The sequence below is a fragment of the Sporosarcina sp. E16_3 genome (genome assembly GCF_017347125.1).
In the GTDB taxonomy this organism is placed as follows: domain Bacteria; phylum Bacillota; class Bacilli; order Bacillales_A; family Planococcaceae; genus Sporosarcina.
On the sequence record NZ_JADPRX010000003.1, the window covers coordinates 57,672 to 173,014 of the forward strand.

At 42.8% G+C, this 115,343-nt stretch carries 125 protein-coding genes, 5 tRNA genes, 1 riboswitch and 3 other annotated features (2 of these 134 cut by a window edge); of the genes, 24 read left to right on the plus strand and 106 right to left on the minus strand.

Features of this window, described 5'->3' with window-relative positions; all coding sequences use genetic code 11:
* Positions 1-54, minus strand: the 5' portion of a protein-coding gene (locus tag I2483_RS03925; RefSeq protein WP_207174042.1) for a class I SAM-dependent methyltransferase. It extends 552 nt beyond the left edge of the window; only the first 54 of its 606 coding nucleotides appear in the window; the start codon lies at positions 52-54; its stop codon lies beyond the left edge, outside the window.
* 156 nt (positions 55-210) lie between these two features.
* Entirely contained in the window at positions 211-1,779 is a 1,569-nt protein-coding gene (locus tag I2483_RS03930; RefSeq protein ID WP_207174043.1) for an amidohydrolase, read from the minus strand.
* 107 nt (positions 1,780-1,886) lie between these two features.
* On the opposite strand from I2483_RS03930, the gene I2483_RS03935 reads away from it, so the two are divergent.
* The 5 genes from I2483_RS03935 (at position 1,887) to pstB (ending at position 6,225) form a co-directional block, all read left to right on the plus strand.
* The gene (locus I2483_RS03935) at positions 1,887-2,327 is read left to right on the plus strand and encodes a YtoQ family protein (protein WP_207174044.1); all 441 of its coding nucleotides are present in this window, start codon (positions 1,887-1,889) and stop codon (positions 2,325-2,327) included.
* A gap of 197 nt (positions 2,328-2,524) precedes the next feature.
* Positions 2,525-3,457: a PstS family phosphate ABC transporter substrate-binding protein gene (locus I2483_RS03940; RefSeq protein ID WP_207174045.1), complete on the plus strand. Its 933-nt coding sequence runs from the start codon at positions 2,525-2,527 to the stop codon at positions 3,455-3,457.
* Between the two features lie 120 nt (positions 3,458-3,577).
* A complete protein-coding gene (gene pstC / locus I2483_RS03945) occupies positions 3,578-4,516 on the plus strand; it encodes a phosphate ABC transporter permease subunit PstC (RefSeq protein WP_207174046.1) in 939 nt (312 codons plus the stop codon).
* Position 4,517: 1 nt separating this feature from the next.
* Positions 4,518-5,390: a phosphate ABC transporter permease PstA gene (gene pstA / locus I2483_RS03950; protein WP_207174047.1), complete on the plus strand. Its 873-nt coding sequence runs from the start codon at positions 4,518-4,520 to the stop codon at positions 5,388-5,390.
* A gap of 13 nt (positions 5,391-5,403) precedes the next feature.
* A complete protein-coding gene (gene pstB, locus I2483_RS03955) occupies positions 5,404-6,225 on the plus strand; it encodes a phosphate ABC transporter ATP-binding protein PstB (RefSeq protein ID WP_207174048.1) in 822 nt (273 codons plus the stop codon).
* Between the two features lie 137 nt (positions 6,226-6,362).
* On the opposite strand, the gene glmM is transcribed toward pstB, so the two are convergent.
* The 12 genes from glmM to I2483_RS04015 all read right to left on the minus strand — a co-directional run bounded on the left by glmM (position 6,363) and on the right by I2483_RS04015 (position 15,662).
* Positions 6,363-7,712, minus strand: a complete 1,350-nt coding sequence (gene glmM / locus I2483_RS03960) for a phosphoglucosamine mutase (protein WP_207174049.1) — start codon at positions 7,710-7,712, stop codon at positions 6,363-6,365.
* Positions 7,713-7,751: 39 nt separating this feature from the next.
* Entirely contained in the window at positions 7,752-9,023 is a 1,272-nt protein-coding gene (locus tag I2483_RS03965) for a CdaR family protein (RefSeq protein ID WP_207174050.1), read from the minus strand.
* Positions 9,016-9,852 (minus strand): diadenylate cyclase CdaA, encoded by an 837-nt coding sequence (gene cdaA / locus I2483_RS03970; protein WP_207174051.1) that lies wholly within the window; start codon positions 9,850-9,852, stop codon positions 9,016-9,018. Before cdaA ends, I2483_RS03965 begins: the two co-directional genes overlap by 8 nt.
* A 132-nt stretch (positions 9,853-9,984) precedes the next feature.
* Complete coding sequence (locus I2483_RS03975; protein WP_207174052.1) at positions 9,985-10,620, minus strand: anti-sigma factor family protein; 636 nt, start codon at positions 10,618-10,620, stop codon at positions 9,985-9,987.
* A 12-nt stretch (positions 10,621-10,632) separates the two neighbouring features.
* Positions 10,633-11,196, minus strand: coding sequence for an RNA polymerase sigma factor SigW (gene sigW, locus I2483_RS03980; protein ID WP_207174053.1), 564 nt, complete (start codon positions 11,194-11,196; stop codon positions 10,633-10,635).
* A 969-nt stretch (positions 11,197-12,165) separates the two neighbouring features.
* A complete protein-coding gene (gene rocF / locus I2483_RS03985; RefSeq protein WP_186671465.1) occupies positions 12,166-13,071 on the minus strand; it encodes an arginase in 906 nt (301 codons plus the stop codon).
* Positions 13,072-13,158: 87 nt separating this feature from the next.
* Positions 13,159-14,883, minus strand: a complete 1,725-nt coding sequence (locus tag I2483_RS03990) for a putative bifunctional diguanylate cyclase/phosphodiesterase (protein WP_207174054.1) — start codon at positions 14,881-14,883, stop codon at positions 13,159-13,161.
* 207 nt (positions 14,884-15,090) lie between these two features.
* Positions 15,091-15,165: transfer RNA gene (locus I2483_RS03995), tRNA-Gln, on the minus strand.
* A gap of 88 nt (positions 15,166-15,253) precedes the next feature.
* A tRNA-Tyr gene (locus I2483_RS04000) sits at positions 15,254-15,337 on the minus strand.
* Between the two features lie 81 nt (positions 15,338-15,418).
* Positions 15,419-15,490: transfer RNA gene (locus I2483_RS04005), tRNA-Glu, on the minus strand.
* A gap of 18 nt (positions 15,491-15,508) precedes the next feature.
* A tRNA-Thr gene (locus I2483_RS04010) sits at positions 15,509-15,584 on the minus strand.
* A gap of 3 nt (positions 15,585-15,587) precedes the next feature.
* Positions 15,588-15,662 (minus strand) — tRNA-Asn (locus tag I2483_RS04015).
* Between the two features lie 197 nt (positions 15,663-15,859).
* Here I2483_RS04015 and I2483_RS04020 point away from each other — a divergent pair.
* Entirely contained in the window at positions 15,860-16,522 is a 663-nt protein-coding gene (locus I2483_RS04020) for a polysaccharide deacetylase family protein (protein WP_207174055.1), read from the plus strand.
* A gap of 228 nt (positions 16,523-16,750) precedes the next feature.
* Here the strand turns inward: I2483_RS04020 and I2483_RS04025 are convergent, their stop codons facing one another.
* The gene (locus tag I2483_RS04025; protein ID WP_207174056.1) at positions 16,751-17,431 is read right to left on the minus strand and encodes a KinB-signaling pathway activation protein; all 681 of its coding nucleotides are present in this window, start codon (positions 17,429-17,431) and stop codon (positions 16,751-16,753) included.
* 144 nt (positions 17,432-17,575) lie between these two features.
* On the opposite strand from I2483_RS04025, the gene gerD reads away from it, so the two are divergent.
* Positions 17,576-18,169, plus strand: coding sequence for a spore germination lipoprotein GerD (gene gerD, locus I2483_RS04030; RefSeq protein WP_207174057.1), 594 nt, complete (start codon positions 17,576-17,578; stop codon positions 18,167-18,169).
* A gap of 25 nt (positions 18,170-18,194) precedes the next feature.
* Here the strand turns inward: gerD and I2483_RS04035 are convergent, their stop codons facing one another.
* The 70 genes from I2483_RS04035 to I2483_RS04380 all read right to left on the minus strand — a co-directional run bounded on the left by I2483_RS04035 (position 18,195) and on the right by I2483_RS04380 (position 75,996).
* The gene (locus tag I2483_RS04035; RefSeq protein WP_481886314.1) at positions 18,195-19,250 is read right to left on the minus strand and encodes an Mrp/NBP35 family ATP-binding protein; all 1,056 of its coding nucleotides are present in this window, start codon (positions 19,248-19,250) and stop codon (positions 18,195-18,197) included.
* A gap of 81 nt (positions 19,251-19,331) precedes the next feature.
* Entirely contained in the window at positions 19,332-20,048 is a 717-nt protein-coding gene (locus I2483_RS04040; RefSeq protein ID WP_207174059.1) for an N-acetylmuramoyl-L-alanine amidase, read from the minus strand.
* 325 nt (positions 20,049-20,373) lie between these two features.
* Complete coding sequence (locus I2483_RS04045; RefSeq protein ID WP_207174060.1) at positions 20,374-20,670, minus strand: rhodanese-like domain-containing protein; 297 nt, start codon at positions 20,668-20,670, stop codon at positions 20,374-20,376.
* Positions 20,671-20,762: 92 nt separating this feature from the next.
* Positions 20,763-21,155, minus strand: a complete 393-nt coding sequence (gene rpsI / locus I2483_RS04050; RefSeq protein WP_186671457.1) for a 30S ribosomal protein S9 — start codon at positions 21,153-21,155, stop codon at positions 20,763-20,765.
* A gap of 19 nt (positions 21,156-21,174) precedes the next feature.
* The gene (gene rplM / locus I2483_RS04055) at positions 21,175-21,612 is read right to left on the minus strand and encodes a 50S ribosomal protein L13 (RefSeq protein ID WP_067204834.1); all 438 of its coding nucleotides are present in this window, start codon (positions 21,610-21,612) and stop codon (positions 21,175-21,177) included.
* Between the two features lie 169 nt (positions 21,613-21,781).
* On the minus strand, positions 21,782-22,528 hold the full coding sequence (truA, locus tag I2483_RS04060) for a tRNA pseudouridine(38-40) synthase TruA (RefSeq protein ID WP_207174061.1): 747 nt from the start codon (positions 22,526-22,528) through the stop codon (positions 21,782-21,784).
* 13 nt (positions 22,529-22,541) lie between these two features.
* Positions 22,542-23,339, minus strand: coding sequence for an energy-coupling factor transporter transmembrane component T family protein (locus I2483_RS04065; RefSeq protein WP_186671455.1), 798 nt, complete (start codon positions 23,337-23,339; stop codon positions 22,542-22,544).
* On the minus strand, positions 23,339-24,208 hold the full coding sequence (locus I2483_RS04070; protein ID WP_186671454.1) for an energy-coupling factor ABC transporter ATP-binding protein: 870 nt from the start codon (positions 24,206-24,208) through the stop codon (positions 23,339-23,341). The genes I2483_RS04065 and I2483_RS04070 overlap by 1 nt, the downstream gene beginning before the upstream one ends.
* On the minus strand, positions 24,184-25,029 hold the full coding sequence (locus I2483_RS04075) for an energy-coupling factor ABC transporter ATP-binding protein (protein ID WP_186671453.1): 846 nt from the start codon (positions 25,027-25,029) through the stop codon (positions 24,184-24,186). Before I2483_RS04075 ends, I2483_RS04070 begins: the two co-directional genes overlap by 25 nt.
* A 557-nt stretch (positions 25,030-25,586) precedes the next feature.
* Positions 25,587-25,967 (minus strand): 50S ribosomal protein L17, encoded by a 381-nt coding sequence (gene rplQ, locus I2483_RS04080; RefSeq protein ID WP_186671452.1) that lies wholly within the window; start codon positions 25,965-25,967, stop codon positions 25,587-25,589.
* A gap of 32 nt (positions 25,968-25,999) precedes the next feature.
* Complete coding sequence (locus I2483_RS04085; protein WP_186671451.1) at positions 26,000-26,944, minus strand: DNA-directed RNA polymerase subunit alpha; 945 nt, start codon at positions 26,942-26,944, stop codon at positions 26,000-26,002.
* Positions 26,945-27,077: 133 nt separating this feature from the next.
* Positions 27,078-27,467 (minus strand): 30S ribosomal protein S11, encoded by a 390-nt coding sequence (gene rpsK, locus I2483_RS04090; RefSeq protein WP_186671450.1) that lies wholly within the window; start codon positions 27,465-27,467, stop codon positions 27,078-27,080.
* Positions 27,468-27,492: 25 nt separating this feature from the next.
* Positions 27,493-27,858 (minus strand): 30S ribosomal protein S13, encoded by a 366-nt coding sequence (gene rpsM / locus I2483_RS04095; protein WP_186671449.1) that lies wholly within the window; start codon positions 27,856-27,858, stop codon positions 27,493-27,495.
* Positions 27,859-27,882: 24 nt separating this feature from the next.
* The gene (gene rpmJ, locus I2483_RS04100; protein ID WP_067204807.1) at positions 27,883-27,996 is read right to left on the minus strand and encodes a 50S ribosomal protein L36; all 114 of its coding nucleotides are present in this window, start codon (positions 27,994-27,996) and stop codon (positions 27,883-27,885) included.
* Between the two features lie 39 nt (positions 27,997-28,035).
* Positions 28,036-28,254 (minus strand): translation initiation factor IF-1, encoded by a 219-nt coding sequence (infA, locus tag I2483_RS04105; protein WP_067204804.1) that lies wholly within the window; start codon positions 28,252-28,254, stop codon positions 28,036-28,038.
* Between the two features lie 422 nt (positions 28,255-28,676).
* Complete coding sequence (locus I2483_RS04110; RefSeq protein ID WP_186671448.1) at positions 28,677-29,330, minus strand: adenylate kinase; 654 nt, start codon at positions 29,328-29,330, stop codon at positions 28,677-28,679.
* 55 nt (positions 29,331-29,385) lie between these two features.
* Positions 29,386-30,678, minus strand: a complete 1,293-nt coding sequence (gene secY, locus I2483_RS04115; protein WP_207174062.1) for a preprotein translocase subunit SecY — start codon at positions 30,676-30,678, stop codon at positions 29,386-29,388.
* Positions 30,678-31,118, minus strand: coding sequence for a 50S ribosomal protein L15 (gene rplO, locus I2483_RS04120; RefSeq protein WP_179392975.1), 441 nt, complete (start codon positions 31,116-31,118; stop codon positions 30,678-30,680). Before rplO ends, secY begins: the two co-directional genes overlap by 1 nt.
* Before the next feature lie 33 nt (positions 31,119-31,151).
* Positions 31,152-31,334, minus strand: a complete 183-nt coding sequence (gene rpmD, locus I2483_RS04125; RefSeq protein ID WP_186671446.1) for a 50S ribosomal protein L30 — start codon at positions 31,332-31,334, stop codon at positions 31,152-31,154.
* Between the two features lie 14 nt (positions 31,335-31,348).
* On the minus strand, positions 31,349-31,849 hold the full coding sequence (rpsE, locus tag I2483_RS04130) for a 30S ribosomal protein S5 (protein ID WP_186671445.1): 501 nt from the start codon (positions 31,847-31,849) through the stop codon (positions 31,349-31,351).
* Between the two features lie 22 nt (positions 31,850-31,871).
* Entirely contained in the window at positions 31,872-32,234 is a 363-nt protein-coding gene (rplR, locus tag I2483_RS04135; RefSeq protein ID WP_186671444.1) for a 50S ribosomal protein L18, read from the minus strand.
* Positions 32,235-32,267: 33 nt separating this feature from the next.
* Complete coding sequence (gene rplF / locus I2483_RS04140; protein WP_186671443.1) at positions 32,268-32,807, minus strand: 50S ribosomal protein L6; 540 nt, start codon at positions 32,805-32,807, stop codon at positions 32,268-32,270.
* Between the two features lie 30 nt (positions 32,808-32,837).
* Positions 32,838-33,236, minus strand: a complete 399-nt coding sequence (gene rpsH, locus I2483_RS04145; RefSeq protein WP_186671442.1) for a 30S ribosomal protein S8 — start codon at positions 33,234-33,236, stop codon at positions 32,838-32,840.
* Between the two features lie 30 nt (positions 33,237-33,266).
* Positions 33,267-33,452, minus strand: coding sequence for a type Z 30S ribosomal protein S14 (locus I2483_RS04150; RefSeq protein ID WP_067204781.1), 186 nt, complete (start codon positions 33,450-33,452; stop codon positions 33,267-33,269).
* Positions 33,453-33,471: 19 nt separating this feature from the next.
* Complete coding sequence (gene rplE, locus I2483_RS04155; protein WP_186671441.1) at positions 33,472-34,011, minus strand: 50S ribosomal protein L5; 540 nt, start codon at positions 34,009-34,011, stop codon at positions 33,472-33,474.
* Positions 34,012-34,037: 26 nt separating this feature from the next.
* Positions 34,038-34,349: a 50S ribosomal protein L24 gene (rplX, locus tag I2483_RS04160; RefSeq protein ID WP_186671440.1), complete on the minus strand. Its 312-nt coding sequence runs from the start codon at positions 34,347-34,349 to the stop codon at positions 34,038-34,040.
* Positions 34,350-34,385: 36 nt separating this feature from the next.
* The gene (gene rplN / locus I2483_RS04165; protein WP_186671439.1) at positions 34,386-34,754 is read right to left on the minus strand and encodes a 50S ribosomal protein L14; all 369 of its coding nucleotides are present in this window, start codon (positions 34,752-34,754) and stop codon (positions 34,386-34,388) included.
* Between the two features lie 39 nt (positions 34,755-34,793).
* Positions 34,794-35,060 (minus strand): 30S ribosomal protein S17, encoded by a 267-nt coding sequence (gene rpsQ, locus I2483_RS04170; protein WP_186671438.1) that lies wholly within the window; start codon positions 35,058-35,060, stop codon positions 34,794-34,796.
* 17 nt (positions 35,061-35,077) lie between these two features.
* The gene (rpmC, locus tag I2483_RS04175; RefSeq protein WP_025783856.1) at positions 35,078-35,278 is read right to left on the minus strand and encodes a 50S ribosomal protein L29; all 201 of its coding nucleotides are present in this window, start codon (positions 35,276-35,278) and stop codon (positions 35,078-35,080) included.
* Complete coding sequence (gene rplP / locus I2483_RS04180; protein WP_186671437.1) at positions 35,268-35,702, minus strand: 50S ribosomal protein L16; 435 nt, start codon at positions 35,700-35,702, stop codon at positions 35,268-35,270. Before rplP ends, rpmC begins: the two co-directional genes overlap by 11 nt.
* A 2-nt stretch (positions 35,703-35,704) precedes the next feature.
* Complete coding sequence (rpsC, locus tag I2483_RS04185; RefSeq protein ID WP_186671436.1) at positions 35,705-36,367, minus strand: 30S ribosomal protein S3; 663 nt, start codon at positions 36,365-36,367, stop codon at positions 35,705-35,707.
* A gap of 3 nt (positions 36,368-36,370) precedes the next feature.
* Positions 36,371-36,715 (minus strand): 50S ribosomal protein L22, encoded by a 345-nt coding sequence (rplV, locus tag I2483_RS04190; protein WP_186671435.1) that lies wholly within the window; start codon positions 36,713-36,715, stop codon positions 36,371-36,373.
* 21 nt (positions 36,716-36,736) lie between these two features.
* Positions 36,737-37,015, minus strand: a complete 279-nt coding sequence (gene rpsS / locus I2483_RS04195; RefSeq protein WP_186671434.1) for a 30S ribosomal protein S19 — start codon at positions 37,013-37,015, stop codon at positions 36,737-36,739.
* A gap of 60 nt (positions 37,016-37,075) precedes the next feature.
* Positions 37,076-37,906, minus strand: coding sequence for a 50S ribosomal protein L2 (rplB, locus tag I2483_RS04200; protein ID WP_207174063.1), 831 nt, complete (start codon positions 37,904-37,906; stop codon positions 37,076-37,078).
* A gap of 46 nt (positions 37,907-37,952) precedes the next feature.
* Entirely contained in the window at positions 37,953-38,237 is a 285-nt protein-coding gene (gene rplW / locus I2483_RS04205; RefSeq protein WP_186671432.1) for a 50S ribosomal protein L23, read from the minus strand.
* On the minus strand, positions 38,237-38,860 hold the full coding sequence (gene rplD / locus I2483_RS04210) for a 50S ribosomal protein L4 (protein ID WP_186671431.1): 624 nt from the start codon (positions 38,858-38,860) through the stop codon (positions 38,237-38,239). Before rplD ends, rplW begins: the two co-directional genes overlap by 1 nt.
* 25 nt (positions 38,861-38,885) lie before the next feature.
* Positions 38,886-39,515: a 50S ribosomal protein L3 gene (gene rplC / locus I2483_RS04215; protein WP_186671430.1), complete on the minus strand. Its 630-nt coding sequence runs from the start codon at positions 39,513-39,515 to the stop codon at positions 38,886-38,888.
* Between the two features lie 43 nt (positions 39,516-39,558).
* On the minus strand, positions 39,559-39,867 hold the full coding sequence (gene rpsJ / locus I2483_RS04220; protein ID WP_067204744.1) for a 30S ribosomal protein S10: 309 nt from the start codon (positions 39,865-39,867) through the stop codon (positions 39,559-39,561).
* Between the two features lie 249 nt (positions 39,868-40,116).
* The gene (locus tag I2483_RS04225; RefSeq protein ID WP_207174064.1) at positions 40,117-41,439 is read right to left on the minus strand and encodes a Na+/H+ antiporter family protein; all 1,323 of its coding nucleotides are present in this window, start codon (positions 41,437-41,439) and stop codon (positions 40,117-40,119) included.
* Positions 41,440-41,664: 225 nt separating this feature from the next.
* Complete coding sequence (tuf, locus tag I2483_RS04230) at positions 41,665-42,852, minus strand: elongation factor Tu (RefSeq protein ID WP_207174065.1); 1,188 nt, start codon at positions 42,850-42,852, stop codon at positions 41,665-41,667.
* Between the two features lie 129 nt (positions 42,853-42,981).
* Complete coding sequence (gene fusA, locus I2483_RS04235) at positions 42,982-45,060, minus strand: elongation factor G (RefSeq protein WP_186671427.1); 2,079 nt, start codon at positions 45,058-45,060, stop codon at positions 42,982-42,984.
* Between the two features lie 50 nt (positions 45,061-45,110).
* Positions 45,111-45,581, minus strand: a complete 471-nt coding sequence (rpsG, locus tag I2483_RS04240) for a 30S ribosomal protein S7 (protein WP_186671426.1) — start codon at positions 45,579-45,581, stop codon at positions 45,111-45,113.
* Between the two features lie 69 nt (positions 45,582-45,650).
* A complete protein-coding gene (gene rpsL, locus I2483_RS04245; RefSeq protein ID WP_186671425.1) occupies positions 45,651-46,073 on the minus strand; it encodes a 30S ribosomal protein S12 in 423 nt (140 codons plus the stop codon).
* Between the two features lie 101 nt (positions 46,074-46,174).
* The gene (locus I2483_RS04250) at positions 46,175-46,423 is read right to left on the minus strand and encodes a ribosomal L7Ae/L30e/S12e/Gadd45 family protein (protein ID WP_186671424.1); all 249 of its coding nucleotides are present in this window, start codon (positions 46,421-46,423) and stop codon (positions 46,175-46,177) included.
* A gap of 145 nt (positions 46,424-46,568) precedes the next feature.
* On the minus strand, positions 46,569-50,156 hold the full coding sequence (gene rpoC / locus I2483_RS04255) for a DNA-directed RNA polymerase subunit beta' (RefSeq protein WP_207174066.1): 3,588 nt from the start codon (positions 50,154-50,156) through the stop codon (positions 46,569-46,571).
* 129 nt (positions 50,157-50,285) lie between these two features.
* Entirely contained in the window at positions 50,286-53,819 is a 3,534-nt protein-coding gene (gene rpoB, locus I2483_RS04260; RefSeq protein ID WP_186671422.1) for a DNA-directed RNA polymerase subunit beta, read from the minus strand.
* A gap of 230 nt (positions 53,820-54,049) precedes the next feature.
* The gene (locus tag I2483_RS04265; RefSeq protein ID WP_207174067.1) at positions 54,050-54,652 is read right to left on the minus strand and encodes a class I SAM-dependent methyltransferase; all 603 of its coding nucleotides are present in this window, start codon (positions 54,650-54,652) and stop codon (positions 54,050-54,052) included.
* A 151-nt stretch (positions 54,653-54,803) separates the two neighbouring features.
* A complete protein-coding gene (gene rplL / locus I2483_RS04270) occupies positions 54,804-55,163 on the minus strand; it encodes a 50S ribosomal protein L7/L12 (protein ID WP_207174068.1) in 360 nt (119 codons plus the stop codon).
* A gap of 66 nt (positions 55,164-55,229) precedes the next feature.
* Positions 55,230-55,730: a 50S ribosomal protein L10 gene (rplJ, locus tag I2483_RS04275; RefSeq protein ID WP_186671419.1), complete on the minus strand. Its 501-nt coding sequence runs from the start codon at positions 55,728-55,730 to the stop codon at positions 55,230-55,232.
* A 31-nt stretch (positions 55,731-55,761) separates the two neighbouring features.
* Positions 55,762-55,909: a sequence feature (ribosomal protein L10 leader region), on the minus strand.
* Between the two features lie 42 nt (positions 55,910-55,951).
* Positions 55,952-56,653 (minus strand): 50S ribosomal protein L1, encoded by a 702-nt coding sequence (rplA, locus tag I2483_RS04280; protein WP_186671418.1) that lies wholly within the window; start codon positions 56,651-56,653, stop codon positions 55,952-55,954.
* 120 nt (positions 56,654-56,773) lie between these two features.
* Positions 56,774-57,199 carry a 50S ribosomal protein L11 gene (gene rplK / locus I2483_RS04285; protein WP_067204710.1) on the minus strand — a complete coding sequence of 142 codons (426 nt, stop codon included), beginning with the start codon at positions 57,197-57,199 and terminating at the stop codon, positions 56,774-56,776.
* Positions 57,200-57,367: 168 nt separating this feature from the next.
* Entirely contained in the window at positions 57,368-57,901 is a 534-nt protein-coding gene (gene nusG, locus I2483_RS04290; protein ID WP_186671417.1) for a transcription termination/antitermination protein NusG, read from the minus strand.
* A gap of 161 nt (positions 57,902-58,062) precedes the next feature.
* The gene (secE, locus tag I2483_RS04295) at positions 58,063-58,248 is read right to left on the minus strand and encodes a preprotein translocase subunit SecE (RefSeq protein WP_186671416.1); all 186 of its coding nucleotides are present in this window, start codon (positions 58,246-58,248) and stop codon (positions 58,063-58,065) included.
* Between the two features lie 52 nt (positions 58,249-58,300).
* The gene (gene rpmG / locus I2483_RS04300; RefSeq protein ID WP_082786457.1) at positions 58,301-58,450 is read right to left on the minus strand and encodes a 50S ribosomal protein L33; all 150 of its coding nucleotides are present in this window, start codon (positions 58,448-58,450) and stop codon (positions 58,301-58,303) included.
* Positions 58,451-58,648: 198 nt separating this feature from the next.
* Positions 58,649-59,296, minus strand: a complete 648-nt coding sequence (sigH, locus tag I2483_RS04305) for an RNA polymerase sporulation sigma factor SigH (protein WP_186671415.1) — start codon at positions 59,294-59,296, stop codon at positions 58,649-58,651.
* A 74-nt stretch (positions 59,297-59,370) separates the two neighbouring features.
* Positions 59,371-59,886 carry an NYN domain-containing protein gene (locus I2483_RS04310; RefSeq protein ID WP_186671414.1) on the minus strand — a complete coding sequence of 172 codons (516 nt, stop codon included), beginning with the start codon at positions 59,884-59,886 and terminating at the stop codon, positions 59,371-59,373.
* Entirely contained in the window at positions 59,883-60,665 is a 783-nt protein-coding gene (gene rlmB / locus I2483_RS04315) for a 23S rRNA (guanosine(2251)-2'-O)-methyltransferase RlmB (protein ID WP_186671413.1), read from the minus strand. Before rlmB ends, I2483_RS04310 begins: the two co-directional genes overlap by 4 nt.
* Positions 60,662-61,093 carry a Mini-ribonuclease 3 gene (locus I2483_RS04320; RefSeq protein WP_207174069.1) on the minus strand — a complete coding sequence of 144 codons (432 nt, stop codon included), beginning with the start codon at positions 61,091-61,093 and terminating at the stop codon, positions 60,662-60,664. Before I2483_RS04320 ends, rlmB begins: the two co-directional genes overlap by 4 nt.
* The gene (cysS, locus tag I2483_RS04325; RefSeq protein ID WP_207174070.1) at positions 61,090-62,490 is read right to left on the minus strand and encodes a cysteine--tRNA ligase; all 1,401 of its coding nucleotides are present in this window, start codon (positions 62,488-62,490) and stop codon (positions 61,090-61,092) included. Before cysS ends, I2483_RS04320 begins: the two co-directional genes overlap by 4 nt.
* Positions 62,487-63,149 (minus strand): serine O-acetyltransferase, encoded by a 663-nt coding sequence (gene cysE, locus I2483_RS04330; RefSeq protein WP_207174071.1) that lies wholly within the window; start codon positions 63,147-63,149, stop codon positions 62,487-62,489. The genes cysS and cysE overlap by 4 nt, the downstream gene beginning before the upstream one ends.
* Before the next feature lie 216 nt (positions 63,150-63,365).
* Positions 63,366-63,583: a binding site (T-box leader), on the minus strand.
* Positions 63,584-63,705: 122 nt separating this feature from the next.
* Positions 63,706-65,169 carry a glutamate--tRNA ligase gene (gltX, locus tag I2483_RS04335; protein ID WP_207174072.1) on the minus strand — a complete coding sequence of 488 codons (1,464 nt, stop codon included), beginning with the start codon at positions 65,167-65,169 and terminating at the stop codon, positions 63,706-63,708.
* A 70-nt stretch (positions 65,170-65,239) separates the two neighbouring features.
* Entirely contained in the window at positions 65,240-65,716 is a 477-nt protein-coding gene (gene ispF / locus I2483_RS04340; RefSeq protein ID WP_207174073.1) for a 2-C-methyl-D-erythritol 2,4-cyclodiphosphate synthase, read from the minus strand.
* Positions 65,717-65,802: 86 nt separating this feature from the next.
* Positions 65,803-66,510, minus strand: a complete 708-nt coding sequence (gene ispD, locus I2483_RS04345) for a 2-C-methyl-D-erythritol 4-phosphate cytidylyltransferase (protein ID WP_481886313.1) — start codon at positions 66,508-66,510, stop codon at positions 65,803-65,805.
* A 13-nt stretch (positions 66,511-66,523) separates the two neighbouring features.
* On the minus strand, positions 66,524-67,627 hold the full coding sequence (locus I2483_RS04350) for a PIN/TRAM domain-containing protein (protein ID WP_207174074.1): 1,104 nt from the start codon (positions 67,625-67,627) through the stop codon (positions 66,524-66,526).
* 187 nt (positions 67,628-67,814) lie between these two features.
* The gene (gene radA, locus I2483_RS04355) at positions 67,815-69,191 is read right to left on the minus strand and encodes a DNA repair protein RadA (protein ID WP_207174075.1); all 1,377 of its coding nucleotides are present in this window, start codon (positions 69,189-69,191) and stop codon (positions 67,815-67,817) included.
* Positions 69,192-69,270: 79 nt separating this feature from the next.
* Positions 69,271-71,745: an ATP-dependent Clp protease ATP-binding subunit gene (locus tag I2483_RS04360; RefSeq protein ID WP_207174076.1), complete on the minus strand. Its 2,475-nt coding sequence runs from the start codon at positions 71,743-71,745 to the stop codon at positions 69,271-69,273.
* A 217-nt stretch (positions 71,746-71,962) separates the two neighbouring features.
* Entirely contained in the window at positions 71,963-73,051 is a 1,089-nt protein-coding gene (mcsB, locus tag I2483_RS04365; protein WP_207174077.1) for a protein-arginine kinase McsB, read from the minus strand.
* Positions 73,041-73,595 (minus strand): UvrB/UvrC motif-containing protein, encoded by a 555-nt coding sequence (locus I2483_RS04370; RefSeq protein WP_207174078.1) that lies wholly within the window; start codon positions 73,593-73,595, stop codon positions 73,041-73,043. The genes mcsB and I2483_RS04370 overlap by 11 nt, the downstream gene beginning before the upstream one ends.
* Positions 73,596-73,627: 32 nt before the next feature.
* Positions 73,628-74,098, minus strand: a complete 471-nt coding sequence (locus I2483_RS04375; protein ID WP_207174079.1) for a CtsR family transcriptional regulator — start codon at positions 74,096-74,098, stop codon at positions 73,628-73,630.
* Between the two features lie 191 nt (positions 74,099-74,289).
* Entirely contained in the window at positions 74,290-75,996 is a 1,707-nt protein-coding gene (locus tag I2483_RS04380) for a hypothetical protein (RefSeq protein ID WP_207174080.1), read from the minus strand.
* A gap of 224 nt (positions 75,997-76,220) precedes the next feature.
* Here I2483_RS04380 and I2483_RS04385 point away from each other — a divergent pair, with 224 nt between their 5' ends.
* Positions 76,221-76,805 carry a GNAT family N-acetyltransferase gene (locus I2483_RS04385; RefSeq protein WP_207174081.1) on the plus strand — a complete coding sequence of 195 codons (585 nt, stop codon included), beginning with the start codon at positions 76,221-76,223 and terminating at the stop codon, positions 76,803-76,805.
* A gap of 41 nt (positions 76,806-76,846) precedes the next feature.
* Here the strand turns inward: I2483_RS04385 and bioB are convergent, their stop codons facing one another.
* The 5 genes from bioB to I2483_RS04410 form a co-directional block, all read right to left on the minus strand.
* The gene (gene bioB, locus I2483_RS04390; RefSeq protein WP_207174082.1) at positions 76,847-77,851 is read right to left on the minus strand and encodes a biotin synthase BioB; all 1,005 of its coding nucleotides are present in this window, start codon (positions 77,849-77,851) and stop codon (positions 76,847-76,849) included.
* A gap of 1 nt (position 77,852) precedes the next feature.
* A complete protein-coding gene (locus tag I2483_RS04395) occupies positions 77,853-78,455 on the minus strand; it encodes a biotin transporter BioY (RefSeq protein ID WP_207174083.1) in 603 nt (200 codons plus the stop codon).
* A 148-nt stretch (positions 78,456-78,603) separates the two neighbouring features.
* The gene (locus I2483_RS04400) at positions 78,604-78,789 is read right to left on the minus strand and encodes a histidine kinase (RefSeq protein ID WP_186671398.1); all 186 of its coding nucleotides are present in this window, start codon (positions 78,787-78,789) and stop codon (positions 78,604-78,606) included.
* A 57-nt stretch (positions 78,790-78,846) separates the two neighbouring features.
* Positions 78,847-79,266, minus strand: coding sequence for a hypothetical protein (locus I2483_RS04405; RefSeq protein ID WP_255550264.1), 420 nt, complete (start codon positions 79,264-79,266; stop codon positions 78,847-78,849).
* A 221-nt stretch (positions 79,267-79,487) separates the two neighbouring features.
* Complete coding sequence (locus tag I2483_RS04410) at positions 79,488-79,670, minus strand: hypothetical protein (RefSeq protein ID WP_186671397.1); 183 nt, start codon at positions 79,668-79,670, stop codon at positions 79,488-79,490.
* Positions 79,671-79,863: 193 nt separating this feature from the next.
* On the opposite strand from I2483_RS04410, the gene I2483_RS04415 reads away from it, so the two are divergent.
* Positions 79,864-80,256 carry a DCC1-like thiol-disulfide oxidoreductase family protein gene (locus I2483_RS04415; RefSeq protein WP_207174084.1) on the plus strand — a complete coding sequence of 131 codons (393 nt, stop codon included), beginning with the start codon at positions 79,864-79,866 and terminating at the stop codon, positions 80,254-80,256.
* Positions 80,257-80,549: 293 nt separating this feature from the next.
* On the opposite strand, the gene I2483_RS04420 is transcribed toward I2483_RS04415, so the two are convergent.
* Positions 80,550-80,906 (minus strand): DUF779 domain-containing protein, encoded by a 357-nt coding sequence (locus I2483_RS04420; protein ID WP_207174085.1) that lies wholly within the window; start codon positions 80,904-80,906, stop codon positions 80,550-80,552.
* Between the two features lie 19 nt (positions 80,907-80,925).
* Positions 80,926-82,467: an aldehyde dehydrogenase gene (gene adh / locus I2483_RS04425; protein WP_207174086.1), complete on the minus strand. Its 1,542-nt coding sequence runs from the start codon at positions 82,465-82,467 to the stop codon at positions 80,926-80,928.
* Positions 82,468-82,859: 392 nt separating this feature from the next.
* Between adh and I2483_RS04430 the strand changes: the two genes are divergently transcribed.
* The 9 genes from I2483_RS04430 (at position 82,860) to I2483_RS04470 (ending at position 92,549) form a co-directional block, all read left to right on the plus strand.
* Complete coding sequence (locus tag I2483_RS04430) at positions 82,860-83,000, plus strand: hypothetical protein (RefSeq protein WP_207174087.1); 141 nt, start codon at positions 82,860-82,862, stop codon at positions 82,998-83,000.
* 575 nt (positions 83,001-83,575) lie between these two features.
* Positions 83,576-84,742, plus strand: a complete 1,167-nt coding sequence (locus I2483_RS04435) for a S1C family serine protease (protein ID WP_207174088.1) — start codon at positions 83,576-83,578, stop codon at positions 84,740-84,742.
* 114 nt (positions 84,743-84,856) lie between these two features.
* A complete protein-coding gene (locus I2483_RS04440; protein ID WP_207174089.1) occupies positions 84,857-85,558 on the plus strand; it encodes a winged helix-turn-helix domain-containing protein in 702 nt (233 codons plus the stop codon).
* Positions 85,555-86,970 carry an ATP-binding protein gene (locus I2483_RS04445; protein ID WP_207174090.1) on the plus strand — a complete coding sequence of 472 codons (1,416 nt, stop codon included), beginning with the start codon at positions 85,555-85,557 and terminating at the stop codon, positions 86,968-86,970. Before I2483_RS04440 ends, I2483_RS04445 begins: the two co-directional genes overlap by 4 nt.
* Before the next feature lie 115 nt (positions 86,971-87,085).
* Positions 87,086-87,979 carry a peptidylprolyl isomerase gene (locus I2483_RS04450; RefSeq protein ID WP_207174091.1) on the plus strand — a complete coding sequence of 298 codons (894 nt, stop codon included), beginning with the start codon at positions 87,086-87,088 and terminating at the stop codon, positions 87,977-87,979.
* Between the two features lie 232 nt (positions 87,980-88,211).
* Complete coding sequence (locus tag I2483_RS04455) at positions 88,212-89,399, plus strand: hypothetical protein (protein WP_207174092.1); 1,188 nt, start codon at positions 88,212-88,214, stop codon at positions 89,397-89,399.
* A 40-nt stretch (positions 89,400-89,439) separates the two neighbouring features.
* Positions 89,440-90,675, plus strand: a complete 1,236-nt coding sequence (locus I2483_RS04460) for a Zn-dependent hydrolase (RefSeq protein WP_207174093.1) — start codon at positions 89,440-89,442, stop codon at positions 90,673-90,675.
* Positions 90,672-91,847: an amidohydrolase gene (locus I2483_RS04465; protein WP_207174094.1), complete on the plus strand. Its 1,176-nt coding sequence runs from the start codon at positions 90,672-90,674 to the stop codon at positions 91,845-91,847. The genes I2483_RS04460 and I2483_RS04465 overlap by 4 nt, the downstream gene beginning before the upstream one ends.
* A gap of 159 nt (positions 91,848-92,006) precedes the next feature.
* Entirely contained in the window at positions 92,007-92,549 is a 543-nt protein-coding gene (locus I2483_RS04470; RefSeq protein WP_207174095.1) for a hypothetical protein, read from the plus strand.
* A 120-nt stretch (positions 92,550-92,669) separates the two neighbouring features.
* Here I2483_RS04470 and wrbA read toward each other — a convergent pair whose 3' ends face one another.
* The 12 genes from wrbA to hprK all read right to left on the minus strand — a co-directional run bounded on the left by wrbA (position 92,670) and on the right by hprK (position 105,624).
* Complete coding sequence (wrbA, locus tag I2483_RS04475) at positions 92,670-93,353, minus strand: NAD(P)H:quinone oxidoreductase (RefSeq protein ID WP_207174096.1); 684 nt, start codon at positions 93,351-93,353, stop codon at positions 92,670-92,672.
* Positions 93,354-93,375: 22 nt separating this feature from the next.
* Positions 93,376-93,987, minus strand: a complete 612-nt coding sequence (locus I2483_RS04480) for an alpha/beta hydrolase (RefSeq protein ID WP_207174097.1) — start codon at positions 93,985-93,987, stop codon at positions 93,376-93,378.
* Positions 93,988-94,005: 18 nt separating this feature from the next.
* Positions 94,006-94,944: a ring-cleaving dioxygenase gene (locus I2483_RS04485; protein WP_207174098.1), complete on the minus strand. Its 939-nt coding sequence runs from the start codon at positions 94,942-94,944 to the stop codon at positions 94,006-94,008.
* A 182-nt stretch (positions 94,945-95,126) separates the two neighbouring features.
* Complete coding sequence (locus I2483_RS04490; RefSeq protein WP_207174099.1) at positions 95,127-96,329, minus strand: DUF3238 domain-containing protein; 1,203 nt, start codon at positions 96,327-96,329, stop codon at positions 95,127-95,129.
* Positions 96,330-96,384: 55 nt separating this feature from the next.
* The gene (gene thiE / locus I2483_RS04495; RefSeq protein WP_207174100.1) at positions 96,385-97,044 is read right to left on the minus strand and encodes a thiamine phosphate synthase; all 660 of its coding nucleotides are present in this window, start codon (positions 97,042-97,044) and stop codon (positions 96,385-96,387) included.
* Positions 97,037-97,867 (minus strand): bifunctional hydroxymethylpyrimidine kinase/phosphomethylpyrimidine kinase, encoded by an 831-nt coding sequence (thiD, locus tag I2483_RS04500; protein ID WP_207174101.1) that lies wholly within the window; start codon positions 97,865-97,867, stop codon positions 97,037-97,039. Before thiD ends, thiE begins: the two co-directional genes overlap by 8 nt.
* 79 nt (positions 97,868-97,946) lie before the next feature.
* Positions 97,947-98,052: riboswitch (TPP riboswitch) on the minus strand.
* Between the two features lie 343 nt (positions 98,053-98,395).
* A complete protein-coding gene (locus I2483_RS04505) occupies positions 98,396-99,670 on the minus strand; it encodes a cation:dicarboxylate symporter family transporter (RefSeq protein ID WP_186671374.1) in 1,275 nt (424 codons plus the stop codon).
* Between the two features lie 142 nt (positions 99,671-99,812).
* A complete protein-coding gene (locus tag I2483_RS04510; protein WP_207174131.1) occupies positions 99,813-100,697 on the minus strand; it encodes a response regulator in 885 nt (294 codons plus the stop codon).
* 2 nt (positions 100,698-100,699) lie between these two features.
* Complete coding sequence (locus I2483_RS04515) at positions 100,700-101,974, minus strand: ATP-binding protein (protein WP_207174102.1); 1,275 nt, start codon at positions 101,972-101,974, stop codon at positions 100,700-100,702.
* 202 nt (positions 101,975-102,176) lie between these two features.
* Positions 102,177-102,713 carry a hypothetical protein gene (locus tag I2483_RS04520; protein ID WP_207174103.1) on the minus strand — a complete coding sequence of 179 codons (537 nt, stop codon included), beginning with the start codon at positions 102,711-102,713 and terminating at the stop codon, positions 102,177-102,179.
* 11 nt (positions 102,714-102,724) lie between these two features.
* Entirely contained in the window at positions 102,725-103,906 is a 1,182-nt protein-coding gene (locus I2483_RS04525; protein WP_207174104.1) for a ParM/StbA family protein, read from the minus strand.
* A gap of 803 nt (positions 103,907-104,709) precedes the next feature.
* The gene (gene hprK, locus I2483_RS04530; RefSeq protein WP_186671369.1) at positions 104,710-105,624 is read right to left on the minus strand and encodes an HPr(Ser) kinase/phosphatase; all 915 of its coding nucleotides are present in this window, start codon (positions 105,622-105,624) and stop codon (positions 104,710-104,712) included.
* Between the two features lie 460 nt (positions 105,625-106,084).
* Between hprK and I2483_RS04535 the strand changes: the two genes are divergently transcribed.
* Entirely contained in the window at positions 106,085-106,813 is a 729-nt protein-coding gene (locus I2483_RS04535; RefSeq protein ID WP_207174105.1) for a tryptophan-rich sensory protein, read from the plus strand.
* Positions 106,814-106,918: 105 nt separating this feature from the next.
* Positions 106,919-107,167, plus strand: a binding site (T-box leader).
* 50 nt (positions 107,168-107,217) lie between these two features.
* Complete coding sequence (locus I2483_RS04540; RefSeq protein ID WP_186671367.1) at positions 107,218-108,024, plus strand: YitT family protein; 807 nt, start codon at positions 107,218-107,220, stop codon at positions 108,022-108,024.
* A gap of 60 nt (positions 108,025-108,084) precedes the next feature.
* Here I2483_RS04540 and I2483_RS04545 read toward each other — a convergent pair whose 3' ends face one another.
* Positions 108,085-109,056, minus strand: coding sequence for an alpha/beta hydrolase (locus tag I2483_RS04545; RefSeq protein ID WP_207174106.1), 972 nt, complete (start codon positions 109,054-109,056; stop codon positions 108,085-108,087).
* A gap of 250 nt (positions 109,057-109,306) precedes the next feature.
* Between I2483_RS04545 and I2483_RS04550 the strand changes: the two genes are divergently transcribed.
* The 4 genes from I2483_RS04550 to I2483_RS04565 all read left to right on the plus strand — a co-directional run bounded on the left by I2483_RS04550 (position 109,307) and on the right by I2483_RS04565 (position 112,398).
* Positions 109,307-109,456: a hypothetical protein gene (locus tag I2483_RS04550; RefSeq protein WP_186671365.1), complete on the plus strand. Its 150-nt coding sequence runs from the start codon at positions 109,307-109,309 to the stop codon at positions 109,454-109,456.
* Positions 109,457-109,858: 402 nt separating this feature from the next.
* Entirely contained in the window at positions 109,859-110,458 is a 600-nt protein-coding gene (locus I2483_RS04555; protein ID WP_186671364.1) for a glycosyltransferase family 2 protein, read from the plus strand.
* A gap of 61 nt (positions 110,459-110,519) precedes the next feature.
* Positions 110,520-111,542, plus strand: a complete 1,023-nt coding sequence (locus tag I2483_RS04560; protein WP_207174107.1) for a polysaccharide biosynthesis protein — start codon at positions 110,520-110,522, stop codon at positions 111,540-111,542.
* 1 nt (position 111,543) lies between these two features.
* Positions 111,544-112,398, plus strand: a complete 855-nt coding sequence (locus tag I2483_RS04565) for an SDR family oxidoreductase (protein WP_207174108.1) — start codon at positions 111,544-111,546, stop codon at positions 112,396-112,398.
* A gap of 263 nt (positions 112,399-112,661) precedes the next feature.
* Here the strand turns inward: I2483_RS04565 and I2483_RS04570 are convergent, their stop codons facing one another.
* Positions 112,662-115,343, minus strand: partial view of a DEAD/DEAH box helicase gene (locus tag I2483_RS04570; RefSeq protein ID WP_207174109.1) — the 3' portion only. The gene runs 543 nt beyond the window's last position; 2,682 of the gene's 3,225 nt are visible here — the last part of the coding sequence; its start codon lies off the right edge, out of view — the gene reads right to left on this strand; the stop codon is at positions 112,662-112,664.

Sequence of the window (115,343 nt, forward strand, 5' to 3'; positions counted from 1 at the left end):
TTTTCCGTAGACATATTCTTTTGCTAAGAACCGGTCGTTCCAACTGTTAGACATTTGCCAGACCCCTTTTACTAGATTGATTCTAGCTTACCACATTGTTAGCGAGGTTTATGATCGGTTTGCCGGGTTATATGATCGCTCGCGGTCTTATATGATCGGTTACCCAAGTTTTATGATTGATTGCCGCTGACGAACCAAATATGTTCAACATCACCCTCTAAACATCACTTCACCTGCAACAACAGTCATCACAACATTTGCGCCCACTATCTCTTCATCTGCCACTTCGAATAAATCCCTGTCGAGCACAGTGAAATCAGCATCAAATCCCGGTGCTAGTTTACCGCGGACGTCCGCTTTCCCAATTGTGCCTGCACTACCCGTCGTAAATAAACCGACTGCTTCAAAGCGACTCAGTTTTTCATCTGGCAAATAGCCTTCATGGGTTTCCCCTGGCTTCCGACGCGTCGCCGCTGCATAGATGCCAAGCAGTGGATCAACCTCTTCAATCGGTGCATCTGAACCACCACCGCAAATGAATCCACGGTCGAGCAACTTTTTCCACGCATATGCCCAATCGAGACGATCTTCCCCTAATCGTTCCATTACCCACGGGAAGTCTGACGATACAAAAACCGGTTGTATATCAAGGATGACTGGCAGCTTTTCCATCCGCTCAACTAGATCTTCACGCAAGACATTTACATGGATAAGCCTATCACGTTTCCCAGTAGGAACCGGGTACTTCTCAATCGCATAGAGCGCTTTTTCAACAGCTGCATCGCCGATGACATGGACAGCAATTGCTTCACCATGTTTTCGGGCGAGTGCCACTATTGCATCGATTTCTTCATCAGTCACGACAGTCATTCCGGATGTTTCCGGCGTATCCGCATACGGTTTACTTAACAAAGCCGTTTTACCACCGAGCGCTCCGTCGATGAAAAACTTCATCTCACCAGGCTCTATCCAAGGCTCGTGATACGTAGCTTGTTCTTCCATCAATTGCTTGAAAACAGTTGACCGTCGCAATAAATGCGCACGAAACTTCTTCTGTTCGCCAATAACGTTCTTGAACGCTTGCAGTGGTTTTTTGTAGTCTCCATAATACCCGAGATCATCCGTCACGCCGCCTGTCAGTCCAAGTGACAGCAAATCATCAACTGATTTCCGCAATGCCAGTGTTAATGATTCTTCCGTCGGCTCCGGAATTAGGGCGAGCACAATCTCCTGCGCTCCTTCTTTCAAATAGCCCGTTGGTTCCCCATTTGCATCGCGCATAATGACGCCGTCTTCGGGATCTAGTGTATCTTTTGAAATACCTGCTAGCTCAAGCGCTTTTGAATTTGCAAGCGCTGCGTGCCGGCATGTCCGCTTCAAAAGCATAGGGGAATCCGTCACCTTATCCAATTCATGTCGCGTAAGAATCTTTTTATCTGGGAAATTGTTTTCATTCCAACCCTCTCCGATAAACCATTCGTCTGATTTCAAATCAGGATGAGCATTCATCAGCATGTCCATCATGTCATCAGCGGACGATGCCTTCGATAAGTCCAGACTCAGTAACTTTTCGCCGTGGCCAATCATATGCATATGACTATCGACGAATCCTGGATAAAGAACGGAACCTAGTAAATCAATTTCATTATCTGCTTGTTCTTTTAAATCCTCAAATGTACCAACTGCATGAATCTTACCGTTTTCTGTGAGCAGCGCCTCAACTTGGCCGCCTTCTTGTTCCATCGAATACATCGTGCCGTTATGCCAAAGTGTTTTCATTCTATTTCCCCCTATCTCTCTAGTCATAGTCTAAACTTTCGGTTATTAATGAGCAACATTTTGAATATGAGTGCTACAATTAAATGTATTAAAGAGGAGGAATTTAGATGAGGTTAACTGTTTATCTGGCAGGGGAAATCCATAGTTCATGGCGTGAGGAAGTAAAGATGAAAGTTGCTGCACTTAAGTTACCAATTGATTTCGTAGGTCCCATGGAAGACCACGACCGTTCTGATAACATTGGAGAAGATATTCTAGGCAAGCAGCCGAATGCAATTGCCAAAGATGCTGCGGCATCTAACTTTAATAATTTACGCACGGAGCTATTAATGAAGCAAGCCGATCTTGTTATCGCTCTTTTCGGGGAGAAGTATAAGCAATGGAACACAGCGATGGACGCAAGTGCCGCCGTCGCATTCGGCAAACCACTCATTCTTATTCGTAATGAAGAGCACCATCACGCACTAAAGGAATTGTCTCGCAAAGCAAACGCCACCGTCGAAACGGTCGATCAGGCTGTAAAAGCATTGCATTATATTTTCGAATGAACTTTAACCATCAGACAGGCTGCCCTATTCTCTTTAGGGTATGCTTTTTTTTATTGAGGAAGGGGTTCCCGCCTACCATATAGCTGACAGCCACTTACACCTCATTTACAAAACCTTAACCATTGCTTCATACCCCCACAACAATTCCCCTCTATCATATGAATTGTAGTCAAAACACTCTAGGGGGACAAAAACAGATGAAAAACATGAAGACACTTGCAACACTCGGACTTGCATGCTCGATTTTCCTTGCAGCTTGCGGCGGAACAGAAGGCAATACATCAGCTAAAACAAGCGAAGGCTTGAGCGGTAGTGTAGCGGGTGACGGATCGTCAACTGTTGCGCCTATCATGGAAGCAATTGTTGAAGAATATGCACAAGCTGAAAAAGACGTTAAAGTCTCTGTGGGTGTTTCGGGTACAGGTGGAGGATTTGAGAAATTCATCGCTGGTTCAACAGACTTCTCAAATGCATCCCGCCCCATTAAAGATGAAGAGAAAGCTAAACTAGATGAAGCAGGCGTTGACTATACAGAACTTAAACTTGCGAACGATGGTTTGACAATCGTTGTGAATAAAGAAAACACTTGGGTCGATTCACTTACTGTTGAAGACCTTGCAAAAATGTGGGCAGAAGATGGAACAGCAAAAAAATGGTCTGACATCAATCCAAGCTGGCCTGCTGAAGAAATCGTCTTCTATTCACCAGGTACAGATTCTGGAACATATGACTACTTCAATGAAGTTGTCTTAGGAGATGCTGACCTTGTAAAATCTGCAACACTATCTGAAGATGACAACGTTCTTGTTACAGGCATTAAAGGCGACAAAAACGCAATTGGGTTTTTCGGTTACGCCTACTACGAATCAAATAAAGACTCTCTGAATGCTGTATTAATTGATGGAGTTGAACCGAATGCAAAAACGATCGAGTCAGGCGAATACACACCGTTCTCACGTCCACTATTCGTTTATGTTAGCAATGCTGCACTAAAAGAGAAAAAAGAAGTTCGTAACTTCATGGAATATGTAATCGACAATGCTGGCGAAATGGCAAAAGCAGTCGGTTATGTCCAACTTCCTGATGGGGACTACGAAGAAGCACGAAAAACATTGGATTCCGTGAAATAAAACCTGATTATCTTCAAGCATAGAAGCAATTCAGGCTGTCCTGCATAGTAGGGCAGCCATTATCCTTTCAACAACGCACTCTCTAAACTAAACAACGATATCCACTAGGAGGTCCACGGATTGACTTCAATAAAACCGACAGAAAAGTTGCGAACACGCGATGTCATTGCTGCTGCGAAAAAGAATGAGAAGTTCGGCAAAATCATCCCGCATCTTTTACTTGCTGTCACTTCCGTTACTGTACTGGCAACATTCGGGATTATCTACACATTGCTAAAAGAAACATTCATCTTTTTTCAAGAAGTAAAGATCACCGATTTCATTTTCGGTACAGAGTGGGCACCTTTCTCCAATGCTGATCAGGCATTCGGTGTGCTTCCTCTAATAACCGGTACATTAAAGATTGCAGGCGTCGCACTACTAATTGGGGTCCCTTTCGGACTTGCGTGTGCGATTTTCCTCAGTGAATATGCAACACCTAAAATCAAAAAGTTCATCAAGCCAATTATTGAGTTACTAGCTGGTATTCCAACGATTGTTTACGGATTCTTCGCATTAACAGTCGTGACGCCATGGCTACAGTCATTCATTCCACAACTAAAATTATTTAACGCACTAAGTGCCGGAATTGTTGTCGGGATTATGATTTTACCAATGATTATCTCACTTTCGGAAGATGCACTTTCTGCTGTTCCCGCTTCATTCCGCGAGGGATCTTATGCACTTGGGTCTACCCGATTCGAAACAGCTATCAAAGTCGTCTTTCCTGCAGCTATTTCCGGGATCGCCGCATCGATTATTCTTGCTGCATCACGTGCTGTAGGAGAAACAATGATTGTCTCACTTGCCGCGGGTTCCACGCCAGTATTCAATATAGACTTTACAGGTTCAATTCAAACGATGACTTCGTATATCGTTCAAGTCGCAACAGGCGACGCAGGTTATGGTACAACAATCTACTACTCCATTTACGCTGTTGGTTTCATGCTGTTCCTGTTTACATTCCTAATGAACCGGGCCGCTTTATACATCAAGACGAAATTCAGGGAGGAATACTAATATGGACCGCGTTCTCCAGTCAAAAATAAATCGGCGGCTGACAAAAGATTCGGCGATGAAATGGCTGTTCGGCGCAGTCGTCGCTACCGTTCTAGGAATTACTTTCTTCCTGTTTTACGGTATTGGGGCAGATGGGGTCGGGCGGTTGAATCTTTCATTCTTTACGAATTTCGGATCTCGCTTCCCTGAAAAGGCGGGCATTAAAGCAGCGCTTGTCGGCACACTGGCTCTCATGGCCGTCGTTATTCCGGTATCCATGTTCCTAGGCCTTTGTTCGGCTATTTACCTTGAAGAATATGCTAAAAAAAATAAATGGACCGCTTTTATTGAGATGAATATCAGTAATCTTGCGGGCGTGCCTTCTGTTGTCTTCGGGCTTCTTGGTTTAACTGTATTTGTCCGCGCATTATCGCTAGGCAACAGCATCTTGGCTGCTGGATTGACGATGAGTTTGCTAATCTTACCCATCATCATCGTCGCTTCCCAAGAAGCACTTCGTTCCGTACCAGACACACTTCGAGAAGCGTCATACGGCATGGGCGCAACAAAATGGCAAACAATCATTCATGTGATTTTACCGTCCGCAACAGGTTCTATTTTGACAGGTAGCATCTTATCCTTCTCACGTGCCATCGGTGAAACAGCACCGCTTATCGTTCTTGGGATCCCGGTTATCGTTCAATTCTTGCCAACTGGACCGCTTAGTACATTTACAGCTCTTCCGATGCAAATTTACGACTGGGCCAAACGCCCACAACCTGAATTTGCAGATGCTGCCTCTGCAGGTATTATCGTGCTGATGGTCTTGCTCATTACAATGAACGGATTCGCAATCTACTTTAGAAACAGATCGGAAAAAAAGCTCAAAAATTGATAGGAGGATTAGTATGACAAAAACACTCGTTCGACCTACCGAAGACGCCAAGCTCCGCGTCATGAAAAATGAAAACTGGACAAAAGCAGTTTATGAAACAAACGGTTTGAATCTTTGGTACGGCACGGCACACGCGCTAAAAAACATCGACTTGTCCATCAATGAAAAAGAAGTAACGGCAATCATCGGCCCTTCCGGCTGCGGAAAATCTACGTATTTAAAAACACTGAACCGTATGGTAGAAAACGTAGGTGACGTCACCATTTCTGGTAACGTTACATTTATGGGTAATAATATTCTTGGCAAAGCAATGTCCGTGGAATTGCTTCGTTCAAAAGTCGGTATGGTATTCCAAAAACCCAACCCATTCCCAAAATCCATCTATGAAAACGTTGCTTACGGCCCGAAGATTCACGGTATCCGTAACAAAGCAATGCTAGATATGATTGTTGAAGACAGCTTGCGTAAAGCGGCTTTGTGGGATGAAGTAAAAGACCGTCTGAACAAAAGCGCATATAGTCTTTCTGGCGGACAACAGCAACGACTTTGCATCGCACGCTGCCTTGCAGTTGACCCAGAAGTAATCTTAATGGATGAGCCAACTTCAGCACTTGACCCGGTTTCAACACATAAAGTTGAAGAATTGATTCGCACCATTAAAAATGACGTGACAATTGCAATCGTTACACATAACATGCAACAAGCAGCTCGAATTTCTGACCGTACCGCATTTTTCCTAAACGGCGAAATCGTTGAATGCGATCGTACATCTACACTATTTAGCACTCCTACAGATGAACGCACCGATGACTACATCAATGGCCGTTTCGGTTGATAATCTCATATCACAAGCAAAAGGGTATCTTAAGATAGTGTTTCCTTCACTATCTTGCAGATATCCTTTTTATTTCGGCAAAATAAAAAACCGAAGATATTGCCAATAACGGCATCTTCGGTCAATGATTCAGTATCTTACTCGGTTCCCATTTCTTCTTGTACAACGTCAACAATGCGCTGGACAAGACGTACACAATCTTCTTCAGAAGACGCTTCTACCATAACACGTACAAGTGATTCAGTGCCTGAAGGGCGAACAAGAACACGACCGTTTCCAGCCATCTCTTTTTCTACGTCCGCTATTACTTCTGCAACTAGTGTATTATCCGTCACTGCATTTTTATCCGTTACACGCACATTGACGAGTTTTTGCGGATAAATTTTCATGCCTGCCGCAAGTTCAGATAACTTACGTCCAGTAATTTTCATAATGTTTACAAGCTGAAGACCTGTAAGAAGCCCATCGCCCGTTGTATTGTAATCCAGGAAAATAATATGGCCTGATTGCTCTCCGCCAAGATTATAATTCCCTTTTCTCATTTCTTCGACAACATACCGATCACCAACGGCTGTCTGAATACTCTTCATGCCGTGTTCCGTAAGTGCTTTATAGAAGCCTAGATTACTCATAATCGTTGAGACAATCGTTCCGGATTTAAGGCGGCCTTCTTCATGTAAATGACGTGCGATGATGAACATAATCTGGTCACCATCAACTACTTCTCCACGTTCATCGACAGCGATAAGACGATCTCCGTCTCCGTCAAACGCTAAGCCGATATGGGCACCTTTTTCAACAACAAGTTTACCCAATTCTTGAGGATGAGTTGAACCAACACCGTCATTAATGTTCAATCCGTTTGGCGATGCCCCCATTGTTGTCAGGTCTGCATCAAGGTCAGCAAACAGATGTGTCGCCAAAGTAGATGTCGCACCATGTGCACAATCGAGTGCAACATGAATTCCCGTGAATTCCTCGTCGACCGTCTGTTTTAAGTACTGAATATATTTATGTCCGCCTTCAAAATACTCTGTAATAGAACCGACATCTGCACCAGTTGGCCGTGGCAACGAGTCCTCCTGCACGTTTAACAGTTGCTCAATTTCCTCTTCCTGCTCATCCGTCAGTTTATAACCATCTGCACCGAAAAATTTGATGCCATTGTCTTCGACAGGATTATGTGAAGCTGAGATCATGACTCCGGCCTGTGCGTTCATGACGCGCGTCAAGTAAGCGACACCTGGTGTGCTGATAACCCCAAGAGTCATCACTTCAACACCCGTCGATAAAAGACCCGCAATTAGGGCATTTTCAAGCATATGACCTGAGATACGCGTATCCCTGCCGACGAGTACTTGTGACTTTCCTGCTGATTCTTTCGTTAACACATGCCCACCAATTCTACCTAATCTAAAAGCAAGCTCCGGTGTCAATTCCTCATTTGCAACCCCACGGACGCCATCGGTCCCGAAATACTTTGTCATTTCCATTCTCCCTTTCAATCCTACACATTCAACCGAATGTCAGGCAAGTTCAATATGCATCGTTACTTCTTTATCTGATAGTACCCACTGTACATCTAGTGGTCCTATAACCAAGACTGAGAAATTCTGTTCTCCTTCGTCCGTTGTTTCAGATGCATCGATATAGACGGTGAAATCAGACTTCTCCAAGGTATCAATGACATCCTGTTCCGCCGTGACAGTTAGTACAACCAAACCAGCTGCGGGTTTCCGAAATGAACTCGTAAAGTTCTCATCAAGCCCTTTTACAGTAACAGGCATGTCTTTAAATTCCTTCGTAACTACTTTTACGTCTTCAACAGGTGGCTCCGGATTGAGTACTTCTAAGTCTGAGTCGGTCACCGTTGCGTCTATTTTCACTTTAACTTTATCGATAGACATCTTTGAAACGCCTTTAGGCTTTTTCAAATCAAACTCCATTGTTCCTTGTCCTTTTACTTCGGATACATCCACATCAACTCTGAATTCTTTAATATTATCCAGCACTTTCCGTGGACCGGATAAACGAATCGTCTTATCCTCAGCTGAAATGGTATCTACAGTGACACCTGTAACCGGAACTCCTCGCGACTTAAATACAATGGGTACTTCTTTACTATATTCAGATATCTCAACTTTGACCGCCACATGTTCAGGTACAATCGTCACATTCAGCTTCGTCAAATCTTTGTCCAGGACTCGAACCCTCGCTTGCTGCTCGAATGATTTGTTAATTTCCTTATCTCCTGTTATAGAGGCTTTTACAAAACTGATTGATTCAATAACACTCTTCGCACCCGTCACTTCAATGGTTGACGGGATGACATCTATCTTATCAACATTGTAATCTTCAGCCAGAAGACGTTCATTCAGTTCTGGATCTACTCGGAATGTTTGTGTGATTTTCTCTTCGATGATAACTTCAATTGTCGCGGGATCAAACTGCACTTTCAACTTTTCAGAAATATTCTCAGGTTTAATCTTAACTGTATGCCTACCCATTGGTAAGCTCGACAAATCAACCCGCAACGTAAAGTCTTTTAATAGTTTCGTTGTCTGTACAATATTCGCTGGGCCTTCAATAGTCATATTGACCGTTTCTGGGACACCCGTCACGACAAGGTTTTCATTGTCATAATAGACTTGTACGGGAAAATCACGAATGATATCCATCGCATCCCCAACAGCTTTACTACCTTTTTTTTCTTCTGCCTGTACGGAGAAAAAAAGAATAATTGCAAGGAATAAGGCTGTAAAGCGAAGAAACCATGGGTTATCCATAAACTTATCCATTTTTTCTCCACCTCCACTTCCAAATCGAAGTCTCCTTCTTTTCAGGTGTTAAGCCGAACCAAACTCTTCGCAACCGCGCTTCAAATTCCTCCATATCCAAATTCCGATCTATATCCCCGTTCGCAGTAAGACTTACCGCTCCAGTTTCTTCTGAAACGATAATCGTTACAGCATCCGTTACTTCACTAATTCCAAGGGCTGCTCTATGCCGAGTACCAAGCTCCTTTGAGATGAACGGACTTTCCGACAGCGGCAAATAACATCCTGCTGCTGCAATACGGTTACGCTGGACAATGACTGCACCATCATGAAGCGGTGTGTTTGGGATGAAAATATTGATAAGTAGTTCGGATGTAATCAACGAATCCATGCCGGTACCGGTTTCAATGTATTCACTAAGACCTGTTTCCTTTTCAATCGAAATTAGCGCTCCAATTCGACGTTTCGCCATATAACTGACAGACTTCACAAACGCTTCAATCAGACGGTCGCGTTCCTCTTCTTCCTGCATCATTGTACGAGCGAACAGTCGCCCCCTACCAATTTGCTCGAGAGCACGCCGCAGTTCCGGCTGGAAGATGATAATAATAGCCAGAAATCCAAATGGGAGAACCTGATCCATCATCCATTGCAACGTATTTAAGCCAAAAAACTCCGTCAGAATACGAGCAATAATAAGGACGAAGATCCCTTTTAAAAGCTGAACCGCTTTCGTTCCTTTTATTATCGTAATCAATTTATAAAAAACAAACCAGACGAGAAGCACATCTACGATATTAATAAATGCCGCTACTGGACTGAAATCAACTAATTCTTGCCACTTTGGCATGTGCTTCGCCTACCTTCATAAACAGTTTCTTATGCGTCTAGTATAGCATAACAGCACTGTACTGTCCTTTCCCAGAAAATGAAAAAGAGCGAACCGCTTACCACTCCAAACGGTTCGCATGGGTCGCCCAGTCTACTTTTCATCTTGCTCGTCGCCTTTCGAAGATGGGAAGATGTCTTTAGCTGTCTTTTTCATTTTATACCATAGCCAGTCAAACATTTTGTCAATTTCCTCGCTCTTGCCAGTCACAATCGCTGTTGAGGCCATATATTTAGAACCCCTAATAACTGTGACGTTGCCATCCACTTCTCCTTCGATACGGAGCGTGCCATTTTTAACGACAATGTCACCTTTAACGGTTTCACCAACGGGCACAAGTACCGATTGACCTTCGACAACTAGATTCGGTTGTTTCGTCACCGAAAACTGCTGGTCGTTTCCATAACTTGAAAATAGCGTTGCACTCATAAGGATTAAAAACATGGCTGCAGCGGCCAAAAACGGATGGCTACGCAACCAGCGTTGAACGCCTGCTTGGGATTTTTCTTTTGGAAGCTGCGCCATTACACCTTTGACAAAGCTGTCCGGCGCCTTTATTTTTGTAGCACTTCCTATAAAAGCAATAGACTCAGTTAAGCCATTCATGATTTCCTTACATTCTTTGCAGCTATCTAGGTGTTCTTTCAATAGCCGCTCTTCGTCACGGCTAATATCACCGTCTAAATACGCGTGCATATAGTGAACGATTTGTTCCGGACACGTATTCATAGTAATTCCCTCCTATATATTACCCATCTGTTTCCGAAGTGCTTCCCGCCCTCTATGGACGCGGGTCTTTACGGTTCCTAGTGGTAATTTCAAAATGTCACCTATTTCTTGCAGCGGCAATTCCTCGATATACCTTAAAATGATGACAGAACGGTATTTATCAGGAAGTCTTGCAATTTCGTAGTGGATGCGTTCCTGTAATTCCATTCTTTCAACTTCATCTTCAGGTAACTCACCGGAAGCGGCAATTTGTGAGTACATATTCAGACCATCTGTACCCGGTACATTCGCATCAAGATAATAATCCGGTTTCTTTTTTCGGATTCGATCAATGCATAAATTCGTCGCAATCCGAAACAGCCACGTTGAAAACTTCCGTTTTTGGTCAAATGTATGAATATTGATATAGGCACGGACAAATGCTTCCTGCGCGATATCTTCTGCTTCTTGTGCATTACCAAGCATCCTGTAACACACTTGATAAAGACGATGCTGAAATAAAGTTACTACTTCTTCAAACGCATTTTGATTGCCTTTCAAGACTTCATTTATTCTTTTATTGATCAGTTCATCCAATGTAGTTCACCCTCCGCCCTATGCGGCTGTCCCTTCTATACGTTTGAAGGTATTGACAGGTTTCATTTTTTTCATTAATTTTATTTTAACAGATATTGCTAATTATTTCCACGTCTGTTAATTAACCATTTACTTGCATTAAACACTAGTGAGAAGGGCTCGAAAACCCCCATTTTCACTAGATCATTTTCGGTTCGCTTACGACGAACTATTCATACAGATTTACTGAGGGTCCAAGTGTGTCTAGAAGTGACTCCGTCACTTCTAGACACACTTTTTTCAGTAATCATGTTGTGAATAGTTGCCTGTCGCGTTCCTACAACATTCAAGTGAAAAATGCAGTTGTTTTGGAAGAATAGAATAGATGACATTCTATAAAGAGTGTAAGTGCCCGAAGATGCAATTTCGGGCACTTTTGCACGTTGTATAATGTGCTTCTTGCATACTTTTAGCAAAGAGTATACATCTAATCATGTGATGTCTTATAGAAAGCGACATTTCTTTACTATATAGGTTGAAGTATTGAATACGTCATATGAACTGAGCGCAGGCGCCTTACAAGGGGCAGCCGGAGCCATAAGACTGGCAGCGAAGCTTGTCAGGCTTATGGCGGGAGGCATCCCCGAAGCGATATTGAATGGAATCATTAGCTCAATCTATATATATAGATTCGGCACTACTTATTTAGAATCAACTAGGTGGTATATCTCACCCGAATAACGATCAAATCTAGCGAAGAAGCGACAAGTGTGAGCCGAAGCAATAAGACTGACAGTGATCTTCTGACAGGCTTATTGCGTAAGGCCATCACCAAGCGACTAAGCGTTTTTGGAAGAACACTCTATTTGTTAAGTGCCAACTATACACATAGCTCCCAGTAGGTGATCATGTTATTCAATGGTTATTTTAGTTAATCAACAGGTGTGAAAAAAGCCCATCTAAGTTACTAGACGGGCTTCCAAGAACTGATTAAAGTAGTTTTTCTCCAAACAGTGAGCCCATTAAACCAACCGCAACATCAGCTGTTTTATTCTTCTCATCCAAAATCGGATTTACTTCTACAAATTCAGCCGAAGTAATCATGCCTGAGTCTTCTAGCATTTCCATTGCAAGATGGCTTTCTCGATAACTTATTCCGCCTGGTACCGGCGTTCCGACTCCTGGTGTATACAAGGGATCGAGCCCGTCTAAGTCAAGTGACAAGTGGACACCGTCGACATCACGCGAACGCAGATAGGCGAGAGCGTCTTCCATAACCGACGTCATTCCGTAGCGATCGATTTCATGCATCGTGAACACCTTGACACCTTGTTCCTTGATCAATTGACGTTCTTCCGGATCCACAGAACGCGCTCCGATGATGACAACGTTCTCTGGTTTCACTTTTCGTCCTTCACTATGTATATTAACGAGACTTTCATGTCCTAATCCGACACTTACAGCAAGAGGCATTCCATGAATATTACCGGAAGGCGATGTCTCTGCAGTATTGAAATCTGCATGGGCATCATACCAGATGACACCAAGGTTTTTATACTTATCCGAAAGGCCAGCGAGTGTTCCAATAGCGATGCTATGATCCCCTCCTAAAACAAGCGGAAATCTGCCTGCTTCCACAACTTCAGCCACTTTTCGCGCAAGTTCTGTAGTCGCTTGAATGACTTCGTCTAAGTTTTTCAGATTCGAATCGCTATGTGTTTTTCGTTCCACAGCACTTACCTGAACATCGCCCTCATCCGTAACCTGATGGCCAATCGATTCCATTCTTCCTACAGCACCTGCATATCGGATTGCGCTTGGCCCCATATCCACCCCACGACGACTTTGTCCAAAATCAAGTGGTACACCGATTAATGAAATATTTAACTGTTGCATGTCAAATTACCTCCCCTTATCTATATCCCTAGTATAAGTCCATTGAAAGTTTGGCTCAACACGACAGGTATCTGAATATTTATTCGTTTACAACTGTTTCCTCATGAACTGTTCACAGGCGTCGGGGGAAGTTGGCTTGCTATAGTAATATCCTTGCCCCTCGCGACAACCTAAATTCATCAGGATAACAGCTTGTTCTTCATACTCTACACCTTCCGCAATGACGTTTAGGCCCACAGTATCAGCTAAAGTTACAATAGCCTTGACGATTGCCCGGCTATCTTCATTCAAGTGTATATCTCGCACAAAGGACATATCGATTTTAATCGTATCAGCTGGCAGTTCTTTGATATAACTAAACGTACTATAACCTGTTCCAAAGTCATCAATTGACACCGTAATACCCAATGCCCTTATCTCACGAATTATATCCTGCATATCTTCCCGATCCGCAAATGCACTTTCAGTTAATTCGATTTCAATAAAATCCGTCGTGACACCCGTCTCATCGAGAATTGTTTTAATTGTATGCAAGATAGTTGGTTCTTCCAATTGTATAGCCGACATGTTAACAGCAACGCGAAATGGGCTATACCCACTAGCCTGCCATTTCTTTGCCTGCCTGCAAGCCTCACGTAGTACCCATTCCCCAAGAGGTATAATGATTTTCGTTTCTTCCGCCACAGGAATGAACTTATCGGGTGGAATCCTGCCAAGATCAGGATGGTTCCAACGCACTAACGCTTCAACACCTACCAATTGCCCCGTCTTCAAGTTCACTTTAGGCTGATAATCAAGATGAAGATGACCGAGATGGACGCTTTTCCTTAACTCATTCTCTAGCAAGATCCGATCTAATGTTTTGGACGCTGTTCCGTGCTGGTACATCTCACATCCCCCACCCCCATGCGCTCTTGCGATAGAAAGAGCTTTTTCCGCTTTCATTGCAAGCTCTGCAGGTTTTTTAGCATGCTCAGGGTACAGGGCAATCCCGAAACTTAAAGAGGGTGTATGCATTTGGTCCTTTACTTCAATAGGTTCCTCAATATATTTTTGAACTTCTTTTGTCAGTTCTTCAGCGTGTTTCGTATCCAGTATTTCTAGTAGAATAAATGCAAACTCATCACCTGAAAGTCTGCCAATAATTGTCTTATCCTTTAGAATCGTCTTTAATCTCTTGGCAATAACAGACAATATATAATCGCCTACCTCATGCCCAAGCGAATCATTAACATAGCGAAGACGGTCGACATTCATATAGACAAAGGCCCGATTTGTCCCTTGTTTTTTCGCCACTTCTATTTCTTGATAAAACATTTTCCGAAATGAAGTTCGATTAGGTAAACTGGTTAATTGATCATTATAAGCAAGATCTCGTATCATCCGCTCAGACTCTTTATTCTTAGTGATGTCATAGCGGATAGAGATATATTGATAAGGCTTTCCATTATCATTTAAAAATGGCACAATCGTCGTGTCAACCCAATAAAAAGATCCATCTTTGGCTTTATTACAGATTTCGCCATGCCATGTATTTCCCCGGCCGATAGTCGCCCATATCTCTTTGAAAAACGATGAAGGATGAAAGCCCGAATTAATAATTCTATGGTCGACTCCTACGAGTTCCTCCACGCTGTATTGCGCTATTTTTGTAAACAGCTCATTTACATACACTATTTTTCCGGTCCGGTCTGTAATAGCGACAATAGCTGACTGATCAAGTGCATAGGCAATGTCCCTAAGCATTTTTTCTGGACTATGACTACCATCATGGCGAATCAAATCTTTTATCATCTTATTATTTTCTTGCATAAAATCACTTCTTTCCTGAAAACCTCTTCAATATGAATAACCTTGCGAAAAAATAATATCTATTGTTATTCCTTCATTTAGTGTACATTAAATTCGTTCTTTAGGGCTATATTAAATAGAATTAAAGACATAAAAAAACCCTTCTCGCTTACGCGAAAGGGTTAATAAAGCTATTTGGATTTCACATGGTTTGGTAAAGCAAAAAAATGGCTGGGGTAGCTGGATTCGAACCAACGAGTAACGGAGTCAAAGTCCGTTGCCTTACCGCTTGGCTATACCCCACTGTTAATTAAGGTTAACTTTTTTTAATGCTATGCATAACAACCTTAATGTAAACTCTTTTTAACGCTTCGTGTTAAAAAAGTTTTATTGGTGGTGGGGGGCAGATTCGAACTGCCGAACCCGAAGGAGCGGATTTACAGTCCGCCGCGTTTAGCCACTTCGCTACCCCACCATGATAAATTATGTAGAATTATATTCAACACCTTAAGAAACAGGCAAACAATTTTCAACACATCGTATTGAAAAAGATTTATGACCCCTACGGGATTCGAACCCGTGATACCGCCGTGAAAGGGCGGTGTCTTAACCGCTTGACCAAGGGGCCTTGTTCCTAAAACTGCTCTGGAGCTTCCAACCGGATTCGAACCGGTGACCTCTTCCTTACCATGGAAGCACTCTACCTACTGAGCTATGGAAGCATATGGCTCCGCAGGTAGGACTCGAACCTACGACCGATCGGTTAACAGCCGATTGCTCTACCACTGAGCTACTGCGGAATAATAACTATTCATTTAAACTTGTTCATGTCGTTCAGGACAATCTCCATTATAACAAACAATAATTATTTTTCAAGACCTTTTTTAAAAGTTTGTTATGTTCCCGACAGCAACTTATATATAGTATCACGTCTTTTGCATAATTGTCAACACACTTTCATAAACTTACGATAGATTGTTCAAAAAGGGGACAACATATGCGAAACAAGTACATGATCACCGCCATTATTTGCTGCGCTCTTTTCCTGCTTCTTCCCGCTTTACCTAAGCAATTGTCTCTCGTATCCGTGTTCCGCGTAACGGAGGAGCCTGTTGTCATTGTACGCGGCGCCAGCGGTTCTGCACTAACCGTAAATATATCATTCGGGGATTTAGAAGTGGAAAAATGGATTCGAGAACTTAGTAAACCTTATCCACTTCTACTCGTTGATATGAAATGGGCTGGACGTTTTCCCGAAACAGTACAACTTATCAAAGAAAAAAATATTTCTGTCGGGCTTCTTGGTGATAATGGAATAACCTATGATCAAAACACCCCATTGTTCATAGAACAACTTGAGCAGTTCGAAAAAACATTCGGAGTAAAACCTCTTTGGTTCCGTACAGTTGACGAAGTTTTCCCAAGCACCTTGCATAGTGTGCTCTGGGAAGCTGAAATTAATGCACTGGGTTCATCTGTTGTTTGGGATGGCGGCGACCTCCCTGTTATCACTAAAGGGGAAATCATTTCTGTCCCACATCACCGGGATAATCGTGTTGATTTAGCTAAATTAAAAAGGTTAGATAAAGATCGGACCTTTATATCTGTGGAAACTATGTTGTTCGGGACAAAAGTGAATGTCAAAAAAATACCCGAATAATCCAATCGCTACAACTACTCTTATAAGAAGAGCGCAAGGCGCGGTTTAGCCGCGACCGACATAAGGCGGTTTGCAAGGAGACGTACTTCAGCCCCCGCAGCAAATAGCTTATGACCCGAGGGGATGGTGCCTGGAGTCTAGACACCAATCCAAGTAGATAAAACTTATAATTTCTTATCTTATAAAGAAACAGCACAATCCGCCACTTCTGGCAATTGTGCTGTTTCTTCATTTTACTTTAGCAGATTTCGTAACTTTCCCTCGTGCTTTTCTACGCGCTTCCAGTTTCACCTTGTCTTCATCTGACTGCTTGTTGAACTTTGGCAGTACTAAGATTTGATAGGCATTCACTGCAAGAAGTGGGAATAGCATGATTGTGACCCATGAATCGATATTACCTGAACGTACCATCAACGCCGGTAACCATTCAAGTGTTGTAATAACGATCATGAAGAATAGTGCTGAAATGAGCGTGTGTTTCTTCGTCCATTTCGCTTTGAAATAAGCGGTTACTGCAGAAACACCAATAAGTGTTGCAAGTAACCCAAGGTACAGCAATGTGCGGCCCGTTTCACCTGACGTCAATTGGAATCTGAAGAAGATGAGGTCAAACAGGACAATTGCAATGATTAAAAGCTGAACCCAGTTCCACAATGTGAGTGTCTTAAAGATATTCACACCGAATTGATGGACCGTTAAATAAGCAAAAAAGCCCATTTGCGCAACGACGCTCATCGTAAATCCAAGGAAGATCATCCACAGAAACGCACCTATAAATTGGCCGTATTCACCGTTGGATAAATATTGAGAGAAGAACTCCCAGCGGACAATTAATCCTACAACTGCCGTCACGAATCCTCCGATTAGTAATGCCGTAAAAAAGAATTTGACCCAATTTCGTATTGTCACAATAGTGATCCTCCGTTTTGTTTTTCCTTTCAATAGTGTAACAACGTTTTGCTTAAAAATCTATTTCATTAAACGATTCATGCATATTCTGCGCCGTATTGTGAACAATAAATGAAAATGCTTGTGGAAGGGAATTTGATTTCAATGAAAAAAAGAATTGGTCTATTCCTGTTTTCAGCTCTTTTATTGACGGGATGCAGCATGCAGCAGACTGCTCCAACATACGACGAAACGAAAAAAATGATGACCGACGCGCTTCAGTCGGAGGATGGTAAAAAAGCAATTCGGCAAATGTTCGCGGATCCGGAATTCAAGAAACTACTTATTCTAGAACAACCGGAAGTAAAGAAATCCGTCGAAGAAACCCTCCTTTCTAAAAAAGGAGAAGACTTTTGGAAGAAATCGTTCGAGGATCCAAAGTTTACTGAATCCATAGCGAAAAGCATGAAGGAACAGCAGCAGGATATCATGAAACAACTGATGGATGATCCGTCATTCCAAAAACAGTTAGAAGAGTTTTTCTCCCAGCCCGACATGTTAAAACAGCTGGAAACTGTTACACAGTCAGCGAATATGAAAAAACATCTTGAAAAAGTTGTTGAAGAAACCATTAACAGTCCTTTGTTGCAAACGAAATGGCAAGAACTTATTTTGAAGGCTGGTGAACTGAAACCAGTAGATAGCGGGGGTAGTGAAGCTGCTAAACCGGAGAAAGGTAAAGGCGGAGAAGGCAAATAGCCTTCTCCACCTTTTTAAATAGTTATTATTTCGATGTTTTTTTAATGATATTTTCCGCAATACCCATGTAAATTTTTCCGATAGGATGATCTTCCGCATAGACAGAAGGAGCAAAATCTTCTTCATCCCAATCTGGCTGGCCTAGTGGTATTTGACCAAGTAACTCTGTACGAAGTTCCTCAGCTAGTTTTACGCCGCCACCTTGACCGAATACGAATTCACGTTCACCTGACGTTTTTGATTCGAACCAAGACATATTTTCAATAACCCCAAGCAATTCATGATCCGTCTGAAGTGCCATTGCTCCAGCACGCGCAGCAACAAATGCAGCTGTCGGATGCGGAGTTGTTACAACGATTTCTTTAGAAGTCGGAATCATCTGGTGGATATCGAGCGCAACATCCCCTGTACCCGGTGGCAAGTCGAGGAATAGGTAGTCAAGATCTCCCCACTCAACGTCACGGAAGAATTGGTCAAGTGCTTTCCCAAGCATTGGCCCGCGCCATACAACCGGTGCGTTATCCTCAACGAAGAAGCCCATAGATATAACTTTTACGCCTAGACGTTCAACTGGAATAATCCGGTCACCACGAACAACTGGCAAGTCAGTTACGCCCATCATGTCAGGTACACTAAAGCCATAGATATCGGCGTCAATTAAACCAACCTTTTTCCCTAGACGCGCAAGCGCTACAGCAAGATTGACCGACACTGTCGATTTACCAACGCCACCTTTACCGGACGCAATTGAAATAAATTCAACGTCATTCAGCGGTGACAACAAGTCTTGTGCTTCTGATTCCGTCACTTTTCCACGGAACTGTTCCAGTACTTCTGCCGATAATTCTTCGAAACGGATACCGACAGATTCAGCACCTGCCCCTTTCAATGTATCGACCACTTGAGTTTGAAGACCCATCTGTTCAGCTGTATTAATTTTAGCGATGGCCAGCTTCACGCTTACGTGTTTTTTCTCAGGCTTGATTGTTACGCCTGTAATTCCACTCGTCTCCGCAAGCGTTTTATGTAAAAACGGATCCTTCAGCTGTCCCAATAATTCACGTACTGCTTCTTCATTCATCAACGTAGACACCCCTTGGAGGTTTATTCATTCACCTCCAAGTATACCATAATAAGCTACATGCAAATCTCAATAAGCCTTTCAATTTTCTTCTGCAGTATGAAAGTCAACGATTCCTTCCATGATCGCATCAGCCACTTTCCCCTGATAAGCAGGATCAATCAGAAGGCCTCTTTCTTCATTGTTTGAAAGAAAACCAGTTTCAACAAGAACGGCTGGAGTCGGTACTTTTTTCAATAAATAAACGCCCTTAATCGCCATCGCCACTCGTTCCGTATTTTTTAAATTAGTTCGGAATGATTCTTGAATTGCTTTTGCCAAAAATTCACCATTAGGATCTCCGCCGGGGTGATAAAACACTTGGGAACCGCGCCATCTTTCTTCCGGTATCGCATTAACATGAACACTGATGAACATATCAGGTTTTTCATTTATTGCGATGTCCTCCCTCAATTTCAAATCAGCCATTTTACGCTCCCGGATCGTTCTAAACTTCTCAGTCGGGGCATGTTCAGCCAGCGCGTCGCCATCTTTCGTCCGTGTCATGATAACTGTCGCCCCTTTCTTTTCAAGTCGCTTCCTGAGTTCATGGGCAATGCTTAGTGTAATATCACGTTCTACGACATCATTGGATGAAGCGCCTCCATCCAGTCCCCCATGTCCCGGATCGATAAGTATCTTCACGCCGCCAAGCTCTGCGGGCATGAAAAAATTCCGATCTGACGAAGCCTTAACGCCATACATGACAACTCCAAGAGAACATACAAATAATAAACAGATCACAAACCACCGCTTCATATGGACACCGCCTTTTTCCTTCACTATACGCAGAGGCGGCGGCAGATATGTCCTACTTTTAACAGAGATGAAAGTCGATACTATTTTTGCTGGACTAAACAATGTTTCGGCAATTGTTCGCAACACTTTCATGAAACTAAGCAACGTTTTACAGAAACCAAACAACGTAACGGCAAAACTTCCTAACATGCATCGAACTTAACAACATCTCCCTGATAGTTCGCAACGCTTTCACGGAACTAAATAACGTCCCTCCGAAACTTAACAACACTTCCCTCATTCGAAAAATAAAAAAAGAACCCCGCAAGGTTCCTTTTCAAAGTACTTATTCAGTAGCGCCTTCCCATTCAAGCATGCCGCCTACCATGTTTGTTACATCATAGCCCTCATCCGCAAGGAACTCTTGTGCACGTCCGCTACGGCCGCTTGAGCGACAGATGAGTATATATGACTTAGAGCTGTCAAGTTCGCTCATACGCACCGGTACGTCGCCTAGAGGGATGTGAATTGCACCTGGGATCATCCCCGCCGCTACTTCATCTGCCTCACGCACGTCGACCAGGTTAAGCTGCTCGCCCTTTTCCAACCGCTCTTGTAATTCGGTAGTTGAGATTTCTTTCATATCAAATCATCCTCCCACTATTTCTACATCTATACTTTAACACAAAAAAGCCCTTTTCCACGAATGGAGAAGGGCTTTTCTTGAATGGAAGATTAACGTTTTGAGAACTGTGGTGCACGACGTGCGCCTTTAAGACCTGGTTTTTTACGTTCTTTCATTCTTGCATCACGAGTAAGAAGTCCAGCTGATTTAAGTGCTGCGCGGAAATCTGGGTCTACTTGAAGTAGAGCACGTGCAACTCCGTGACGGATTGCTCCTGCTTGTCCAGTGTATCCACCGCCATCAACGTTTACAAGGATATCGTAGCTTCCAAGAGTTTCTGTAATTACAAGTGGTTGTTTGATGATTTCGCGAAGTGTCGCGAATGGTACGTAGTCTTCTACGTCGCGTTTGTTGATGATAATTGTGCCATCTCCAGGAACTAGACGTACACGAGCTACTGAGCTTTTACGACGGCCTGTGCCGAGATATTGTACTTGTGCCAAGTTGTTTCCTCCTCTTTAATTAACCGCGAAGTACGAATACTTCTGGTTGTTGTGCTGCGTGCGGGTGATCCGGTCCAGCGTATACGTTAAGTTTTCTGTATGTTTGACGGCCTAAAGGACCTTTCGGAAGCATTCCTTTAATTGCAAGTTCAAGCATTTTTGTTGGGAAGTTTGTACGCATTTCAAGAGCCGTACGTTGTTTCATGCTGCCCGTGTAACCTGAGTGACGGTAGTAAATTTTGTCTTTCAATTTGTTACCTGTAAGATGAATTTTCTCTGCATTGATGATGATGACGTGGTCACCTGTATCAACGTGAGGTGTGAACGTTGGTTTATGTTTGCCGCGCAAAAGTGATGCAACTTCAGAAGCAAGACGACCAAGCGTCTGTCCTTCAGCGTCGACAACGAGCCATTTACGCTCTACTTCGTGACCTTTAGCCATGAATGTTGTACGCATAATTTTATCCTCCTAAATGAATCTTTATTAGTTCCCGTTTTCTCTATCCCTAAACACAAGTTTACCTTCCGGGGCTTATTTGTGGGGTTATTGAAATACCATTACTCATCTTATACTGAATCCCACATTAAGTCAAGCGATTCCTCTAAATACGCCAGGAAAAGTTGCCTCAGTCCCTGTAGCTCACTTCTTCTAGATACAAACCGTGTGATGGCGCGGTTTTGACGTTCGCTTTACGACTGCAAGATTCAAGTATTTGCTTGACGTCTGCCGGTGTTTTCCAGCCGTTTCCCACAACAAGAAGCATACCTGCAATGCTTCTAACCATATTATATAAAAAGCCGTTTCCTTCAATTGTCATGATGAGATGATCGCCTTTTTTTTCGAGTGTCAGCAGCCTCACCGTTCTGACTTTATTGGAAGTAGCAGTTTTTGATGAACAGAAACTGGTGAAATCATGCGTCCCAATTAAATAGGCAGCAGCTTCTTTCATCGCCTGAATATCGGGGTGCGACCTGCCAAGATGAACGGAAAAATTACGCTCAAACGGACTATGCACTTCGTTATAGGACCACTTATAGACATACGTCTTGCCAGTAGCAGAATAACGAGCATGGAAATCTTCGCTAACATATTCAACTTCAACCAACCGGATATCTGTAGGCAAAAGAACGTTCAACGCGAGCTTCCATCGATCTATCGGCAAGTTCAGTGGCGTATCAAAGTGAATCACTTGGCCATTTGCGTGAACACCCGAATCCGTCCTGCCGCTTGCGACCGAAAAAACCCCGTTATTTTTATGCATCTTCACTAACGCTTTATCAATTTCCAATTGCACCGTTCGCATACCCGGCTGTATCTGGTAACCAGAAAAAAGAGTACCATCATATGACACTGTCGCTTTAACACGTTGCATGTGTATTTACCTCCTATGCCCTAAGCAGGAAAAGGACGACAACCAAAGCGGCAAGCAATACCATTATCGTGGTATCACGCCAATGCCACTTCAGCTGTCTGTACCTTGTCCTCCCCTCACCTCCGCGATAGCCACGGACCTCCATGGCGACTGCAAGGTCTTCGGCGCGTTTGAACGCACTCACAAAGAGAGGTACGAGCAAAGGAATCACTGCACGAATTCGTTGCTTAATGGAGCCGGTACTAATGTCCGAACCCCTCGCCAATTGCGCCTTCAATATCTTATCCGTTTCATCCATCAAAGTGGGAATGAAGCGTAGGGAAATTGACATCATTAGCGCAAGCTCATGAACAGGCAATTTCAATCGCTTGAAGGGCCCCAGCAAGTCTTCCATCCCATCCGTAATTGAAATCGGCGATGTCGTCAACGTCAAGATAGACGTCAGCAAAACCAATACAAGAAAACGAATGGAAATGAAAATCCCTTGCCTTACCCCTTCCTCATATATCTTAATGAACTTCCAATCAACAAGAAGTGCTCCTTCTTTGGTAAAAAAGATATGCATGAGCAGCGTGAAAATAATCAAGAATAGTATTGGTTTTAATCCGTTAAACAAAAAATACAACCGAATCCTTGAACTTAAGATAACGAGTAACGTAAATCCTAACAACACAGCATAGGTTATTGTATTATTTGCTAGGAATACTCCAATAATGAAAAGAAAAACAAATGACAGCTTCGAACGAGGGTCGAGCTTGTGGACAAATGAATTGCCAGGAATATAACGTCCAAAAATCATCTTTTCCAACATTAACGGCCACCTTCTTCCTTAGCGGCAAATGCAATTGCCTTCGCAAGCTGAGCTTCCGTTAATGCCAACCCCTGAAGAGGACGACCAATTAATTTCTCTACGTCACGTTGAAACTTCACCGAGCGTGGTAGGCCTAATCTAAAGGACGTCAGCTTCTTTTCATCAGCAAACACTTCCTGCGGCGTACCGGACATGACGGAACTGCCATTATGCATAACGATAATATTATCCGCATAACGTGCAGCATCCTCCATACTATGTGTCACAAGAATTGTCGTCAGTTTTTCTTCTACATGAAGACGATTGAAAAGCTCCATAATTTCAAGCCGCCCTCGCGGATCAAGTCCCGCTGTCGGCTCGTCCAAAACGAGTACAGACGGTTTAAACGCAAGAACACCCGCAATCGCAACCCGTCGCATCTGCCCTCCTGAAAGGTCGAAAGGTGACTGCTGGGCAACCTCTGGAGGTAGTCCCAGCAATTCTATCAGTCGATGTGCCCGTCTCCTTGCCTCTTCTTCAGGTACACCAAAGTTCATAGGACCGAACATAATATCTTTTTCAACAGTCTCTTCAAAAAGCTGATGCTCCGGAAACTGAAAAACGATACCTACATGCCTTCGGACCTCTTTTAGTCCTTTCGCTTTCGTGCCTGCAGTAATCGTTGTATCTCCGATTTTTACAATACCTTCTGAAGGCTTTAACAAACCATTCAGATGCATAAGAAGTGTCGATTTTCCTGATCCGGTATGTCCAATAATTGCAGAATAAGAGCCGGAACGTATCGTTGCATCCACACCCTGCAATGCCCTTTTCTCAAAAGGAGTATCTTTACCATACAAATACCCTACTTGCTGAAGTGAGATGTCCATAATTCATTCACCAACTCTTCTTCCGTCATATGCTCACCAACAAGCTCCATCCCATTTTCCCGTAACAAACTGGAAACTCTTAAAGCGAATGGCAAGTCCAAACCAATTTCCTCAAGTTCATTTCCCCGAGCAAATATCTGCTCCGGCGTACCAACCGTCAGAACTTTCCCTTTGTTCATGACAATAATACGATCTGCCAACAGCGCCTCTTCCAAATCATGTGTAATCGAAATGACAGTGAGGCCCGTCTTACGCTTTAATTCTTCAACTAAGTGAATGACTTCATTACGTCCCTGTGGATCAAGCATCGACGTCGCCTCATCCATAATAAGAAGCTTAGGATGTAAAGCGAGCGCTCCAGCTATTGCAACTCGTTGCTTTTGTCCGCCCGAGAGATGGTGAGGCTCCTGGTCGAGGAAATCACTCATCTTTACCTGTGCAAGTGCATCATTAACGCGAGTCACCATTTCTTCGAAGGGTACTCCACTGTTCTCTAGCGCAAATGCAACATCATCTTGAACTGTCGAACCAACAAACTGATTATCTGGATTTTGAAAAACAAAACCCATTTGTGAACGAATTTCCCATATATTGTCCTCGGTCAGTTTTTCAATAAACACATTAACGTTCCCTTCTTCCGGGAACAAGAGTCCAATCATCAATTTTGCAAGTGTCGACTTACCGGAACCATTATGGCCAACAATAGCAATCCATTCGTCTTCTTGTACCGTAAACGACACGCCATCGACTGCTTTCTTTGCTACCTCGTCCTCAGAGTCATAAGAATAAGACACATTATCCATCGACAGAATTTCCTTCATCGCCTACCACCTCCAGCTACATTCGCATTATGTATACCACGAAGGATCCCCTGCAAATTGCCAAGGAATCCTTTTTAGAAAAGCGCAAGGCGCCGTTCAGCCCCGATAGGCATAAGACGATTTGCGAGGAGGTGTAATTCAGCCCCCACAGCAAAACGGCTTATGACCCAATAGGTTGGCGCCTGGAGCCTAGATATCATATTAAGTAGAAAACTTATATTTACTTATACATTGAAAAGTCTGGACATTATTTTTGGATAAAAAAAAGCGCGCACCTCATCCGAAGAAATGCGCTCATATCTATGACTGGTACCAGGTGCTCAATCCGGTACCGCGGATGAGGTGCGTAGAGCTAGACCAGTGCGGTATTAACCGACGATCATAACACTCAGCTTTTAAAGTTGTCGTATAAATTTTTAAAAAAAGGGTGCGGCTCTGGGTACGCCAGACACACCCTTTGAAGACTTAATCAATTACACCTCGACGAAATTGCGCCCAAACTTTGAATAGAGCGTGCTCAATTCAAAATCGGTGGCATCCACCGGAGGCTTTAATTTTTAAACGAGTTCGATTACAACGACAGGTGCTCCGTCGCCGCGACGAGGTCCCATTTTCATGATACGTGTATATCCACCCTGACGCTCAGTGTAGCGTGGAGCAACATTATCAAAAAGTTTCTGGATTGCGTAGATTTCATTCTCGTTGCCTTCACCGTCTGTCACTGTAACCAGTTCGCGACGGATGAATTGTGCAACTTGACGACGTGCATGCAAGTCTCCACGTTTACCAAGCGTAATCATTTTCTCAACAACTGAACGCAATTCTTTCGCACGAGCTTCTGTCGTTTGAATACGTTCGTGTACGATAAGATCTGTCGCTAGGTCGCGTAGCATTGCTTTACGTTGTGAACTTGTACGTCCAAGTTTTCTGTATCCCATAGAAGTTTCCCTCCTTCACTCTATAAATTCGCTCAATCTTCGGTGCGTAACACTAGGTTAAGCTCGTCCAATTTCGCTTTCACTTCTTCAAGTGATTTACGTCCAAGATTTCGTACTTTCATCATTTCGTCCTCTGACTTGCTAGCAAGTTCAAGAACTGTATTGATGCCTGCACGTTTTAAGCAATTATAAGATCTAACTGAAAGATCAAGTTCCTCAATAGTCATCTCGAGTACTTTCTCTTTCTGATCTTCCTCTTTTTCTACCATGATTTCTGCAGTTTGTGCTTCATCTGTCATACCGACAAATATATTTAGATGTTCAGTTAGGATTTTTGCCCCAAGTGAAACAGCTTCTTTAGGACCGATGCTACCATCTGTCCAAACATCAAGTGTTAACTTATCGAAGTTCGCCATTTGGCCAACTCGAGTGTTCTCCACTTGGAAGTTAACGCGTGAAACCGGAGTGTAAATAGAGTCGATTGGAATAACGCCAATTGCGAGATCCTCACGTTTGTTTTGATCAGAAGGTGCGTAACCACGTCCACGTACTGCATACATGCGCATGCGCAAGTGTCCGTTTTTACCAAGAGTCGCGATTGGAAGTTCAGGATTCAACACTTCTACGTCACTATCATGTGTAATGTCCGCAGCTGTGATGACTCCTTCGCCTTTAACGTCTATCTCAATCACTTTCTCTTCATCTGAATAGATTTTGAGAGCCAGTTTTTTTACGTTCAAAATAATTGATGCGACGTCTTCGACGACACCTTCAATTGTAGAGAACTCATGAAGCACACCGTCAATCTGAATAGATGTAACAGCAGCTCCTGGCAGTGAAGATAGAAGAATGCGGCGCAGGGAGTTCCCTAACGTGTTTCCATATCCGCGTTCGAGTGGTTCGATAATAAACTTACCGAACTTGATGTCTTCGCCGATCATAATTGTTTCAATCTTCGGTTTCTCAATCTCGATCATTCATTTACCCTCCTTCAAAACATCAATGTATAGGCCGTTCCATATTGAAATCGATTTTCATAGACGGCAAATTGCAATCGCACAATCATTGTTGACAAAAATTGTGTTTCTCAATCATATGGAGAAGAAGCCATTATACACGACGGCGTTTTGGCGGGCGGCATCCGTTATGTGGAACCGGGGTAACGTCTCTGATTGCAGTAACTTCAAGACCAGCAGCCTGTAATGAACGAATTGCTGCTTCACGTCCAGCACCTGGACCTTTAACAGTAACTTCCAATGTTTTCAGACCGTGCTCCATAGATGTTTTTGCAGCTGTTTCAGCAGCCATCTGTGCAGCAAAAGGAGTTGATTTACGAGAACCCTTAAAGCCTAGTGCTCCTGCACTTGACCAAGATATTGCGTTCCCTTGCATGTCAGTGATTGTAACAATTGTATTATTGAACGTCGAACGGATATGTGCAATACCGGATTCAATATTCTTTTTCACACGACGTTTACGAGTTTGCTGTTTACGTGCCATGTTAAGAAGATACCTCCTTTACCTATTATTTTTTCTTGTTCGCTACTGTCCGTTTAGGACCTTTACGAGTACGTGCGTTGTTTTTCGTGTTTTGTCCACGAACAGGTAGTCCGCGACGATGACGGATACCACGGAAGCTACCGATTTCCATCAAACGTTTGATGTTAAGGGAAGTTTCACGTCGAAGGTCACCTTCAACTTTAAGCGTGTCCATTTGTTCACGGATTTTATCAAGCTCCGCGTCAGTAAGATCGCGTACCCGTGCATCCTCAGATACTCCAGCTGCCGCCAATACTTTTTCAGCAGTAGTTTTTCCGATTCCGAAAATGTAAGTTAATGAAATGACTACGCGCTTATCGCGCGGAACGTCTACACCAGCAATACGTGCCATATATATTGTGCACCTCCTTCAGAATTAGCCTTGTCTTTGTTTATGTTTTGGATTTTCACAGATTACCATTACTCGGCCGCGTCTGCGAATAATTTTACATTTTTCGCACATCGGTTTTACAGATGGTCTAACTTTCATCTTACCCAACCTCCTTCAGTATTCCGGAGTTACAAAAATTTATTTGAAACGGTATGTGATACGACCGCGTGTTAAATCATAAGGCGAGAGTTCCATTGTCACTTTATCGCCAGGTAAAATACGGATAAAGTGCATACGAATTTTGCCTGATACATGCGCAAGAATTGTATGGCCGTTTTCCAGCTCTACTTTAAACATTGCGTTTGGCAGTGTTTCTAGTACGGTTCCTTCAACTTCAATTACATCATCTTTCGCCATCAACCCAGTCTCCCTTCTATATCCAATAAAGGTTCTCACCATCGAGCGGCATCAGTCGCCTTTAAAGCTTCCTTCAACATATGTCCGGATTGCATGAGTGATGTTCGAAAGAGGTCTGCCACATTCCGTTTTCCTTAAGCCCGTCCTCGACTACTCGTTATGGAAAATCGCGTCGAAATGGACCCGACTGTCCAGAATGCCGTGGATGAGTTCCCAGTTGCGCTATACAGGACTCTCCACGAAATCCATTATACCTACCTAAGCAAGAAAATGCATTTACTCTGTTTCAGATCCTGTACGGCAAAAAATCATCTAGTTGTTATACCGGGCATCATATGCTTTTGCAGCTCGTTGAAACGTTTTTCAATACTTCAATGCTATACTGCCCAAAAACAGCGTATAATATCTAAGTTTGAAAAGGATTATTGTCCGCTTCCTTGCAGAATAACGTCCAGGTCCTTGAAAACGTCTTTGATGTCTTTTTGTCCATCGATATTTACCAACACCTCTTTGGAATCGTAAAACGCCAAGAGTGGTGCAGTTTGGTTCATATTTACTTCCAGACGGTTCGTGACAGTTTCCGGATTGTCATCGGCTCGCTGATAAAGCTCTCCGCCATCCTTATCACATTTACCTTCAACCTGTGGAGGATTAAAAAGCAAATGATAGGATGTACCGCAAACTTTACAGATGCGGCGGCCTGTCAGCCTCGCAATAAGTTCTTCTTTTTCGACTTGGATATTGAGAACATGCTCAATTTTCCGACCCATGTCAGCCAAAAGTTGATCAAGTGCTTCAGCTTGTGGAACTGTACGCGGGAAACCATCGAGTAGAAAACCATTATCGCAATCGGATTTGCTTAATCTTTCACGAACAATTCCGATTGTCACTTCATCAGGGACAAGTGCTCCCTGATCCATGAACGATTTTGCTTTGACTCCAAGTTCCGTGCCTTCTTGAATAGCAGCACGGAACATATCGCCTGTAGAAATATGAGGGGTTCCGTACTTTTCGACAATTCTGTCTGCCTGTGTACCTTTACCGGCTCCTGGCAGACCCATTAATACGATATTCATACGTGTTGCACTCCCATTCATATTCATATCCCGAAGAGATGAACCTTCGTGATTATTACTTCATGAACCCTTTATAATGCCTTTTCACAAGTTGTGATTCAAGTTGTTTCATCGTTTCAAGGGCAACCCCGACGACGATGATCAAACTTGTTCCTCCAATTTGCGCAGACTGTGGAAGGTTTGCGATATTGATAAAGAATATCGGCATGACAGCCACTGTAGCGAGGAAAATCGCCCCTACAAATGTCAGTCTATATAAAGTGCTCGTAAGGTAACTTTGTGTATTTTGTCCTGGACGGATGCCCGGGATATATGCGCCTTGCTTCTTCAAATTATCCGCAATATTCTCCGGATTCACCTGGATGAATGCGTAGAAGTATGTGAATGCAATGATCAGTATCAGGTAAAATACCATTCCAATCGGTTTCGTATAATCGAAAACGTTTGTAATTGTAGTTGTTACACTGTTAGTGCCAAAGAAGGTCGCTATTGATTGTGGTGTAATAAAAAATGCAGAAGCAAAGATTACCGGGATAACCCCTGCAGCATTAAGTTTCAATGGCAAGTGTGTCTGTTGGCCTGCAGTCGTTGGACCTCGTCCAGTGACACGTTTCGCATATTGAATCGGAATTTTCCGTAGTGCTTCTTGGAAATAAATAATTCCGACAGTAATCGCAATGACCAAGACAAGTAGAAGAGCCATAACCGCCAGTTTAATAAACAGTGCGTCGCCCGCATCTTGAATCTGTGTTGCGTAAAGTTGGTTGACTGCATTCGGGATTGCTGCGACGATACCTGCAAAGATAATTATGGAAATACCATTCCCAACACCTTTTGCTGTAATCTGTTCACCAAGCCATAAAAGAAATGCAGTTCCTGCCGTCAATACGATCGCGATAATCACATATGTCGAAACACCGTCGTCTTTTATCAGCGTACCACCATACATTTGGTTAAAACCAAATGACATTGCGATTGCTTGAATAAAGGCTAGGATTATTGTGAAATACCTTGTGAACTGTGCAAGTTTCCGTCTTCCAACGTCTCCTTGTTTCGCCCATTCAGTAAATTTAGGTACGACATCCATCTGCAATAATTGCACGATGATAGATGCAGTGATGTAAGGCATGATTCCCATTGCAAGGATTGAGAAATTTGCAAGGGCACCCCCACCAAACACGTTCAGTAGACCAATAAGGTTGTTATCAGTTTGCTGTAGTGCAGTTGCGTCAACGTTTGGGACTGGAATAAAAGTTCCTAGTCTGAAAACAATGAGTACCAGTAGTGTGTAAAAGATTTTAGACCGTATATCTTTTACTCGCATAAAATTGGCGATCGTCTGGAACATTAAACCACCTCGGTCTGTCCGCCCGCTTTCTCGATTGCTTCTTTAGCAGAAGCAGAGAATTTGTGAGCTTTGACAGTGATCTTTTTCTCAAGAATTCCGTTACCCAGAATCTTAATACCTGATTTAGCATTGCTCACGATGCCTGATTCAATTAGTAGCTCAGGCGTAACTTCAGTACCCTCGTCGAAACGATTAAGTGTGTCTAGGTTTACGATTGCATAATCCTTACGGTTGATGTTCGTAAAACCACGTTTAGGAAGTCTTTGGAAAAGTGGAATTTGTCCACCCTCGAATCCAAGACGTACGCCACCACCCGAACGGGAGTTTTGTCCACCGTGACCTCTACCAGAAGTTTTACCAAAACCTGAACCGATTCCGCGACCAATACGCTTACGCTTAGTACGTGAACCTTCAGCAGGCTTCATAGTGTGTAATTTCATCTCATTGGCACCTCCTTATTCAAAAAATCGTAATTATAGTTCTTTAACTGTTACTAGGTGGTCTACTTTGTTGATCATGCCGCGAATTGCAACATTATCTTGGTGTTCGACCATTTGGTGTAATTTGCGAAGTCCAAGGGCTTCGACAGTTTTACGTTGTACAGGCTTAGAGCCGATAACGCTTTTTGTAAGGGTAACTTCAAGTTTATTCGCCATTGTGTTTCCCCCCCTTAACTATACAGTTCTTTCAAGGATATACCGCGCAACTTAGCTACGTCTTCAGCGCGTTTTAAACTTGTTAATCCTTCGATTGTTGCACGAACCATGTTAATTGGTGTGCTTGAACCAAGGGATTTTGAAAGGATATCAGTGATGCCTGCAAGTTCAAGTACCGCACGGACTGGTCCGCCGGCAATTACTCCAGTACCAGGAGCTGCTGGTTTGATGAGGATTTTTCCTGCACCAAAATGTCCAAGAACTTCGTGTGGAGTTGTTCCTTTGACCATTGGCACAACGATCAAATTCTTCTTCGCATCTTCGATAGCTTTACGGATTGCATCCGGAACTTCTTGTGCTTTACCAGTACCGAAACCAACACGGCCATTTTTGTCTCCGACAACAACGAGAGCAGTGAAACGGAAACGACGTCCGCCTTTCACAACTTTAGCTACGCGGTTAATGGTAACTACGCGTTCTTCGAATTCGCTTTTATTCTGATCATTACGACGCATGAAATGTGTACCTCCTTTTTAATTAAAATTCCAGACCGTTTTCACGTGCTGAGTCTGCAAGAGCTTTCACACGGCCGTGAAATAGGTATCCGCCACGGTCAAATACTACTGACTTAACGTCCTTTTCAACAGCTTTTTTTGCGATCATCTCGCCGACTTTTACTGCTGCTGCAGTGTCTGCTTTGGATTCAGATCCGAAATCTTTTTCCATTGAAGAAGCACTTACAATCGTTACTGCATTCACGTCATCGATCAACTGAGCATAGATATGCTTGTTTGAACGGAATACGTTTAGGCGTGGACGAGCTGCAGTCCCGCTGATTTTACGACGTACACGTGCATGACGTTTCTTACGAGTAGCATTCTTATCATTTTTCGTAATCATCGTGATCACTCCTTCCAGATGCCTTAAGCGGCATTATTTACCAGTTTTACCTTCTTTACGACGGACAATTTCACCTTCGTAGCGAATTCCTTTGCCTTTATACGGCTCTGGCGGTCGTACTTGTCTTATGTTCGATGCAAGGGCGCCAACGCGCTCTTTGTTGATACCACGAACAGTAATCTTAGTGTTAGTAGGAACCTCAACTTCGATTCCTTCTTCTGGTGTAAATTCAACTGGGTGAGAGAAACCAATGTTCAACACTAATTTCGGACCTTGAAGTGAAGCACGGTAACCTACACCGACTAGTTCAAGTTTGCGTTCGAAACCTTGAGAAACACCAACCACCATATTGTTGATAAGTGAACGAGTCGTTCCATGAATAGAACGGTGTTCTTTCGATTCAGAAGGACGGATCAAAGTGATCACGTTGTTCTCCTGTTCGATTTTAATATCCTTGTTAAATGTGTTTGTAAGTTCGCCTTTAGGACCTTTAACTGTAATGAAGTTACCTTCTGCGATAGTAACAGTCACGTTTTCAGGTACCTCAATCGGCTTTTTGCCAATACGGGACATTCAATTGCACCTCCATTCATTTGTTACGAATTACCAGACGTAAGCTACTACTTCTCCGCCTACTTGTTTAGCACGCGCTTCTTTGTCTGTAAGTACACCATTTGATGTAGAAACGAGGGCTATACCAAGACCGTTCAAAACTTTAGGTACTTCGCTAGTTTTAGCATAAACACGAAGACCTGGTTTTGAAATACGCTTAAGACCAGTAATAACACGCTCGTTATCTTGACCATATTTAAGGAAAATGCGGATGATACCTTGTTTGTTATCTTCTACATATTCAACATCGCGTACGAAACCTTCACGTTTCAAGATTTCTGCAATTTCTTTTTTCATGTTTGAAGCAGGTACTTCAAGCTTCTCGTGACGAACCATATTGGCGTTACGGATGCGTGTAAGCATGTCTGCGATCGGATCACTCATTGTCATTACATTTACCTCCTTCCCAAATTTAGGGGTTTACCAGCTGGCTTTTTTGACGCCAGGAATTTGTCCCTTATACGCTAGTTCGCGGAAACAAATACGGCAAAGCTTGAATTTCCGGTATACAGAATGCGGACGACCACAACGCTCGCAGCGTGTGTATGCCTGAACCGCGAATTTCGGTGTGCGTTTTTGTTTAGCAATCATTGATTTTTTAGCCACGTTTACGCCTCCCTCTTATTTACTTTTGGAACGGCATGCCGAACTGCGTTAATAACTCATGTGCTTCTTCGTCCGAGTTTGCAGTCGTAACGATGACGATATCCATACCGCGTATTTTAGAAACTTTATCATAATCAATTTCAGGGAAAATTAGTTGTTCTTTTACGCCTAGCGTATAGTTACCGCGACCGTCGAATGCTTTTTTAGAAACACCACGGAAGTCACGTACACGGGGTAATGAAACCGAAATCAGTTTATCTAGGAATTCATACATACGCTCACCGCGTAGTGTAACTTTCGTTCCGATAGGCATGCCTTCACGGAGACGGAATCCTGCGATTGATTTCTTCGCTTTTGTAACAACAGGCTTTTGACCTGAAATAATTGTTAACTCTTCCACTGCCGCATCTAGTGCTTTCGTGTTTTGAACAGCATCACCAACACCCATGTTAATGACGATTTTGTCGACTTTTGGTACTTGCATAACTGATGTATATTCAAACTTGCTCATAAGAGCAGGAGTGACTTCGCTTTTAAACTTGTCTTTTAAACGGCTCATCTGATGGACCTCCTTTCATCCGTTACTTATTTATCCAGCAATTCTCCGGATTTTTTCGCAACACGAACTTTTTTGCCATTTTCGATCTTGTATCCTACACGAGTAGGCTCGCCTGTCTTAGGATCGATCACCATGACGTTTGATACATGGATAGCTGCCTCTTGGCTGATAATTCCACCTTGAGGATTTTCCTGGTTAGGTTTCGTATGTTTCTTGACGATGTTAACACCTTCAACAAGCACACGGTCCTTTTTAGGGAAAGCAACTAGGATCACACCGGTTTTACCTTTGTCTTTACCTGTGATTACCATAACTTTATCGCCTTTTTTAACATTCATTCTGTCGCACCTCCTTGATTTGGCACTATCATGTGATTAAAGAACTTCAGGAGCAAGTGAAATAATTTTCATGAAGTTGCTATCACGAAGTTCGCGAGCAACCGGTCCGAAAATACGAGTTCCACGTGGGCTCTTGTCGTCACGGATAATAACACAAGCATTTTCATCAAATGTAATGTAAGTTCCGTCTTTACGGCGTACTCCGCTCTTCGTGCGAACGATAACAGCCTTGACAACTTCACCTTTTTTGACAACACCACCTGGCGTTGCTTTTTTAACTGTTACTACAACTACATCACCGATGTTTGCTGTTTTACGGCCTGAACCGCCTAATACCTTAATAGTAAGTACTTCACGAGCGCCTGAGTTGTCGGCGACTTTCATACGACTTTCCTGTTGGATCATTGAGGCTACCTCCTCCCGGATTTATATCTCCGAACGTTATTAAATGATGACCGCTGTTTCGACTACTTCAAGCAGACGAAAACGTTTTGTTGCCGATAATGGACGAGTTTCCATAATGCGAACAACATCACCGATTTTCGCTTCATTCAGTTCATCGTGGGCCTTGAATTTCTTAGAATATTTTACACGTTTACCGTATAGTTTGTGTTTCTTTTGTGTTTCGATCATTACAGTTACTGTTTTATCCATTTTGTCGGATACGACACGGCCTGTATACACCTTGCGCTGGTTACGTTCCTCAGTCATGGCTGCAACCTCCTTCATCAGTTATTTGCACTGATTTCTCTTTGACGTATTACTGTTTTCATGCGCGCAATCGATTTACGTACTTCTCGGATGCGTGCAGTGTTTTCTAATTGACCTGTCGCTAATTGGAAGCGTAGGTTGAAAAGCTCTTCTTTCAGTGATTTCACCTTTTGCTCAATCTCTGCAGTTGTTAAGTCACGGATTTCATTAGCTTTCATTAGATTCACCACCAATTTCTTCACGTTTTACAAACTTAGTTTTAATAGGAAGTTTGTGAGATGCTAGGCGAAGCGCTTCACGCGCAACTTCCTCCGAAACACCTGCTATTTCGAACATAATACGACCAGGTTTAACAACTGCTACCCAGCCTTCTACAGCACCTTTACCGGAACCCATCCGGACTTCAAGAGGCTTCTTCGTATATGGTTTGTGCGGGAATATATTAATCCATACTTTACCGCCACGTTTCATGTAACGTGTCATTGAAATACGTGCTGCTTCGATTTGACGGCTTGTAATCCATGCCGCATCAAGCGCTTGTAGACCGAATTCGCCGAATTGAACTGTTGCTCCGCCTTTTGTAGTACCGCGCATTTTACCACGGAATACACGACGATATTTAACTCGTTTAGGCATTAACATAATTAGTTGCCTCCTTCCTCAGAGTTCTTCTGTTTCTTCACTGGAAGGACTTCTCCACGGTAAATCCATACTTTAACGCCAAGCTTACCAAATGTAGTATCTGCTTCAGCATGCGCATAATCAATATCTGCACGTAATGTATGGAGAGGAACAGTACCTTCACTGTAATGTTCCGACCGAGCGATGTCAGCACCGCCAAGACGTCCCGAAACCTGTGTTTTAATACCTTTAGCGCCTGAACGTATAGTACGTTGAATTGCTTGTTTTTGTGCACGACGGTAAGATACGCGAGTTTCTAATTGACGAGCAATTGACTCTGCAACTAGTTTAGCGTCAAGATCTGCACGTTTAATTTCGATGATGTTGATGTGAACGCGTTTACCAGTAATATCGTTCAGTTGTTTACGAAGTACTTCAACTTCAGTACCACCTTTACCAATAACCATTCCTGGCTTAGCAGTGTGGATGCTGACGTTAACACGCTTTGCAGCACGTTCAATTTCAATTTTAGAAACAGAAGCTTCTAAAAGACGTTTTTCAATAAATTCACGGATTTTGATATCTTCGTGCAAGAAAGTCGCATAGTCTTTTTCTGCAAACCATTTAGACTCCCAGTCGCGAATGATACCGACCCGTAAACCGTTAGGATGTACTTTTTGACCCACGGATTATCCCTCCTTCTTTTCAGATACCACTAATGTGATGTGGCTTGTACGCTTGTTAATCGCACTCGCGCGTCCTTGTGCGCGTGGTCGGAAACGTTTCATAGTCGGGCCTTCGTCAACGAATACTTCGCTTACGAATAGGTTTTCGACATTCATTTCGTAGTTATGTTCAGCATTTGCAATCGCTGATTTCAAAACTTTTTCTACAACCGGAGATGCCGCTTTAGGCGTCAGGCGTAGAATAGCTATTGCTTCACCGATTTTTTTGCCTCGGATAAGATCAACGACCAAACGGACTTTGCGAGAAGCAATACGGACTGTGCGGGCGGTAGCTTTTGCTTGTTGCATCAGAAATAACCTCCTCTCAAATTAACGTTTTGTTTTCTTATCGTCGGCGCCATGACCTCTGTATGTGCGCGTCGGAGCGAATTCACCAAGTTTATGACCTACCATATCTTCAGTTACATAGACAGGAACGTGTTTGCGTCCGTCGTATACAGCAATTGTCATTCCGATGAATGTCGGGAAGATTGTTGAACGGCGTGACCAAGTTTTGATAACCTGTTTTTTCTCGGAATCCTTTTGTGCATCAACCTTCTTCATAAGATGATCGTCTACAAATGGTCCTTTTTTCAAGCTGCGGCCCATGTTGGAACCTCCCTCCGTGTTTGTACTACGGTCCAATCGTTGAACCGCAGTGCATTAAAATTATTTCTTACGGCGACGAACAATAAGTTTGTCGGATTTGTTGTTTTTCTTACGTGTTTTATATCCAAGCGTCGGTTTACCCCATGGAGTAACTGGTGATTTCATACCGATACCAGTTTTACCTTCACCACCACCGTGTGGGTGATCGTTAGGGTTCATTACAGAACCACGAACTGTTGGGCGTTTACCCATCCAACGTGAGCGTCCTGCTTTACCAATATTGATAAGTTCGTGTTGCTCATTACCAACTTGACCAACTGTCGCGCGGCATACTGCAAGAATCATGCGAACTTCTCCAGATTGAAGACGTACAATTACGTACTTACCTTCACGGCCAAGTAGTTGTGCAGAAGTTCCTGCTGAACGTACTAGTTGTCCGCCTTTTCCTGGTTTCATTTCGATGTTATGGATTGTAGTACCCATTGGAATGTTTTCAAGTGGAAGTGAGTTACCCACTTTGATATCTGATTCTGGGCCTGACATAATTGTTGCTCCAACTACAAGACCTTTTGGAGCGAGGATGTAACGTTTCTCTCCGTCTACGTAATTGATTAGAGCAATGTTAGCTGAACGGTTTGGATCGTATTCGATCGTAGCAACGCGTCCTGGTATGCCATCTTTCCGGCGTTGGAAATCGATGACACGGTATTGGCGCTTGTGGCCTCCACCATGGTGACGAACAGTAATCCTACCAGTGTTGTTACGGCCGCCTTTCCGCTTAAGCGGTGCAAGCAATGATTTTTCCGGTTTGTCAGCAGTAATCTCAGCAAAATCGGATGTAGTCATGTTACGGCGTCCGTTGGAGGTAGGTTTGTATTTCTTAATCGCCATTTGTGTTCCCTCCTTCATATAATTAGATATCTATTAGTTGTTAAACTTAAACTTCGAAAAGTTCGATGTCTTTTGAGTCAGCAGTTAGTGTAATAATCGCTTTACGGCGTTTATTCGTATAACCAGAGTGCTTGCCCATACGCTTAAGTTTACCTTTGTAATTCTGTACGTTCACTTTATCAACTTTAACACCGAAAACTTCTTCGATAGCTTGCTTAATAAATGTTTTATTAGCGCGCGTGTCAACTTCAAAAGTGTACTTTTTGAATTCCATTTGTTCAGAAGTACGCTCGGTAATGACCGGACGTTTAATAATATCACGTGCTTCCATTAACCTAGCACCTCCTCTATTTTTTGAACTGCTGCTTTAGTCATGACAAGCTTGTCGTGACCGATAAGATCAAGTACGTTAATACCTGATGCAGTTACGACACTGATTCCAGGGATGTTACGTGCAGACAAAGCTAAAGTTTCATCTAGGTCAGCAGTTACGATCAACGCTTTTCTGTTAATCGAAAGATTAGCAAGCACTTGGATGAATTCCTTTGTTTTTGGTGCATTGAATGTTAGTCCTTCTAGAACGATAACATCTTCTTCGCGAACTTTCGTAGAAAGAGCTGAAAGAAGAGCCAATCTGCGGACTTTCTTCGGTAATTTGTAGCTATAGCTTCTTGGAGCTGGACCAAATACGATACCGCCTCCACGCCATTGTGGTGATCGGATTGAACCTTGACGGGCACGACCTGTACCTTTTTGGCGCCATGGTTTACGTCCGCCACCAGCTACTTCCGCGCGAGTTTTTACTTTATGGTTACCTTGACGCAATGAAGCACGTTGTTGGACCAATGATTCGAATAAGACAGCTTCATTCGGCACGATACCAAAGATTGCTTCATTTAGTTCGATTTCTCCGACAGAAGTTCCTGCCTGATTTAATACGGATACTTTAGGCATTCCTGTTTCCTCCTTTCTTTAGTAGTCAGTTTCCTTTGATAGCGCTACGCACTTGTAGAAGTGATTTGCGTGATCCAGGAACGTTACCTTTAACTAGTAGCAAGTTGCGTTCAAGATCAACTCGTACAATTTCAAGGTTTTGAACTGTTACTGTTTTGCCACCCATACGACCTGGCATTTTTTTACCTTTGAATACACGTTGAGCGTCAACAGATCCGATTGAACCTGGTGCGCGGTGATGACGTGATCCGTGGGTCATAGGTCCGCGTGAATATCCGTGACGCTTGATAACACCCTGGAACCCCTTACCTTTTGATGTACCAGTGATGTCGACGATATCGCCTTCAGCAAAAGTATCAACTTTGACTTCTTGACCAACTTCGTAGCCACTAACGTCTAATTCGCGGAATTCGCGAATGAAGCGCTTAGGTGCAGTATCAGCTTTTGCAACGTGCCCTTTTTCAGGTTTGTTAGCAAGCTTTTCGCGTTTATCTTCAAATCCGATTTGGATTGCTTCATAGCCGTCCGTTTCAGTTGTTTTCTTTTGAAGAACAACGTTTTGTCCAGCTTCAATCACAGTTACCGGGATAAGATCTCCGTTTTCAGCAAAAATTTGCGTCATACCGAGTTTTCTTCCCAAGATTCCTTTGGTCATTTAGTCCACCTCCTGAATTAATGTGTGTTGTATTTAGTATCGATTAAAGTTTGATTTCAATGTCAACGCCTGATGGTAAATCGAGTTTCATTAAAGCGTCGACAGTTTGTGGTGTCGGATTAACGATATCGATTAGACGTTTATGAGTACGCATTTCGAACTGCTCGCGCGAATCTTTGTATTTATGCACCGCACGAAGAATCGTGTAGACAGTTCTTTCAGTCGGTAGTGGAATCGGACCCGATACACTAGCACCCGAACGTTTTGCTGTTTCTACGATTTTTTCAGCTGATTGATCAAGAATTCTATGATCATATGCTTTTAAACGAATACGAATCTTTTGTTTTGCCATTATTTTCCCTCCCTTGCGCCTATTTTGTTATAGACATTCTCCACGAAAATTTCCCACACACATGCCATGGCAAAGCGGCCTGGTGTGTCGGCAACCTCTCGCTTCATCGCAGTCAAAGACCAACATTTAATATTATACCATAAAAAAAGAATAACGCAAGTATTTTGGCGAAATCCTTTTCTCAACTTTATTATTATAATTCTTTTTACCGCTCATTGCAAGTCCGAGACTAAAATCCCGGACTATTAATTACTGATTAAAGAACATTACTGTTGCCCAGCCAAACAGCAACAATGGAATGTTGTAGTGAATGAACGTTGGCACACATGTATCCCATATATGATTATGTTGTCCATCGACAGCAAGTCCCGCGGTTGGTCCAAGTGTAGAATCAGATGCAGGTGAACCAGCGTCACCTAGAGCCGCTGCTGTTCCAACAAGTGCGATGGTGGCTAACGGACTGAATCCAAATGCCATGCTAAGTGGTACAAAAATCGATGCAATAATCGGGATTGTGGCGAATGATGAACCAATGCCCATTGTAACGACCAATCCAATAAGTAACATAACTAAGGCTGCCATTCCTTTATTATCCCCAAGAGCAGAGCTTGCATATTCTACCAACGAGACAATATGACCTGTCTCTTGAAGTACTGCAGCAAATCCATTCGCCGCAATCATAACAAATCCTACAAATGCCATCATACGCATTCCTTCATTGATTAAACCGTCAGCATCTTTCCACTTAAGCGCTCCGGTAATATACAAAATTCCAATACCAGTAACCGCACCCGCAATCATAGACTGCGTCGGTATTTGCACAGTAAGTGTGCCAATAAGCGCTAGTATTGTAAAGACAATATTACGAGTTTTAACAACTACCACTTCTTCAGAGATTTCTACTTGCTTATCCGCATACTCTCTCGGCTTACGATAAGAGAAGAAAATTGCAATAAGAAGACCTACGAACAGACCAAGTACAGGAAGTGCCATTGCTTTTGGTATGTCCGCCATATCAATTGCCATACCCGCTGCAGCCATTTGATTCGCAAGAATTTCATGAAAGATGAATCCGTATCCATATGGAAGCAAGATATAAGGTGCTGTTAATCCGAATGTAAGAACGGATGCAATAAGACGACGATCTATTTTCAACATATTCAAGACATGTAAAATTGGCGGAACCAATAAAGGTATGAATGCGATATGGATCGGAATAAGGTTTTGTGAGAATAAAGCCATCACAAGAAGCATTAAGACAATCAGGACTTTTCCAAGAGCGGTACGATCAGGCTGTCCTTCTTTCTTCACAATCCGTAACATAGCCGCCACAAGCAGTTGCGGAATGCCCGTCTTCGATATAGCTAATGCAAATCCACCTAGCAAAGCATAACTAAGCGCAATCGTCGCACCATTACCAAGCCCACCAGTAAACGAAGTAATCGTCTCACTAAACGATAAGCCTCCTGTAAATCCTCCCACAATTGCACCTGCAACAAGCGCTAATACAACGTTCACTCGTAATAAACTTAAAGCCAACATAACGACAATGGCAATAATAACCGCATTCATTTGTATTCCCCCTATAATTTGTTTCTTTATCCAGCTAAAGTGGTGAAGCATTGTTATTAAGATAGCAGAGGGGAATTCTTCTGTCAATGATTTTTTTCATAGCACCAAATCCAAGGATCAAAATGAGTAACCGCTATGTCGTAGCTTGTCCACATAACGCGATTTTATAGTTTCCAAAGCAACAAAAAAATCCCGCCACAAAGGGCGGGATTTAAGAAAAAATTATTATTTAAGGATTGTTGCTACAACGCCAGCGCCTACAGTACGTCCACCCTCACGGATAGAGAACTTAGTACCTTCTTCAAGAGCGATTGGAGCAATTAGATCGATTGTCATTTCAATGTTATCCCCAGGCATAACCATTTCTACGCCTTCAGGAAGTTCGATAACACCAGTTACGTCAGTTGTACGGAAGTAGAACTGTGGACGGTAGTTAGAGAAGAATGGAGTATGACGTCCACCCTCTTCTTTTGAAAGAACATAAACTTCAGATGTGAATTTCGTGTGTGGAACGATAGTTCCTGGCTTAGCAAGAACTTGTCCACGTTGGATGTCATCACGTGATACCCCACGAAGTAATGCACCAATGTTGTCGCCAGCTTCTGCATAATCAAGAAGTTTACGGAACATTTCTACACCTGTAACAGTTGTAGCTTTTGGTTCTTCTACGATACCGATGATATCAACAACATCACCGATTTTAACTACTCCACGCTCAACGCGACCAGTAGCAACAGTTCCACGTCCTGTGATTGAGAATACGTCCTCAACAGGCATCATGAATGGTTTTTCAGTATCACGTGGTGGTGTTGGAATATACTCGTCAACAGCAGTCATAAGTTCCATAATTTTATCTTCGTATGCTTCGTCGCCTTCAAGCGCTTTAAGAGCAGATCCTTTGATGACAGGAATGTCATCGCCAGGGAAGTCATATTCAGAAAGAAGGTCGCGAATTTCCATTTCAACAAGCTCAAGAAGCTCTTCGTCATCAACCATGTCACATTTGTTCATGAAGACAACTAGATGTGGAACACCTACTTGACGTGAAAGCAAGATGTGCTCACGTGTTTGTGGCATAGGGCCGTCAGCTGCAGAAACAACTAGGATTCCGCCGTCCATTTGTGCTGCACCAGTGATCATGTTTTTAACGTAATCGGCGTGACCTGGGCAGTCAACGTGTGCGTAGTGACGAGTTGCAGTTTCATACTCAACGTGTGAAGTATTGATTGTAATACCGCGTTCTTTTTCTTCAGGTGCGTTATCAACGTCAGCATAAGATGCTGCTGTTCCACCTAGTCTTTTTGCTAGAACTGTTGCGATTGCTGCAGTTAGTGTAGTTTTACCATGGTCGACGTGACCGATTGTACCAACGTTAGCATGCTGCTTGGAGCGGTCGAATTTTTCTTTTCCCATTATGGAAATCCTCCTCGAAATATAAAAGTTTTTTTGTTTTTATATAGATATAGGTGCTAAAGGGGGCCCCCTCTAACATCCGATATCTATCTATTTACTAATTTAATGGATTACAGGCTAAAATAAAAATTATTCGCCTTTGTTTTTCTTAACAATTTCTTCTGCAACTGATTTCGGCACTTCTTCATAGTGATCGAATGTCATTGAGAAGTTTCCGCGTCCTTGTGTGTTAGAACGTAGAGATGTTGCATAACCAAACATATTAGCAAGTGGAACCATAGAGCGAACAACTTGCGCGTTACCGCGCGCGTCCATTCCCTCAACGCGGCCGCGTCGGGAAGTGATATCGCCCATGATGTCTCCCATATACTCTTCAGGAATAGTTACTTCTACTTTCATCATTGGTTCAAGTAGAACTGGGTTAACTTTTGATACAGCGTTTTTCAATGCCATAGATGCAGCGATTTTAAACGCCATTTCATTGGAATCGACATCATGATAAGAACCGTCGAATAGACGAGCTTTAATGTCAATCAAAGGATAACCAGCAATTACACCATTATCAAGTGAATCACGGATACCAGCTTCTACTGCAGGGATATATTCACGTGGAACTGATCCACCGACAACGTTGTTAATGAATTCGAATCCTTTTCCTTCTTCGTTAGGAGAGAATTCAATCCAAACGTGACCAAACTGTCCACGTCCACCGGATTGACGCACAAACTTACCTTCAACTTCCGCCGAAGCGCGGAATGTTTCACGATAAGATACTTGTGGTGCTCCGACGTTAGCTTCTACGTTGAATTCACGGCGCATACGGTCTACAAGAACGTCAAGATGTAATTCACCCATACCAGCGATGATTACTTCTCCAGTTTCTTGGTCTGTATGTGCGCGGAATGTCGGGTCTTCCTCTTGAAGCTTAGCAAGAGCCATACCCATTTTATCTTGGTCGGCTTTTGTTTTAGGTTCAACAGAAAGTGAAATTACTGGTTCTGGGAAGTCCATTGACTCAAGAATAATAAGTGCACTAGCTTCACAAAGTGTATCGCCAGTTCCTGTATCTTTAAGTCCAACTGCAGCAGCAATTTCTCCTGAATGTACTTCAGAAATTTCTTCACGAGAGTTAGCATGCATTTGTAGAATACGTCCTACGCGTTCACGCTTACCTTTTGAAGAGTTTTGTACGTATGATCCTGATTGAAGAACACCAGAATACACACGGAAGAATGTTAATTTACCAACATAAGGGTCCGTCATAACTTTGAAAGCAAGTGCCGAGAACGGCTCTGAGTCGTCTGAGTGACGCTCAATAGCTTCGTCAGTATTAGGATCTGTCCCTTTCATAGGCGGGATATCAAGTGGTGATGGAAGGTAATCGATAACAGCATCAAGAACAAGTTGTACACCTTTGTTTTTGAAAGCAGTTCCACATACAACCGGATAGAATTCAACAGCCAATGTCGCTTTACGAATCGCTTGTTTGATTTCTGCGTTTGTAATTTCTTCTTCATCCAAGAATTTGTTCATAAGAGCTTCATCAAATTCAGCAACCGCTTCAATTAGCTTTTCACGGTATTCGTTAGCTTGATCAAGATGTTCTGCTGGAATTTCTTTAATTTCAGCGTTTAGACCCGTATCGTCGCCATAGTAAACTGCGTTCATTTCAACTAAATCAATAATCGCTGCAAAAGTATCTTCTGCACCAATTGGCAATTGAATTGGATGAGCGTTTGCTCCAAGACGGTCAACAAGTGTACCTACTGAATAAAGGAAATCAGCACCAGTTTTGTCCATTTTGTTTACGAAAACTAGGCGCGGTACGCCGTAGTTAGTCGCTTGACGCCATACTGTTTCTGTTTGTGGTTCAACGCCCGATTGAGCGTCAAGTACAGTTACAGCTCCATCAAGAACACGAAGTGAACGTTCAACTTCAACAGTGAAGTCTACGTGACCTGGAGTATCAATGATGTTTACGCGGTGGTTTTTCCACTCAGCTGTTGTAGCAGCTGAAGTGATTGTGATTCCGCGCTCTTGCTCCTGTTCCATCCAGTCCATTTGAGATGCACCTTCGTGCGTTTCTCCAATTTTGTGGATTTTACCAGTATAATATAGAATCCGCTCAGTCGTCGTCGTTTTACCAGCGTCGATGTGAGCCATGATACCAATGTTACGTGTATTCTCTAAGGAGAATTTTCTAGCCATGATATGATCTCCTTCCGTCTCGGATTAGAGTAGTAATAAATTGCTGAATCTTACCAGCGATAGTGAGCGAATGCTTTGTTAGCATCAGCCATTTTGTGCATTTCTTCACGGCGTTTCACAGAAGCACCAGTGTTGTTAGAAGCATCAAGGATTTCATTCGCAAGACGTTCTACCATAGTTTTTTCTCCGCGTGTGCGTGAGTAGTTAACAAGGTAACGAAGTCCAAGAGTTGTACGGCGATCAGGACGTACTTCAACTGGTACTTGATAGTTTGCTCCACCTACACGGCGTGCTTTAACCTCAAGAACTGGCATTACGTTAGTAAGTGCCGCTTCGAATACTTCAAGTGCATCTTTCCCAGAACGTTCTTTCACAAGCTCGAACGCACCATAGAGGATTTTCTGAGATGTACCTTTTTTACCATCCACCATCATTTTATTAATTAGACGTGAAACGAGCTTCGAATTATAAATCGGATCCGGAAGTACGTCACGTTTTGCAACAGGGCCTTTACGTGGCATGTTGTATTCCTCCTTTCAAAGTTTTTAAGCGTTTTCCGCTTAAATAACCATCAATCGTAATTGTTTTAATTAGCCTTTTTTAACTTTAGGTCTTTTAGCTCCGTACTTAGAACGGCTTTGCAAACGGCCAGTTACACCAGCTGTATCAAGTGCTCCACGAACGATGTGGTAACGAACACCTGGTAAGTCTTTTACGCGTCCGCCGCGAAGTAGAACAACACTGTGCTCTTGAAGGTTGTGACCTTCACCAGGGATGTATGCATTGACTTCCAATTGGTTAGTCAAGCGTACACGTGCATATTTACGAAGAGCCGAGTTTGGCTTTTTCGGTGTCATTGTACCAACACGCGTACAAACACCTCTTTTTTGTGGTGAGTTTACGTTTGTCATTGACTTTTTGAAGCTGTTATAACTTTTTCCGAGTGCTGGTGATTTAGATCCTGCCACTTTTGACTTACGTGGTTTACGAACCAATTGATTAATTGTAGGCATCGGTATTTCCTCCTTTCGAACTTCTTTTGTAAGACCACACATCCAGGTGGTTCATTTTTGGGGTAAAAACAAAGTCTTTGTGCTTCAATGCACAAAAACTATTAATCAGTAATCACAACCACAGCTGCACCGACTTGAATCCCACATGCATTTCCGAGTCTTTCTCTCGAATCAACATACGTGACTTGAATGTCATGAAGTTTGGCCTCCTCCATTACTGGAGCAATAATCCGTTCTTCTGCATCCTGCGCAATAATAATTTCTATCACTATCCCTGCACGGATTGCTTTCACTGCCTGCTTTGTACCAATGATTGTTTTCTTTGCCTGCTCGACTTTTTCATAAGACATTTCCATATCCTCCAAAGTACAGACATCCAACTATCAACCTTTTGTATTTTATCACCTTTAAAGTGAACTGTCAACACATAAACGAAAAGTCGGGGGAGTTACTTTCGCATTCCCCCGTTTTCAGTTTAAGTTACAGTACCGTAACTTACTTAGTTGTAGCTTTTTCTTTTTCTTGCTCCATTACGATATGACGGTAACGTTGCATTCCTGTTCCAGCTGGAACAAGTTTCCCGATAATAACGTTTTCTTTCAAGCCGAGTAACTCGTCCGTTTTCCCTTTGATAGCTGCATCTGTCAAGACACGAGTTGTCTCTTGGAATGATGCTGCCGATAAGAAGGATTCCGTTTCAAGTGAAGCTTTCGTAATACCGAGAATAACAGGACGACAAGTCGCCGGAATTTTATTAACTTTTAGTACTTCCGCATTTGCATCTGAGAATTGGTGGATGTCGAGTAGTGAACCCGGTAATAGATCCGTGTCCCCTGCTTCGATGATGCGCACCTTACGAAGCATCTGGCGAACCATTACTTCAATGTGCTTATCACCGATTTCAACACCCTGGCTACGGTAAACTTTTTGAACTTCTTTCAATAGATAGACTTGAACGGTAACGACGTCTTTGACAACAATCAGTTCTTTCGGATCGATAGAACCTTCTGTTATAACTTCACCCCGGTCAATCATATCACCGACATCAACTTTAAGGCGGGCGTTGTATGGCGTCAGATATTTACGCGTTTCTACTTCGCCTTCAATCGTAATTTCTTTCTGACCTTCACGTATTTCATCGATTTCAGTGATTTGTCCTTTGATTTCCGAAATAACTGCAACCCCTTTAGGATTACGTGATTCGAAAATTTCCTGGATACGTGGAAGACCCTGTGTTATATCAGACCCCGCAACTCCACCTGTATGGAACGTACGCATTGTAAGCTGTGTACCTGGCTCACCGATAGATTGTGCTGCGATAATACCAACCGCTTCACCAACCTCAACTGTTTCACCAGTAGCCAAGTTAATGCCGTAACATAATTTACAAACGCCGTGTTTCGTATTACAAGTGAAAGCAGAACGAATTGTAATTTGTTCAAGTCCCGCATCCAAAATGGCACGAGCTGCATCAGCAGTAATCAAGCCATCTCGTTTAAGAATCAAAGCGCCTGTTTCAGGATGATAAATCGTTTTCTTCGTGTGACGGCCTTCGATACGTTCATCCAGACCTTCGATTACTTCCGTTCCATCCATAAGTGCTCCAATATCCAATCCGCGATCTGTACCACAATCGTCTTCACGGACAATTACGTCTTGCGCAACATCAACAAGTCGGCGTGTCAAGTAACCCGAGTCAGCCGTCTTAAGAGCCGTATCCGCAAGCCCTTTACGAGCACCGTGTGTCGAGATGAAGTACTCAAGCACTGTCAGACCTTCACGGAATGACGATTTGATTGGTAATTCAATGATTCGGCCGGCCGGATTGGCCATCAGACCACGCATACCAGCAAGCTGCGTAAAGTTAGATGCGTTACCCCGCGCCCCCGAGTCACTCATCATGTAAATTGGGTTTGAGTGATCAAGTGAATCCATAAGTTTATCCTGGATTACATCCTTAGCATGGCTCCAGTAAGAGATAACGCGATCATATCGCTCTTCCTCTGTAATAAGACCACGACGGAATTGTTGTAACACTTTATCTACTTTTTCTTGTGCTTCACTTAAGATTGCATCTTTATTCGGCAAGACGACAATATCGGATATACCAATTGTAATTCCTGCACGAGTAGAATATTTGAATCCAAGATTTTTCATGCGGTCAAGCATTCTTGACGTTTCTGTAATATGGAAACGCTTGAAGATTTCCGCGATGATATTTCCAAGGATCTTTTTCTTAAATGGTTCAATTAGTTCCTGTTCAGCAACATGTTCTTTTATATTGACAGTCCCAGAAACAAAATACTTGTCTGGTGTTTCAGTTTGCAAGTTGAAGTCTGACGGCTCGTTAATATACGGGAACGATTTCGGCAAAATCTCGTTGAAAATCACTTTTCCGACTGTCGTTATTAGAAGTTTGGCATTCTGTTCCTCTGTGAAAGTAGGGTTATTCAGAGACCTTGCCTGAACAGCGATACGTGAATGAAGATGCACGTGACCGTTATGATAAGCAATTAGTGCTTCGTCCGCATCACGGAATGAGCTACCTTCTCCTGAAGCGCCTTTACGTTCCAGTGTAAGGTAATAGTTCCCTAAAACCATATCCTGAGAAGGCGTAACGACTGGTTTCCCGTCTTTCGGGTTCAAAATGTTTTGTGCTGCTAGCATTAGTAGACGCGCTTCCGCTTGTGCTTCAGCGGATAACGGAACGTGGACTGCCATTTGGTCACCATCAAAGTCAGCGTTATAAGCTGTACAAACCAGTGGGTGAAGCGTAATCGCACGTCCTTCTACAAGGATTGGCTCGAATGCTTGAATACCAAGTCGGTGGAGCGTCGGGGCACGGTTCAATAAGACCGGATGCTCCTTGATGACTTCTTCAAGAACGTCCCACACTTCTGAATGAAGGCGTTCAATTTTACGTTTGGCACTCTTAATGTTATGTGCAAGACCTCGTTCAACGAGTTCTTTCATAACAAACGGTTTAAACAGTTCAATCGCCATTTCTTTCGGCAGACCACACTGATACATTTTCAGGTTAGGTCCAACGACGATAACGGAACGACCAGAATAGTCAACACGTTTTCCTAGTAAGTTTTGACGGAAACGTCCTTGCTTACCTTTCAGCATATGAGAAAGGGATTTAAGCGGACGGTTACCAGGTCCTGTAACCGGACGGCCACGACGACCATTATCGATGAGCGCATCGACTGCTTCTTGCAGCATCCGCTTCTCGTTCTGAACAATGATCCCTGGTGCTCCCAAATCTAATAGGCGTTTCAATCTGTTGTTCCGGTTGATGACCCTTCGGTACAGGTCGTTCAAGTCGGATGTTGCAAATCGTCCACCATCAAGTTGTACCATCGGGCGAAGTTCTGGTGGGATAACTGGTAACACTTCAAGAACCATCCATTCAGGCTTATTGCCTGAGTTACGGAATGCTTCAACAACTTCTAGGCGTCTGATTGCACGCGTACGACGTTGTCCTTGAACTGTTTTCAATTCTTCTTTCAAGAACTCCATTTCTTTTTCAAGTTCGATAGCAGCAAGAAGACGTTCAATCGCTTCAGCGCCCATGAGCGCTTGGAATTTAGAACCATACTTTTCGCGGTAGATACGGTATTCCCGTTCAGAAAGCAGTTGCTTTCTTTCAAGCGGAGTATCCGCAGGGTCAACGACTACATAAGACGCGAAATAGATAATTTCCTCCAGAGCACGTGGTGTCATATCAAGAATAAGACCCATTCGGCTTGGAATTCCTTTGAAGTACCAAATATGTGTTACTGGAGCTGCTAATTCAATATGTCCCATACGTTCACGGCGGACTTTTTGACGCGTCACTTCTACTCCACAACGGTCACAAACGACGCCTTTATAACGAACGCGTTTATACTTACCACAATGACATTCCCAATCTTTTGTAGGTCCAAAAATACGTTCACAGAACAGACCATCTTTTTCAGGTTTCAACGTACGGTAGTTAATTGTTTCCGGCTTTTTCACTTCACCATATGACCATGAACGGATCTTATCAGATGAAGCAAGCCCTATTTTCATATACTCAAAATTGTTTACATCTATCAAGGAGCCTACCTCCCTCTAGTCTTATCGCTGCAATTGGCTTTTCCGAGCAAGCGCACACTTTATGTTCAAAAGAGAAAGGGGAAAATGTTAACTTTCCCCTAGATTCATTTATATCATTCACTAGGCTAATCAAACAGGCTGATTTTCTTTTATAAGATTCAAAGCATCTGTTGGTTGCATATCATCGTCTTCATCAAGATCGCGTAATTCGATTTCTTCAAAATCAATCGACAGCATCTTAACATCTAAACCAAGACTTTGAAGTTCTTTTATAAGAACTTTAAAGGATTCTGGAACACCTGGTTGCGGAACACTTTCACCTTTAACAATTGCTTCGTACGTCTTCACACGTCCTACAACGTCATCCGACTTCACAGTCAGAATCTCTTGAAGCGTATAAGCTGCTCCATAGGCTTCAAGTGCCCACACTTCCATCTCACCGAAACGCTGTCCACCGAACTGAGCTTTACCGCCCAGTGGTTGTTGTGTGACGAGTGAGTAAGGTCCTGTTGAACGGGCGTGAAGCTTATCGTCAACCATGTGGGCCAGTTTAATAATATACATGACACCTACTGATACACGGTTATCGAAAGCTTCACCTGAACGACCGTCATATAGTACTGTTTTTCCATCACGGTCCATCCCTGCTTCTTCCATCGTTTCCCAAACATCCGCCTCATTCGCTCCGTCAAATACGGGCGACGCCATATGGATGCCGAGAGTACGAGATGCCATACCAAGGTGCATTTCAAGAACCTGTCCGATGTTCATACGTGATGGTACACCAAGCGGGTTAAGCATAAGGTCAATTGGTGTGCCGTCCGGTAAGTAAGGCATATCCGCTTCAGGTAAAATGCGAGAAATAACCCCTTTGTTTCCGTGACGTCCCGCCATTTTGTCCCCAACGGAAATTTTCCGTTTTTGGACGATGTACGCGCGGACTAATTGGTTAACGCCCGGCGGCAATTCATCGCCATCTTCACGATTAAACACTTTCACGTCTAGAACAATCCCACCAGCGCCATGCGGTACTTTGAGGGATGTATCACGGACTTCACGTGCTTTTTCACCGAAAATCGCATGCAAAAGTCTTTCTTCGGCAGTCAGTTCAGTTACGCCTTTTGGTGTAACTTTCCCGACAAGAATATCACCATCACGAACTTCTGCTCCGATACGAATGATTCCACGGTCGTCCAAGTTACGAAGCGCATCTTCACCTACGTTCGGAATGTCGCGCGTAATTTCTTCAGGCCCGAGTTTCGTATCTCTCGCTTCAGACTCGTATTCTTCGATATGGACCGAAGTATATACATCATCTTTCACAAGACGTTCGCTCATGATTATTGCATCCTCATAGTTGTAGCCGTCCCATGTCATAAATGCCATCAAGACGTTGCGACCTAGCGCTAGCTCCCCTTGCTCCATCGAAGGACCATCTGCAAGAATATCAAGCGGTTTAACGCGATCCCCTACACTACAAATTGGACGTTGGTTATAACATGTACCTTGGTTAGATCGGATAAAGTTTTCAAGACGATATATTGTAAGATCGCCTTTCACTTCTTTTTCATCAACCGTTTCAATACGACGAACACGTATTTCTCTAGCCTCGACATGTTCGACAATTCCATCAAACTTAGCAAGTACAGCTGCACCTGAATCGCGTGCTGATATGTGTTCCATACCAGTTCCTACGAAAGGTGATTCCGGATTGAGAAGAGGGACTGCTTGACGTTGCATGTTCGCTCCCATAAGGGCACGGTTCGAGTCATCATTCTCAAGGAATGGAATACATGCTGTTGCCGCAGAAACTACTTGTTTAGGCGAAACATCCATGTAGTCAATTTGTTCGCGTTTAAAGACAGTGTTATCCCCTTGGAAACGACCGACGACTCCTTCACTAACGAAAGAACCATCTTCTGCAAGAACTGCATTTGCTTGTGCTACGACGTAGTTATCTTCTACATCCGCAGTCAAGTAATCGATTCTAGAAGTGACCCGACCAGAAATAGGATCAACTTTCCGGTATGGTGTTTCAATAAATCCAAACTTATTCACTTTCGCAAACGTAGAAAGCGAGTTAATCAGTCCGATATTCGGTCCCTCTGGTGTTTCAATTGGACACATGCGTCCGTAATGGGAGTAATGTACGTCACGTACTTCCATACCTGCACGTTCCCTTGTCAAACCACCAGGTCCAAGTGCAGACAGCCTGCGTTTATGCGTTAATTCGGCAAGCGGATTCGTCTGATCCATGAACTGAGAAAGTTGAGAACTACCAAAGAACTCTTTAATAGATGCGATAACGGGGCGAATATTAATCAGCTGTTGCGGTACGATTGACTGCGTATCATTAATGGACATACGTTCTTTTACGACACGTTCCATACGAGAAAGCCCGATACGGAACTGGTTTTGAAGAAGTTCACCCACTGAACGCAGACGACGGTTACCGAGATGATCGATATCATCCGTATTACCCACGCCATGAAGAAGGTTGAAGAAATAACTAATTGAAGCAACGATATCTGCCGGCGTTACATGCTTGATAGAATCATCGACATACGCGTTCGATATTACGTTGATTACTTGTTTCTCTTCGCTTTTCGGAGAATATATTTTGATGGACTGGATTGTTATCTTTTCGTCAAGAACACCACTTGCGTGAGTAATCTCTTCGAAACCGATTCCTTTTTCCAAATGCGGAAGAAGACGGTCTAATGCACGGCGGTCGATGAGTTGATCTTTTTCAAGCAGTATTTCACCAGTTTCAGGGTCGACAAGTGTTTCAGCGACAACCTGGTTGAACAAGCGATTTTGTGCATGAAGCTTCTTATTCATCTTATAGCGACCCACATTCGCTAAATCATACCGTTTTGCATCGAAAAATCGTGAGAACAAGAGGTTCTTCGCACTATCTAGTGTTGGTGGTTCACCCGGGCGAAGACGCTCGTATATCTCAAGCAATGCTTTTTCAGAGCTTTCAGTGTTGTCCTTTTCCAGTGTGTTGCGCAGATACTCATTATCACCGATTAAATCAATGATTTCCTGGTCGGATGAGAATCCGAGTGCACGAAGGAGTACTGTAACCGGCAACTTACGCGTCCGATCAATACGGACGTGAACAACATCTTTTGCATCTGTTTCGTACTCAAGCCAAGCACCGCGATTCGGGATAACAGTTGCACCGAAACCACGTTTACCATTTTTGTCCGTTTTGTCGCTGTAATAAACACTTGGAGACCGGACGAGTTGGGAGACAATAACCCTCTCCGCACCATTAATAACAAATGTACCATTTTCCGTCATAAGTGGAAAATCACCCATAAAGACATCTTGCTCTTTTACTTCTTCCGTCTCTTTATTGTGGAGACGTACTTTTACACGGAGCGGTGCTGCAAACGTAACATCACGCTCTTTCGATTCCTCAACGGGGTATTTAGGATCCCCAAGAGTATAATCGATGAACTCCAACGATAGATTTCCCGTAAAGTCTTGAATCGGAGAAATATCGCGGAACATATCCAGCAGTCCTTCTTCTAAGAACCACTCATAAGATGCCGTCTGGATTTCAATCAGATTCGGCAGATCGAGCACTTCGCTGATCCGTGCGAAACTTCTCCGCTGACGGTGTTGACCATACTGAACTAAATGACCTGTCAACTCTTTCACCCCTTATAAAACAATATTAGTTCTTTGCGAAACCACAAAAATAGTGTATGATATCGAAAAAACAAAAAGAAAACGAGTTCTGGCAAGAGCTCATTTTCGGTTTTACCATCTTTTATACATTGTCAGTATGCCTTTCATTTCCATTATTCATGCAAAAGGGCATACGACCGCACTATAATAATTTATGCATTTTATAACATTACCATATCATTACTATCGAGTCAATTTTTTTGGACTCTCAAAATATAATAACCCTTCTTCTTAACAACAGTCTCAACGTTGCCAAAAAGCTCTGTCAAACAATTTATCGTTGAAGGTGCACCTTGTTTCTTTTGAATGACGATCCACAACTCACCGCCAACCTTAAGTTTCAAAAAAGCGCCTTCGTAGAACTTGAATACCGTCTCTTTTCCTGCACGGATAGGCGGATTCGTCAAAATTGCAGCAAACCCCTCTGCCGTGACATCGGATAATGCATCACTTGGATAAATCTCTGCATTTGATATGCCTTTTTGTTTTGCATTATGCGCAGCAAGAGCGAGTGCACGTTCATTCACGTCGACCATGTGAACGCTCCGTTCCGGAAAAGATGCGGCAATCGATAACCCAATTGGACCATACCCACAACCAATGTCGAGAATTAACCCTTCCGTTTCCGGTAAGACAAAAGCATCAGCCAAAAGCTGCGAACCGAAATCCACTTCACCTTTACTAAACACACCAGCATCCGTTTTGAATCGGAATGTTCTTCCGCGTAACTCTGCAGACCACTCTTTCGGATTACTCTTCACTTTCGGATTTCCCGAGTAATAATGTTCAGACATACCAGTCTTCCCCCTCGTATAGAGACTTATAACACAAAAAGAAGATAGCGCACGTACACTATCGGTTAAATGACTTGTTTATCACAAGTCCAGATAAAAAAACAAAGAAAAGCTCGTCCAAATCTGACGAGCTTTTCTTCATTATTAAAAATTACTTAACTTCGATGCCCGCGCCTACAGCTTCAAGTTTAGCTTTGATTTCTTCAGCTTCGTCTTTAGAAACGCCTTCTTTGATTGCTTTAGGAGCTTCATCAACAACCGCTTTCGCTTCTTTCAAGCCAAGGCCTGTAATTTCGCGAACTGCTTTGATAACTTTGATTTTTTCTTGTCCAGCAGCAGTAAGAATTACGTCGAATTCAGTTTGCTCTTCTTCAGCAGCAGCACCAGCACCAGCCATTGCAACAGGTGCAGCAGCAGTTACGCCAAATTCTTCTTCGATTGCTTTTACAAGGTCGTTTAGTTCAAGTACTGTCATTTCTTTGATCGCTTCAAGGATGTTTTCTTTAGTCATTATAATTTCCTCCTAATATTCTTTTTTGTCGGGCTTAACCCGCAAGTGGTATTTCAGGCTGCTTTATTAAGCGCCTTGTTCTTCTTTTTGCTCTGCAACTGCTTTTGTTGCAAGCGCAAAGTTGCGCATTGGAGCTTGAAGTACGCTGAGAAGCATAGAAAGTAGACCTTCGCGTGACGGAAGTTCCGCCAATGCTTTAATGTCTTCTTCTGATGCAAGTACACCTTCGATTACGCCAGCTTTAATTTCAAGCTTGTCGTTTTTCTTTGCAAAATCGTTAAGGATTTTTGCAGGAGCAACAACGTCTTCGTTTGAAAATGCAATCGCGTTCGGGCCTGTTAGGTGTTCGTTCAACCCTTCAAGTCCTGCAGCTTCAGCAGCACGACGTGACATCGAGTTTTTGTAAACTTTGAAGTCAATACCCGCTTCACGAAGCTGTTTACGAAGTTCGGTAACTTGACCGACTGTAAGACCACGGTAGTCAACTACTACTACAGATGCAGCTGATTTCAACTTATCTGTAATTTCACCAACCACTGCTTGTTTTGCCTCTAATACTGTGCTCATTTGGACACCTCCTAAAAAGTTTGGGTCACTTATACCGGTATGAAAAGCCCTCAATCTACAAAAGTAGACTGAGGGCTGAAAAGTCGTCATCTTTTAAAAGAAAAAGAGCGTCTTGTCCTCGGCAGGAATATTTAAGCGGCATGCGCTCCTGCTGTCTACGGTACAAATGGTTATATTCACAACAAAAATCATCTTAACAAAAGATTATCTGTTTGTCAATATTATTTATTAACTGCTACGCTTGAAGGATCAACTTTTACAGAAGGACCCATTGTCGTCGTAATGTTAACCGACTTCATGTAAGTTCCTTTTGCAGTAGCTGGTTTCGCTTTAAGAACAGTTTCAAAAACAGTTGCGAAGTTTTCCGCAAGCTTAGTATCGTCGAATGAAACTTTTCCGATTGGAGCGTGGATGATTCCAGCTTTGTCTGCACGGTATTCAACTTTACCTGCTTTGATTTCTGCTACAGCTTTCGCTACATCAAATGTTACTGTTCCTGTTTTCGGGTTAGGCATAAGTCCTTTTGGCCCAAGAACACGACCAATTTTCCCTACTTCACCCATCATGTCAGGTGTTGCAACGATAACGTCAAATTCGAACCAACCTGCTTGAATTTTAGCAATATATTCTGCATCGCCTGCATAGTCTGCACCAGCAGCTTCAGCTTCTTTAAGTTTTTCACCTTTAGCAAAAACAAGAACACGTTGAGTTTTACCAGTACCGTTTGGAAGTACAACTGCCCCACGGATTTGTTGATCATTTTTACGAGTGTCGATTCCAAGACGGAATGCAACTTCGACTGTTGCGTCAAAGTTAACTGTGCTCGTTTTTTTCGCAAGTTCGATCGCTTCAGTAGCGCCGTATGCTTTCATGTGTTCAACTAGCTTTGCAGCTTCTGTGAACTTTTTACCTTTTTTAGCCATTTAAAAATTCCTCCTCGATTGTGGTTTTAACGGGTTAAACCTCCCACGAATAAGGGTTGCGTGCTCCGGAGAACAAGCGCAACCCCCACTACAAACAACTATTGATTTATAAAATCATGATCAGTCTTCGATCGTGATTCCCATACTGCGAGCAGTACCTTCAACCATTGCCATCGCTGCTTCAACTGACGCCGCGTTTAAATCTTCCATCTTTTGTTCTGCAATTTCGCGAACTTTATCACGTTTTACAGTAGCAACTTTCTTTTTATTCGGTTCACCTGAACCTTTTGTAAGATTAGCTGCAACCTTCAGCAAAACTGCTGCAGGTGGAGTTTTTGTAATGAAAGTAAATGAACGGTCTTCGAATACAGAGATTTCAACAGGAATTATAAGACCTGCTTGATCTGCAGTACGCGCATTGAATTCTTTACAGAATCCCATGATGTTCACACCTGCTTGTCCTAACGCCGGTCCAACTGGTGGAGCCGGATTCGCTTTCCCTGCAGGAATTTGCAATTTAACAACCTTAATGACTTTTTTAGCCACGAGACACACCTCCTTAAGTCCGTGATGTGGTAATAGGGTTGCCCCTCCCACTCATATGTGCCTGCCGACTTACGCCGGTAGAATTTGATAGTTCGTCCAGACCATTTGTTTACAGTCTGACCTTTGAAATGATACCACTATTTCGCGATATATGCAAGTGGTAAACGTTTATATTTTTCGAACTTGTTCGAAGTCGAGTTCCATATTTGTCTCTCGGCCGAACATATCGACAGATACTTTTACTTTACCTTTATCTTCATCGATTTCTTCCACTTTACCTTGGAAGTTCGCAAATGGTCCTTCAAGTACTTCAACCATTTCGCCAAGCGCGAAGTCAATCTCAACTTTACGCTCTTTCACACCCATTTGTTTGAGGATGAAATCAACTTCTTCAGGAAGTAACGGTGTCGGTTTGGCGCCGCCGCCTGACGAACCGATGAAACCCGTTACGCCCGGTGTATTACGTACAACATACCAGGAGTCGTCCGTCATAATAATTTCCACAAGAACATAACCCGGGAAAGTCTTTTTGAGAAGAACACGTTTCTTACCGTCTTTGAAATCTGTTTCTTCTTCTTCCGGGATGACAACGCGGAAGATTTTGTCAGACATACCCATCGTTTCAACACGTTTTTCCAGATTGGCTTTCACCTTATTTTCATAACCGGAGTACGTATGAACGACATACCAATTTTTTTCCATATCCATAGTGACGAGGACTAAACGTCCGTCCCTCCTTTTTCCCTACAATTAAATAAAAACGCATGCGCCTGAACTAAAGACGTTGGAATTTAGACAATTGAAAAATCCCGTTCATACTGTCAGACGGGATATTTTTCAAGGGGAATATTTATAGTGCTTTATTATAACGCAATGTACCATTCCAACACTCGTGAAATACCAAGGTCAACGAGTCCGAAGTAAACTGCCATGAATAGGACTGTCGAAAGAACAACAATTGTGTAACGCGTTAATTCTTTACGTCTCGGCCAGCTGACTTTTCTCATTTCCGAGACAACGTCTTTGAAAAAACCAGTTAACTTGCTCATTATACCGTAAACCTCCGAATATAAGTATGATCCTGCTTCATAACTAACCGCTTCACGCCGTTTGCCTATGCAATGTATGTGCATTGCAATGCCTGCAAAACTTCTTAATTGACAAACGTTCTGTTGGCTTATCTTTCCGTGCCGGTACAGAATAGTTTCGTGATCCGCATGTATCGCAACTTAAAATAATTTTTTTAGACATTCCCTCACCCCTTACGACTCAATGTACTTACTTGGAAAAGAGTCGTGGTAACGCATGTTAAAATACGCTAGGAGCGGAGATAAAAGCTGATAAATAGTGCTACAACCTTATGTCCCCGAACTTTTTGAACATCTTCTCATAGTCTCGCTAAAGGGTACCATCTACCATTCATAATGTCAATACGAGGGAAATCGATGGCTAGCGGACTGCATCAACTTGCATATAACGCTCGAGTTTACGTTTTATCCGCTGAAGTGCATTGTCCACAGACTTAACTTGTCTGTTCAGCTCTTCAGAAATTTCCTGATAAGACTGCCCATCTAAGTACAGTGCCAGCACTTGCTTCTCAAGACTACTTAGTACTTTGTTCATTTCATCTTCCATTTGAACAAAATCTTCCCGGTGAATCATGAGACCTTCCGGGTCATCGAGTACTGGGCCAGCAATTACGTCGAGCAATGTACGGTCGGACTCTTCATCGAATACCGGCTTGTCCAATGACACCGACGTATTAAGCGGGATATGCTTCTGTCTTGTAGCAGTTTTAATAGCCGTGATAATCTGCCGTGTGATGCAAAGTTCCGCAAACGCCTTGAATGAACTCAATCTATCCTCTTTAAAATCACGAATTGCTTTGTATAGCCCAATCATACCTTCTTGAATGATATCTTCCCGGTCTCCACCGATAAGAAAGTATGAGCGCGCTTTCAATCTAACAAAAGATTGGTACTTCCTAATAAGGAAATTAAGTGCATCCGTGTTGCCTTCATGGATGATTACTATGATTTCCCCGTCGGATAATCCGGCGAAATCCGATATGCTGCCTTCAACGTATGTTTTCTCCACCACCTGGATCACCCCGGTTCGTTATCACTATTATATAACAAGTATACCGTATGGTAATTTTTTACGTCAACCGTTCATTTCATTCCACGCCGCCATTTTTCAAATATTTCTGCAACTTCGTCAGTTAAAGGGATCTTCGAAAGCGGCCGCTGCCCTTGAATAGCCTTCACTTTCACCGAAATAAGATCATCGATTTTATTTACTTCAAGTTCTAGCTCACGAGCCGACTTTCGGAGTGCTCCATGCGCAAAAATGACCCATTGTTCTGTCAGATCCGATGTAGCCACATGAATTTGCACCCGTCGCCCTCCCAATTCAGAAACGAGCTTTTCAATTCTTTCATCAGCTGTTTCTTTTTCCCGAGTAAAGACAATCTCGACATTGTGATGCCGTTTCCTCTTTTCGATCCCCGGCACAAGATGAGCATCAAAAACAATAATAACTCGCCACCCGGTATGCGCCTTGTATTCCGCCATTCGTTCAATCAGACGGTCACGTGCATCCGCTAGTTTTTTCCGCTTCATCCCACCCAGTTCCTCCCACGCGCCGATGATGTTGTACCCATCGACTAGGAGTATATCCGTTTTCATCTACCAGACGTATGTGGTTGACGCTTGCGCAGTACCTCATACATGAGAAGGGAGGCTGCGACAGACGCGTTCAATGATGTAACATGCCCAACCATCGGTAAATGATAGAGGAAATCGCATTTCTCTTTCAAAATACGTGACATTCCCTTCCCTTCGCTTCCAATAATGATGGCAAGCGGAAGTGTCGCATCCATTAATCTATAATCCACCGATTTAGCAGCGTCTGTACCTGCAATCCAAACACCACGTTTTTTCAGGTCCTCCACTGTTTGCGAAAGATTATTCACACGCACGACAGGGATATGTTCGATTGCACCAGTAGACGATTTCGCAACAACACCCGTCAACCCGACGGCGCGACGTTTTGGAATAATGACCCCGTGCACACCAGTTGCATCAGCAGTTCGTAGTATTGAACCCAGATTATGAGGATCTTCAAGTTCATCAAGTATAAGGAATAATGGGTCTTCTCCACGCTCAGTTGCGACAGTAAATAGGTCTTCAAGTTCTGCATATTCATAAGCCGCAACCGATGCGACAATTCCTTGGTGATTTATATCAAGCAAACCATCCAATTTTTGTTTCGGGACCGCCTGCACGATAATTCCTGCTTTTTTTGCCAACGATAGAATTTCACCGATGCTTTTCATATTAAGTCCTTCAGCAACCCATATCTTATTTAATTCCCTGCCCGAGCGCAGTGCTTCTACGACGGGATTTTTACCACCGATTAATTCAGATTCAATTTCATTCTCGTGTTCGTTTTCATGTTCATTCATTTTGACTCTTCCTCCTTTGGCATTTCGATGAATCGGATTGACTCACCGATAATTTCTTGCACGCGTTCCGTTCTTCCTAATAAGTGTAGATAACCGATGACCGCTTCAAATCCTGAACTGTAATTATATGTTACAACATCCGTATTTTTAGGGACAGAGCCCGACTTCGCATTGCGGCCACGTCTCATGACCGCCTCTTCTTCTTCCGTCAGAAACCCTGATTCCTGCATCATCTTAAGTATAGCCGCCTGCGATTTTGCAGAGACATAATGCGTTGCTTCTCTGTGCAGCACATTTGGTTTTACACGACCTGAACGCAGGAGATGCTCCCTTATCGCCTGTTCGTACACCGCGTCACCCATGTAAGCAAGGGCCAGCGCTTTTAGTTGTTTCACATCTATATCTCGTAAGTTATATACGTTGCTCATCCTCTTTTCCAACGCATGCCTTGTGCTGTATCTTCTAGAATGATACCTTGCGCTTTCAATTCATCTCTAATTTCATCCGACCGTTTAAAGTCTTTGTTACGACGCGCTTCGAGTCGTTCTGCGATTAACGCTTCGACATCTTCATCCAACAATCCTGCTTCTTCGTCCATCGGCAACCCAAGAACCGACAGTAGTCCGTCAAATGTGCGGATGAAATGCTCTAGTACATCGGATTGTGTGTTTTTCTCTACTAGATAGACATTTGCCAGCTTGGATAATTCGAATACCGACGCGATAGCGTTAGCCGTGTTAAAGTCGTCATCCATTGCCAATTCAAAGTCATTTTTGATTTCATCCACTTTATGAGTCCAGATATCTTTCTGATCACCTAGATCTGCAGACGTCGCGAGTCTGTGTTTCAAATTGTTGTATGCTGTACGAATGCGCGCAAGTCCATTCTCCGCACTACCAACAAGATCTTGCGAGAAATTGACCGGGTGTCTGTAGTGGACGGACAATATGAAGAAACGAAGTACTTTCGGATCAATTTGCTTCCTGATATCATTCACAAGAACAAAATTACCGAGTGATTTGGACATTTTTTCATTGTCGATATTAATGTAACCGTTGTGCATCCAATAGCGCGCAAATTGCTTGCCTGTCATCGCTTCAGATTGGGCAATTTCGTTTTCATGGTGCGGGAATGTTAAATCTTGACCCCCCGCGTGGATATCTATTGTATCGCCGAGATGTTCTCTCGCCATAACTGAACATTCGATATGCCAACCCGGACGGCCTAATCCCCACGGACTTCCCCATGAAACTTCGCCAGTCTTAGCAGCTTTCCATAAGGCAAAGTCAAGTGGGTTTTCTTTCTTGATTCCCTCTTCGATACGTGCACCGACCTTCAACTCATCCGTCGATTGGTGGGACAACTTTCCGTAGCCTTCAAATTTCTGCGTACGATAGTAGACATCCCCTTGCGATTCGTAAGCAAAACCTTTATTAATCAGCACTTTCACGAAATCGACAATGTCTTCGATATGATCCGTTACTCGTGGATGGACGTCAGCTTTACTGCAACCGAGTGCTGAGACGTCTTCAAAGTAAGCAGCGATGAAGCGATCTGTTAGTTCACCGACCTCTTCCCCAAGTTCATTAGCCGCTTTAATAATCTTGTCGTCAACGTCCGTGAAATTCGAAACGAATGTTACGTCATACCCACGATATTCTAGATAGCGTCGCACTGTATCAAAAGCGATAACCGGGCGTGCATTTCCGATATGAATGTAGTTGTAAACAGTCGGACCGCAGACATACATCTTCACTTTCCCCTCTTCCATTGGAATGAAAGGCTCTTTCTTGCGTGTCAGCGTATTGTAGATTTGAATTGTCATGATAAATCCCCTTCCTTTACTTTGGAAACTTCTAATTGTTTGAACCTATTTTTCAATTCACTAATCTCATCTTCAAGCGTCTGGCATCTGTCCGCCACGGGATCCGGCATATCTCGGTGATCATGTTTACTTTTCACTTTAACACCGTTCGAAATAACGACTTTCCCAGGTATACCTACAACCGTCGATTCCGGCGGGACGTCTTTCAGTACAACTGAACCAGCTCCTACTTTACTCCCTTCACCGATTGTGATGGAACCAAGCACTTTCGCACCCGATGCAATAAGTACATTATCATGAAGTGTCGGATGCCGCTTGCCGCTTTCTTTACCTGTACCACCTAGGGTCACACCTTGGTAAATCGTGACGTCATTACCGATTTCACAGGTTTCCCCAATAACAACACCCATCCCATGATCTATGAAAAACCTACGCCCTATTTTTGCACCAGGATGAATTTCGATACCTGTGAAAAATCGGCTAATTTGTGAAACGAGCCGTGCCAAAAATAACAACTTCCGTTTATATAAAGCATGTGCTATTCGATGAGACCATAATGCATGTAAACCTGAATAAGTTAGAACAACTTCAAAAATAGTACGCGCCGCCGGATCCTGTTCAAATATGCATCTAACGTCTTCTTTCATCCTCTTAAACAACTCGTTCCCCCCTTAAATTCGGTGTCTAACTCCGTTCATTTGTAAAGGCCGCTTCCGCTTTTCCTGTCTAGCTCCAGCGGCCAGATGCTTGGGTCATAAGCCGATCTGGCTATGCGGGAAAGAGCCCCGCATAGCCAGGCCGTCTTATGCCTGTCGCATCAATGCGGCCGCTTCCGCTTTTCTAACAATAAAAAAATACGTCCCCGTCAAATAAATGACAGAGACGCATTGAATGCGCGGTTCCACTCCGCTTGGAAGGTGTTGGCCTTCCCGCTTGATGCCCATAACGCTGGCAATGCGTCCGGCCTACTTACACTTTCGGCTCGGCACTCAAAGGGGCATTTCCACATTACAGAGGCACAGATCATTTACAGCCGATGATGACCCTCTCTGAAGAGCTTGCAATGTGTACTTATCCTTTTCTACGGTTTAGGCCTACAGGATGTGGGTCATGCAGTCGTTGAGACAGGACGTCGCGGTTTTAGACTGCGTTCCTAGAAACACTCTCCTATAGTTAATTACTTTCATTCTACATTTCAAACGATGAAAGTCAACGTTATTGTTTTGCGTATTTAGCGACTCTTTCAATTGATTTTTCTTTCCCAATCAGCGCAATGGATGCCTGCAATTCAGGACCGTGCATTTGACCAGTTGTCACAACGCGAATCGGCATAAATAAGTTTTTCCCTTTATGACCCGTTTCCTTCTGGACTGCTTTAATCGCGTCTTTGATGGACGGTGCATCGAATGTTTCAAGTGCTTCCAGCTTCTCTTTGAATGAAGCCATTACCTCAGGCACTTGCTCCCCAGCGAGTACGGCTTGGGATTCTTCATCATATTCAATTTCATGATCGAAAAACTGGGCAGATAATTCAACAATTTCTGCACCAAAGCTTAACTGATCTTGATAAAGAGCAATTAAGTCGTGTGCCCATGCTGTTTCTGATTCAGTCATCTCTTTATTAAGTAGACCGGCTTCTTGAAGGTGCGGCAATGCGAAATCAATTACTTCTTCAAGACTCATCTTTTTCACGTATTGGTTATTCGTCCACGTCAGTTTTTGTTTATCGAACATGGAAGGTGATTTGGAAAGACGACTTACGTCAAACATCTTAACAAGTTCTTCGTGTGTGAAAATCTCCTCTTCTCCACCCGGCGACCAGCCAAGCAGCGCAAAGAAGTTGAACATTGCTTCAGGTAAATATCCAAGATCTTTATATTGAGAGATGAATTGAATAATCGATTCGTCACGTTTTGAAAGTTTTTTACGGTCTTCATTAACAATCAGTGTCATATGGCCATATTGTGGATACTGCCAGCCGAAGACATCAAAAACCATCAGTTGTTTTGGTGTATTCGTCAAATGCTCTTCACCGCGGAACACATGGCTGATTTTCATTAAATGATCATCAATAACAACCGCAAAGTTATAAGTTGGAATGCCATTTGCTTTTACAAGAACCCAGTCGCCGACGTCTTTTGATTCGAACGATACTGTGCCACGAACTAGGTCTTCCACTTTATACGTTACGTTCTCTGGTACACGCATGCGAATCGTATGGGTAAGTCCAGCAGCTTCTTTCCCTGCCACTTCTTCTGCACTTAAATTACGGCATTTACCGCCGTACATTGGTGCTGCAATTCCAGCAGCCTTCTGCGTTTCGCGCTCTGCTTCCAGCTCATCTGATGTACAGAAACATTTATAAGCATTACCGCTTTCCAATATCTCTTGACCGTATTTCGTATATAAGTCAAGACGTTCCATTTGGCGATATGGACCGTATGGACCGCCAATGTCGACTGATTCATCGTAATCGATGCCAAGCCATTTTAAATTTTCAAGTTGGGAAAGTTCCCCCGCTTCGATATTACGTTCAATATCTGTATCCTCGATTCGAACAATGAATTTCCCACCGTGGTTACGTGCGAAAAGATAATTAAAAAGCGCTGTCCGTGCTCCTCCAATATGTAAATGGCCGGTTGGACTTGGCGCGTAACGTACGCGTACTTCTGAAGTCATATGAATTCTCTCCAATCTAATTTTACTACTGTTTGCTATTTTACCACTTGGCGGGGCTGTTTAAAAGGTGTTACGCCTTAACAAGCAGAATCGTCGCCATGGAAGCAATTCCTTCTTCTCTTCCAGTGAAACCTAATTGTTCCGTTGTCGTAGCTTTAACATTCACTTGTGAAACATCCGCTTTCAATAAATCAGCAACACGTTTACGAATTACTTCAATATAAGGTGCCATCTTCGGCTTTTGTGCGATAATCGTGCAGTCGATATTCCCAAGTTTATAGCCTCTGTCTTCTACAAGTGTCCAAATTTTTTCTAAAAGCACCGCAGAATCAGCATCTTTGAATTCCGCATCTGTATCCGGGAAGTGGCGTCCGATATCCCCTTCAGCAATCGCACCAAGTGCTGCGTCAGTAATAGTATGTAAGAGCACATCCGCATCGGAATGCCCCGTCAGACCTCTGTCATGCGGAATCGTTATGCCACCAATAATAAGTGGACGCCCTGCCTCGAATTTATGCACATCAAAACCTTGCCCTATCCGAATCATCAAAAAACCTCCTATTTTTTTCACGAAAAGCGCAAGCGCCTGTCACTCCTAGGCGCTTGAGCTAGACACTAGTTCAGGTTCAAAACTTATACTTTCCTTCTTTTCAATAAAACCTCTCCAAACAGGAGATCTTCCTGTGTAGTCATCTTCACATTGTCATACGTACCTTCGACGATTCTTACAGGTTCACCAAAACGTTCGACCAACATTGATTCATCCGTCCCCAGAAAGCCTTGCGCTTGTGCTTTGTCAGACGCTTCTTTCAGCAAATCATATCGAAATGCCTGAGGCGTCTGGATGATCCATAACCTGCCACGATCCACCGTCTCCTCGACAATGCCATCCCCCGCATATTTCATCGTATCTTTTGCCCGCACGCCTACGATTGCGGCACCATGCTCGTTAGCCACTTTTACAAGCTCAGCAATGACTGTTCGACGAATGAACGGCCTTGCAGCGTCATGGACAAGGACAATTCCACCCTTGCCATGCGCTTTCATACATGCCGCCACACTATCTTGTCGCTCTCCACCACCGTCTACCATTTCTACCACTTTTGTAATGGCAAACTGTTCAAGCATTGACTGGATTTGCAACCGTTCGTCCGGTTTCACCGCAAGGATGACCCCGTCACACGATGGATCCCCTTCGAACACTTCAAGTGTATGGATAAGAATCGGTTTGTCATCTAGTTTCAAAAAAAGTTTATTGTAACCGGCGCCCATTCGCTGACCGCTTCCAGCTGCCGGCATCATAACTGTATAGTTCAAGACTTCTCTTCCTTTTCTTTTCATGATTACCTACTACTTAATTTGCCTTTGAAATCTTACCATTTTTAAGTTTCGCAAAAATCATTCGTCCTGCCGATGTCTGCAATACACTTGTTACGACAACGTCGATTGCATTGCCAATGTGGAATTTCCCATCTTCAACTACAATCATTGTGCCATCATCCAAATAAGCGACACCTTGGTTATGTTCTTTGCCATCTTTAACGATAACAACATGCATATCCTCGCCAGGAATAACAACTGGTTTCACCGCATTTGCAAGGTCATTGATGTTAAGCACTGAGACACCGTGTAAATCCGCTACTTTATTCAAATTAAAATCATTCGTCACAACGAGTCCACCCATCTTCTTCGCTAGATGGACGAGCTTCATGTCGACTTCAGGAACACCGACAAAATCTTCGTCTGTGATTAAGATCGTCGGACCGTCATCCGTTTGCATACGTTTCAAAACGTCCAGCCCGCGTCTACCTTTTGTCCGCTTTAACGTATCTGAGGAATCTGCAATATGTTGTAATTCTGTCAACACAAACTGCGGTACAACAAGTATACCTTCAAGAAAACCGGTTGCCGAAATATCAGCAATCCGACCATCTATAATAACACTTGTGTCTAATATCTTGTAGAGCTTACCTTTTGTTTGAGTGGCACCATCCTCCACTTCTTTCTTTTTGAGTCCACTATATTTTGTGGACTGCAGCGTGTTGATGATTTCCTCCCGCTTCTTAAACCCGACTTGAAAACCTAAATAGCCAAGAATAATCGAAAACAGTATCGGAAGGACAGACGTGATAACTGGTATTTGGATACCACTCACGCCAAAACTGGCAAGGAACGCGACACTCAAACCGACAATAAGACCGAGTGTCCCGAATATCAAATCAAATACCGGCGCTTTCAATAAACGCTCTTCCATCCACTTAATAAAATTAATAATTGGTTCTGTAAGGAAAAAGCTAAGCACAAAGAGCAACACTGCTCCTAAAATTGCTGACACGTACGGATTATCAATCCATGGGCTCGTCGTAAAAGAAAATAATTTAAATAAATGCGGTAAAAATAATACACCCAGTGTTCCACCAATAAGCAAAAATGAAACTTGAACTACCTTTTTCAACATATGAACCACCTCCTTTATTTCTTAATTATACATGTTTACGCTACAAACCGCCTTGATAAGGTCAGTTAAGTGCGATATTTCCTTCTATTCTGTTAGGACTCCCTCCCTCATGCGAAAGTTTCTCATTCACTGTATCTTTACAGTAGAAAAGTGACAGGACCGCCATAATTACAGCCCTGTCTTCCACTCAATTCGAAAAAGCAATTTTCAGTGCATCACTAACTGTTTCAACACCAATAACGCTGATACCTTTCGGGTATTCCCAGCCGCCAATATTAGAAGCAGGAATAATCGCACGCTCAAAACCAAGTTTTGCCGCTTCGGTCACACGTTGCTCAATCCTGGAGACCCGTCTTACTTCACCCGTCAACCCGACTTCACCGATAAAGCAGTCAGACAAACCGGCCGCCAAGTCGCGATAACTGGAAACGATGCTCATAAGCACAGCCAAGTCGATTGCCGGCTCATCCAACTTCACGCCGCCCGCCACTTTAATATAGGCATCCTGAGCTTGCAACAGCATCCCCATACGTTTCTCAAGCACGGCCATTAACAAGGACACGCGGTTCTGATCGAGCCCCGTAGCCATTCGTTTCGGATAGTTAAAACTAGATGGTGTAACAAGTGCTTGAATTTCAACTAGAATCGGCCGGGTTCCTTCCATTGATGCGACAACCGTTGAACCGGCTCCTCCCTGGGATCTTTCTCGCAGGAATAGCTCGGATGGATTCAGTACTTCTTTCAAACCGGACTGCAACATTTCAAATATCGCAATTTCGTTCGTAGAGCCAAAACGGTTTTTCACGCTACGTAAAATCCGGTACGTATGATGACGCTCCCCTTCAAAATAGAGAACGGTATCCACCATATGCTCCAGCAAGCGCGGTCCTGCAATCTGTCCGTCTTTCGTTACGTGGCCAACCAGGAAAATAGCGATGTTTTGTGTTTTAGCAATGCGCATCAGCTGCGCTGTACATTCGCGCACTTGAGATACACTTCCTGGTGCTGAGGCTACCTCCGGATGATGAACAGTCTGGATGGAGTCAACGACAACAAACGTCGGTTTCACATCGGCTATCGTTTCGTGAATTAAGCCCAAATCCGTTTCTGCATAAATATAAAGTTCATCTGATTTTACGCCAAGTCGTTCTGCACGCAGTTTTGTCTGACGTATTGATTCCTCACCTGAAATGTAAAGTACACGCTGACCTTTATTCGCCAATAGTGAAGATACTTGAAGAAGTAGTGTCGACTTGCCTATCCCCGGATCTCCACCGATTAGAATAAGTGAACCGGGGACAATCCCACCACCTAGAACACGGTTGAACTCCTCCAAGTCTGTGCCAATTCTTGGTTCTTCTATCATTTCAATTGAACTAATTGGCAGCGCCTTTTGACGGACACCCCCTGTATGTTGAAATGCGCCCCGTGGCCCTTTTTGAACGGCTATTTCAACTTCCTCTTCCATTGTATTCCATTCCCCGCAACCTGGGCACCGGCCCATCCACTTCGCTGATTCATAACCACATGATTTACACATAAACTTCGATTTTCTTTTCGCCATGGAATCCTCCGAACACGAAAAGGACAGCCCGTTCCCACCGAAAAGAACTGTCGGTGGGACGGACTATCCAGTTCACACTTTATTTTTCGAGTACTTCTTCTTTTTCCGCAATTTCCGATTGTTCAGCGTCTATTCCTGTCTTGACGACGAACTCTCCATCAACCACATCGACAAGTACTTTACTGCCTACCAGAACTGTTCCTTTTAGGAGTTCTTCCGACAACCGATCTTCGATATGTTTCTGGATTGCGCGGCGTAGTGGCCGAGCACCGTATTCCGGATCATAACCGACATCAACGATTTTTGTTTTCGCTTCATCTGTTAACTCTAATTGTATATCTTGTTCGCCTAGACGTTTCGTCAATTCATTCGACATAAGCGAGACGATCTTACGTAAATGTTCTTTTTCGAGTGCATGGAACACAATCATTTCATCCACACGGTTTAAGAACTCCGGACGGAAAGCTTTCTTCAACTCTTCAAGCATCGCCGATTTCATGCCTTCGTAATCACGGCCCGCATCTCCCAGATTAAAGCCGACATAACGATTTTTCCGCAATTCTTGTGCCCCAACGTTGGAAGTCATGATAAGAACTGTATTTCGGAAATCTACTAAGCGTCCTTTTGAATCCGTCAATCTGCCATCTTCCAGCACTTGAAGGAGGATGTTAAAGACATCCGGATGTGCTTTTTCAATTTCATCTAACAAGATGACTGAATAAGGTTTGCGGCGGACTTTTTCTGTTAACTGTCCGCCTTCTTCATAGCCGACATACCCTGGAGGTGAACCAACAAGACGAGATGTCGAATGTTTCTCCATGTACTCAGACATGTCTACACGAATCATTGCATCTTCATCGCCAAACATGACTTCTGCAAGCGCTCTTGCCAACTCCGTTTTCCCGATACCTGTTGGACCAAGGAAAATGAACGAGCCAATCGGACGTTTCGGATCTTTCAAACCTGCACGTGCCCGACGTATTGCCCGGGAAATAGCGGTTACTGCCTCACTTTGGCCTATGACGCGTTCGTGTAGCATTTCTTCCATGTTGAGCAGTTTAGCCGATTCTGTTTCAGCTATCTTAGATACCGGTATTCCAGTCCACATCGCTACGACTTCTGCGATATCTTCAACTGTCACTTCGGACTCTTTTTGGCCTTGCTTTTCTTTCCAGTCCGTTTTCGTTGTTTCAAGTTCATCTTTCATCTTTTGTTCTTTATCACGGAACGATGCCGCTTTTTCGAATTCTTGACTCTGAACAGCAGCATTCTTTTCAGAACGAATTGCTTCTAGTTTCAATTCAAGTTCTTTCAGGTTCGGTGGTGTCGTGTATGAACGAAGACGTACTTTCGAGCCCGCTTCGTCGATCAAGTCAATCGCTTTATCCGGAAGGAATCTGTCAGAAATATACCGATCCGACATTTTCGCAGCCGCTTCGATTGATGCATCCGTGATTTTCACACGGTGATGCGCTTCATAGCGGTCACGCAAGCCGTAGAGAATTTGAATTGTTTCATCGACAGTTGGCTCGTCGACTTGAATCGGTTGGAAGCGTCGTTCAAGCGCTGCATCTTTTTCAATATATTTACGATATTCGTCAAGCGTCGTTGCACCGATACATTGCAATTCACCGCGTGCCAACGAAGGCTTCAGGATATTGGATGCATCGATTGCACCTTCAGCACCCCCTGCTCCAATCAGTGTATGCAGTTCGTCGATGAACAGGATGATATTGCCCGCTTGACGAATCTCTTCCATTACTTTTTTCATGCGATCTTCAAATTCACCACGGTATTTTGTACCCGCGACGACTGTTCCCATATCAAGTGTCATAACACGCTTGTCACGAAGAATTTCCGGGACTTCGTTATTGATAACTTGCTGTGCAAGGCCTTCTGCAATAGCAGTTTTACCAACACCTGGTTCCCCGATAAGTACTGGGTTGTTTTTCGTTCGGCGTGCTAATACTTCAATAACACGTGTGATTTCCTTGCTACGCCCGATAACTGGATCGAGCAAGCCTTCACGCGCCACTTCCGTTAAATCACGTGCCAAACTATCCAATGTCGGGGTCGCAGCAGAATTTGAAACGCCTTGACCTGTGGCAGAGCTATCATTACTGCCCAGTAACTGAAGTACTTGTTGACGCGCTTTATTAAGACTAACGCCGGCGTTATTCAAGACACGCGCCGCGACACCTTCTCCTTCGCGGATAAGTGCTAGCAAGATGTGTTCAGTTCCGATGTAAGAATGACCCAGCTTACGTGACTCATCCACCGATAATTCAATAACCTTTTTTGCTCTAGGCGTGTAATGAACGATTGGACCGACATCCTTTGTTCCAGCCCCTACAAGTTTTTCTACACCTTGTACGATTGTTTCAAAGTTGACACCTATCGCTTCAAGCGCTTTTGCAGCAATGCCTCCGCCTTCGCGAATTAGCCCAAGTAAAATATGTTCTGTACCAATGGACTCGTGTTTCATCCGGATTGCCTCTTCTTGGGCAAGTTGTAATACTTTCTGCGCACGCTGTGTAAATCGATTAAACATCATATTCAGTCCTCTCCTTCTATACTATATATATACAATCAATTCCCCAAAAACCCATACATTACTCAAATGAATTGCTTTTCTAGAAAGGCGTAAGAAAACAACCACCCTTTTATACGTATTCAACCGAGCACGCAGGAACTCCTTTATTGGAAAAATTGACTTTGACTATCTTTGACCTAACTATACCTAAACGATAGGAAATGTGCAAAATACTTGCTCACTCTTCCGAATTAGTTTCAGTCGGAGGGGAGGACTTCTCCACATTGAGCCGTTCTCTAAACAGTTTCGCCCTGAATATATCCCGTTCTTCTTGTGATAACTCCGTGCTTGCATATTGTTGTAGGAAACCTGCCTGCATAAAAATCATCAGTTCGTTCAAAATCGACATATCAACGTCCTGGATGATACCAAGATCGATACCAAGTCTGACATCCGATAGGCATCGTGCTGCTTCGCCTGAAGGCAAAAGCCGAGCATAGCTGATTGTACCCAACGAACGGAATAACCTGTTCTCAAGCGCAATTCGCGATTTTGCCAGTAACAGTTCCCGCGATTTCCGCTCATGCCCAATTAACCGAGATGCAATATTTCCAAGATCCGTAAGAATCTCCTGCTCCGTCTTGCCAAGCGTCGTCTGATTCGACACTTGATAGACATTGCCAGGCGCTTCGCTTCCTTCGCCGTAACTTCCTCGGACGATGATTCCAAGCCGCGAGATAGCGGGAATAATACGGTCAATCTGTTTCGTCATTGTAAGTGCCGGCAAATGCATCATCACCGATGCACGCATGCCGGTTCCCGTATTCGATGGACAGCTTGTCAAATAACCGAAGTCTTCATCGAAAGCATACGGCAGTTCTTTTTCCAAGTAGTCATCGACCTGATCCGCCTGTTTATAGGCGTCCTCAAGTTGTAACCCAGGATAGATGCATTGAATTCGGATATGATCTTCCTCATTCACCATTACACTTACGGTCTCATCTGCTGATAGAAGAACCGCGCCATGCCGATCGGGAATTGCAAGTTGTGGACTAATTAGATGTTTTTCGACAAGTACTTGACGTTCCAATGCAGGGAGATCGGACATCTTGGTGTAGGAATAGCCACTCTGCACGGTATCAAGCAAAACACCTGTAACCGCCCTGTCTACCGCCATCGCTTCATCTTCAGTGAACGCGATAGGAAAACGATACCCTGTCAAGTTGCGAGCAAGCCGAATCCGCGTCGACATAACGATGTCTGAATGCTCTCCATAAGCAGTCATCCAAGGAGTTACCGCGTCACGCATGAATTTTTCAATCGACATCGTTGTCTTCACCTCCATGGGAAAGGTGTTGCTTTAGTGTATTCACTTCATCACGCAAAGCTGCGGCTTCTTCAAAACGCTCGGCTTCAACAGCCTCTTTCATCTTCACGCGTATCTCTTCGATTTTCTTTTTAACTGCATATAGTTCATTAAATGAAACCGGTATTTTCCCGGTATGAGTTGAATGGCCATTGTGAAGCTTGCCAAAAACTTGCGGTAAGCTGCCACGGAACGTGTCATAACAGTCGGCACAGCCAAATTTCCCAATGTCGAGGAACTTTGGAAACGTTAAACCACACGCTGGACATTCAGGTCCTTCTAACGGTTCTCCCCGTGTTTGCGGTTGTGCCTGGAAAGGATCAGAACCGCTAAACCAGTGAGATAAGAACTGCTGAATGGACAACGGCTCCTGATTAGGGTCGAAATGGAATGTTTGTGATTGGAAAGCGCACTTCTCACACAAATGGCGTTCCAGCGATCCAATCACACTTTCTTGCTTGATCGTAATGGACGCAGGTCGTTCTTTACAATTTTCACAGTTCATCGAAAGCCACCTCATATCAGTTGGATTGGTGATTAGTTAAGCTGTTCGTAAATAAGCGTCAAGAGCATCGCTTGTAAAATGCGTGCACGCATGATATCGCGGTCTGGAAGTGGCTGATGGATAGTCCTTCGATCCACCGCAGCAAGAATAAGCTTTGACTCGCGCTCCGTTATGACCTCTTCTTCAATTAGTCTATAAACGACATCCAAAGCCATCGTATAAGATGCACCCGATTGTATACCGCCCAAAATATGTTCTATCAATTCTTTACGGGAATTCGCCTGGACGCGGAAAATACGTATGTAGCCGCCGCCTCCCCGCTTCGATTCAACCGCATAACCACGCTCAGCTGTGAAGCGCGTTTTAATGACGTAATTGATTTGAGAAGGGACGCATTGGAACTTTTCAGCGACTTCATTACGCTTAATTTCAATGGTGCCACACTGTCCCTCTTCAATTATCGCCTTCAAATATCCTTCAATAATGTCGGAAATGTTTCTCATGCCCTCACCTCTTTCATACGGGGGGTAAGCCGTTGACTTTGACTATCTTTGACTTGATTGTACATGATATTCCTCACGTTCTGCAATCGATACGCACCTGACTTAGCCAGTATCGGCATGAGGCAATACCTTTTAACCGTAGTAGCTAAAAATGGAGCACAGGGCGAATTCGCCTTGCACTCCACTTCCCATTATTCCATGCTAACATTCGTCAACTCTTTCACAGGCAAGAATAATTCACCCGTCTCTAAATACGTTACAACAAGCTTATCGCCTTGTTGAATATAGATTGAGAGTGGCACAGTTTCCGAAGAAACGATGTAGTTGCGTCCATCATCCGCTAAAAACGAAACAAGTGTAAAATCGCCAACACGCTCTTTAAAAACACGCACGACTTTTACCGCGACTTTCGCCTCTTCCGCGCTCGAACTACCATCTACACTGCTCCCCCCGCGTTGCAGAGCTGTCTTATACAATTTCAATGCTTCATTTGGCGAGTTGCCGAAGACCGATATCTCCGGATTGGCAGCTGATACAATGAAGTAATTTTGCAGGAATCCATTGGAATCGAGCACCGGTGTTAGCCAACTCGCTTCTCCGTAAAAGTTATACAAGACCGGCATTTCACCAGACCATTTCTTTTCGATGAATTTCTTTTCAATAATCTGCAATGCCCCTTGCGAATCCATATACGACTCTTCCAGATTACCTGAATAATACGTTGCTTTTCCTGTTTTACCATCCGTCAACGCATAGCCAAGCATTGAGTCAACACCTTCTTTGGGGCTTGTGAAATCTGTGAAGTAATACATATGCCCATTTTCATCAAAAATCGGACTGACGTTCGCTTCTGTTCCTTCATCAGATGGCAGCTTGACATCTTTCTTCCCAACGACTGAATTCCAGAAACCGTGGATATAGTTCCCGAAATAACTGTTTTGCAAACTGACTGCTTCAGGTGAAACCGCACCATCGATAAATTCAGGTACATCTGCAAGCGAATACTTTTTCACATCGCCAGTTGCAGGATCAACCGTTACAATCCCTTTAACATCAAAGCCGTTACGCGCGGAAATGAAGTCCCCATAAGAACGGATATAATGCGGTTTCCCATCATCAGCAATTTCAAGTTGAACATCCCCGTAAAAAATGAGGTTCGGCATTTCCATTCGTATATGACGTTCCACTTGTTTGTGGAAGAATGACGACGGTGTATACGCCATTTCAGCTTTCACAAATTTCGGGTTATCTGCTGAATCCGTCGCACTCATCGTAAAGTACCCCGGCGTCGTTTTAGCATTCAACCATTTAAAGAAGCCAGAGAACTCGACGGGGGCAATGTAGACGAACTTGCCATCGACTTTTTGAATTTGCAGACTGCCGAGCTCATAGTAACTCGTATTTGGAACTTGCCCGAATGCTTTCTTCATCTTATTGCGCGCAAACTTAGGTGGCACACTTGCAGGCGTCTTTGTTTCATCGAACGCCGTGATTTCCACTTGCTGATCCATTTCAACCGCTTTGTATTTCTTATCGGCGTTGAATAGCGGCGCGCTGAGTATATACGCTCCGAAAGCCAGTGCACCTAAGAATAAAACGATTTTCAGTTGGCGGTCCTTGCCACCCGCTGAAATGGCTCCGAGGAAAGTAACAATTAAAAGCGCCGCCCATAAAGACGTCCAGTTACGGTCCAAGTTGGTTGTGTAGTAAAACATGAACACGATTATGGTGGATAAAATAGCTACGGTTGCAATCGCAGCTCCCCTATTAAAAGGAACTCTTACAGTTGCCTTCGCCTCGTCTGCACTGCGTTTCGCTTGCGTACTTAGGATAAACGGGACAATCACTAGACTGAACACGACGCCCACAATAATTGAAAATAGTAGTAAGTTAAACATACATACACCCTTTTCCATTAATAAAGTTTTTTGCTGCTAGTTAAGTATACGGATAATCAAGGGAATAGTTTCATTTCCTTGATCGAAAACCAAGCATGTTTATTTAGTAGAAATAACGGGTATACAATAAAGTAGAGGATTTTTTACTACCCTTCTTTTTTCCTCGGTCTCACAATCCAAAACAAAAAACTCCGGGGTAAATAAACCATTGGAGGCGATACGTTTTGAATTGGTATGAGAAACTAAATGAATACTTCCCCGTTGAAGAGATGAAGTCAAAGGAACATATGGATGCGTTACTAACAGACAAGAAAAGTGTTTACAAGAAAGATGAAGGACCCCATCATGTCCTCATGTATGTCGAGTTCGAAAAGTTTATATTCGTCGACTACTTGTTCGTTTCAACACAATCACGCGGCATGGGACTTGGCGGCAAATTGTTGACGATGTTAAAGTCCAAGAACAAACCCATTCTACTTGAAGTCGAGCCCGTCGATTATGAAGATACAGATACCGCAAAACGGCTCAAGTTTTACTCACGCGAGAACTTCACACATGCACAGCGTATCGGCTATAACCGACGCTCTCTCGCAACAGGTGAAAACACAGTACTTGAAATCTTATACTGGTCACCTACCCATTCTGGTGAAGAAGAAATCTATAATGCGATGACCCAAACATACGATGAAATCCACACCTATAAAGATGAAACGTTTTACGGTAAAAAGTACGATCCGACAGATAAAGTCCTTATTTTCCACACAAAGGGCAAACGGGATATTCTTCAACCGTTCGATACGACCGAATAAAAAATGGACATCCCGTTGAAATGGGATGTCCATTTTTTTATTCACACTGAAACAGGCTCTTTTGCTAAAGGTTCCAAATCAATTTCGAATCCCATATCCTTTAACATTTGATAGTCCCTGTCACTTTCCTGACCCTCTGTCGTCAAATAATCCCCAATAAAAATGGAGTTTGCAGGGTATAAGCCAAGCGGCTGAAGACTGCGTAAGTTCACTTCACGTCCGCCTGAAATCCTAATTTCCTTTGTCGGGTTAATGAACCTAAACAAGCACAACACTTTCAAACAATAAAGCGGTGTCAATTCATCCGTACCACCAAGAGGCGTACCATCTACGGCGTGTAGAAAGTTAACTGGAATTGAATCTGCATCCATCGCGTGCAAACTACGCGCCATTGAGATGACATCTTGTTTGGTTTCACGCATACCAATGATGACGCCCGAACACGGTGAAATACCTGACTGCTTGACCAGATCAACCGTGTTTACACGGTCCTCATATGTATGAGATGTCGTGATGCTTTCATGATGAGATGCTGACGTATTAATGTTGTGGTTGTAACGGTCGACGCCGGCTTCTTTCAATCGCGACGCCTGTTCTGGTTTCAACAGTCCAAGACAAGCACAGACAGTCATATTCGCATGCTTAGACTTTATTTCCTTTACAGAATCAATGACAATTTCAAGTTCTCGCTTCGCAGGACCTCTACCGCTCGCCACGATACAGTAGGTCCCCGCATTTAGTTCTGCTGCCCTTGCTGCCCCCGCTACAATTTCCTCTTTTTTCATCATGGCATACTTTTCGATGGGCGCTGTTGAAATGATTGACTGCGCACAATAGCCACAGTTTTCAGGGCATAAGCCAGATTTCGTATTCATGATCATATTGAGTTTCACTTTATTCCCATAATAATGTTTCCGTATTGTATAAGCTGCATGCAGAAGCGTTAGTAAGTCGTCATCTGAAGCGTTCAGAATAGAATGTGCTTCCTCATCCGTTAGTTCATGTCCCTCGATTACCCGTTCAGCAAGATCAGCATATTTCGTCATATTAACGCCTCACCTTCAACACTTTGTACATACGATGGCCGAAAATCCCGGCCAGTACAGCAAGTACAATATCCTTAGGCAGCGGAGGCATCATCCATAGCCACGCTACTTTGTATGTAAAGGCATCCGGTGCTGCAGCCCAAAGCTTATAGGCATAATACATCCAGTTCGTTCCAATTAAATAATTAACAACCATTCCAACGAGTGCAGCAATAATATATCCATATAATTTACTGTTCTTTTCAACGATTTTCCCAGCAATGAATGCTACCAAAATGAAAGATACGATAAATCCGAATGTTGGACTGATAATCGATCCAAAACCACCGCTGAATCTTGCAAATACAGGCGCCCCCGCAAGCCCGATGAACATATAAACCGTCATTGCTAGTGCACCCCTGCGACTACCAAGAATAAGTCCTGCAAGTATCGCAAAAAACGTCTGCAATGTAATCGGCACACCGCCTACCATTAAAAATGGTACAAACGCTGTAATATTTGCTCCAATCATCATCAACGCCGCGAACATTCCGCTGTAGACAAGCGTTAACGGACTCATTACACTTTTACTTTTTGGTTTCATTTTCTCTGTAACTGTTGTCATAATACACCCCTAACGTTTATGTTATCTTTAACAGAATAATAGATAACACATTATGAGTCAACATATAATTATTATAAGTTGACACAAGTAGCGTGATTTTTAAAAGCGAATTAAAAGAACCGATAGCAAATTCGCTATCGGTCCTTTTTTAAGATTTTTCGCCTTCATCTTTTGGAAATAAAAAGTAAGAAATGACCCCACTCAAAATCATCGCACCTATTATAATAGCCAAGCGCGTTAACCCGGGCACTTCTTGAAATTCTTTCGTCAATTTCATCCAGCCAAATCCTCCAACGAGTAGCATGACTGGAATGACAAATTTAAAAGCTCTCAACAAATTCACCTACTGTATATCATTATGGTAGCTTTATTCTACCATAACTCTGACCTATCACCAGCCGCGGCGATTTCCACAGCCACAGCCTGGTCGATGTCCACAGCCCGGTCGATTACCGATACCGCCAACTTGTGGACCGTATCCGCCCATTCCTGGACCCATTCCTTGACCGACTCCGCCCACTCCTGGACCGAAACCAGGTCGAGCAGGGAGTGTTTGCCCCATCACATTCTGTGTTGTTTCTGTGACATAGTGACGTGGAATTTCAACTGTATGCACCCGATTCACATTGACGATCGGATGGATAAAAGGAACTTCACGCGGTACGAATTGATCGTGGCAACGATACTGCGTCGGACATACTACCGGCCGCACTTGATTGCCACCCATCATATTACCTTGATGACAATTTGGCTGCTGCCAATTGCCTTGTTGCATATGGTTACCTTGTTGCCAATTACCTTGTTGCATCATACTATCACCTCCTCCTTCTAGTAGATGTGAAAAGAAGGAAGACAAACGGGCGATAGACACTATGGATATTAATGAATATTGGAAAGTCTACTAACTATAGATGTTGCAATCAAGATTCCATTCAAATCCGCTGCGCTGCAGCAGATTCAATGGGGGCTCTTTATTTCAACTTATATAGCCCGCAAAGAAACAGAAAAACCTCACATTGCTGTGAGGTCTGGTCATTGGTAATCACGAGGGAGTTTTTCTCCATCCTCGAAAACATGGGACTCTTCTCGCCTTTTCTCGAGCATTCCAGATTGATCATAAATCGGACCGCCTTCACCAATCATGTTTAGCTTATCGATGTAGTCCTTGTTATGCCTTAGTGCCATTTCGGATGGTTCAATAGGTAAACGTTCCATAGTCTATCATCCTCTCATCATTTTGCCGGGGCTAAATGCGGTGGAAAACATCCAAACGTTTGTAGCACGCGCTATTTCTTCTAACAACAATTATACTAAATATTCCGCCAAACGTAAACTGTTACATCTTTCACGTTTTATAGCTAGACTAACAGGCTATACTATAAAAAGAAGCGTGCCGGGAGGTTATTTTGTGAAGAGAATTATTTTATTTGACGGGGTTTGTAACTTTTGTGACTCAAGTGTGCAGTTCATTATAAAGCGAGATCCTGCCGCCCATTTTCTATTTACTTCATTGCAAAGCGAAAAAGGGCTGGAACTTACGAAAAAATATGCCATTCCTGAAGACGTTGACAGCTTGGTTTTGATCGAAAACGGTAAAGCGTTCACCAAGTCTTCAGCAGCACTCCGTATCGCAAAAAAGCTAGATGGATTATGGCATCTATTCTTCCTATTTATACTCGTACCACGTAAAATCCGTGACGGCGTATATGACTACGTCGCAAGTAATCGCTATAAATGGTTTGGCAAGAAAGAAGATGCGTGTATGTTGCCATCGCCGCAACAGCGCAAACGTTTTATTTAGGTAATGACAAAAGCGCAAGCACCTGTTCAGAGGCGACAGACATAAGACGGGTAAAGGAAGGCAGTCTAAGTTCGCGACGTCGTGTCGCAACTACTGCATGACCTGCATCCTGCAGGCCCAAGCGGTGTTCTTTGCCGCACAGCCGGACCGACTTATGGCCCGAGCCTCTAGGTGCTGGAGTCTGGACGTGAAATCTCTATGTTACAATTTATCCACAGTACGAGATTTTATAGTTACCTAGACAATGAAAAGGGGCCCTTCGAGTTTTCATCGAGGCCCCTTTTGTCATTCACTTATACCTGTAGTTCTTTATTTTCCTCAGCCGTAAACGCACGCGACCTAGTCAAAAAGCGTTTGCCTTCGACGCCTTCGAGCGAAAACATGCCTCCGCGACCTTTGACAACGTCAATGATCAGCTGTGTATGCTTCCAATACTCGAACTGGTTTTTGTGCATATAGAACGGTGTTTCACCAATAGTACCAAGCAGGACATCCTGATCACCTAGAATCAGTTCTCCATTTGGATAACACGTCGGCGATGAGCCATCACAGCAGCCGCCCGACTGGTGAAACATGAGTGGGCCGTGTTTCTCTTTCAAAAACGCAATGAGTTCCAGTGCAGCGTCAGTTGCAAGTACGCGTTCCGTCATCCGCACTACCCCTTCCCGCTTAAAAGAAGCCTTGTTTGTTTTCACTGTAACTAACTAGCATGTTTTTCGTTTGTTGATAGTGGCCCAACATCATTAAGTGGTTTTCACGACCGACACCAGATGCTTTGTAACCACCGAACGCAGCATGCGCCGGATACATGTGATAACAGTTTGTCCAGACTCGTCCCGCTTGAATGCCACGGCCGAAACGGTATGCCGTATTCATGTCGCGCGTCCAAACACCAGACCCTAAACCGTATAGCGTGTCGTTCGCAATTTCAAGCGCTTCTTCTTTTGTTTTGAACGTTGTAACCGAAACGACAGGGCCAAAGATTTCTTCTTGGAAAATCCGCATTTTATTATTCCCCTTAAAGACAGTCGGCTTTACGTAGTAGCCGTCTTTCAAATCGCCTTCGAGCTGATTTCGCTCTCCGCCAACCAGACATTCAGCACCTTCTTGTTTGCCAATATCTAGATAAGAAAGTATTTTTTCCAGCTGTTCAGTTGACGCTTGCGCACCCATCATGACAGTTGGGTCAAGCGGATTCCCTGTTTTAATCGCTTTTACGCGCTCAATTGCACGGTCCATGAATTTATCGTAAATGGATTCTTGAATCAGCGCACGAGAAGGACATGTACATACTTCACCTTGGTTCAGTGCAAACATGACGAAGCCTTCTACTGCTTTGTCTAAGAACGAATCGTCTTCGTCCATTATGTCTTCAAAGAAGATATTCGGTGATTTACCGCCTAATTCAAGCGTGACAGGGATCGCATTTTGTGAAGCATATTGCATAATCAGACGTCCTGTTGTCGTTTCACCTGTGAATGCAATTTTCCCAATACGTGAGCTCGATGCAAGTGGTTTACCTGCTTCAAGACCGAAACCGTTCACCACATTCAGAACGCCAGGAGGCAATAGATCTGCAATCAATTCTACGAGTACAAGAATCGATGCCGGCGTCTGTTCCGCAGGCTTCAGCACAACACAGTTTCCGGCAGCAAGCGCAGGTGCAAGCTTCCATACAGCCATTAGAATCGGGAAGTTCCACGGAATAATTTGTCCAACGACACCGATGGGCTCATGGAAATGGTACGCTACTGTATCGTCATCAATCTGACTAACTCCACCTTCTTGCGCTCGAATCGCACCAGCAAAATAGCGGAAATGGTCAATAGCAAGCGGCAAATCCGCATTCAAGGTTTCACGAACTGCTTTGCCATTATCCCATGTTTCAGCAACAGCCAGCATTTCTAAGTTTTGCTCGATGCGATCAGCAATTTTCAGTAACGTATTTGAGCGCACAGTAACGGACGTTTTGCCCCAAGCATCTTTTGCAGCATGTGCCGCATCCAACGCAAGTTCAACATCCTCTGCAGTTGAGCGTGCTACTTCTGTAAATACTTTTCCTGTTACCGGCGTTACGTTATCGAAGTATTCCCCTTTAACTGGCGCTGTCCACTTTCCACCAATAAAGTTATCGTAGCGTTCCTTAAAGTTTACTTTCGCACCTTCCGTGTTCGGAAAAGCATAAATCTGATTTTCTACCGCTTGTACCATATTTCCATTCCTCCCTGTGAGTTGAATTTTTCACACAATGCCACTATACGTCGCAAACTTCTGCCATATGCGCCCCTACCATAAATAAAGTGATGTATGCGCTTACAACCCTTTTGAAATAAAAAAGAAGCTTGTCCTTTCATTCTGTCAGACTATGTTGATTATTTCAACTACTTAACTTTAAAATCGTTCGACATAGATTGACATGTTCTTCGGAAGCCACTTTATTATCGGTGCTGGGGGAGATAAAAAGTTATTAGTTCACGTCTGTTGATTAACCATATTATTACATTAATTACTTGTAATAAAAGATAGAGAATACCCATTTGCACTTGTACGTTTTCGGCTTGCTTTGAACAAAGTGGTCACGACAGCTTTACCGGGGGTTAAATGTGGCTAGAAATGACTTCGTCATTTCTAGCCACATCAATTTCGGTAATCCTGTCGCAACTATTTGTCCGTCACATACCTACAATGTTCAAGTGAAAAGTGCAACTACTTTGGATGATGAAATAATAGCTACTTTTCTATAGAAGTTGCAAGTGCCCGAAGATGAAATTTCGGGCACTCTATCCCTTTTAATAAAGCCTTCCTTACTAATTTCAGCAAAGATCATACAAGTAACAGTGTGACGCCATATTGAAAGTGTCACTGTCTTAAAATCGAAAAGGAAATGCTATAAAGAAGTATTCAGCAGCCAAAATTGCATCTTTGGCTGCTCCTTGCTGAATAGAAAGAGGTTATTCATTCGTCCCCAAAAGTTTTAGCACCTAATGTACCTATAACTTTGGAGAGCGACGGACGAAAGGTCACCATACGATTAACGAAAAAACTGCTTAGTGATGCGACAAAGTCGTATCACTAAGCAGTTAGAAACTCCGGTAATGTTGTAGTAGCCGTTCAGTCCAAAGCAATACAAAGGCTCCCGTACATAGAGTGCCTAGTGTTTCACCATAAAAGTAAGCAGTCATTTACTGGTTTGGTTAATCAACACATGTGTTATTAGTTCATTAATTGGCTTCTTCATCAATTATTAACTTCTCGGTAATAGTTTGTTCATATATTCCAACTAAAATAAAGGGTATCAGATGAAACGGGAGGAATTAGCATGGAGACAGAAAATAAAAACAAACCAGGTAAACGATTTTTAGCAACATTAGGAGCAGGCGTTATTGGTTCGGTATTAACGTTAGCAGTCGTAGTCAATACAGATTTACTGCAAGGCGGTTCCGCCGAAACGGTTCCAGTCACTACGGATACGGTTCCCTATAATGTACAACAAACAAGCGCTAAAGATACACCGTCACTTTCCGATATGGTCGAACAGTCTTCCGGCGCAATTGTCGGGATTGTTAATTACCAAAAAGAAAATAACCCTTTTTCACAGCAAGCCGGGAGTGCCAAGAGCGGGTCAGGTTCTGGTGTCATCTATAAAGTAGAAGGTGACAAAGCGTTTATCGTGACGAATAACCACGTCATCGAAGGTGCAGAAAAGCTTGAAGTTTCACTTGAAAGCGGAGAGACAACAACAGCTACACTTGTTGGTAAAGATGCGCTAAGCGATCTCGCTGTCCTAACAATCGATGCGAAGTATGCAGACACTTCCCTTGAATTTGGCGACTCCGATAAACTTCGTGCAGGAGACGATGTTATCGCCATCGGTAATCCACTTGGTCTCGACTTCTCCGGTACAGTGACTCAAGGAATTGTAAGTGCAGTCAATCGATCCATTAATGTGAAGACATCTGCAGGCGAATGGGAAATGAATGTTATCCAAACGGACGCCGCCATTAACCCCGGCAACAGCGGTGGTGCACTTCTCAACGCGGCTGGACAAGTAATTGGCATTAACAGCTTGAAGATTTCTGAAAGTGGTGTTGAAGGTCTTGGCTTTGCGATTCCGAGTAACGAAGTGGTTCCACTTATTGAAGAAATGACAGCAAACGGACAAGTTGAACGCCCATATATCGGTATTGGACTTGCGGATCTTGATCAGGTGCCACGGACCTACTTGCAAGGTCTTCCGAATGAAGTTACAGCCGGTGTAGTAATTACAAATATTGATCCTGCATCCGCAGCAGGAAAAGCAGGTCTCGATGTAGAAGATATTATAACTGCGATTAATGGCACTGAAGTGAAGAACTCGACAGAGCTACGGAAGTTCTTGTATTCGAATCTTTCTGTCGGTGACAAAGCAACATTTACGATTTATCGCGGCGCAGAGTTAAAAACGGTTGACGTTTTACTTACGAGCAATGTATCCACGGCAAATTAATATATTCGTGCAGGCACCTCTCCTTATTAACATAGGAGGGGTGTTTGTAGTTGCTAATTTCTTGTTTTCGATTTAACTTGAAAGGAATGGCAGTGCAACAGGAGGCGTGTTTTAGTGAGAATTTTAGTAATTGAAGATAATGAGAGTGTCTCTTCCATGATTGAATTATTTTTTTTGAAAGAAGAAATCGATGGCTCATTCATAAAAAATGGTTTGGAAGGTTATGAACTGGCGAAGCAGGGCGGCTGGGATTGCATCATTATTGACTGGATGTTGCCTGGCATGGACGGTATTTCGATTTGCCATAAACTGCGGGCGGCAAACATTGCGACGCCGATTATTATGTTAACCGCAAAAGACGGTGAATCAGACCAGGTGCTCGGACTTGAAATGGGTGCAGATGATTATGTCACAAAACCATTTAGTCCACTGGCACTTATGGCCCGCATTAAAGCGGTGACACGCAGGTATTCAACACTGAAAGACAAACCGTCGCAGGATGGTATCGTCGAAACAGCCCATTTTAAAATCAACGTAAACACACGTGATGTATTACTCGACGGAGTCCCGGTACAAAACCTAACGCCGAAAGAATTCGATCTGCTCTACCATTTTGTCCAACATCCGAAACAAGTTTTCTCACGTGAACAATTGCTGGATAATGTGTGGGGCTATGACTTTTACGGTGATGATCGAACTGTCGACGTGCACATCAAACGGCTTCGCACGAAAGTCTCGACGGATGAGCGGCCTTTTTTCCATACCGTTTGGGGCGTTGGTTACCGATTCGACGAAACCTTAGGTGACTTAAAGTGAAAGTAAAATACTTATACCAGCAACTTGTCAGTCACTTCAGCGTAATCGTCATCGCTTTTTTATTATTGAGCTTGCTATTTTCCCACTATATTGAGCAGTTTGTCTATGCTAATAAAACGGAAGAACTCGCGACATATGGACAAACTATTTTACGCGACATTCAACAAGACCAACGAAGTTCGGACCAGATTTTAAAGTCTTACGGACAAGTCCTAAATGGGCGAGATATTCAATATAGTTTATTCAACGAAAATTCGGCCATCATTTATTCGACTGGCATAAAAACACCACTCATTAGTTTAAGTGAAGAAGAATGGCACGATATTAAAAATGGTGAAACTGTAACTGTGAAGCAGGATTTCAAACGATTCAACGAAGCCGTCACATTTGTTCTTCTTCCCTATGTACAAAATAATCGATTTGGCGGCGGCATACTTTTGACTTCCCCCATAAAGGGCTCACGTGAGGCAATTTCGCAAATGAATACCTATTTGCTGATTACAACGTTTATCGCACTGGCTATTTCACTTCTTCTGAGCTGGATTTTATCGACTTTTCACGTTAGGCGTATTAAACGGCTTCAAGCAGCAACTTCTGCCGTTGCACAAGGTGATTACTCCGTACGTATCCCCTCTTCTGATTTTGATGAAATCAGCGAGCTTGCGGGTGATTTTAACGAAATGGTTGAGAAGCTGGACGCCTCAATGGAGGAAATTGAAAATCTCGAAAACAGACGTCGCCAATTCATGGCAGATGTGTCACACGAATTGCGAACACCCCTTACGACGATTAGAGGCATGATTGAGGGCCTAAAAAATAATATGATTCCTGAATCCGAAAAAGAAAAAGGACTGCAGCTCGCAACCAATGAAACGTTGCGACTTATCCGTCTGGTCAATGAAAACCTGGATTACGAAAAAATCCGATCTAACCAAGTCACCCTCATTAAACAGGACATCCAGCTCGTTGAATTATTAGAGATTATCAAAGATCAGCTGGATGGCGTTGCGGCGGAACGAAGTAATAAGATCTTTTTAGCTGCGGATCCTGATGTAATGGTGTTTGCAGATTACGATAGACTCACCCAAATATTGATCAATATTACGAAAAACAGTATCCAGTTTACCGAAGACGGTACAATCTATCTTCGCGGTTATATGAACAATATGAACTGTATCATCGAAATTGAAGATACAGGAATCGGCATTGACCCTGACGATGTCGAGAAAATTTGGGGTCGATTTTATAAAGCGATTGTATCTAGAACAACGAATCCATACGGTGAATTCGGACTTGGCTTGTCCATTGTAAAAAGTTTGGTCGTGATGCATAACGGCACAATCGATGTAACAAGTGAAAAAGGGAAAGGGACAAAGTTTACGCTGTCATTTCCTGTACAAAACGAAAATTAACTGCTTTTTAACAACCGTTACACATCTCGCGTAGCGGCTGTTTTTAATTTGGTAATAGTTTGTTCATATTTCTCCGGTAGAATGAAGTTATAACAAACATTGGAGGAATTAAAAAATGCGTAAAAAAAGGTTATTCCCGTTGTTAACAGTCAGTCTACTCGCAATTATACTAACTGTCACAACTGGTTGCTCAAAAGATTCAAAGGCATCAACAGATGAAACCGTAGCAACTATAGGTGATGAAAAAATTACGAAAGATGAATTATATGAAGTTCTCGTTCAATCAGCTGGGCAAGAAGCCCTTACTGCAATGATTGATGATAAAGTCGTTGCACTTGAGTTAAAAAAAGAAAAAGTCTCCGTTTCTGATAAAGAAGTAGATGCAGAACTTGCAATATACGTCGAAAACGCCGGTGGACAGGAAGCTTTTGACGCTGCACTCAAGACAAATGCTATGACAGAGAAAGAATTCAAAGAGAATATCGTTGATTATTTATCTATTCGAAAAATAATTGAACCACGTATCAAGATCACTGATGAGGACATTAAGGCGTACTTCGAAGAAAACAAAGAGTCCTTCAACGAGGAAGAACAAGTCGCAGCCAGCCATATTTTAGTGGAAGACGAAGCCACAGCGAAAAAGGTGGCGAAGAAACTTGCAGACGGAGAGGATTTCGCTACACTTGCAAAAGAGTTCTCAACAGATACAATGAGTGCGGAAAATGGCGGAGAATTAGGCCTTTTCCCCCGCGGCAAAATGGTAGCCGAATTTGAAGAAGCAGCATTTTCAATGAAAGTTGATGCAATTAGCGACCCTATAAAAACAGAACACGGTTATCATATTATTCATGTAACCGACAAGAAAGCAGCAAAAGAAGCCGTATTAAGTGAGCTTAAGGGAGAAATAAAAGGACTATTACTAGAAGAAGGTGTACAAGCAGAGTACGTAAATTGGTTAGATGAAGTAAAGCTGAATTATAAAATCGAGAATTCGTTACTAACAAAATAAGTTACTTATCCAGTAAACTGAACTCCCTACAATGCAGAATGATAGATACTGCATTGTAGGGAGTTTTTTATTCGTTCAACTTATATAATGGATTGCCAACAGTTTACTAGTAAGCGCTTTCACTCAATTTCATTGCGATATATTATATACAATGTGTAAAATTCACTATTATTCGACAAAATTTTATGATACTATAGTAAAAATTCTATATTATCTGAAGGGGATGAATACTATGTCGCAAATGTTAGCTTTAGTAATCTTAGTAGCTATTTTATATATCGGAGATGTCGTCTCCGTTCGGACGAAAGCGTGGATTCCATCCGTTTTCGTCTGCGCCGTCCTTTTCTTGCTAGGCTATTGGACGTTTTTCCCGCAAGATATTGTTTCACTTGCCGGCGTACCACCTACTGTCGCGTCAATGATGATTTATTTACTCATTACCAATATGGGTACATTGCTATCCCTTCAACAACTGAAAGAACAATGGAAAACCATTTTAATTTCCCTTGCTGGAATTCTAGGAATTGTCGTTGCTTTATTCGGAATCGGTACACTGCTATTTGGTATTGAAACAATCATCGTTGCAATTCCACCTCTTGTCGGCGGTGTTGTATCTGCGTTGATCATGTCAGAAGGCGCTGCTAACGCCGGACTCGCAACATTGGCTGTATTCGCGATTGTCATTTACGTGATGCAAGGCTTCGCGGGTTATCCCCTTACGTCAGTTGTTCTTAAAAAAGAAGGAAAAATGCTTCTTGAAAAGTATCGCAAAGGTGAACTGAAGGAACAAAAGACCGGTACTCAAGCTTCCATTTCAGAACGACATGAACTTAAGCTATTTAAGAACATGCCTGATAAATTCAATACAGATTACTTCAAATTTTTCCGCCTTGCATTTGTTGGCTTCCTTGCGTATCTCGTTTCTACATTGCTGGCACCTATCGTGACAGTCAGTCCTTATGTGCTTTGCTTATTGTTCGGTATTATCGCAACAAGTATCGGTTTTTTGGAACGTCACGTACTGCAAAAAGCAAATGGCTTTGGATTAGCAATGATGGCACTAATGCTGTTCATTTTTGACGGTTTGAAAAAAGCGACGCCTTCCATGATGATGGAAATTCTGTATCCACTAGTCGGCTGTATCGTATTGGGCGTCGTCGGCATGTATATCTTCTCCTTGTTTATGGGGAAAGTGCTAAAAGTGAGTAAAGAAATGGCGTTTGCCGTTTCGTTAACTGCGTTATACGGCTTCCCAGCAGACTACATTATTACCAATGAAGTCATCAATTCATTAACGGAAGATGAGAAAGAAAGGGAAGCTTTGACAAGTCATATGTTACCCCCAATGCTCGTCGGTGGATTTATAAGCGTCACGATGGTTTCGGTTATCCTTGCAGGCCTCTTCGTCGGATTCCTGTAATAGGCTAATTTAGAAGCTAGTCAAACGAGGAGGAATAGACATGACAGCCAATCAACAACGGATTGAACAACATATTGAATTGTTGAGTCGATTTACAGCTACGCCTGGTGCTGGTGTGACGCGACTTACGTATAGTCAAGAAGACTTACAAGCACGCAATTACATTAAAGAAGCAATGACGGAGTACGGTCTAACAGTAACGGAAGATGGGTTTGGTAATATATTCGGCAAACTTGAAGGTACGTTACCTGACGCCCCTTCCGTCATCGTTGGTTCCCACTTTGACTCTGTTCCAAATGGCGGAGCATATGACGGCACTGCAGGTGTTGTTGTTGGATTAGAAGTTGCTGCATTGTTCAAAGAGAACAATCTTATGCCAACCTACCCACTTGAAATCATTGCACTCGTTGAAGAAGAAGGCTCACGTTTTGGCGGTGGTCTAATGGGCTCACGTGGGATGATGGGTTTATTGACAGCAGAAGATTTCAAAACGCTTGCCGATAAAGATGGTATTTTAGCAGTAGATGCGATGGCGGATATCTGGGTCAATCCGGCAAACGAGAAAAAACGAGATCCAAAAACGATTAAAGCCTTCCTTGAGTTGCACATTGAACAAGGCCCGATTCTTGAGGAAACAAACATTCAAATTGGTGTCGTTGAAGCAATTGTTGGGCTGACACAATTGGAAGTGACTGTACAAGGCCAGGCTGGACATGCGGGTACAACACCAATGGCTAGGCGCTCCGATGCACTCGTTTCAGCGGCGCACATCATTGCGGCCTTCCCAGGTATTGCAAGCGGTGAAGGCGAAGGTACCGTCATCACAACGGGCCGGTTAAACGTCTTTCCGAACGGAGCAAATGTTATCCCAGACAAAGTTGTCTTCAGCGTAGATATTCGTTCAGGTAAAGAAGCGCATGTACTGAATGCGGTACACAAAGTGAAAGAACTGATCGCGCAACAAGACGGCAATGGCATTCGCACATCAATTGAACAGCAACTCTACATTGAGCCGAAAGAACTCGATAGCGACATTCACTCTTTACTGAAAGAAGCGAGTGACCATCTTGAAATTCCTTATTGTTCGATTAATAGCGGAGCAGGCCATGATGCGATGGTATTTTCAGATTTCACGGCTTGCGGAATGGTGTTCATCCCAAGCAAAGACGGGCTAAGTCATTGTCCCGAAGAATGGTCAGATCCAGGTCACCTTGCAGACGGAACGACTATTATCTATGAAGTGGCAAAGCGATTAACGGAGGCTAAAACGGCATGATAAATCAAAAAATAAAAGAAGCCATCACAAACTATAGCGACGAACTGACTGCACTGCGACGCAAATTGCATAGCGAACCAGAACTGTCTTTTGAAGAAGTAAAAACAACTGCGTTCATTTGCTCTTATTTGGATGAACTCGGTATTCCCTACCGCAAGACGGAACCTACTGGCGTCATCGCTGAAATTAAAGGAGCATCGGGCAGCAAAACAGTCGCACTGCGCGGCGATATGGATGCACTCTCTGTTGAACAATTAAATACGCATGTACCCTATGCTTCTAAGATTGACGGAAAAATGCATGCATGCGGCCATGATGCACACACCTCGATGTTGCTAATCGCTGCAAAAGCATTGTCCGATGTGAAAGATGAACTGCCGGGTAACGTACGCCTTCTCTTCCAACCTGCTGAAGAAATTGCGCAAGGTGCAAAAGCGATGGTCGACCAAGGCGCAATGGACGGCGTTGACAATGTTTTCGGCATCCACATCTGGTCGCAAATGCCGACGCATAAAGTTTCTTGTACACCAGGACCATCATTCGCTGCAGCTGACATTTTCAAAGTCCACTTCACAGGTAAAGGCGGACATGGTGCCATTCCTCAGGACTGTATCGACGCAGCACTCGTTGCTTCTTCGTTCGTCATGAATATCCAGACTGTCGTTTCACGGACAATTGATCCGCAAAACCCAGCTGTACTGACTGTCGGTAAAATGGAAGTTGGCACGCGTTTCAACATTATAGCCGAGAATGCGTTAATCGAAGGTACGGTTCGTACGTTCAATCAAGACACGCGCAATCATATCGAAAAAAGCATTTCACAATACGCCAAAAGCGTTGCTGACATGTACGGTGCGACTGCGGAAGTTGAGTATATCCGTGGTACACAGCCCGTTGTCAACGACGAAGAGAGTGCGAACCTCGTTCAGCAAGTTGCAGCTGAAGCATTCGGTCCAAATGTTGTATATGATGAAAAACCAACGATGGGCGCCGAAGATTTCTCGTTCTTCCTCGACAAAGCACCCGGCAGTTTTGCACTTGTTGGTAGTGGAAATCCGGAGAAAGATACGGAGTGGTCACATCACCACGGCAACTTCGATATCGACGAAGACGCGCTGGTCACTGGTGCAGAACTGTACGCACAGTATGCGTGGGCTTATTTGAATAAGTGATTGATTGAAGGAACGGAAAAGCTGAATCAGCTTTTCCGTTTTTTTGTGTGGCAGTGATAACCTGCACCTTTTCGGTGATAAATCAGCAACCGTTAACCATATAATCAGTGTGCTATGATAAACCTACTTAATTACAACTCGATGAAAAGAGGTGTTCCTATGAATTTCATTGCTTGGACGATTGTTGCCTGCGAAATTGGTTTCTGGGTCGTCATTGCTCTCGGTCTTATCACCCGCTATATTTTCAAACGAGAAAAGCTCGGTTTTTTCTTTCTTGCTTTGACGCCGGTTATCGATTTAATACTACTCATCGTCACAGCAACCGACCTATACAACGGGGCAACGGCAACGCAAGTACACGCCATTGCGGCTATCTATCTCGGTTCTTCCATCGCGTTCGGCAAAAGCATGATCCATTGGGCTGATGAACGGTTTCGATTCTACTTTCAAAAAACGGGGACAAAACCTGTACGTAAGGCTGGATACGAACACGCTCGCCACTCGATGAAAGGTACATTGCAACATCTGCTTGCTTATATAATCGGTGGCGTTTTCCTTGTCGCAATGATTTATTTCATCGGGGATCCAGCAAGAACAGAAGTACTATCCGCCACCTTGAGAGTATGGGCACTCGTTCTCGGGATTGACTTTATCATTTCTATTTCGTACTTCATCTGGCCGCGGTCGAAGAAAGTTAAATAAGTTATTTGCAAAGGTTTATGATTAGTTTACAACTTATATGTTCGGTCATTTTCCAAATATAGATCAACCCATTTCTAAACACGAAAAAGCCGACCCATCACAGGTCGGCTTCACTCAAGATTATGCGTTCATACTTTTCAATGCTGCTCCAACTTTTACTGTACGTCCAGCTTGATGAGCAACTGCGGCTTTAATTGTCGCTTCGTCGTCAGCTATTTTTCCATCTTGTCCGACTGTTACACTTGTGCCATACGGGTTACCGCCTGCTGCAAATGTAACTGCATCTGTGTAACCAGGCGCCGCAACAACTGCTCCCCAGTGGTACATTGTTGTGTAAAGAGACAGGATTGTTGCTTCCTGACCGCCATGCGGATTTTGTGCAGATGACATTGCACTTACTGCTTTATTAGCGAGTTTTCCTTGGAACCAAAAACCACCTAATGTGTCAAAGAAACTTTGGATTTGCCCAGGTACATTACCGAAACGTGTTGGTACGCTAAAGATAATTGCGTCTGCCCATTCAAGATCTTCTCCTGTTGCAACAGGAACGTCTTTCGTTGCCTCGGCATTTGCTTTCCAGCCTGGAGATGAATCGATTACAGCTTGCGGAGCCGTTTCAGCCACTTTCATTAACCTTACTTCAGAACCTGCTGCTTCAGCTGCCTCAGCCGCCCATTGTGCCAATTGGTAGTTTGTACCGCCTGAACTGTAGTATACGATTGCTGTTTTTGTTTTTGTCATTTTTACCGTCTCCTCTATTGTTGTCCTAGTTGTCTTTCCGAATAACCTGTCTAAAAAACTCATTTTTTTGTCTCCACTTCTTGTTTCATTTCCCGAAAATTGTTTTGTACCATTCTGCCGCCGCATCCACTTCTGTACGCGTCAACGAATGACCGTTCATTTCCCAGTGAACTTCCGTCACCGCTCCCGCGCCTGCCAACAATTCATCCAGATCTTCCGACTCCTTCGCAGGACATATCGGATCGTTTTTCCCCGCGGTGATAAAGACTGGAACGCCAGCTAAATCGGGCAAGTCGATTCCACGTCGAGGAACCATCGGGTGATGAAGAATTGCGCCTTTCAAAGCCTCTGCATAATGGAACAGCAAACTTGCAGCGATGTTCGCTCCATTAGAATAACCAACCGCAATGACATTCAACCTGTCAAAGCCATTTTCTTTAGCAGCTTCATCAAGAAACGAATTTAATTCCTTCGTACGGAAGATTAAATCCTCTTCATCAAATATACCTTCTGCCAATCTACGGAAGAAACGCGGCATGCCGTTTTCAAGGACATTTCCTCGAACACTTAGTACACCAGCATCCGGGTCAATTAAGTCAGCAAGTCCCAGTAAATCTTGTTCAGTGCCTCCTGTACCATGAAGCAAAAGCAACACCGGTTTCGAATCATCTTTACCTGGTTTATAGATATGTTTCATAGCTCAATTTCTCCTTATTTAATCAATTTCGCGCACTACAAAAGGGATCAAAGATGATTCCAACTGTTCGCGATTTTTTTCATATTGCGCTGGAAGCATGAGGTTTTCACCCATCGTTTCCACTGACTCATCATGTGCAAATCCTGGTGCGTCAGTTGCGATTTCAAACAAAATATTCCCATGTTCTCGGAAGTAAATCGCATTGAAATAGTTTCTGTCTTTCACCGGCGTCACACCGTAACCGTTCTCTTCAACAAGTGATTTCCAGTCCAGTTGATCCGCATCATCTTCAGCACGCCAAGCGATATGGTGAACTGTACCGACACCCATTTGTGCACGACCTGATGATGTCGTTTTCACATCGATGACATTGCCGATGTCTGCTGTTGAGCGAAAACGAATGTATTCGCCTTCTTCACCGACTTTTTCAAGCCCCATAACCTGTTCAAGAAGATGAGCTGTTTTTTCAGGTTGAGCAGATAATAGCGTTGCGCCGCCGAACCCTTTTATGGCGACATCCGCAGTTACTTCACCAACCGTCCATTCATTCTTTACCCCATCTTCTCGCTCGACAATCTCAATTTTTAAACCGTGTGGATCATCAAATGATACATATGTTTCGCCAAAACGGTTTGATTTGCTAAACGCAATCTTAAATTTCTCAAGACGATTTTCCCAGAAAGTCATTGCCCCAACTGGCACTGCGTACGACGTAACACCGACTTGACCATCCCCAATTGTTCCTTGGCGAGCATTAGGCCATGTGAAAAATGTAATGATCGTACCCGGTGCACCGTTTCCATCACCAAAGTAAAGGTGGTGCGTGCCCGGATCATCGAAGTTGACGGTTTTCTTTACAAGACGTAACCCAAGAACCCCCCCGTAAAAGTCGACGTTTTCTTGCGGATGTCCGACGATTGCAGTTATATGATGAATACCCATTGATTTTTTCTTCATATCGATTCTCTCCTTATATTTTAGTAGAAGGTTATTTATCTTGAATTCAAGGTAATCATAACAAGTGATGTTTTCATTGTCAATAAGTTGGCTTGAATATGCATTTAATACTGACTTAGACATTCCCTTTTCAGATATTCAAAAACCCTTCCATTCATGACACTGGAAGGGTTCATCGTTTACTATTCAAAATTTGATATTCGCCAGTATTGCCATGCAATTACTTCCGACATCCATGCAAGCCCCTTACTTTCCGCCTGGTGGATTGGCTTCCAGTCATCCCCTGCGCCGCGCATCAAGTAAATCTCATGATGGGGCGCCTGATCGTGGTAGCCCGTCATATCAAAAGTTCCGTCACGCCGCATAACTGCACGTACTTCATAGTTAATGTCAGGTGCCGTTGAAAGGGGATTTCCAACAGCATGTAAGAGACAAAATCCCGCTTCGTCTTCCCCGTGATTCGTCCGTTTCAACATAATCCCGTCGGGTGAAGCAGTCGCTTGTTTCCTAAAGCGCTTGAAAGCATCATAGGCAATCGACGGTCCAACATCCCGCGTAAACGTCAACGGAGAACGTTCAAGATCATACGCCAGTTCGACGGCCACCCGCGTGCGATAAGCCGCCCCATTTACATCAAATCCCCTGTCATCCCCTTTAAAATAACGATTTCGCGACAATAGATTTGGATTCAACACCCAGTCATCCTTTAAAAACGTCATGTAGCGGAATCCCCATCTGTCTACATTTGGGCGGCGCACTCTGTCTTGAACAGGAATTAGTAACTCTACCGGCTTGGCAATGACTTTGGTCACCGAAAACCATTCAATCGTAGCTTCTACCTTCGATGAAACCGGGTTCAACATCCCAAATACAGTGGAGACAATCGACTGAAATACGTTAAATCGTTCTTCCGACTTCACAAGCGGACGCTTCGATTCAATGGTATACGTATAGATTTCATCCAATGAAAAATCCCTGTCAATGTAGCGATTGTTGGCCACAGTTGTCATGTACGTCCCATTTCGGTATACGTCATACTCAGCGACATCCTTCATTTCCTCCCAGGACAACGCAATTTGCGTCTTGGCGACAATCGTTGTCATGACGAGCGACTGAAGCGGGTTTTCCTTGTTTTTCTGTTCAGCAAATGCTGACGTCTGCATGACAATAATATCAACAACGACGCCAGCTTCCACACGTTCGATTACGTAATTATATAGTTTCGCATGCTTGAAATCACCATCACTAAATTCGGAGACCGTTCCTTCATACAAATGATGTCCGTCTTTATAGACGCAGTAAGTTCCTCCGACATCATTCCATGTGAAATAAATCAAATCCGCCTTATGCAAAACGGTTTGTATTTCAAACAGTTTCTTTTTCATCCGCACACCACGCCCCTTACTCGTAAGTGTGGTGTATTTCGCGAATGGTTAAACATTACATTTCGATACCTGTCAACGAAAGTAGGACTGCGCCTTTTAAACGGCTTGCTGCTTCTCCAGCATCTTCTTCACCGGAAATCGCGGAAATAACCGCTACCCCTGAAGCACCCGCTTTAATAACAGCTCCGGCTCTGCGTTCTGAAATCCCGCCAATCGCAACAATTGGTAATCCAGGTAGCAACGATGCCACCTCCCTAATTGTTTCGATACCAATAACAGGTTGCGTATCCGTTTTTGTCTGTGTCTCGTAAACTGGACCAAGACCGATATAATCTGCCCCGGCATCAGCTGCTGCAATCGCTTCCGTTACACTATGCGTCGAAACACCAATCAGCATATCTGGGCCGACCTTATCACGCACTACTGAAATATATCCGTCTTCCTGCCCGATATGAATACCATCCGCGGCTATTTCAATCGCAAGGTCTATATCATCATTGACGATGAAGGGCACACTATATTGTTCACATAATTGCTGACACGCAAGTGCGAAAGCCTTCAATTCTTCACCCGTTAACGCGCCGGGACCTTTTTCACGTAATTGAAAGCTCGTTACGCCGCCCTTTAGCGCCTCTTCTAAGACATGCAACGGATCGCGTCCCGCCAAATTCACTGTACCCATGATGAAATATAAGTTAACTGTTTGCTTATCCATAAACTACAACCCCTTCCATTGTCTTGTTGCCGCGGCGTCCATATGCCCAATGATTCGTCGGACCATGACCGCCACCAATTTTAAGTCCATCTTCAATTGCTGCGTGGATGAAACATTTTGCAGATACAACTGCATTTGCTGCAGTTTCGCCATTTGCCAAAAACGCTGTCAGTGCCGCTGAATACGTGCACCCCGTTCCATGCGTGTCTTTCGTATCAATCCACGGTGCACGAACCAAAAACCGTTCCCCGTCGGCCCCCATGAACAAATCTTCCGCAAAAGATGCTTCTTTTCGATGGCCCCCTTTTATGAGAACCGCCCTCGCGCCCAGGGCTATTATATGCTTCGCTGCTTGTTCTATGTCTATTTCCGACTTTATCACCATTCCAGCAAGTACTTCTGCCTCCGGAATATTAGGAGTCACAATAGCTGCATGTGGTAGAAGAACCGTCTTCAACGCCTCAACCGCTTCATCTTTTAACAATGAAGCACCGCCCTTCGCAATCATTACCGGATCAATGACGAGCGGAATGCCACGCCAATGAAATGCATCTGCCACCGCATGGATAATCTCCGCCGAAAATAACATACCTGTCTTTATCGCTTTTATGTCGAAGTCTTCCATAACTGCCCGAATTTGCGCCGTAACAACAGCAGCGTCAATCGGTTGTATCGCCGACACCCCACATGTATTTTGAGCTGTTACCGCCGTCAGTGCCGATGTACCAAACACGCCTAGTTCCTGAAATGTCTTCAAGTCCGCCTGTATACCTGCCCCGCCGCCACTATCCGACCCCGCAATTGTCAATGCCACATGTACCAACTGATTCGCCACCCTTTTATTTATACTAAAAAGCCGCTTTCCGGTGGCGTAAGAAAGCGGCTAGCCATTTAGCTGTTCGTAAAAGGCGTACCCACTTTCCTACGCCGGTATAATCCGGATCAGGTTCCAAGGGTCCGCGCATTCATGCACGTCTCAGCCTAAAAAAGGCTCCCCTAGTGGTTGTTGTAATATTCAGCTTTGAGTTAAGTGTAACATAGTTGATGTAAATACGTGGGAATGATTGGTCTACTTCTGCTAATTAGTTTATTCTATTCAAAGGTCGGGAAGAGTATAGGTGAGGACATAAAGAGAAGGAAGGCGCAGTATATGAACAAAGCAGACAGCAGACCGAATAATCCCGACAAATCCATGTGGCTCAGTCTTTTCGGAGTACTCGTTATTATCGCAGGTGTCATACTAACTAATCTTACAATGCGTTAACATTCCCAACCAAAAGGCAGTTTCCCTAAACCAAAAAGGTTCGAGAAACTGCCTGCTTTTCATCTTTCTTATACGCTAAATTTGACCTTACGCCAATTTTTCAGTAGCCGCGAAGTACGTATCCTCTTTCTCAGGGTCAAACCGACCTTCCCACTTCGACAATACGACAGTCGCCAGCGCGTTACCAACAACATTGACAGCCGTACGTGCCATATCTAGAATCCGATCGATCCCTGCAATAAACGCCAAGCCTTCCAGTGGTATACCAACAGTCCCCAAAGTCGCTAGTAAAACAACGAACGAAGCCCCCGGCACCCCTGCCATGCCTTTTGACGTTACCATTAAGACCAGCACTAACGTAATTTGTTCCGAAATACTCAATTCAATCCCATACATCTGAGCGATGAACATCGCCGCCAACGCCTGATACAACGTTGATCCATCCAGGTTAAATGAATACCCCGTCGGAATAACAAAGGAGACGATATCTTTCGGACAACCGAACTTCTCCATTTTCTCCATAATTCTAGGCAACACCGTTTCCGAACTTGCTGTGGTAAACGCCAAAAGCAGTTCATCTTTCAGCACTTTCATAAGGCGGAAAATACTCGTACCAACCATTTTTGCAATGATGCCCAAGACAACAATAATAAAGAAAATCATCGTTACATAGACAAGTAGCGCCAGTTTTCCAAGTGGGATCAATGATTGCAATCCAAATTTCGAAACCGTTACACCGATTAACCCAAATACCCCAATCGGTGCGAATTTCATAACCAAGTTCGTAACCCAGAACATGGCATCCGCAGTTCCTTGGAAAAATGCCAGCACGGGTTTTCCTCTATCACCAATCGCAGCAACCCCTAAACCAAACAAAACGGAGAAGAAAATAATCGACAACATATTCCCCTCACCCAAGGACTGAATAATATTCGTCGGAACAATATTGACAATGATGTCAATGAGGCCGTTATCCGCCATGGCTTCAGTCGTTTCAACATGCTTGGATATATCCGTTTTCGTAAGCGCAGACATGTCGATGCCCATACCTGGCTGGAATAGGTTAGCAGCCAACAAACCGACAAGTATCGCAATCGTCGTAACAACTTCAAAATAGATCAATGTTTTCCCGCCAAGTTTACCTAATTTCTTGATATCCCCAGTCCCAGCAACGCCAATAATTAATGTAGAAACGATAATTGGAACCACAATCATTTTAATCATGCTAATGAAGATTGTACCAAGTGGTTGCAAATAGGTTTCCACAGCCGGATTCCCGTAAAAAATGCCACCCACAGCAATCCCTAAAATTAATCCCGCAAGAATTTGATAGGCTAAAGTAAATTTAAATTTTTTCTTCATCAATCATTCACCCCTTCTCCAAAATGAAACCGCTTCCATAGTTCAGGATTAGGTTTAGAGATAATAATAGGGTCAACTTATCAAATCCGACGAAATCCTACATTTTTTAATTCAGTATTTTCTTAAAGTTAGGTAGTCGTACTCAAGTCTGACCAAACTTATCACCGGTTTCAAGGTATAAAACTTGAATAAATTTCTTACAATTAATTTTCACTTTCATTGGCTCATGACTGTCTTCTTGAATCTGTTTCATTCGATTACGTATTTCTTGAAAGTCAAAATAACGAGGTGCATAATACTCAAACTCTCGAGTCGTGTAATCCACCGCTCCCAACGAAGCCAAATGATTGATAGCCACAAGAATCGTTCTGCGAATCCGTTGCTCAATCGCTTTACTTTCTTTGTTGATGTCCACATTACTCATCTTGCCTGCAACCGCTTCATATAGCTCTTTTAACGGCGGTAATTGGCTACCCCGCCCCTGCTGACTCATTAGAATTTCAATCATCGTGACAATATCACCACTACCCACTTCCCCGATAATCCCCATGTCGTTCAATATGGATGAAACAATTTCTTTCACATTTCGCTGCTTTATCGTTTTAACAGCCGGCCCAATATGTGCCAACGACTCCCGGATTGCAATCAACGAATCTTTTAAACGTGATTTCTCCGCGGTCTTTCTTAAAATACTCTGCACTTCCACACGATTTATTGGCTTATGTATGAAATATTCTACTCCTTTTTCATACGCTTCTCCGACCATTTCTTTATTGACAACTTGAGAAATCATGATGAATTGCCCTTGGAAACCTTGATTCTTCAATTGCTCCATCGTTTCAATCCCATCCAATCCAGGCATTAACAAATCGACCAAAACAATATCAGGTTGCAATGAAAGGACGGGTGAAATTGCCTTCACACCACTTTCGGCATCACCGATTACCATACCGAGATCGCCTTCTACTATGACTTTCTCCAGCATTCTTCGACTTGCCATATCATCATCAATTATATAATAGCGCAGCATTATTCAACTCTCTTTCGAATGGTATGAATCGGAATCCAAACATAAAAAATCGTTCCTTTTCCCAGCGTTTCGATTTGAATTCGACCTTCCAACGTCTGAAGGATCTCCTGTACATGAGATAGGCCAATTCCCGTTGCAGCAACGCCACGGTCGTTAAATTTCGTCGTATAACCTGGTTCAAAAATGATTGGGACGTCCTCTTTCGCAATGCCTTTGCCGCTATCCTTTATCTTGATACAGATGCGCTCCTCGTCCTCATACAACTCAAAATCAATCTCCCCTGTATCCGCAATGGATTCAACAGCGTTGGCGGTAAGATTATTCAACAATGCAAGCAGGGGGATATGTTGGTCCGTTTCAAAATCGACGGTTGCCGACAATCGTAAAGTAATCGTCTTATTTAACAGCTCACTATATTTTTCATTCGCCGTCACAACGAAGCCCAGTAACTCAGAAAGTAAGAATGCATCATGCCGTTTTACATTCGTGATTTTGGATAGTCCCGACAAAATACGCTGTGAATCCTTCTTTACTTCATGGATTTCTTGTGCTATGGCTAACGCTTGTACACTCAACGTCAGAAGGTTTTCCTTTTTTAACTTCCGATATAAATCATGGCTTGACGCCGTAATTTGTTCAATATGATTCATCGACTTTTGCAAGTAAAGTGTTTCTGCATACAATTCTGAACCAACGCCGAGCATTTCTTGCATGCGCTTCTTTTGTTCAGATATCGTAATGGAGCTGTATAAACCCACAACAAAGTAACTGCGGAATAATGCGACCCCGCTAACCAATGCCAAGTCTTTTACATTTAAGCCCCCACGATGTAACAGCAAGTCACGCATAAGGAACTCGGCGCTGTTGCCAACAAAATCGAATAGCGCAGCACAAGCCCCTAATAGTAACGGGAACGTTTTATACTTCTCTATATTGATGATACTTACCCCAAGGGCAAACAAAAAGTAAAACAAAAAAGTAGGCAAATGATTGTTCAAACTTGCAAATATATTAAACGCTTCAAGCCTCATATCCATAAGCAGTCGAAAACAAACAACTGTTATACCCGTTACGAACCCCGTTAAAATAGGAGACGCTGGTGGTCGAATAAGAAACAGTAAAAAATATACAATACTCCCCATTCCAAAACGAAAAACCTCTCCGCTGAAAGGAATCACTTTAAATTCACCAACGACCGCCGTCAATACTGCCGTTAAAACCAACGCGGTTATATTCGATCTCATTAATTTCTGATTGAAGATTTTTTTTGGCATGATATTCTCCTGCTTATAATTATGTATAAAGACTTCCTTCAATGAAATTATAGCACTACTCGTAATGAGCAAGGACCAAATTCTAAAAAACCAACAAATTTGTCTCTTTTTGACTAAAGAAATTATAACAAAAAGTGCCTGCGCAACAAACTACCATGAATGATTCAGCATTCACAGTGGTTTCTTACACAGGCACCCAACATTATTTATTCATCTGAGCAAGGAAGTCCCCTAAAGGGTCATCCTCATCTTCGACAGATGTACTTTCCGGCTCTTTTAACTGGTCCCAGTCGAAATTATCCAGATCATCATCCAAATCGGTACTTATTGAGTGATCTTCTATCTCCAGTTCTACGTCAGCGCTCGTTTCTTCCTGAAGATATAAAGCATCATCTACGTTTATCGCATTGCTATTCAGTGATGCAAAGAGTGCAGCCGTACGGTTCGGATCAGACATCAGCTGATAGACGATACTCCCCAAAAGCGCCTCGGAATGTTCATGCTTTAACCAATCGCGTTGTGCTTTAGTTAACCCTTTCGGAAGCGGAATTGTAATGGCCTCTCTGTGCTTTAAAAGAGAATCATTCACCCCGTCTATCACGAATTCCGCAATTTTACTGGAAAAGTTTCTTCTTTCAACCTCTTTTAACTTTTGCAATTGCTTCAGTGTCTGATCAGATGTATCCGATGGGAGACGAAATGTAATAGGCTGACCCCTCTTCAATCCTGTTTCATTCATGCATGATCACCTTACTTTGTTTTAACGAACTTTTCTTCTTCTTTGAATTTTACTTTCTGGCTTTTTTTCGCAAAGTCTGAAATTAATTTGTAATAAGCATTGGCCATCATCCAAACGCTTTCTTTTTCATCTTCAAAGAAATCGATGTTATAGCCATCTAAGCTATTATTCAATGTTTTAAGGTAATCTTTAAGGACAATAGAGCCCCCGCCGATGAAATAACAGATCTCAGATTGCGAGTTTCTTGCCCATACATTCCGTAAATGACGGTATTGTTTTTTCGCTAATTCTAAGAGAATCCGGTCTACAATATCATGCACGCTTGTCCGGCTTCCTTTTACCATGATGTGATTACGGTTATTTTTCTTCGTAATAATATCCACAACGTCTAGACGGCTGTCCAACTCTACGCCATGTCTAGCATAAATTTCTTCCCGAATCGCATCAAGAGACTCTGACACGCCTAAGTTGAAGCCTTGTGCCTTATCGTCATCCACTTTACGGTTTCTAATGACCGCAACATCCGTTGATAACCCACCGATGTCTTGTATCAAAATTTGTTTATCGATTAATTCTTTGTTAATGATATTTAAGTTATTATCCATTACAAGGTTGATAAACGCGGCAAAACCTTCTGGATAAACTTTTACTTCATCAAACTTAATATTTACTTTTATACCTTGATATTTAGGTGTAACTAAAAACTCTACTTGGTGAACAGAGCTAAGCAACTGAGAACGATAACCAACATCTTTCCCTTCCTTTACTTCCCTAAGTGGAAGTCCTGTGCCTAGTGTATACGTAGCTTCAATTACATTATTATTACGTTTAAAAATGCCTTTATTTTCGTCACGGGCTGCATCTAATGCCAGAGCCGCGAACAACATAACCAAAGTTTGATCTTCCTCAGATTTGTTGCTGCCTGGATCTAGTTCAGTTGAATTTCCACTTTTAGTAGCAAGATTCCCAACACGATAAATAGCGTTATTATCTTTTAATGTTGGGGAGTGTAAACGAATATGAATGCCTTCAGCAGGTTCTTGGTTGTCGAGTTCTTCAATACCGATAACTGGACGATCTGCAACATCTTGTGCAATTACATTTGGTATATTAAGTTCTGCTTCCAACTTACCGAAAATGGCTTTCAATGAATCGTTTCCTACGTCAATTGCTGCAATACGAGTTTCTGTCATAAAAATCATCCTCCCCAATATTCTATCTTTCTATTGAAATGGTACTGGAATTTTGTTGGCAGGTCAATCCTATTCAACTACTTAACATACAAATGTAATATTGTGTACTTAGCTGTAAACTTGTATACATTAACGTATACCTATATAGATACTGGTTGTGTACTTGTTTGTATACATGTTTACACTCTCGTTTACTTATGTATACAATAACGTGTACAACTATACTATTACGTATACAACCACACTATTAATGTGTACACCCATGAAAGTGGTTGATATGGAATTTTCCCTAAGTTCGGTGTAAGCCCTTCTCTCACTTCCCTACCCATCTGCAAGCCGATATAGAACTCGCCTAAATAGTCTGCACTTAACAAATAGACTGTCCTTCCAACACCGCTTAGTCGCTTGGTTTGTTCGTTATGCAGGTGAGGTATACCACCTAGTTATTTCTAAATAAGTAGTGCCGAAGAAATAATGGCTCTCTTTTGAATAAAATTAATGAAACGTCCCCTCACTGCGAGCATGTCTGCTGTTCGTCAAGCAATTCCGACCTCTCAGTATGACCTCTAACGTGCCTCGACGGGTTAAATAGTGTCATTCTATGCAACTTAACTTACACCGCACTCAGGTGCCTCAGACGCACCCAGGAAGAATCTGACTAACGGCAGGTTTCTATACAAGGTAAAACGACAACATTTTATAAATACAAAAAGAGTAGACATTTAAAGTTCACGTCTACTCTGTTCCATGCTTCATGAAATTGCTATCTATTTCCCAGATCCCCTCCGTGCAGATACTCAATACTAAGGAGTATCGGATTCAATCCGTTTCATGAATTCCTCCACAGCACTATAGCCTTGCTGCTTTAAATACCAGTTATTCGCTGCGGCTTCGATCAAGCCTGCGATATCACGACCTGGTTGGAGTTGAATTTGAATATGTGGAATCTGGACATCCATGTATTCCACAAACTTCGTTTCCTGCTCCAATTCATTATTCAAATCATTTTCCTTCCATTTGGTTAATTCGATGTCCAGTGCAATCCGTGTTTCATCCTGGAAAGCAGCTCTTCCATATAGACGCACCACATTTAGCAAACCAATACTACGTAATGCGAGGAATTCTTTACTGTTTTCATCGTGTGTGCCGAGCAAGGTTTGTGGGCTAAGCTTTTTCAATACCACGACATCATCAGCTACAAGCCGATGTCCTCGACCAATCAATGTATGCGCCGTCTCACTTTTCCCTACACCTGACTTGCCGCGGAGTAGAATACCCATCCCCGAAACATTGACACAAACACCGTGTATTGCAATTTCCGGAGCCATCGCCTTCACAACATATGCATCCAATTTCGCGCTCAGTTCACTCGTGGAATCACGAGTGCGTAACACCGGTATTTTCTCCTCCGTACAGTATTGAATGAGGCCAAGCGGCTCTTCCTGTTGGGATGTAATAATGATACAAGGAGGAGCATATTGAACAATATTTGCAATCCGCAACTTGCACTCTTCAATTGTCAGCGTGTGGAGATAATTAACTTCGTTTTTCCCCAGTATTTGGACATGTTCCGTTGCAATAAAATCAAATTTGTCCATAAACTCTAATCCTGGGCGACGTACTTTAGTTTTTTTTATTATACGATGTAATTGGTCATGTCCACTTAACACCTCTAATGAAAACTTTTGAATAATTTCTTCAATCGTAATGTTTTTCATAACGGTCCCCTATTCTTTGGTCATCTATTTCAACCTCTTTGTTTTATCCTACCCTTAATGTACCGCTAATAGGTTCTACAATTTTGTGTCCATTAATTAATTTTTCGAAGTCGTCAAATATGTCTTCTAAAATCGGAGTAAAGTAAGACCTATTTAACAAATAAGTCTACAAAACCACTTTTGGAAGTAGATTTTAGTTTTTATCAAAGGTGTGAACCATCCACCCTTGTTCTGTATAAATAGTAATGTCGTTTAATAAACTTAGACTATCAAGCAAAAGAAAGGAGGAACTATTAAAAAGGGAAATGATTTTTACGATTGTAGTTGGAATAATACTTGGTATTCTTGTAACTTTCATTATCAGATTGTCTTGAAAGTACGCTATCCAAGAAAAAACGACAAATAATTCACTTAGTTGATCATGCCTCGTACAGGTACCTAAAATTCAGGAGGATGAATGGTGAAAATATCAAGACAAATAGCAATTGTTAATCTCATCTTTTTTGCATTGATGATAGCTATTAATTATTCCGCCAGATCGAATGTGGGGGTTATAGCAAACGAAAAGTCTGCGTTGATTCAGCCAGCAGCATATGCCTTTTCAATCTGGATTCTCATTTATTTACTATTGTTTTTATGGATTATAAAAGGTTTTTTTGTTCGCGGTAAAAAAGTAAGTGTCTATATCGATCTTCAAGTATTAATCCCTGTAAACTTCCTATTAAACGGGGCTTGGATTCTAGCGTTTACGCAGCAAAAAATTCTCTTATCTACGGTTATTATTCTTCTTTTATTACTCTCCCTCATACTAATCTATAGAAAAATAAAGAAAAATGTGAACAGGGGCCTCTTTGACCTTGTCCCATTTTCGATTTATCTAGGGTGGATTTCTATAGCAAGTATCGTAAATGTTTTTACGTACTTTGTTCGCAATGATGTCATATCGTTTCTTGGGATTGGAGAACTAGGCTGGACGGTTATTATGCTCATTTTCGGATGTGCCCTGGCTGTATCGTTTTCACTTATTAATCGGGATGCCCTGTATACGCTCGTGTTTATTTGGTCATATATCGCGATTTACGTTAAGGATCAAGAAGAAATCATAAATTTAGTGACACTAATTAGTATCATTATTATGAGTGTTACCGTTTTATATGTGGTTAGTTCAAAAGTCACTAAAAAAAGATAACCATCTTGAGGGGTTATATTGGCGGTAAAGGTATTCAATCAACCTCTGGGCAGAAAGGTAGATATTGACACTTCTATTGTTCTCTGATAAATTAACATCTAACAATTAAAGTCTGTAACGAGAAAAAGTACGAAAAGAACTCTGTTCTCTAGAGAGTCGGCATTTGGTGGAAGTCGACGAACAGCTCTTATCCGAATATCATCTCCGAGATGCAAAGCTGAAACTCAGTAAGCTTTGACGGTTTTCCACCGTTACATGGAACACGTATGATAGTACGTTGACTGAGAGCCGTCTTTTTCTTTTTAGAAACGCGCGGAATATGGGTGGCATCGCGAGCACAAACTCGTCCCTTTATTAGGGAGGGGTTTTTTTATTTACCGCCATCGGAGGGAGATTTACTAATCATGAAAAATTTAATTGTTGTCTTAGGCTCACTCATTATTGCATTTGCTTTTAACTGCTTTCTCGTTCCTTTCGGGATTTTAAGTAGTGGAATTAGCGGAATCGCAATCTTACTCGGGTTAATCAGCCCATTTAACACTGGTCTACTAAATCTAGTCCTTAACTTACCTTTGATTGTTTTAGGCTACTACAAACTCGGAAAAACAATCACCATCAACACAATGGTTTGCGTCGTGTCGCTCTCGGCATTCTTATACGTGATACCAGTCGTTGCTGTCACAGACAATATACTGTTGTCAACGGTTTTCGGCGGGGGCATTGGTGGTATGGGCGTTGGTCTTATCCTCAAATACTCAGGAACTTCTGGTGGTTTGGATATTATTGCGATTATTGTTTCCCGCACAAGTTCTTTCAGTATCGGCCTTCTCCTAACGGGGATGAATGGCGTAATTGTACTACTTTCAGGATTTGTCTTTGACTGGGAAATCGCATTATATACCCTATTGTCGATCTATATCACAGGTAAAATGATTGACACGATCTTCACGGATCACGTCAAATTGACGATGCAGATTGTCACAACAAAAGGTGATTTAATACGCAATGAATTACTGGACTCCATCTATCGTGGTATCACGATTACGGAAGGTTACGGAGGCTATACTCGTGAGAAGAAAGACATTTTAATGATGGTCGTTACACGTTACGAAACGCTGCATGTTAAAAAAATTGTTCGAAAGCATGATGAAGACGCGTTTATTAATATTTATGAGACTGTTGAAGTCGATGGGAAGTTTTCCGTTAACTAGTAGAACGGAAAAATAGGTGCCGGTTCTAAAACAACTCCAAATTGTTTTAGAACCAAGCACCTATTTTAAATCGATATAGCGACTAAGAAATTGATCTACTGTCACTTTGTATTTGTCTTCGTCCAATGCAATGGATTCACCGTGATTCGCATTCGGAACAATGAACAGTTCTGCGTCACTTGAAGTATGCTGATACAAATTCTTTGTCAACTCCGTTGGAACAAATGTATCGCTTTCCCCATGAATATATAGAATCGGCACAGTCGTCTTCTTCACTTCTTTCAGTGCACTCGCTTCCCTGAATGAATAACCTGCCCTCATTTTCGTTAACACACTTGTGCTATCTAACAACGGAAATGCCGGCAAGTGAAACATCCGATTCATTTGATACGCGAATAATTGATAGACGGATTCATACGGACTGTCCGCTATAATGGCTTTGACCTGGCCTGGAAGTTCTTCTTCCCCACTAGCCATCAAAACGGTCGCCGCCCCCATCGATAAACCATGGTAGGCCACTTGCGTATCAGGTCCAAGCCTCTTCACCAAAAGCTGTGTCCAATCGATCAAATCGAGCCGATCAGGCCAGCCAAACCCATAATAATTCCCTTCGCTCTTTCCATGTCCCCGTGCATCAGGCATGAAAATGTTGTAGTCCAAATCGCTATAATAATGCTGTCCAAATAGCCCCATTTGCTTCGCATTTCCTAAATAGCCATGCGTTAAAATGACCAATTTATCTGTTGGCTTGGATGCTGGCAAATAGTAACCTGACAGTTTCAGTCCGTCACGTGACGTTAAAGTGAGTCGTTCAAACTCTTGAGCAGCGACCCAGTCTATCCAATCGCCATTTAAAAAAAGGTCCATTGCCTTATCCGACACTTCTAAATCTGTATTCTTCTGCAAGAAATCTTTCGGCCCCCGCTTGACTGCTAGCTCATAGAAAAAGAAGCTGCCGACGATTTGGATCACCAAGAAGACAATAGCAAAAAGAATAAGTAGCTTCTTCCAGTTGATTCGAATCTTACTCATTCCCCTTTACTGTTCTGCCTTTTAGCATGCATGATGCCTATGATTAGTATAGTAGAAAAACTGATAGATATGAAAGAAATCAGTACGATTACATGAATTTCCAATGGATTTCTGAATGTCTGCCGCGCCAATTAAGTGATTGGTGCCTACACAAGAATCACCGATACCTATTTTTCATTCCCTACATAAAAAAACGCTCCTTGGACACAATAGAAAGGATCAAATCATTTTACAAAAGGAGGTTAAAGTCTTGTCTGTGGAAAATAAAAACAAAAATAAGGATAAAGGTAAACAGAAAAATGCCCTAAAATACGATACAAAGCCGAAAAACGATGTTGAGTTTGCAAGCGAAAGTGAATTTCTAAATTTAGATGGCAAGAAAAACAAAAGAAAGCGTTGAACACAGTGCCTGTCAGTTTCCCCCCTAGAGAACTGTTAACTGATGTACTGAATTCTACTTATCGCATCTAACACAAATCCCCCTAGTCAGATGAGCATCTGGCTAGGGGGATTTGTTTTGGATACTTTTACTTAAACGTTTTAACTCAGCTACTCACCCTCATAAATAATCGATTTCTAACTACAGAAAACACATCGGCCTAAGGTTTTAACAATCACGCGCATATATTAATCGAGGACAGACGTATTTTCGATAAGCATGAGAAAGGAGATCTCTTTTTTACAAGATATGAACAATAACTCATCGCGGGTTGCGCCAATTGGAAAATGTTACGGTAGTTGATGCATTCTTTCTACTACCTCTGTATTAATAAATTATTCAATAAAGAAATGAGGCCTTTGAATGAAAATTAGTTTTCTAACTCCAGCTTACAATAGTGAAGAATGGATTAAGACAATGTTGGATAGTATTCCTAAAAACTATGCTTATGAAATTATTATATGCGACGATGGTTCCACTGATAAAACAGTAGAAATAGTAAAGGAATATAAAAAAACTTGTCCACAATTAAAAATAATAACGAATGAAAGAAATTTAGGCGCTAGTGATTCATATAATCGGTGCATTGCGGAAGCAACGGGCGATTATATAGCAATCATTGATAGCGATGATCAATATTTACCTACCATTCGAGAGGTATTAGCACAAGTGGATGGTGAATATGACATCTATTACTACAATATGTTAACGAAAAATGGACTACAATTTGTGAAAAACGAAGAAAATGCTTATACGTGGTGTGGACAATTTAAGATCATTCGAAGAAGTTTTATAGGTGATGCAGTATTCACAAAAAGAAAAGATATGGCTGGGGATTGGGATTTTAATAGAGTATTGATGAATAATAACCCAAAATGCAAATACACTGATATACTCGCTTATTGGTATAACTATCCTAGAGAAAACTCTGAATATGATTTGCATCTTAGAGGGCTAAAGTAATGAAATATATGTCGTACTGTTTCTGGAACACCCACCCAACGAGAGGTGTTGAATATAATTTATGTTTAAAGATAAAGTATTACTCATAACAGGTGGAACTGGTTCATTTGGTAACGCTGTATTAGAAAGATTCTTAACTACTGATATCAAGGAAATTAGGATATTTTCAAGAGACGAAAAAAAACAAGATGATATGCGAATTTTATATCAAAATAATAAAATCAAATTTTTTATTGGAGATGTACGTGATAGTAGTAGTTTAAATAATGCAATGTACAATGTAGACTTCGTTTTTCATGCAGCAGCCCTTAAACAAGTTCCCTCTTGCGAATTTTTCCCCTTAGAAGCCGTAAAAACAAATATCCTCGGAACAGAAAATGTATTAACTGCAGCAATAAACGCGGGTGTAAAAAAAATAATTTGTCTTTCTACAGATAAGGCAGCATACCCCGTAAATGCCATGGGGATTTCAAAAGCGATGATGGAAAAAACATTCATTGCAAAATCTAGAATGGTTACTCCTGACAACACCTTAATTTGTGGAACTCGCTACGGTAACGTGATGGCATCCCGTGGATCGGTCATACCATTGTTCATAGAACAAATTAAGAACGGAAAGCCGTTAACGGTTACTGATCCCCAAATGACTCGTTTTATGATGAGCCTTGAAGAAGCAGTTGAATTGGTGTTATACGCCTTTGAAAATGCAACGAATGGCGACATCGTGGTTCAAAAATCTCCCGCTTCTTATATAAAAGATTTAGCACAGGCACTGATTGAATTATTTAATGCAAAAAATGAAATTAAAGTCATTGGTACTCGTCACGGAGAAAAAATTTACGAGGTACTCCTTACAAAAGAAGAAGCAGCCAAAGCAATTGATATGGGGGATTTTTATAGAATTCCTGCTGATAACCGAGATTTAAACTATGGCAAATACCTTGAAGAAGGTTCTCCTAAAATTACGTTAACTAATGAATATAACTCGAATAATACAAAAATCCTTTCAGTAGAAGAAATAAAAGAAATGTTGTTAAACCTAAATTTCGTTAAAGACGAACTGCGTAAATGGAATGGAGGATAACATGAAATTCCTAGTTCTTGGGGCAACTGGAATGGCAGGCCATACCATCTCATTATTTTTAAGTGAGAAGGGGCATGAAGTTACTACCTATTCGAGAACAGCATTTCCTTATTGCAAGAACATAAATGGGGATATTCTGGATGGTTTTTTGTTGAATTCAATTCTATTAAAAGAAAACTATGATGTAGTTATCAATTCCATAGGTGTTTTAAACGAAGCGTGTGAGTTAGTACCGTCAAGAGCTGTCTTTCTAAATAGTTACTTACCACATTTTATAGCCGATAAATTAAAAAATACCAACACTAAATTAATTCATATGAGTACAGATTGTGTTTTCTCAGGTAAATCTGGACCCTATTCTGAAGATAGCATTCGTGATGGTGAAACCTTTTATGATAGGACAAAAGCTTTGGGCGAAATCAATGATAACAAAAATTTAACCTTCAGAAATTCAATTATTGGTCCGGATATGAAAACGAATGGAATTGGCTTATTTGATTGGTTTATGAAACAACAAGGAACCATTAATGGATTTACAGGAGCCATCTGGACTGGTGTCACTACTTTAACTTTAGCAAAGGCCATGGAAAAGGCCGCAGTCGAAGATATAACGGGGTTATATCACCTTGTTAATAATGAAAGTATTAGTAAATTTGATTTATTAAATCAATTCAATGCGAATTTCAAAGCGGATGAGTTAACGATTTTGCCTAGTGATTCCGTCAATGCGGATAAAACATTGTTAAATAACCGACAGGATTTTTCATTCAAAGTACCAAGTTATGAAGATATGATCATAGAGATGAAACAATGGATTTGGGCACGCAAGAATTTATATCCACACTATTTTTTGTAACTGTTGACCAATTTCTTCAGATAACGAAAGTATAAAGTTTTAATTAATACGTACCCGGGAAATCTCAAAGCTAGACACAGAGCACTAACCTGCTCTTGGTTTCATTTAAGGTAAAAATATAGGGGCCATAAACAAAGGTATCTGGTTATGAAGCGATTTAGCATCGTTTCACAACCAGATACCTTTTTAATTAGTAGTAAAGGTGTTCGCGGCTATTACTTTTCACCTCGCGACCTTCCAGATCAAAGTATTCCTAACCTGCTTTATAACATCAATATTTCCCGAATGTCTTCTTCAGTAAGAGTAGACGACACTTTATCCTCAGAGTCTATAACTTCTTCAATCAGATTTCTTTTTCTATCTTGCAATTCATTTATTTTTTCTTCGATTGTACCGCGTGCGACAAGCTTGATGACTTGTACAACATTTGTCTGACCAATACGATGCGCACGGTCAGCCGCTTGCTCCTCAACCGCTGGATTCCACCAAATGTCATATAGAACAACGGTATCTGCACCGGTCAAATTGAGGCCAGTCCCGCCTGCTTTCAAGGAAATGAGAAATAAATCACGTTCACCTACATTGAATCGATTACACATTTCCACTCGTTTTTCTGATGGGGTTTGTCCATCAAGGTAGAAATAAGGAAGTCCTTGCATCGTTAACTCTCTACCTATAAGTCCAAGCATTTTCGTGAATTGGGAAAAAATCAACACCCTTCTTCCCGAAAGCTTTGATTCCTCAATAATCTGCATTAACTGTTCAAACTTCCCTGAACTCCCTTTATAGCCGTCCACAAACAAGGCCGGGTGACAGCAAATCTGCCTTAACCGAGTCAAGCCTGCGAGTATTTTGATACGGTTTTTCCGAAGTGTATCCTTGTCGAGATGTTTCAATGTATCGTGCCTGAGCTTAGCCAAAAAGGCAGCATATAGCTTTTTCTGGTCAGGTAGCAACTCCACCGATTCCAGCAACTCGACTTTTTCAGGAAGCTCCGAAAGTACATCCTTTTTCAACCTACGAAGCAAAAATGGACGAATCCTACGAGCAATCGTTTTCCTTGGGAGATTACTGAATTCCTTAAGACCTTGAAATAATTCAGGAAAGACAACCCGAAAAATGGACCATAGCTCTTCTAATGAATTTTCTATCGGTGTACCAGTGAGGGCGAAACGGTTATCTGCCTGTATCTTGCGCGCTGCTTTTGCCGTTTGTGTCAAGGGATTTTTAAATGCCTGTGCCTCATCAAAATAAACGGTATGAAAGACCTGTTTCTCGTACCACAGTATGTCACTGCGCAACAACGGATAGGAGGTAATAACAACGTCCATATCCATTACATCCTTCTGTAAATTAACCCGGTCTGTCTTATTACCATCTACGACAACCGCTTGTATTTCTGGGGAAAACTTCATGATTTCACTTAGCCAGTTATACGTCAAAGATGATGGGCAAACAATAAGAACCGGGAGCTTCTTTTTACGGACGTTAGGAAGTTCGGATAGAATAAACGTAATACTTTGCACTGTTTTACCCAGCCCCATATCATCTGCAAGAATTCCGCCGAATCCGTAATGAGCAAGTGTTTTCATCCATTTGTAACCATCTTTTTGGTAGTCCCGTAATAGTGGATCCAAACTTTTTGGTACCTCAAACCCCAAACTGTCTGGATTGTGGACGTTCTCCAAAAACTGCAGGAACGATTTCTCTAACGTGAATACATCACGATTATCGACTGAATCAAGAAGCTGGAGACCTTGGGCGAATGGTAGTGTCAAACCGCTTTCCAATTCTTCATTTTGTTCCGGAAGTGCATTCAAGAAGCGGTTCATTTCTTCAAACTCCTTGGTCTCCAATGAGAGTATTGATCCGTTCCCCAATCGATAATACTTCCGTTTTACTTTTAGAGCCAATAGAATTTCACGTATGTGTTTTTCAGGGATACCATCGAGCTCAAATTTGAATTCTAGCCAATTGGTCCTCTCTTTTTTCATCTTTACACTAATCTTTGGATGAGCTTTTCCTCTAAATAGTCGATTTCTCACAGCCGTAGTTGCATATATTTGTGCAAACGTTTTAAGTTTCGGAACGGCATGATACAAAAACTCATACTCCAATTCTTCATTGTGTAAAAAATAACCGCCGTCCGTCTTGGAAAACAAGCTTTTCTCTAATAACTGCAAGATTTCTTCTTCCTTATCCATATCCCTGACGAAGGTAGAGCTTGCCGGGATATCCGGAGTAGGTTCCAATGGATTAATCATGATATTTTCATAATAGAACTCTAACCCGACAAGCAAACGGTTTTTCACACGATCCAAGTACACTTTAGCAATTAGCGGTGTCTTAACAAGTTGCTTATACATACTGTCCGATAGTTGTACATTGCCTAGTTTCTTCAGACCAGGTACCACTTTTTCCAGGAAAAAACCAACCTGCTCCTGAGGAATCGAGATTTGATTTGTTCCTGAACCATCAAGCAACTCCTTTAGGTCCGAGAGACGTTTGCAATCCTCACTTTTCAACTGGATTAGTGTCCCTTCAGATAAGACAGAGCTGTATGAATTCAGTACAACCATTCGATTCAATCCTTTAATCTGCAGTTGATAGCCCTTGCCCTCTGCTTCAGCAAAGTCAAACTGTAAAGAAAGCGGTTCTTTCGATACACGAAGACCGGCATACACATCCCCGCAATATTCCAATTTAATAGATGGTACTCTCTCAAGTATAGGTAATAGCCTGTCCCAAGAAGATGGAGGAATCAGTAATGTATGATGATCGCTGACATAATTTGATGTTCCAAAAAGTTCATCGACATACACATCTTCATCATGGATTACCTGGATAAGCTGCTGGATCAAAGCATTCGTTTCTTTTTGAAAGCAATGAAGATTTGGGTCGAACGTGAATGAATTAGAAAGCAAGCTAGTCTGTCCGTCTTCCAC

Excerpts from the sequence above, each read along its gene's own strand:
- rpsQ (WP_186671438.1), bottom strand. The coding sequence starts at position 35,060 with ATGACTGAGGAACGTAACCAGCGCAAGGTGTATACAGGCCGTGTCGTA.
- I2483_RS04460 (WP_207174093.1), top strand. The coding sequence starts at position 89,440 with ATGACAGCCAATCAACAACGGATTGAACAACATATTGAATTGTTGAGT.
- radA (WP_207174075.1), bottom strand. The coding sequence starts at position 69,191 with ATGGCGAAAAGAAAATCGAAGTTTATGTGTAAATCATGTGGTTATGAA.
- fusA (WP_186671427.1), bottom strand. The coding sequence starts at position 45,060 with ATGGCTAGAAAATTCTCCTTAGAGAATACACGTAACATTGGTATCATG.
- I2483_RS03975 (WP_207174052.1), bottom strand. The coding sequence starts at position 10,620 with ATGAATACGTGTCCGGAACAAATCGTTCACTATATGCACGCGTATTTA.
- I2483_RS03990 (WP_207174054.1), bottom strand. The coding sequence starts at position 14,883 with ATGCAAGAAAATAATAAGATGATAAAAGATTTGATTCGCCATGATGGT.
- rplE (WP_186671441.1), bottom strand. The coding sequence starts at position 34,011 with ATGAGCCGTTTAAAAGACAAGTTTAAAAGCGAAGTCACTCCTGCTCTT.
- rpsH (WP_186671442.1), bottom strand. The coding sequence starts at position 33,236 with ATGACAATGAGTGATCCGATCGCAGACATGCTTACACGCATCCGTAAC.
- I2483_RS04065 (WP_186671455.1), bottom strand. The coding sequence starts at position 23,339 with ATGTTGGAAAAGATGATTTTTGGACGTTATATTCCTGGCAATTCATTT.
- rplX (WP_186671440.1), bottom strand. The coding sequence starts at position 34,349 with ATGAATGTTAAAAAAGGCGATAAAGTTATGGTAATCACAGGTAAAGAC.
- ispF (WP_207174073.1), bottom strand. The coding sequence starts at position 65,716 with ATGATTCGGATAGGGCAAGGTTTTGATGTGCATAAATTCGAGGCAGGG.
- I2483_RS04370 (WP_207174078.1), bottom strand. The coding sequence starts at position 73,595 with ATGAACTGTGAAAATTGTAAAGAACGACCTGCGTCCATTACGATCAAG.
- secE (WP_186671416.1), bottom strand. The coding sequence starts at position 58,248 with ATGAGCAAGTTAACTGGTTTTTTCAAAGACGTTGTCTCGGAAATGAGA.
- I2483_RS04405 (WP_255550264.1), bottom strand. The coding sequence starts at position 79,266 with ATGATGCAACAAGGTAATTGGCAACAAGGTAACCATATGCAACAAGGC.
- gltX (WP_207174072.1), bottom strand. The coding sequence starts at position 65,169 with ATGACTTCAGAAGTACGCGTACGTTACGCGCCAAGTCCAACCGGCCAT.
- I2483_RS04045 (WP_207174060.1), bottom strand. The coding sequence starts at position 20,670 with ATGAAAGAAATCTCAACTACCGAATTACAAGAGCGGTTGGAAAAGGGC.
- wrbA (WP_207174096.1), bottom strand. The coding sequence starts at position 93,353 with ATGAGTTTTTTAGACAGGTTATTCGGAAAGACAACTAGGACAACAATA.
- I2483_RS04455 (WP_207174092.1), top strand. The coding sequence starts at position 88,212 with ATGTCGCAAATGTTAGCTTTAGTAATCTTAGTAGCTATTTTATATATC.
- gerD (WP_207174057.1), top strand. The coding sequence starts at position 17,576 with ATGAAAAAAAGAATTGGTCTATTCCTGTTTTCAGCTCTTTTATTGACG.
- I2483_RS04035 (WP_481886314.1), bottom strand. The coding sequence starts at position 19,250 with ATGAATGAAGAAGCAGTACGTGAATTATTGGGACAGCTGAAGGATCCG.
- I2483_RS03965 (WP_207174050.1), bottom strand. The coding sequence starts at position 9,023 with ATGGATAAGTTTATGGATAACCCATGGTTTCTTCGCTTTACAGCCTTA.
- hprK (WP_186671369.1), bottom strand. The coding sequence starts at position 105,624 with ATGAAAAACATTACGATTGAAGAAATTATTCAAAAGTTTTCATTAGAG.
- adh (WP_207174086.1), bottom strand. The coding sequence starts at position 82,467 with ATGGTACAAGCGGTAGAAAATCAGATTTATGCTTTTCCGAACACGGAA.
- I2483_RS04465 (WP_207174094.1), top strand. The coding sequence starts at position 90,672 with ATGATAAATCAAAAAATAAAAGAAGCCATCACAAACTATAGCGACGAA.
- I2483_RS04450 (WP_207174091.1), top strand. The coding sequence starts at position 87,086 with ATGCGTAAAAAAAGGTTATTCCCGTTGTTAACAGTCAGTCTACTCGCA.
- rpmG (WP_082786457.1), bottom strand. The coding sequence starts at position 58,450 with ATGTCTAAAAAAATTATTTTAAGTTGCGATACATGCGGATCACGAAAC.
- pstB (WP_207174048.1), top strand. The coding sequence starts at position 5,404 with ATGACAAAAACACTCGTTCGACCTACCGAAGACGCCAAGCTCCGCGTC.
- rlmB (WP_186671413.1), bottom strand. The coding sequence starts at position 60,665 with ATGAATGAACATGAAAACGAACACGAGAATGAAATTGAATCTGAATTA.
- rpsM (WP_186671449.1), bottom strand. The coding sequence starts at position 27,858 with ATGGCACGTATTGCTGGTGTAGACGTTCCGCGCGATAAGCGCGTAGTC.
- I2483_RS04020 (WP_207174055.1), top strand. The coding sequence starts at position 15,860 with ATGCGAAACAAGTACATGATCACCGCCATTATTTGCTGCGCTCTTTTC.
- rplQ (WP_186671452.1), bottom strand. The coding sequence starts at position 25,967 with ATGGGATACAGAAAACTTGGACGTACAAGTTCACAACGTAAAGCAATG.
- bioB (WP_207174082.1), bottom strand. The coding sequence starts at position 77,851 with ATGACGAAATATGCTGATCTTGCTGAACGGGTAATCGAGGGACATGAA.
- rocF (WP_186671465.1), bottom strand. The coding sequence starts at position 13,071 with ATGCAACAGTTAAATATTTCATTAATCGGTGTACCACTTGATTTTGGA.
- I2483_RS04265 (WP_207174067.1), bottom strand. The coding sequence starts at position 54,652 with ATGTCTGAACATTATTACTCGGGAAATCCGAAAGTGAAGAGTAATCCG.
- I2483_RS03930 (WP_207174043.1), bottom strand. The coding sequence starts at position 1,779 with ATGAAAACACTTTGGCATAACGGCACGATGTATTCGATGGAACAAGAA.
- rpsK (WP_186671450.1), bottom strand. The coding sequence starts at position 27,467 with ATGGCACGTAAACAGCAAACTCGTAAACGTCGTGTGAAAAAGAATATT.
- rplA (WP_186671418.1), bottom strand. The coding sequence starts at position 56,653 with ATGGCTAAAAAAGGTAAAAAGTTCACAGAAGCTGCAAAGCTAGTTGAA.
- rpsJ (WP_067204744.1), bottom strand. The coding sequence starts at position 39,867 with ATGGCAAAACAAAAGATTCGTATTCGTTTAAAAGCATATGATCATAGA.
- rplL (WP_207174068.1), bottom strand. The coding sequence starts at position 55,163 with ATGACTAAAGAAAACATCCTTGAAGCGATCAAAGAAATGACAGTACTT.
- rpsE (WP_186671445.1), bottom strand. The coding sequence starts at position 31,849 with ATGCGTCGTAATGATCAGAATAAAAGCGAATTCGAAGAACGCGTAGTT.
- rplN (WP_186671439.1), bottom strand. The coding sequence starts at position 34,754 with ATGATCCAACAGGAAAGTCGTATGAAAGTCGCCGACAACTCAGGCGCT.
- rpmD (WP_186671446.1), bottom strand. The coding sequence starts at position 31,334 with ATGGCGAATAAACTTGAAGTTACCCTTACAAAAAGCGTTATCGGCTCT.
- infA (WP_067204804.1), bottom strand. The coding sequence starts at position 28,254 with ATGGCGAAAGATGATGTAATTGAAGTTGAAGGAACCGTACTAGAAACA.
- I2483_RS04525 (WP_207174104.1), bottom strand. The coding sequence starts at position 103,906 with ATGACAGAAACTCGTATTGCAGCAATTGACGTAGGAAACGATTCATTG.
- I2483_RS04420 (WP_207174085.1), bottom strand. The coding sequence starts at position 80,906 with ATGACGGAACGCGTACTTGCAACTGACGCTGCACTGGAACTCATTGCG.
- rplM (WP_067204834.1), bottom strand. The coding sequence starts at position 21,612 with ATGCGTACAACATTCATGGCTAAAGGTCACGAAGTAGAGCGTAAATGG.
- I2483_RS04565 (WP_207174108.1), top strand. The coding sequence starts at position 111,544 with ATGAAATTCCTAGTTCTTGGGGCAACTGGAATGGCAGGCCATACCATC.
- truA (WP_207174061.1), bottom strand. The coding sequence starts at position 22,528 with ATGCAACGTGTTAAAGCGACAGTGTCATATGATGGTACTCTTTTTTCT.
- rplP (WP_186671437.1), bottom strand. The coding sequence starts at position 35,702 with ATGTTAATGCCTAAACGAGTTAAATATCGTCGTGTATTCCGTGGTAAA.
- I2483_RS04350 (WP_207174074.1), bottom strand. The coding sequence starts at position 67,627 with ATGTTGAAAAAGGTAGTTCAAGTTTCATTTTTGCTTATTGGTGGAACA.
- rplD (WP_186671431.1), bottom strand. The coding sequence starts at position 38,860 with ATGCCTAAAGTATCCGTATTAAATCAGGCAGGAACTTCTGTCGGAGAA.
- glmM (WP_207174049.1), bottom strand. The coding sequence starts at position 7,712 with ATGACAAAGTATTTCGGGACCGATGGCGTCCGTGGGGTTGCAAATGAG.
- I2483_RS04515 (WP_207174102.1), bottom strand. The coding sequence starts at position 101,974 with ATGCCAAAAAAAATCTTCAATCAGAAATTAATGAGATCGAATATAACC.
- cdaA (WP_207174051.1), bottom strand. The coding sequence starts at position 9,852 with ATGCCAAAGTGGCAAGAATTAGTTGATTTCAGTCCAGTAGCGGCATTT.
- rplB (WP_207174063.1), bottom strand. The coding sequence starts at position 37,906 with ATGGCGATTAAGAAATACAAACCTACCTCCAACGGACGCCGTAACATG.
- rplC (WP_186671430.1), bottom strand. The coding sequence starts at position 39,515 with ATGACCAAAGGAATCTTGGGAAGAAAACTCGGTATGACGCAAATTTTT.
- rplR (WP_186671444.1), bottom strand. The coding sequence starts at position 32,234 with ATGATTACGAAAAATGATAAGAATGCTACTCGTAAGAAACGTCATGCA.
- I2483_RS04540 (WP_186671367.1), top strand. The coding sequence starts at position 107,218 with ATGAAAAATTTAATTGTTGTCTTAGGCTCACTCATTATTGCATTTGCT.
- pstA (WP_207174047.1), top strand. The coding sequence starts at position 4,518 with ATGGACCGCGTTCTCCAGTCAAAAATAAATCGGCGGCTGACAAAAGAT.
- rpsL (WP_186671425.1), bottom strand. The coding sequence starts at position 46,073 with ATGCCTACAATTAATCAATTGGTTCGTAAACCACGTAAGTCAAAAGTG.
- I2483_RS04435 (WP_207174088.1), top strand. The coding sequence starts at position 83,576 with ATGGAGACAGAAAATAAAAACAAACCAGGTAAACGATTTTTAGCAACA.
- rpsG (WP_186671426.1), bottom strand. The coding sequence starts at position 45,581 with ATGCCACGTAAAGGCCCTGTTGCAAAACGTGACGTACTTCCGGATCCG.
- I2483_RS04380 (WP_207174080.1), bottom strand. The coding sequence starts at position 75,996 with ATGTTTAACTTACTACTATTTTCAATTATTGTGGGCGTCGTGTTCAGT.
- rpmC (WP_025783856.1), bottom strand. The coding sequence starts at position 35,278 with ATGAAAGCTAATGAAATCCGTGACTTAACAACTGCAGAGATTGAGCAA.
- I2483_RS04555 (WP_186671364.1), top strand. The coding sequence starts at position 109,859 with ATGAAAATTAGTTTTCTAACTCCAGCTTACAATAGTGAAGAATGGATT.
- I2483_RS04410 (WP_186671397.1), bottom strand. The coding sequence starts at position 79,670 with ATGGAACGTTTACCTATTGAACCATCCGAAATGGCACTAAGGCATAAC.
- I2483_RS04360 (WP_207174076.1), bottom strand. The coding sequence starts at position 71,745 with ATGATGTTTAATCGATTTACACAGCGTGCGCAGAAAGTATTACAACTT.
- tuf (WP_207174065.1), bottom strand. The coding sequence starts at position 42,852 with ATGGGAAAAGAAAAATTCGACCGCTCCAAGCAGCATGCTAACGTTGGT.
- I2483_RS04310 (WP_186671414.1), bottom strand. The coding sequence starts at position 59,886 with ATGAAAACGGATATACTCCTAGTCGATGGGTACAACATCATCGGCGCG.
- I2483_RS03940 (WP_207174045.1), top strand. The coding sequence starts at position 2,525 with ATGAAAAACATGAAGACACTTGCAACACTCGGACTTGCATGCTCGATT.
- I2483_RS04545 (WP_207174106.1), bottom strand. The coding sequence starts at position 109,056 with ATGAGTAAGATTCGAATCAACTGGAAGAAGCTACTTATTCTTTTTGCT.
- I2483_RS04040 (WP_207174059.1), bottom strand. The coding sequence starts at position 20,048 with ATGAAGCGGTGGTTTGTGATCTGTTTATTATTTGTATGTTCTCTTGGA.
- I2483_RS04505 (WP_186671374.1), bottom strand. The coding sequence starts at position 99,670 with ATGAAGAAAAAATTTAAATTTACTTTAGCCTATCAAATTCTTGCGGGA.
- I2483_RS04480 (WP_207174097.1), bottom strand. The coding sequence starts at position 93,987 with ATGAAACATATCTATAAACCAGGTAAAGATGATTCGAAACCGGTGTTG.
- thiE (WP_207174100.1), bottom strand. The coding sequence starts at position 97,044 with ATGGATAAGCAAACAGTTAACTTATATTTCATCATGGGTACAGTGAAT.
- cysS (WP_207174070.1), bottom strand. The coding sequence starts at position 62,490 with ATGACAATTCAAATCTACAATACGCTGACACGCAAGAAAGAGCCTTTC.
- I2483_RS04375 (WP_207174079.1), bottom strand. The coding sequence starts at position 74,098 with ATGAGAAACATTTCCGACATTATTGAAGGATATTTGAAGGCGATAATT.
- I2483_RS04320 (WP_207174069.1), bottom strand. The coding sequence starts at position 61,093 with ATGAGCAACGTATATAACTTACGAGATATAGATGTGAAACAACTAAAA.
- nusG (WP_186671417.1), bottom strand. The coding sequence starts at position 57,901 with ATGGAAAAAAATTGGTATGTCGTTCATACGTACTCCGGTTATGAAAAT.
- I2483_RS04250 (WP_186671424.1), bottom strand. The coding sequence starts at position 46,423 with ATGTCTTATGAAAAAGTCGAGCAGGCAAAGAAAACAATCATTGGTACA.
- I2483_RS04085 (WP_186671451.1), bottom strand. The coding sequence starts at position 26,944 with ATGATCGAGATTGAGAAACCGAAGATTGAAACAATTATGATCGGCGAA.
- I2483_RS04470 (WP_207174095.1), top strand. The coding sequence starts at position 92,007 with ATGAATTTCATTGCTTGGACGATTGTTGCCTGCGAAATTGGTTTCTGG.
- rpsS (WP_186671434.1), bottom strand. The coding sequence starts at position 37,015 with ATGGGCCGCAGCTTGAAAAAAGGACCATTTGTAGACGATCATCTTATG.
- I2483_RS03935 (WP_207174044.1), top strand. The coding sequence starts at position 1,887 with ATGAGGTTAACTGTTTATCTGGCAGGGGAAATCCATAGTTCATGGCGT.
- I2483_RS04490 (WP_207174099.1), bottom strand. The coding sequence starts at position 96,329 with ATGAAAAAGAAACTGTTTGAAATACAAACCGTTTTGCATAAGGCGGAT.
- I2483_RS04225 (WP_207174064.1), bottom strand. The coding sequence starts at position 41,439 with ATGAATGCGGTTATTATTGCCATTGTCGTTATGTTGGCTTTAAGTTTA.
- I2483_RS04075 (WP_186671453.1), bottom strand. The coding sequence starts at position 25,029 with ATGAAGGAAATTCTGTCGATGGATAATGTGTCTTATTCTTATGACTCT.
- rplV (WP_186671435.1), bottom strand. The coding sequence starts at position 36,715 with ATGCAACAAGCAAAAGCTACCGCCCGCACAGTCCGTATTGCTTCTCGC.
- I2483_RS04395 (WP_207174083.1), bottom strand. The coding sequence starts at position 78,455 with ATGACAACAGTTACAGAGAAAATGAAACCAAAAAGTAAAAGTGTAATG.
- I2483_RS04560 (WP_207174107.1), top strand. The coding sequence starts at position 110,520 with ATGTTTAAAGATAAAGTATTACTCATAACAGGTGGAACTGGTTCATTT.
- mcsB (WP_207174077.1), bottom strand. The coding sequence starts at position 73,051 with ATGTCGATTGAAAAATTCATGCGTGACGCGGTAACTCCTTGGATGACT.
- rpmJ (WP_067204807.1), bottom strand. The coding sequence starts at position 27,996 with ATGAAAGTTAGACCATCTGTAAAACCGATGTGCGAAAAATGTAAAATT.
- I2483_RS04520 (WP_207174103.1), bottom strand. The coding sequence starts at position 102,713 with ATGAATGAAACAGGATTGAAGAGGGGTCAGCCTATTACATTTCGTCTC.
- I2483_RS04110 (WP_186671448.1), bottom strand. The coding sequence starts at position 29,330 with ATGAATATCGTATTAATGGGTCTGCCAGGAGCCGGTAAAGGTACACAG.
- rplJ (WP_186671419.1), bottom strand. The coding sequence starts at position 55,730 with ATGAGCACAGTATTAGAGGCAAAACAAGCAGTGGTTGGTGAAATTACA.
- ispD (WP_481886313.1), bottom strand. The coding sequence starts at position 66,510 with ATGAAAAGAAAAGGAAGAGAAGTCTTGAACTATACAGTTATGATGCCG.
- rplO (WP_179392975.1), bottom strand. The coding sequence starts at position 31,118 with ATGAAATTACACACTATGAAGCCTGCTGAAGGTTCACGTACTAAGCGT.
- rplF (WP_186671443.1), bottom strand. The coding sequence starts at position 32,807 with ATGTCCCGTATTGGCAAAAAGCCGATTGAGGTACCTGAAAACGTGACT.
- rplW (WP_186671432.1), bottom strand. The coding sequence starts at position 38,237 with ATGGAAGCACGTGATATTATTAAACGTCCGGTCATTACCGAGCGTACT.
- I2483_RS04485 (WP_207174098.1), bottom strand. The coding sequence starts at position 94,944 with ATGAAGAAAAAATCAATGGGTATTCATCATATAACTGCAATCGTCGGA.
- secY (WP_207174062.1), bottom strand. The coding sequence starts at position 30,678 with ATGTTCCAGACGATCGCCAATTTTATGCGAGTAAAAGATATACGGTCT.
- I2483_RS04070 (WP_186671454.1), bottom strand. The coding sequence starts at position 24,208 with ATGGACATCTCACTTCAGCAAGTAGGGTATTTGTATGGTAAAGATACT.